The organism is Thiofilum sp., from assembly GCF_016711335.1.
Lineage (GTDB): Bacteria > Pseudomonadota > Gammaproteobacteria > Thiotrichales > Thiotrichaceae > Thiofilum.
Map to the genome: position 1 here is coordinate 1,380,352 of NZ_JADJTF010000001.1, position 115,343 is coordinate 1,495,694.

Sequence of the window (115,343 nt, forward strand, 5' to 3'; positions counted from 1 at the left end):
TATAGCTTTTACATAAATCTTGTAGCGCTTGAGCCGGATCTTCACTATTGACCTCAGCAGATTCGCTAGGAGAAGTGGACGCATCGGTATTCTCAGCATAGCTAAGCGATCCAAAGCTCATTAAACCTAGTGCTAATAGGAGTGCATATTTCATATACCTAATTCCTTAACGGATGATCTTACCTCATTAGGGGCTAAGTTTTGACATGATCCATGCGACCAATGGCGCAACTTACCACCGAACGAGCTTTTTCTTTCAATGACTCAAGCCCGTGGACACTACCACGCACCGGATAGCCTAGACTGAATAACAGTGTTTGGGCGCTGTCTTTAACATCTACTTCACTATCGAGCGTAATGGTTTGAGCTTCAATATCGACCTTTACCGCTTTAATTCGTTCATCACTCATGAGCTTACGAGTAATGGTATTAACACACCCGCCACAACGAATGTTTTCGACTTCTAATATGGTTTCAATCATCAATCTTGCGCGAGAAATCCCATGCTTCAGACAGGGGAGGGATAGCACATCGGCACGATAACCGATCCTTTTCTCGCTTCCTATTATCAAGCTAGCTATCTTTTGTTTGGTTTTACCTTGCTACACCACAAGGCTAGATAGTTGGGATACAATACCCATCGTTTTTACAAAGCTTTTAATGAATTGTTCTGGCATCTCTCCTGTGCTTGTTAGCACATACTTACAATTTCGTGTGCAAGCTTTAACTATGGGCTAACAAGGTAAAAGGGACTTGTTCTTAGAAGGTCATAATTTACTATAAAGTGCTTGGAATGTATACAGGAGCGATTTTATCGTTGGCAAAAACTAAGACATGCTTGTATTCATTTTTTGCATCTGTAGTAGTCTAGGCTATGAAATAGACACTTAAGCATTGAGGACTTCTAGGTCTTAAGCAGTTTTATTTTATCATGGAGCACTGTATATAGTATTTTAAAATAAAAAAATTACTACATGTTGTACATGGCTGATAAGTTAACCATTAATCTATTGGTTGTTGAGGTATTAAAAATATTTCCTTACTCTCCAATAATATAGTTGTGTAATTTGGTGTATAATTGGATAATAGGAACGACAGAAGGAGTCCACGCAACCATGAAAACACATATTCCAGTAGAACGGTTAAGCAAGCCACCGTTAGTGTTGGTTTTTGCTTTTATAAAATTTGCCCCACTACCTTCAAAAGATTTTGAAGATGCTGTTCTACAGCTACATAGTGTAATTCGTAAAGAATATCCGGGTATAGAAAAAGGTAAAGACAAGAATATCCAAGTTCTTTTTAATGAGCAAGAAGATCAATTTCATCAAGAAATAAAACATACTGAAGAACCATCTGTAACATTTACCAGTTCAGATTCTTCTTGGTTAATTAAGATAAATACAACCAGTCTTGCTATTTTTACAAAAAAATATATATCTTTTGATGATTTATTAAAGAAGGTGTTAGGAATAATAAGTCAGTTAGAGCAGAAGGCTAGCATTACACATACTTCAAATATTGGTTTGCGTTATATTAACCGAATAGATATTAACACTGAAACTGGCTTTGATGATTCAGTAGTGAATGGTTTTCTTCAGCCCAAAATTGTGGAGTTTAATGCTATGGCTGGTTCTGATATGGTAAATATATACCAAGCTGATCCTGGCTGGTGCATTCTTAGAACCTCTTTAAAAATACAAGGACATGAGGTTCCGAATGATTTATTGCCTGTCGCTCAGAAGATGAGGCTTGCACTTGAGCCTGTAAATAATGTTTTTGCCTCTATTGATATAGATAGCAATACGATGTCTCATGATTATATTGAATTTAATATCGAAGGCATTAGAAATTGTTTTTCAGAGCTTCATTCATTGATAAAGATTGCTTTTGGAAGCGTTTTAACAGAGGCTGAAATTCAACGCAGGAGTTAGTCATGGGATACGTATTGCCTCCTAATGTTACTAAAGTTGTGGTTAAATTTGCAGGAATGGTGATTGCAGGAATGTGTTTCGTTGCACCTCCAGCTAACGCTGCTACTGGTACTGCAAAAACTAATCTAAGCCCACCATTAACCAAGGAAATGTCTGGCATAAGAAATTCGAGAAAGGGGAGAAATCTTCTTTTAGGGTATGTACGTTCTGATATTCAACTAGAGGCTAGATACGACACACCTACGAAAGCATCAGAAATTAGGAAAATTCCTACGTCGCAGGCTATCCATGTTGAAAACGCAGGTGGAGCTGAAAGCTTCTATGACAGGGTTGAAAGTATCATGACTAGGTTTGGCTTTAATAAAAGTCAACTTTCAGCCGTTCTTAATGTACAGCGAAAGTCTATCTATGATTGGAAGTCTAACCTGTCTGTAGAAGTACGCTCCGCGACTGTTGATCGCGTCCAAACTCTTGAGGATTTTGCAGCTTACATGGATGATGGACATTCAAGATTCTTGAGTAAGTTGGTATTTGGTTCATTAGGCCATAAAGACTTGGCACAGGAAATAACCAAGGATGCCTTGGACTTGACCCAGTTAAAAGCACTATACGACAACTACTGGCTTGAGTTTGATGGTATGTACAAACGGGCTAAACTTCGTGAAGCAACTAAAGACTTCTCGAATGAGTCCTCAAAAGAGGAACTGTTTATTAGTGTCTGAAGAAGATGAGGTTCGTTCTAAACTGCTTGCAGCCGGATGGAAACAGGGGACTTGTATTGATGCTCAGGAAGCTCTTCAAAAGATTCCTGACATTCATGAATATCACAAGAACATACTGAAAAGCACAAACGGCTGCTTGTTAATTGTTACGCTTTACGATTGTGCGGTTATTAATGGCTCTTTTGAAAAAGAACCATTGCTTAGTTATGTTATTGCAAGCCCTATTGATAGCATAAATCCTAACAACATTTTATCGAAGAATAGTCGCACTCTTCACTTTAATCTTGGCATTGGAGACACAGAGCGATATTTTGAAGTCAATGCTGGTTCATTTGGAGTTATCTGCCGAAAATCATTGCTAACTCTTTTACCTTTAGTAAACATTACTTTTGGTGAGAAAACAAAGCGAGTATTTCTTAAGTGGATTCAACGGCGCACGACTCAAGCCACATTTCCTGATAATTTTGATCGCAGACTAAATAAAAGCAAACGTAGCAAGCTTTTTGATAAATATGATGATAAAAACGTTACTGGCGTTTATCTCAGGTTATCACCTAGACATGCTGAATTGCCAGAATCGGAAGTCTATAACGCATCAATCATAGTAGCTGTCAGTGATTCTGAAGCCCGGAAATTCATGAAAGAAAATGAAACTGCATTACTAATGCAATTGGATTCATTCTTTAATTCACTAACGGGCGTTAACTTGATTGAAAAACAGATTGTTGCAGAAGGGCAATTAACTTTAAGTTTGTTGCGCGATTATGACTTATGGTCGCCGGAATATAATAGTTTCAAGTCAGATCCTGAGGGTATTTCACCAGTGGATTTAGGCCGTTAATTTTTAAAGACATTTTCTACTCTTTCCTCAATTGTGCTGTGTTTTCCTACGTTGTCGCTCGGATTTATAAAAAGCAGTTGTTGGATAATTATGATTTGATCGTGAATGTTCGGTAGTCGTTAACGCCCTTTGTAGGAGGGGTAGGCTGAGACTTAGGGCAATGAGAACCAAAACTGGAGGATTACGAGTTAAACCTTGTTTACAACCAACTGCATAACCGCTACCGTCACATTTAACCCTATTAGTAGAAAAACCTTGTGCGGACTAACTAATAAAACTGATCTTATGCCATTGTCTATAGGATTTGCATAATGATTAGTGAAGATTAGGCTAGTCCTTTTTGAGGAAACTTCGGCATGTGGCTTTCTCCTTAAACAGATGAGTGGATTGATGCGTTTGCAACCATCTAGTGTAAAGCCTTCACTTCACTAATAATAGGTTTAGCTCCTTTAGCTCCTTTAGCTCCTTTAGCTCATGAAATAAAGTTTTGTAACAAGATAGAGTAAATCTTCCCTACTGGGCTATTACAAGTATAAAAACTGAAGCGCAGTTGAATATAGGGGCTAGTCTTCCTTAGGCGTGGCGTTATATCGGTTTTCACTAGACTTGCGCGGCCAGCTAATGCAATAGTTTGCTCACTAATCATAACAATAACCACACACCGAGCAGGCTTAGAGGTATGCACTATACTCAGAAAATCTTAGTTTATTGATGTTAAGAGTTAGCCTGTGTCAGTTCAGAGTTTTTCGGTGCGCCATAACCCCCAACTGAATAAGAATAATATGAAACGATTAGCCTCACCTGAGCCTTACCCCGTCACGGTACATCAAGTCCATGAGCAGATCAGCTTTTTAAATCAATATGGGTCTGTATATTTATGGAGTAACTTATTAGCCGCCACCTTGTTTGCGACCGTAGTTTTAGTAGCCCATATTGAATATATATTGCTGATAGGCATTTGGTTTGTGGCGATTTTAGCCGCGAATGCCATGCGCTGGATGTTAGATCTAGAGTTTAAGCCTTCCTATAATTATGCCAATTATCAAATGGATACCTTACTCAATCGGCATATTATGTACACCACTTTGATTAGCACCTTATGGGGTGTGACTGGATTGGTACTATTTTCCACCTTGATTAGTGTGCAGGCTATTCATGTGGTGATTCTCGCGCTAGTCACGTTAGTGAGTCTGCCGTTGTTTATGGTGGTGCGTACTTATCGCTATATACAGGTAGCAGCCCTGTTATTGCCTATCGTGCTAAATTTATCGATTGTGGGGGAGCTAGGGCAAAGTGCTTTAGCGGTTGTAGTCGTGATGATGGGAATTACCACGCTAGCTTTAGCCCAAGTGCTGGAAAAGATATTAATTCGTTTAGGTGATTTACAACAAAATTTGCTAGAGCAAACCAATAAAGATGCTACTACTGCGATTCCTAATCGACGTTATTTTGAACAAGCGCTCAAAGTTGAATGGCAACGGGCTGCACGTTCTGGTGATGCCATAGCGCTATTAATGCTCGATATTGATCATTTTCGCCTATTCAATGAGATGCAAGGGCATGAAGCAGGGGATCAATGTTTAAAAACGATTGCTCAAGAGTTACGTAAAGTGGCTAAACGTACCTCGGATGTAGTCGTGCGCTATGGGAGCGATGAGTTTGCTATCTTGTTGCCGAGTACTCATATTGACGATGCGACTTTATTAGCCGAGCGTATGCGTACTGCTATTGAAGAGTTACAAATTAGTCACGCGGGTGAGCAATTTGAACGCTATATCACAGTGAGTATTGGCGTATCCTTTTGTTATCCCACGCCTATGCGAGCCAATGAGCCGCAACGCCCTACCGATATGGTTTACCCAGCGGCACTTATTAATGCCGTAGAACGGGCGCTTTATAAAGCTAAGCGTGGTACACGCAATACGGTCGTGAAAGAGTTTTGTGGTGATGAAGCCATTTCGCGTGCCGCAATGCATGTTGACCAATTACAAGTACAAGCTGCGAAGGTAGCCTAATAACACTATAATGCGCCCTTTGCACTTGACTTTTCATAGGGCGCAGTAGCGTGAAATCCCAACAACAACAATCCCTCAGACCCTTATTCGCACAATTACCTAAAGCATTAGGGGGCGAGCGCTTTGCTTTACGGCGCGAATTACAGGTATTAGATCGTCAAAATACCTTAGATGAAAAACGTTTAGAGCGTGTGCAACAACGCCTCACGGAATCGGTTACTAAACGCAATCAACGTATTCAAAACGTACCCACTCCTAAATATCCCACTGATTTACCCGTCGCTCAGCGTCGTGATGAAATTATTGAGGCGATTAGAAAACATCAAGTGGTGATTATTTGCGGTGAAACGGGTTCAGGTAAAACGACTCAATTACCTAAAATGTGTTTAGAAGCAGGGCGTGGGATTGATGGTTTTATTGGTCATACGCAACCGCGTCGCATTGCGGCACGTAGTGTTGCGGAGCGGATTGCAGAAGAATTAGAAACCACTTTAGGGCAACACGTCGGTTATAAGGTCCGCTTCCAAGATAAAATTCAGCCCAGTAGTTATATTAAACTGATGACGGATGGGATTTTATTAGCCGAAATTCAACAAGATCGCTATTTAAATGATTACGATACTTTAATTATTGATGAGGCACACGAGCGCAGTCTCAATATTGACTTTCTACTCGGTTATTTAAAATGGCTCTTGCCTAAACGTCGTGATCTCAAAATTATTATCACTTCAGCCACGATTGATCCCGAACGCTTTGCTAATCATTTCGAGGGTGCGCCAATATTAATGGTATCGGGGCGCACGTATCCGGTAGAAATTCGTTATCGCCCACTGATTGACATTGAAAGTGATGATGAGGATGAGCGCGATATTACCGATGCCATTATTGATGCGGTGGATGAGCTACGCCGCGAGGGTTCGGGTGATATTTTGGTATTTATGTCGGGCGAACGTGAAATTCGTGAAACTGCTGAAGCACTGACTAAACATTTACCCCCTGCTTATGAAGTACTACCCTTATTTGCGCGTCTGACAGCAGAAGAACAACATCGTATTTTTGAACCACACGGACGACCGCGCGTAGTACTGGCGACCAATGTGGCGGAAACCTCGCTGACAGTCCCCGGCATTAAATATGTGGTGGATACAGGCTTGGCGCGTATTTCGCGTTATTCATGGCGGGCAGGCATTCAACGTTTACCGATTGAAAAAATTTCCCAAGCCTCCGCCAATCAGCGCTCTGGGCGTTGCGGGCGTGTGTCCGATGGTATTGCCATCCGGCTGTATAGTGAGGATGACTTTAAAGATCGTCCGCTGTTTACTGAGCCAGAGATTTTACGCACTAATTTAGCTGCGGTTATTTTACAAATGGAAACCATGCGCTTAGGCGATATTGAACAGTTTCCCTTTGTGGAAAAACCGGATGTGCGCCTGATTCGTGATGGCTATAAATTGCTATTTGAAATCGGGGCAGTGGATGATGATTATAATGTCACCCCCTTAGGTCAAACCTTATCACGCTTACCGCTGGATCCGCGTTATGGGCGTATGTTGCTCACGGCTGAAAAAGAGGGCGCATTAAAAGAAGTGCTCATCATTGTAGCAGCACTTGCAGTACAAGATCCCCGCGAGCGTCCATTAGATAAACAACAAGCCGCCGATGAAAAACATGCGCGTTTTAAAAATGAAGACTCAGATTTTTTAAGCTATTTAAATCTATGGAATTATATTAAAGAACAACAAGCAGCTAATTCTAAAGGGCAATTTCGTAAGCAAGCTAAAAAAGAATTTTTGTCATGGGTGCGCATCCAAGAATGGGAGGATATTCACTATCAAATCAAAAGTACTCTGCTTGACAGTGACCTCAAAGAGAATGACAAAGACGCCGAATATAATCAAATCCATCGCGCTTTATTATCAGGACTACTAGGCAATATTGGTCTCAAAGATGAGGATTTTCAGTATCAAGGCGCGAATGGGCGTAAATTTATGATTTTCCCCGGCTCGCATTTGAAAAAGAAAAATCCACCATGGATTATGGCGGCTGAATTAGTCGAAACTACTAAACTCTATGCTCGCACGGTCGCTAAAATCCAGCCAGAATGGATTGAGGAATTTGGCCGCCATCTCATCAAGCATCATTACACTGAACCTCATTGGGAGCAAAAACCTGCTAATGTCGCTGCCTATGAGCGCACTTCACTGTATGGAATTACGATTATTCCTAAGCGCAAAATTAGTTTTGGCGCGATTGACCCCATTATTAGTCGGCAACTGTTTATTCGTCATGCGTTGGTTTATAGCGAGTATGCTGCAATAGGCGCTTATGCTAAACATAATGCCGAATTGATTGCTAAAGTAGAGGAGTTAGAGGCTAAAGGGCGGCGACGTGATATTTTGGCAGATGAGCAATTATTATTTGATTTTTTTGAGCAACGTATTCCCGAAAATGTCTATAGCGGTCATGCATTTGAGCGTTGGCGTAAACAAGCCGAAGCAAAAGACCCTAAAATACTGTATTTAACCCTCGATTATTTAATGCAACGCGAAGCTGATCACGAAAAAAGTAATCAGTTTCCTGATACTTTACATGTGCAGGGCATGGTCTTACCCCTTAAATACCATTTTGATCCTAAAGCCGAAGATGATGGGGTTACGGCACGTATTCCTTTATTAGCACTTAATCAATTAACGCCAGAGCGCTTTGATTATCTCGTACCCGGATTATTAGAGGAGAAACTCACGGCTCTTATTCGTGGTTTACCTAAACAAATTCGTAAGCATTTTGTGCCTGCCCCCGATTATGCACTCGCTTGTTTAGAAGCCATACATCCGAGTGAAACCGTGAGTTTAGCTGATGCAATGGGCAAACAATTATTGCGTATGAGTGGTACTACTATCCCTAAAGAAGCGTGGGAGCATATAGAGTTACCCGCCCATTTAATGATGCGTTTTGAGGTGATTGATAATGCCGGAGTAGTAGTACAACACGGACGCGATTTGACAGCATTACAAAATAAAGTACGCCAGCAAACTCGTGAACAATTAAGTACTCAGCCCATGATTAATATTGAGCGCGATCAAATTAAAACATGGGATTTTGGCGATTTACCCGAAGTGCATTGGATTGAAACCAGCCATATGAAACTTCGTGCTTGGCCTGCCTTAGTCGATAAGGGTGATCATGTGGCGATTGAGCTATTTGATTCTGAATATGAAGCACATCAAACTCATAGAAAAGGAGTACTCAGGCTATTTCAATTCGCTTTACCGACGGAAATGCGCGATATAGCTAAACATATTCCAGCCTTGCCAAAACTGTGTATGCAATATGCGGCAACGGGGAAGTGTGATGAGTTACGTGAAAGTGTAGCGCGTTATGCCTTTCGCCAAGCCTTTAAGGACTATTTAGATATTCGCAAACAAGCTGATTTTCAGAAAGCTATTTTAGCCGTACGTAAAAGTATTTTTCCACAAGTACAAGAATTATCACGTTTAATCGTACCTGCTTTTGAAGCGTATCATGATATTCGTAAGCAATTAAAAAGTAAGTTCGTAGCCTCTATGATGGAAGCTGTGAATGATATGAATGAGCAGCTTGATCATTTAGTTTATGTAGGCTTTTTAGATCAAGTGGAACCAGATAATTTACGCCATTATCCACGCTATTTAAAAGCGGTGCAAAGACGTTTGGAAAAGTTAAAAGCTGATCCTAATAAGGATTTAGCTTTACGTCAGCAAGTCAATCCCTATTGGCAAAAGTATGTAGGTTATTTAAAAGCCAATCGAGTCGTGAGTGCTGAAGTGATTGAGTTTCGCTGGATGTTGGAGGAATTCAGAGTGTCGCTGTTTGCCCAAGAGCTAGGTACAGCTAAGCCAGTGTCAGCAAAGCGCTTGGATAAGGTATGGAAAGGAGTGACTTAAACGATCATTTTAATAATTGGGTGACTATAATCATAGTTATATCAACCGCTAGGAGTATCGAGATATGTCTGCCTTAAAGTTTTTCTGCTGGAGTTTGGTGCTTTTTGCCAGTTTCCTTAGCTCAACAAGCCATGCGCTCACGCCCTCGCCTAGTCTCAAAAAAGCATTAGATGCTATTTATGATAGCTATGATAAGAAACATCAATGCTGGCGGCATAATGCTGAGGGTGAATATTTTTATTGTTTTAAATTAGATCGTATAGATCAATTAGAAACGGCTCAATCTAAACGGCTGTATGTATTATTAGCGGGGGCAAAATATACGGCTGGGGGCGAAAATGGTGCTCATGCTGAACCCGGAATGGTGGGGGCTTTTGTTTTTAAACAAGTCGGTGAGCAATTAACGACTTTAGTGGGTGATCCTAGTTATGAGGTAGGATCTTGGGGAAAAGCGCCTACTCAATGGCAATGGGTAAAATTAGGACCAGACCATTATTGGGGTTGGAAAAATAGTTGGTCTGATGGGCATCAGGGGGCAGTAGGTTCTCGCTACACTATTTTAGCACCCTATGGTAAGGGTATTAAGGAAATAGCAGATATTATTGAAAGCTATGATGATGCGGGAGCTTGTATGCCAGAAACGGGGTGTAAACCTAGTTCTTATAGCAGTACTTTAAAAATTGATTCGACTCAGTTTAATAATAAAGTGTTTCCTCTTATTCTCACTGCATCGGGTAAAAAAGAAGGCAAGCCGATTAAAAAGAAAACATGGATAGTCCCGTTTAATCTGAATAAGTGGCAATATGAAGAATCGAAAGATTGGCCTATGAGTGGATTGGATTATTGACTTGGCTGTTATTAGTTGATTAGTAAAAGCTAGGGTAGTGCGTTAGATGTGTTGAAGGCATATATAAAGATCAGCCAGAACTTTGCCTGAGACTCACTTGCACAAGATGATAAAACATTATTTCAACTCTTTAATTGCACCACCACCCCAAACTAGGTTTTAAGTTACAAAACCTTATTGCGCCTTAAATTGGGCTGCCCGCTTTTCAATAAAGGCTTGCATGCCTTCTTTCTGATCATACGTGGAAAAGGCAAGACCAAATGCTTGAGTTTCTAATAAACAGGCTTTTTCTAAATCTAAGTTTTGCCCATTTTGCACTAATTGCTTAGTTAAACGTACTGCAATTGGACCTTTTTGAGCAATCAATCGAGCTGTTTTTAAAGCTTCTTCCATTAACTGTTCGCGTGGATAAATATGATTGACTAAACCCCAATCTAAAGCTTCTTGGGCTTTAATTTGTCGACCTGATACTAATAGTTCTAATGCACGCGCTCGACCAATCAAGCGAGTTAAGCGCTGAGTTCCGCCAAAACCGGGCGTTACTCCTAAATTCACTTCAGGTTGACCAAATTGCGCAGTATCCGCCGCCATAATCCAATCGCAACTCATCGCTAATTCACAGCCTCCCCCTAAACAAATACCATTCACGACAGCGATCACCGGGAAGGGCAAAGCTTCAAGACTAGCGAAAGCATCCATACCCTGTTGTGAAAAATGCATAGCTTCTAAAGCAGAATAACTTTGCATTTCCTTAATATCAGCACCTGCCACAAATGCTTTTTCTCCAGCACCCGTGAGCAATAATACTCGTACTGTATTTAATGAGGCTAAATATTTGGCTGCTTGATGAGTTTCATCTAGAGTTTGACTATTTAGAGCATTATAAGCCTTAGGACGATTAATAGTGAGACGATAAATCCCTGTCTCTAATTCGTCTAATAGAATGTTTTGAAATTCCATTATTTAGTCTCGTAGGTATAAAAGCCACGTCCAGTTTTACGCCCTAAATAGCCCGCATCAACCATCTTGCGTAATAATGGGCAGGGACGATATTTACTGTCTCCTAAACCTTCATGGAGTACTTCCATAATAGATAAACAGGTATCTAAACCAATTAAATCGGCTAAAGTCAAAGGTCCCATAGGGTGTGCCATACCGAGTTTCATAATCTCGTCTATAGCTTCAGGCGTAGCAACCCCTTCATAAAGGGTATAGACCGCCTCATTAATCATGGGCATTAAAATACGATTAGAGACAAAGCCCGGACTATCATTAACAGTCACTGGAATTTTAGAAATATCCTTAGATAATTTTTCTACTACTTGATAGGTAGTATCGCTAGTTTGTAACGCACGAATGATTTCAACCAGTTTCATGAGTGGGACTGGATTCATAAAGTGCATACCGATCACTTTATCGGGTCGTTTAGTCTCGCGGGCAATACGAGTTAATGAAATAGAGGAGGTATTAGAGGCTAAAATAGTTTCATGTTTGCAAATATTATCTAAGCGACGAAATAAATCGGCTTTAATTTCTAGGCGCTCACTAGCGGCTTCTACCACTATATCAACATCCGCTAACGCTTTTAAATCGGTAGTACTATTAATATGCGCTAAAGTAGTAGATTTTTGCTCGGTAGTAATGGCTTCTTTTTTAATGAGACGATCTAAGCTAGTGCTGATCGTTTTTAAACCTTGATTAATAACGGTTTCGTTTAAATCATTCAGTACGACCTTAAAACCGTGTGCCGCAAAAACTTGAGCAATGCCATTGCCCATAGTGCCAGCGCCAATCACGCCAACTGTTTGAATAGTCATATTAGTTGCTCCTACATATTACGACGGTATTGGCCACCGACTTCAAATAAAGCATTAGAAATTTGCCCTAGTGAGCAGTAACGTACTGCATCGACTAGAGCGCTAAATATATTTTGATTATGAATAGCTGCTTGTTTCACTGCATTTAGAGCGGTTTCCGCATAAGCTTGATGACGTGTTTGGAATTCAGCTAAACGTTGAATCTGGCTTCGCTTTTCTTCCTCGGTGGAGCGAGCTAATTCAATTTTAAAGGTTTCTCGCCCCTGAGGGTTAATAAAGGTATTTACTCCAATAATCGGTAAACTACCATCGTGTTTTTTATGTTCATAGTACATCGATTCATCTTGAATTTTACCACGCTGATAGCCTGTTTCCATTGCTCCTAAGACACCGCCCCGCTCAGCAATGCGTTCAAATTCACTTAATACGGCTTCTTCTACTAACTCGGTTAATTCCTTAATAATAAATGCACCTTGCAGTGGATTTTCATTTTTAGTTAGACCCCATTCATTATTAATAATGAGCTGAATGGCTAGTGCACGGCGTACTGAGTTTTCCGTGGGGGTCGTAATCGCTTCATCAAAGGCATTAGTATGGAGACTATTGCAGTTATCATAAATCGCAATTAATGCCTGTAGGGTAGTACGAATATCATTAAAATCCATTTCCTGAGCATGTAAAGAGCGCCCTGAGGTTTGAATATGATATTTAAGTTTTTGACTGCGCTCATTACCACCGTATTTAAAACGCATAGCAGTAGACCAAATACGCCGTGCGACTCGACCTAATACGCTATATTCGGGATCCATACCATTACTAAAAAAGAATGATAAATTCGGTGCGAAATCATCAATATGCATACCTCGCGCTAAATAGGTTTCTACAAACGTAAAACCATTCGAGAGAGTAAAGGCGAGTTGTGAAATCGGATTCGCACCCGCTTCAGCAATGTGATAGCCCGAAATCGACACCGAATAGAAATTACGTACCCGATGTTGAACGAAATACTCTTGAATATCACCCATCATCTTCAGGGCAAATTCAGTAGAGAAAATACAGGTATTTTGCCCCTGATCCTCTTTTAAAATATCGGCTTGTACTGTGCCGCGTACATTTTCTAGCGCCCAGATTTTAATCTTTTCGCGCTCATCATCAGTCGGTGCACGACCATTATCGCGTTCAAATTTGTTGAGCTGTTGATCAATAGCGGTATTAATAAACATCGCCAAAATCATCGGCGCAGGACCATTAATCGTCATGGACACCGAGGTCATGGGATTGCATAGATCAAAGCCATCATAGAGTACTTTCATATCATCTAGAGTGGCGATTGAAACTCCAGAGTTGCCTACTTTGCCATAAATATCAGGGCGTTCGGCGGGGTCACAGCCATACAAGGTCACTGAGTCGAAGGCGGTCGAAAGCCGTTTGGCTTCAGAGTGTTCGGATAAACGTTTAAAGCGTGCATTGGTTCTAAAGGCATCACCTTCACCCGCAAACATGCGTGTCGGGTCTTCATTTTCGCGCTTAAAAGCGAATACCCCAGCAGTATAGGGGAAGCTACCGGGGAGATTTTCTAGTAACAGCCATTTGAGCAATTCACCGTGATCTTCATAGGACGGTAATGACACTTTAGGGATTTTTAAACCGGATAAAGTAGTACGTTTGAGCGTAGTACGAATTTCCTTATCACGAATTTTCACGACGTATTCATCGCCGCTATAGCTAGCTTTGACTTGTGGCCATTGATCGAGGAGTTTGCGAGCACGCGGATCTAAGTGCTCATTGTGCTGTTGAATGAGGGTATCTAAATTGTCCGCACTTTGCCCGCATTCGCTGAGCATGCGTTTCGTTTCAAGCAGTTGCTGGCGTTCACGAGCAATTTTCGCTTGAGTGTGCACCGTTTTTTTGTAGCCGCGCACAGTATCGGCAATTTCAGCTAAATAACGTACTCGTTCGGGTGGCACAATCACGGTATTACCCGATGATTTACGCAAAGTAGTCGCAGGTAGGGTATCAGGCTGATGTTTCAAGCCTAGATTAGTGAGCACTTGCAGCAAGTGTTGATATAGGGCGGTCACACCGTCATCATTAAAGCGTGCGGCAATCGTGCCAAATACAGGCATGGATTCAATAGGTTGCGAGAAGGCTTCACGATTGCGTTGTACTTGTTTGCTGACATCACGGTAAGCATCCTCTGCCCCTTTGCGGTCAAATTTATTAATCGCTACGGTGTCGGCATAGTCAAGCATATCAATCTTTTCAAGCTGACTTTGAGCACCAAATTCGGGGGTCATCACATAAAGCGAGGTATCTACAAAGGGCACGATTGCTGCATCACCCTGGCCAATGCCGGGGGTTTCGACAATAATAAAATCAAAGCCCGCTAAACGACAGGCTTGAATAATAGCGTGCATCACCGCAGGGACTTCACCCACCGAATCGCGGGTAGCAATGGAGCGCATAAAAATATGCGGATGATCAATCGAGTTCATGCGAATCCGATCACCGAGGAGTGCGCCCCCGGTTTTGCGCCGTGTAGGATCTATAGCAATAACGGCGATTTTTAAATGATTTTGTTGCCCGATACGGAAACGGCGAATGATTTCATCCGTTAGTGACGATTTACCAGAACCTCCTGTTCCTGTAATTCCTAGCACTGGCACTTGATGCGCGGGTTGTGTACTTTGTAATTCGGTGAGCAGTTCTGAGGCGACTTGATCATTTTCTAAAGCAGAAATAAAACGCGCTAACGCTTTCCAGTCACCTTGCTTAATTGCTGTGAGATCATTGGGAGCGTGAGTGCTAGGCTCATAATCACAACGCGCTAGCATATCTAAAATCATGCCCTGCAAACCTAGCTGCTGACCATCAGCCGGTGAATAAATTCGCGTTACACCATAGGCCTGCAAATCACTAATTTCTTCAGGAATGATGACACCACCCCCGCCACCAAAAATTCGGATGGATTCCCGCCCCTGCTCGCGCAGCATATCGACCATGTATTTGAAATATTCATTATGCCCGCCTTGGTAGGAGCTAACAGCGATTGCATGTGCGTCTTCTTGAATCGCGGCATCAACAATTTCAGCCACTGAGCGATTGTGACCTAGATGGATAACCTCTGCGCCATTGGCTTGCAAAATACGGCGCATGATATTGATAGCGGCATCATGACCATCAAATAAACTGGCGGCGGTCACAAAGCGTATTTTACGGGCGGGAGTAGGAATAGATTGAGTCTGATCTGGGTAAATTGTATTCGATACCGGATGTAATGCCGACATAATTAAACTCCGCCCCTAGCGTTAATTGGGTGTATGTGCAACTATTCAAGCGCTTTGTAAGGCTTGTAACCTTGTTGACGCTAAGGCGAATTAAACCCTAGCCTACCTCTGCATCGTATTTGCGCTGTTTAGCAGTTTGTTATAAATTAACTTACGTTAACGTAAGCGTCAAATTTTTTAGCATCATTCTATTACCTCAGTTAGCTAGCGTGTGAAGCATCATGGAACCTAGAACTTATACCATTTCCGATTTAGCCAAAGAGTATGATGTAACGCCGCGTGCCATTCGTTTATATGAAGAACTAGGACTACTAGCTCCTTTACGAGACGGTAGTAAGCGTATCTACTCGGATCGTGATCGAGTGCGCTTACGTTTGGTACTACGCGCTAAACGCATCGGCATTAGTTTGGCAGAAGCCAAAGAGCTATTTGATCTTTATGACTCTAATCAATTAGATATGAATAGTACGCGTGATCGATCGGGCGAAATTAAGCAACTTAAATATTTACTAAGTAAATTAGATGAGCGCTTAGAGTCCCTCAAGCGCCAACGCTATGATGTGGATATGTCTATTGCTGAAATCGAGCGGGTTTATAATAAGGCGGCGGAAACTTTAAAAACCTTAGAAGGTACTGGGCTTTCCGGTGAGTCTGCCGCCTAGCCACTATAGTTGAGTAAGTAGGATTGGGTTTAATCCTCTTAAACGGATAGGAGCAAGAGTAGCGTGTCTTTATTTTTACAAGGAATTCGCGTTCTAGATTTGTCCCAATATATTCCGGGACCTTTTGCTACTCGGCAATTAGCTTTGTGGGGAGCCGATGTGATTAAAATCGAGCCACCTCAAGGGGATCCCATGCGGTTCTTTATGAATGCAGAGTCCACTAAATCCTCACCTATCTATCATTATCTTAATCAAAATAAACGCATTATTCGTCTTGACCTCAAAAAAGACAGTGGTCGCCAAGTATTATTAAATCTATTAACGGACGCTGATGTATTACTGGAGTCGTTTCGTCCGGGGGTGATGGCGCGTCTAGGATTTGGACGTAGTGTGCTAGAGGATATTAATCCGCACTTAGTGCATTGCGCTTTGTCCGGTTTTGGTCAAACAGGACCTTATTGGGATAGAGCAGGGCATGATTTGACCTATTGTGCGGTAGGTGGACAGCTCAGCCTACCTAAGAGCGCAACAGCGGAGCAAAAGCCAGAGATTGTGTTTCCACCCTTAGCGGATCATGCGGGGGCAATGCAGGCTACTCAAGCGATTTTAGCTGCTTTAGTGGCACGCGGACGGACAGGTAAGGGAGCGTTTTTAGATATTAGTCTCGCTGAAGCAGCATTAGCGTGGCAGTATTTAAAGTTAGCTGATCAACAAGGCACTATTTATCAATGGCTTTCAGGGCAAGCCGCTTGTTATAACTTATATCAGACTCAAGATCAGCGTTGGTTAGCAGTGGCTCCTCTAGAGACTAAATTTTGGCAAGCTTTTTGTGAGGCAGTGGCACATAAAGAGTGGATAGCACGCCAATTTGAACCACTGCCCCAAACGGATTTAATCCACACTATTCAACAGGTAATAGCTAGCAAACCACTCTTGTATTGGACAGCTATCTTCTCCGAAGTAGATTGTTGTGTAGAGCCTGTACCTGAATTAGACGAGGTACTAGGTCATGCTCAATACCAAAACCGTTTAGATAAAAGCTTGCCACAAGCACTCGATGAGTTTGTTAGCCCTACGATTGCTTGGTTATCGCCTACTACTTCCTAATTTTTACGCCTTTAATAGTGATAGTGGGCAAAAAATTGCTTCTATTTGACGCTTACGTAAACGTAAGTTAGTATTATTGACTTATAGCTAAGCCATTATGTTTTGCCACTTTGCCCTAAGTATAAGGCGGTGGTACTAACGCTAGAGAGGACAACCATGAGTCATTATCCCACCCTAAACTTCGGCTTAGGGGAAACGATTGATATGTTGCGTGACGCTGTGCGCGACTTTGCTAATACTGAAATCGCCCCCCTTGCTGCTGAAACCGACCGCTCGAATGAATTCCCTAATCAACTTTGGACAAAATTAGGTGCAATGGGTTTATTGGGTATTACTGTTCCCGAAGAGTATGGCGGCAGTGGTATGGGTTATTTAGCACACATGATTGCTATGGAAGAAATCAGCAGGGCCTCCGCTTCCATTGGTTTAAGTTACGGTGCGCACTCTAATCTGTGCGTGAATCAAATCAATCGTAATGGCACGGATGCTCAAAAGCGTAAGTACTTACCCAAACTGATTAGTGGTGAACATATTGGTGCACTCGCTATGTCTGAGCCGAATGCGGGTTCGGATGTGGTCAGTATGCGTATGCGTGCCGAGAAAAAGGGTGACAAATACATTCTTAATGGCACCAAAATGTGGATTACCAATGGCCCCGATGCGGATGTGATTGTGGTTTATGCTAAGACTGATCCGCAAGCAGGTTCTAAAGGTATGACCACTTTTATCGTTGAGAAAAGCTTCGGTTTTAAAGTAGCGCAAAAGCTCGACAAACTCGGTATGCGTGGCTCGAATACGGGCGAACTGGTTTTTGAAGATGTGGAAGTACCTGAGGAAAATGTACTCGGTCAAGTCGGGCGTGGCGCTGCGGTGTTAATGAGTGGCTTAGATTATGAGCGTGCCGTGTTATCGGGTGGTCCTTTAGGGATTATGCAAGCGTGTATGGATATAGTGGTTCCCTATATTCATGAGCGTAGACAGTTTGGGCAAAGCATTGGTGAGTTCCAACTGATTCAGGGCAAAATGGCGGATATGTACACCACTCTAAACGCCTGCAAAGCCTATGTTTATGCGGTAGGTAATGCGTGTGATCGCGGCGAAACTACGCGTAAAGATGCAGCGGGAGCTATTCTCTATTCTGCCGAAAAAGCTACCCAAATGGCGCTCGATGCGATTCAAATCTTAGGCGGTAACGGCTATATGAATGAGTACCCAACGGGGCGCTTATTACGTGATGCCAAGCTGTATGAAATTGGCGCAGGTACGTCAGAAATTCGCCGTATGCTGATTGGGCGCGAACTATTTAATGAAACCAAATAGGGTGTACTGAAATGAGTGATCCGATTGTTATTGTAAGTGCAGTACGTACTCCTATGGGTGGGTTTCAAGGTGATTTTGCTAATCTTACGGCGGGTGAGTTAGGCGCTGTAGCGATTAAAGGCGCTGTCGAGCGAGCTGGCATTAGTGCCGAAGATGTACAAGAAGTCATTATGGGCTGTGTATTACCCGCAGGACAAGGGCAAGCCCCAGCACGTCAAGCGGCATTGGGCGCTAATTTACCCCTAAGTGCAGGCTGTACTACCGTGAACAAAATGTGCGGTTCTGGTATGAAGGCTACCATGCTCGCGCATGATTTATTGCTAGCAGGGGCGAATCAGGTCATGGTGGCAGGGGGTATGGAGTCGATGACTAATGCGCCTTACTTGTTGCCTAAAGCACGCGCTGGCTTGCGCATGGGACACGGTGAGGTCAAAGATCATATGTTCCTCGATGGTCTGGAGGATGCCTATGATAAAGGGCGTCTGATGGGGACCTATGCCGAGGAATGCGCTGATATGTTTAGCTTCACCCGCGCCGCTCAAGATGAATTTGCGATTGCCTCACTCACCCGCGCTAAGACGGCGATTGAAACAGGTGCTTTTAAAGATGAGATTGTGCTTGTCACCGTGAAATCACGTAAAGGCGAAGTGCACATCGACACCGATGAGCAACCACACAAAGCCGCGATTGATAAAATCCCCAGCTTAAAACCCGCATTTCGTAAAGACGGCACGGTAACAGCCGCTAACTCAAGCTCTATTTCCGATGGTGCTGCCGCTTTAGTATTAATGCGTCAATCCGAAGCTGCAAAACGGGATTTAAAACCTCTAGCCGTTATTAAAGGGCATAGTACTCACGCGCAAAAGCCAGCGCTGTTTACTACTGCGCCCGTGTATGCCATGCAAAAGCTACTTGATCAACTGCATTGGACAGTAGCCGACGTTGATCTATTCGAGATCAATGAAGCCTTTGCTGTGATTACCATGGCGGCAATGAAAGAGCTGAATATTCCTCACGATAAAGTCAATGTACAGGGTGGTGCTTGTGCATTAGGTCATCCGATTGGTGCATCAGGGGCACGGATTTTAGTTACATTGCTCTCAGCTTTAAAACAACGCGGTTTAAAACGTGGTATTGCCTCATTGTGTATTGGTGGGGGCGAAGCTACGGCTATGGCGGTGGAGTTGGTTTGAGGGTAGGGGCAAACCTATGTGTTTGCCCTTAGTATCGTGTCAGGTAACTTTATAAGGGCGCACACGTAGGTACGCCCCTACAGGGACATTCCAAATGATATTGACCGAAGAGCAAGTATTAATTCGGGATATGGTGCGTAATTATGTGCGCGATAATGTCACACCCTATGCCGCAGAATGGGATCGCAATAAGACCTTTCCTGCTCAAGCGCTGCGGGAGCTGGGCGAATTAGGCTTATACGGTATGGTTGTTCCCGAAGACTGGGGTGGCTCGAATGTGGGGTATGTGTCCTTAGCCCTAGCCATTGAAGAAATTGCCGCTGGCGATGGTGCAACCTCTACGATTCTCAGTGTACAAAACTCGGTCGTATGTGGGCCGATTCTGAATTATGGTAGTGATTACCTCAAAGAAACTTATCTTAAGCCTTTAGCCTCTGGTCAAATGCTGGGCTGCTTTTGTCTCACCGAACCGCAAGCAGGTTCTGATGCTTCTGCGCTTAAAACTCGTGCAGTACGTGAAGGGGATGAGTACATCATTAATGGCAGTAAGCAATTCATCACCTCCGGTCAAAATGCCCAAGTCGCTATCGTATTTGCGGTGACTGACCCTAGTGTCGGTAAAAAAGGTATTAGTGCCTTTGTCGTACCGACTGATAATGCCGGCTACAAAGTCGCAGGTATTGAAAAGAAAATGGGGCAACATGCCTCTGATACCGCCTCTATCTTTTTTGATAATTGCCGTATACTCGCGAGTCACCTCTTAGGTAAAGAAGGCGAAGGTTACAAAATCGCTTTAAGCAATCTTGAAGGGGGGCGCATTGGTATTGCTGCACAATGTATTGGCATGGCACGCGCTGCGTATGAAGCGGCACTCGTTTATGCACAAGAGCGTATTAGCTTTGGTAAACCCATTATTGAACATCAAGCGGTTGCCTTTCGTTTAGCGAATATGGCGACCCAAATTGAAGCTGCTCGCCTTTTGGTACTTCATGCGGCAACGCTGCGCGATGCAGGTCAACCCTGTTTAAAAGAGGCCTGCATGGGCAAACTATTTGCCTCAGAAATGGCTGAAAAAGTGTGCTCTGATGCCATTCAAACTCTTGGGGGCTATGGTTACTTAAACGATTTTCCGGTGGAGCGTATTTATCGTGATGTACGGGTGGCTCAGATTTATGAGGGAACTAGCGATATTCAGCGCATGGTGATTGCTCGTCAGATCATGGAGGGCAATTAATAAAACTTTACATCGTCTTTATTAACTAGCAACGGAGCACGTTCAAGCTAGCGCTGATGGGTTTCTTAAAAAATCAGTGGAGAGTAAAGCGATGAATTTAACGATTTGGGAAAACAGTTCCAAGGTACTAGCAGTGGGTATCTTGGGCATTATGGCAGGGTTTTTTTGGACTTATAGCGTCAATGTCAATTTGGCGATGTTGCAGGTGGATGGTGCTACTTATGCCAAGCTGCAATCTTTATTTAATCAAAACGTGCGCCATGCGATGTTTTTTATTTTTTTCTTTGGTGGTGGTATCGCTACGGTGGCTGCTTTAGCAGTGAATTATCAGCATTGGAAGACGCTTTCATTTGGTCTATTGACACTAGCAGCATTGACTTATATAGGCGGAATTATTGTGTTTACCCATGAGGTGAATTTGCCTTTGAACTACTACACCGAATCATGGAATCCCGCTGCTTTGCCTAGTGATTGGGAACAGGTCAGAGCGCAATGGAATAGTGCCAATATGTTGCGCGTAGTGAGTTCAGGCGTGGCGTTTGTACTAGGGCTACTGTCATTAGTAGTACGTAGGTAACTGAGGAATAAAATGAGCCAATTGATTGATTTCTACTTCGATTTTTATTCGCCCTATGGCTATTTTGCCAGCTACAAGATTGATGCAATAGCTGCACGGCATGGGCGTACTGTCAATTGGCATCCGATTTTATTAGGGCCTGCCTTTAAAGCGGTTGGCTCTAAGCCTTTATTAGAAATTCCCTTAGTAGGTGAATACTCCGCCCATGATTTTAAACGTACTGCGCGTTTAGAAGGTGTGCCGTTTATCATGCCGCCTACCTTTCCGGGGGCGACTTTGGCGGCAGCGCGTGCGTTTTATTGGGCTAATACAATCGATAGCGAAACAGCTAAAGCCTTAGCCAAAGCCTTTTATAAAGCTGCATTCGCTGAAGGGCGTGATCTATTCGATCTGAACGTCGTGGCTGAGGTTACTACTCAAGTAGGCTTTAATGCTGATGAGATGTTAGCCGCGATTCAAACCGATGCCATTAAAAATAAGCTCAAGCAAGCAGTGCAAGACTCATTGGATAAGGGTGTATTTGGCTCGCCTTTTGTCATTGTCGATGGCGAAAAATTTTGGGGAAATGACCGCTTAACTCAAGTCGATCAATGGCTTGCAACCGGAGGATGGTAAATGCCAGTACTCAATACCACAGTCAATGCGCGTTCTGAAGAATTCCGCGCTAATGCAGCCCATATGCAGACACAACTGGATGATTTATACGCTAAGGTTGCACAAATCAGTTTAGGGGGCGGTGAAAAAGCGCGGCAAAAGCATTTAGAGCGCGGCAAGTTATTACCGCGTGAACGCATTCAAGTACTCCTCGATAAAGGCTCCCCCTTTTTAGAAATTTCCCAATTTGCCGCCTATGGTTTGTATAACAATGAAGTACCTGCGGCGGGCATTATTGCAGGGATCGGGCGGGTGAGTGGTCAAGAGTGCATGATTGTCGCCAATGATGCGACGGTAAAAGGTGGGACTTACTTTCCTTTGACAGTAAAGAAGCATTTACGCGCTCAAGCCATAGCATTAGAAAACCGACTGCCGTGTATTTATTTAGTCGATTCGGGGGGCGCATTTTTGCCGCTGCAAGATGAAGTGTTTCCTGATAAAGACCACTTCGGACGGATTTTTTATAATCAAGCCAATATGTCTGCGTTAGGTATTCCGCAGATTGCGGTAGTGATGGGTTCGTGTACCGCAGGCGGGGCATATGTACCTGCCATGTGTGACCAAAGCATTATAGTCAAAGAGCAAGGGACGATCTTTTTAGGTGGTCCACCGCTAGTACGCGCTGCAACGGGTGAGGTAGTGAGTGCAGAGGAGTTAGGGGGGGCAGATACGCATTCGCGCATTTCTGGTGTCACTGATCACTATGCGCTAAATGATACCCATGCTCTGGCAATGGCACGCGATGTAGTTGCTAGTCTCAATCGAGTTAAAAATCCCAATATCGCCCTCAAGCAACCTCAAAATCCTTTGTACTCGACTGAGGAGCTTTACGGCATTATCCCCAAAGATGCGCGTAAGCCCTTTGATATTCGGGAAGTGATTGCGCGGATTGTCGATGGTAGTGAGTTTGATGAGTTTAAAAAGCTCTATGGCACAACGCTAGTTTGTGGCTTCGCTCATATTCATGGCTATCCGGTGGGGATTGTAGCGAATAATGGCATTTTATTTTCCGAGTCGGCGGTGAAAGGGGCGCACTTTGTCGAGCTGTGTGCGCAGCGCAAAATACCCTTAGTGTTTTTGCAAAATATTACCGGATTTATGGTGGGTAAAAAGGCGGAACACGGCGGCATTGCCAAAGATGGTGCAAAAATGGTAACTGCCGTAGCCTGTGCCAAAGTGCCTAAATTTACCGTGATTATTGGCGGTAGTTTTGGTGCGGGTAACTATGCCATGTGTGGACGTGCATATGGTGCGCGGTTTTTGTGGATGTGGCCTAACTCGCGCATTTCCGTCATGGGTGGCGAGCAAGCCGCCAAAGTACTGAGTCAAGTACGTGGCGATGCATTAGAGGCGCAAGGCAAAAGCTGGAGCGCTGAGGAACAAGCCGAATTTGAACGCCCCGTCCGCGAACAATATGAAACCCAAGGGCATCCCTACTATGCCAGCGCTAGACTGTGGGATGATGGCATTATTGACCCCAAAGACACGCGCCGAGTACTCGCATTAGGCTTATCCACGGCACTTAATGCGCCGATTGAAGACACCACGTTTGGCATCTTTAGGATGTAAGGAGAAGTAAGCATGTTCACCAAAATCCTAATTGCTAATCGTGGCGAAATTGCTTGTCGTGTGGCACGTACTGCACGGCGTTTAGGTATCAAAACCGTTGCAGTTTACTCTACTGCTGACGCGAAAGCCGAACACGTCAAAGCCTGTGACGAAGCCTATTGGATAGGCGAAGCGCCAGCGTCTGAGAGTTATTTGCGTGGTGAAAAGATTTTAACAATTGCCCAACTTACCGGAGCACAAGCGATACATCCGGGGTATGGATTCTTATCCGAAAATGCAGGCTTTGCTGAGGCGTGTAAAGCGGCTGGAGTGGTATTCATTGGTCCACCCACGCAAGCCATTATTGCCATGGGCTTAAAAAGTGAGTCCAAGCGCTTAATGACCGAGGCTAAGGTTCCGCTAGTCCCCGGTTATCACGGTGCTGACCAGTCCATTGATTTGCTACGTGAACAATCACAAAAAATCGGCTACCCGCAACTTATCAAAGCCAGTGCAGGCGGTGGTGGTAAGGGTATGCGTGTCGTTAAGTCGTTTGACGAATTTGATGCAGCGTTAGCCTCGGCTAAGCGTGAAGCCATTTCCTCGTTTGGTAATGATGCTGTGTTGATTGAACGTTATTTGCAAAAGCCGCGTCATGTCGAATTGCAAGTGTTTGCTGATACATTGGGCAATGTGGTGCATGTGTTTGAGCGCGATTGCTCGGTACAACGTCGTCATCAAAAGGTAATTGAAGAAGCTCCCGCACCACACATGACCCCTGAATTGCGTCATGCGATGGGACAAGCCGCCATTAATGCTGCAAAAGCAATTGGCTATGTGGGAGCAGGGACGGTCGAATTTTTGCTGGATCAAAGTGGCGAATTCTTCTTTATGGAAATGAATACGCGCCTACAGGTCGAGCATCCGGTGACTGAAATGATTTCAGGGCAGGATTTGGTGGAGTGGCAATTGCGGGTGGCGAATGGTGAACCCTTACCTTTGAGCCAAGGGCAATTAAAGATCAATGGTCATGCCTTTGAAGCGCGGGTGTATGCGGAAACACCAGAGCGTGATTTTTTACCGTCCACAGGCTCGGTTCAAGTACTGATTGCACCGCAAACCAATGATTATGTGCGTATTGATACGGGTATTCGGCAGGGCGATGAGGTGAGTATGTTTTATGACCCCATGATCGCTAAACTGATTGTGTGGGGGCAAGACCGTACTCAAGCGCTGCAACGTTTACAAGCAGCATTGAGCAATTATTACATTGGCGGTTTACATACTAATTTAGAGTTTTTGGGTCATTTAGCGCGTAGTAAAGATTTTGCGGCGGGCGATGTGCACACTGGATTTATTGAACAGCATATGGCTGAACTATTCCCAGAGCCGAGTACCCCACCTGATGAAGTATTTGCCGCCGCCGTATGGTGTGAGTTAGATCATACTCAAGCACTCGCATCCAAGGCACAAAGCCAAACCTTAGATCCTTATTCGCCTTGGGCGCTAGCGGATGCATGGCGTATGAATCAAGCTAGTATTGAGACCTTTGAGTTTCAACTAGGTGAGGTGCTTTATCCAATTCAAGGTATGCAACGCAATGACGCTTACTACTTAAAGCTTGCTACGGGTGAAAAGCAGTTAAATGGTAAGCTTATTCAGGGCGATGAGTGGCAAATCGTATTAGGGCAAAAAACCTTCCGTATCAAAGTCATTCAAGCGGGCAGTACGTGGCTAGTCTTTTGGAATGGCAAAGTTTGGCACTTAAACTTACATGATCCAGTGCATGAAATAGATGATCAGGGTGTACACGGTGGTGGTTTAACCGCACCGATGGCGGGGACAGTGTTAGATGTCATGGTGAAAGTCGGTGATCAAGTGAAAGCAGGCGATGCGCTCATGATTATGGTAGCGATGAAGATGGAGCATACGATTGCAGCACCTAAAGATGGCACAGTTCAGGAAATCTATTTCCAAGTCGGCGATCAGGTCAAAGACAGCGATACCCTATTGAGTTTGGAGTAGCATATGATTTTACCTAAGCACGTCAAAATCGTTGAAGTAGGGCCGCGTGATGGCTTACAAAATGAGCCTATGCCTGTCCCTATTGAAGTCAAAATGGCTCTAGTCGAAAAGCTGGTGGATGCGGGTTTATCTGTCGTGGAAGTAGGCAGTTTTGTTTCCCCAAAATGGGTTCCGCAAATGGCAGGTAGTGCTGAGGTTTACACCGGAATAAGCAAACGCGAAGGCGTGAACTACCCCATGTTAGTCCCTAATGCCAAAGGTATGGAGGGCGCAATTGCAGCAAGTGTGAAGGAAATTGCTATATTCGCCGCAGCTTCAGAAGCGTTCGCACAGAAAAATATTAATTGCAGTATTGCCGAAAGTTTAGAGCGTTTTCAGGTCGTGATGGAGCAAGCCAAGGCACACGATATTAAGGTACGTGGTTATGTTTCATGCGTACTCGGTTGCCCGTATGAGGGTGAAGTATCAATTGTAAAAGTGGTCGAGGTAGCCAAGACGCTTTATCAAATGGGCTGTTATGAAATTTCACTGGGTGACACGATTGGGGTAGGTACGCCTCTAAAAGCACAACGCATGGTCGAAGCGGTGGCGCAATATGTCCCGATTGAAAAGCTCGCCGCGCATTTCCATGATACCTATGGACAGGGTTTGGCGAATATTTTTGCGGTCATGCAGTTAGGAGTATCGGTGATTGATAGCTCGGTGTCAGGTTTAGGTGGTTGTCCGTATGCAAAGGGTGCGAGTGGCAATGTCGCCACTGAGGATGTAATTTATATGCTTAATGGTATGGGCATTGAGACGGGGGTGAGCCTAGACAAAGTACTAGAGGCAGGAACATTTATTTCCGACTTTTTAGATCGTAAACCTGCCTCGAAAGTAGCAAGAGCACTAGCACGCTAAAGAGCGGTTATTTTCAAGCAGCGTGATTAGTATTTAAATGCTCGTTTTCCAATAGATAATCCGCTAATGCGAGAAAATCTTGGCGCGGATAACATCTGCCCGCTACATTTAAAAACTCTAGTTTTGAGCTTTCACCAAAGTTTTTCAATAAATTGCTTTCTCTAATAGCTACGGTTTCTGTGGGAATTAGTTGGAAATTAGGATCATTAATAATCTTGGTTAATAAAGTCCTAATCACAGCCATCAATCTAATCGTTACAGAAGATAGCTCGGTTTTAAAGTTATTAATTAAAACAAAGATTTTAGCGTTTTTATTGAAGGCTCGAATTTGCTGGTAGCTGCGATTTAATACTTCTGCATTATGACCAATAGAAAGAGGAGATAATACTACCGGACAGATAAAAATATCTGTTTCACGCATAATCTTTTCAGGGTTGAGAGTAAAAGCAGGTGAGCAATCAGCGATAACTACATCATACTGATTATTATGCTGTTTTACCCATTCTTGTGCTTTAAATACCTTAAGGTCGTGATTTTTTCCTGTTTTTTGATTAGGAATAGTCAAGTTATTAGCATTAGTTAAAAGATGCAAATTACATTCTGGGTCAATATCGAGTAAGGCAACATTTTTCCCACTAAGCGCCAAAGCACCTGCTAGATGCGCACTGACGGTTGTCTTACCCACTCCACCCTTGGCAGTAAAAATAGCCATTTTTACGGGTTCTTGAGTAGGAGCGGCTTCAGGTAAGGTAGCACTAGCATCAGCCTTGAATTTTATGGCATTTTTTTCAGGATCATATTCACCTAAAACGAGCTTTTTCCTGCCGTCACTTAAGGCTAAGGCGTGAGAGGATTCTGTAAAACCATTGAGAGATACAATAATACCACGCTCAAAATTCTTCTCATCACAGAATTCTAAAAAGCGTCCTACCGTATTAGCAGCTACTTTTTTCTTCCATGCTTTGACTTGTACTGGAAAAGACTTGCCATTTTTCTGTGTAATAAAATCAAAGCCTTGCTCATTTTGGCGTTCATTGGCAATCACCTCATATCCACTACTGCGAAAAATAGCCTGAATATGTTGCTCAAAACCAAGCGAATCCCATGTATTAGGTATGGTCATAATGCGGAGGTTCCTTATTTTTATATACGTGGTTTATATATAATCTAAATTAACCTACCCAAAGTCAAAGCCAAAATGGACAAGAGGAATATAGTTGTTGAGGTGTATCTTTACCTTTTAATGAGTGTTTATACCTTTGATCAAAACATGGAGGATAGGGCGATCAAGCCTCTGAGCACTGATGATGTCGAGGTTTTTAGTCATATCAGTTATTTAAGAGGTGTGTAACACCAACCAACTATGCCAGCTAAAATTAGCTTTTAGCTTGAGTTTGACTCATTATGTTAGGCTGTGACTGGTAGTTCTTGTAAGGTTAATTGAGTATGTGGCAAGTCGTCTGGGTAGGTATTTTTAGCATTGTTTTAGCTTGGTCAGCGTATCAGCCACATGACTATTTCACTTGGTTTTTAGAGGTGTTTCCTGCCCTGCTGGGTGTTGGAGTCCTTGTTATTACTTGTAAATCCTTTCCTTTGACCCCGTTGCTTTATACCCTGATTTTAATCCACTGCCTGATTCTCATGGTGGGTGGACATTACACTTATGCGGAAGTGCCTTTGTTTAATGATTTCAAAGAGTGGTTTGGCTTTGAGCGTAATAATTACGATAAGGTGGGGCATTTTGTGCAGGGTTTTGTGCCCGCTATGATTGCGCGTGAGCTGATGCTACGTAAGCAGATTGTCAACGGTCGCGGCTGGATGAACTTTTTTATTAGTCCGTCTTCAAGGTTAAAACCACCGTCTTTAGACGGTCAGATTTATCTGCGATACTAGCTGGATGAAGGTTGGCATGAGGTCGTGAGAGATGGAGTATCGGTATGGAAGCCACACCGTCTACCGGATTGAGTATCACTTTGTATTTGTGACGAAATACCGCTATCCGGTACTGAAAGGGGATGTGGGGTTAAAGATACGGGAGTTGATCCGTCAAACCTGTCAAGCCTTTGAGATAGAAATAGTGAAGGGGGTGGTGAGCAAGGATCATGTGCATTTGTTGTTATCGGTGCCACCGGAGCTAGCACCGAGCGAGATCATGCGCCGAATTAAGGGTCGAAGTGCGGCAAAAATCTTTGAAAGCTACCCGGATTTAAGAAAGCGGTATTGGGGACAGCATTTTTGGGCGCGGGGTTATTTTTGTGCGACTTCAGGGGAATTGAGTGCTGAGATGATTAAGGCGTATTTAGAGCATCACTTTGAACCGAGGTTAGAGGATAACTTTAAGACAGAAGGCTAGACGGGTCTATTCGACCCGTATCCGGACTTTAGTCCTTTTAGCGAACCCTTCAGCTTTAGCTGATGGTTGTTAAGTGTGTGTTTTTGTTTGGCATTCAGTGCATTTTATGAGCTAGTTGAGTGGTGGGTAGCCATAGCCACTGGTGATTCGGCGGAAGCCTTTTTAGGTACTCAGGGCTATGTATGGGATACTCAGTCTGATATGGCATTGGCTTGGATAGGAGCTATGCTAGCTTTGGTGACCTTGAGCAAAGTGCATGATCAGCAAATACAACGTCTTATGAATCATTAAGCACTGTTTGATGATACGCAATGCAATTCATGCGTCATTTGCCATAATTAAACCATAATAATGTGCTACATGAGGTGGTTTATGGCAGGTAAAACCTTGATTCGGATTATGTATAGCCTGATTGGTATTGGTTTAATTATGATTGTAGTGGGTATTAGTTTAATACTTTTCACCGATATTCATATTAAACAAGGTGTCCAAGGTATTATGCTGATTGCAGGATTAATTGCAGGTGGACTGTTTTTATCCTTACCTGCAAAATTATATTTAACCCTGCAATTAATGCGTATGAATGATGAGCATCTACGAGAGCAACGTGCTAAAGGCGAAATACATTAGCTTTGAAAATCAGTGCCTTGTAAACCATAGTTTTTAAATTTAGCTAAAGCCTCATTGATTTCAGCCTCACTTAAAATATGCGGATTACCGATTTGTAAGCTGTGATAATACTGCCGTGCAAGGTTTTCTAATTCCACTGCTAGCCATAATGCTTTAGTTAAGTCATTACCTCCCACTAACATACCGTGGTTAGCCATTAAACAGCCTAAACGATCTTGCATAGCAGTTAGCACATGCTCAGATAAAGCTTCCGTACCAAAAGTCGCATAATCAGCACAGCGAATATCATGCCCGCCAAAAGCAGCAATCATATAATGAATCGCCGGAATAGGGCGGCGTGTAATCGCTATGGACGTTGCATAAGGTGAGTGAGTGTGAATAATGGCATTAATATCCGGACGCGAGTTTAATAAATCGCGGTGAAAGCGCCATTCAGTAGAGGGTTTAAATGTACCTTGCCAAATACCCTTAGGATTGTCTAACTCCATATAAGTTATCGAGTCTGGAATGAGGTCGGTATAGGGTATACCTGAGGGGGTAATGAGCATACCCGAACCGAAACGCACGGATAAATTGCCAGAAGTACCCTGATTAATACCACTATCATTGATTAAAATAGCATATTGAATTAACTGTTGGCGCAGTCGAAACTCAATATTATTCATAACTCAGCTCACTTAAAATTCGGATTCATAAACAGGCAAATAAGTACGTGAAAATACTTGCTTAATCGCTAAAGTGGATTCTGTTTTGGCTACTACTTTAATTGCCCCAATTTTGTTTTTAATAAATAAACCATAGTCTTCTAAATCTTTGGCTACGATTTTCAGCATATAATCATAGCCCCCTGTGACCACAGCACATTCAATGACCTCTTCTAATTCGGTCACTGCCTGCTCAAAAATTTCTGCACTGTTACAAGTATTGTCCACTAGCTCTACAAAAGCCAAAGCTTGTACCTGTAGACCAATGCTTTTAGGGTCAAGCAAGGCACTATACCCTTTAATCACGCCGGATTGTTCTAGTTTTTTGATGCGTCTTAGACACGGAGTGTCGGAAAGATGGACTTGTTCTGCGAGTTCAGCAATCGTCATACGCCCTTGGCGTTGCAACAGATTTAATAATTGTTGGTCTTTTCTATCAATAAAAATTACTTTATTAGTCATTTTTGATAATAAGTCACTGTGGAGTAGAGGTTTTCAGCAGTCTAGCAATAGGTTACTGTGGAGTAAGTACTTAAAATGAAGTAGATCCTTAAAAAGTATACGCTTTTTAGTCGTTCTGTAGCTATTTAATTAACACTTTGACTATAAAGGTATGTGACGTACTACTCATCCAGCGTTAGAATAATCATTTTTATCACATTTTATACTGATTGGTTTTAGGAGTTTTCCATGCCCGTTTACCGTTCCCGTACCTCAACAGGTGGTCGCAACATGGCTGGCGCTCGTGCGCTATGGCGTGCCACTGGCATGAAAGATGAGGATTTTAGTAAACCTATTATTGCCATTGCCAACTCCTTTACCCAATTTGTCCCCGGTCATGTGCATTTAAAGGATTTAGGTCAATTAGTAGCGCGTGAAATCGAAGCTCATGGTGGGGTTGCAAAAGAATTTAACACCATTGCGATTGATGACGGTATCGCCATGGGACACAGCGGTATGTTGTATTCCTTGCCCTCGCGTGAAGTGATTTCGGATGCGGTCGAGTATATGGTGAATGCCCATTGCGCCGATGCCATTGTGTGCATTTCTAACTGCGACAAAATTACTCCGGGCATGCTCAATGCTGCGATGCGTCTTAATATTCCAGTCGTGTTCGTATCAGGCGGTCCGATGGAGTCCGGTAAGGCGCTCATTTCCGGTAAAACCGTAAAATTAGACCTGATCGATGCGATGGTTTCAGCGGCTAATCCTAAAGAAACCGATGAAAATGTTGCCAAAATGGAGCGTTCCGCTTGCCCTACTTGTGGCTCTTGCTCTGGGATGTTTACCGCTAATTCAATGAATTGCTTGACCGAAGCCTTAGGTTTGAGTCTCCCCGGTAATGGTTCATTACTAGCCACTCATGCGGATCGTGAGGAGCTATTCAAGCGTGCGGGTCGTATAGCGGTGGAACTATGCAAACGCTACTACGAACAGGATGATGAGTCCGTATTGCCCCGTAATATTGCGACCTTTAAAGCCTTTGAAAATGCTATGAGTTTAGATATAGCTATGGGTGGTTCGACTAATACGGTACTGCATTTATTAGCGGCTGCTCGTGAAGGTCAGGTGAATTTCACGGTAGCGGATATTGACCGCCTAAGCCGCAAAGTACCTAACCTTAGTAAAGTTGCACCCGCGACTCAGCTCTATCACATGGAAGATGTGCATCGTGCTGGTGGCATTATGGGTTTATTAGGTGAATTGGATCGGGCGGGCTTGATTCATCGTGATTGCAAAACAGTCCACAGTGCTACTTTAGGTGCAGCCTTAGATCAATGGGATATTATGCGTAACCCCAGTGATGCCGTACAAACTTTCTATAAAGCCGCCCCCGGTAATGTACCGACTCAAGTCGCCTTCTCCCAAAATAAACGTTGGGATAGCCTCGATAATGATCGTGCTAATGGCTGTATTCGCAGTAAAGAACATGCGTACTCTCAAGACGGTGGTTTGGCGGTACTGTTTGGCAATATTGCTGAGGAAGGTTGTGTGGTTAAAACCGCTGGGGTCGATGCGAGTATTTTAACCTTCTCAGGGCCAGCGCGTATTTTTGAATCACAAGACGCCGCAGTAGAGGCTATTTTGGGTGATCAAATTAAAGCGGGTGATGTGGTACTCATTCGTTATGAAGGTCCGCGTGGTGGTCCGGGTATGCAAGAAATGCTTTATCCTACTTCTTATTTAAAATCAAAGGGTTTAGGTAAAGTATGTGCGTTGATTACCGATGGTCGCTTCTCTGGTGGCACATCCGGTTTGTCTATTGGTCATGTTTCTCCTGAAGCCGCTGAAGGGGGCGCAATTGGTTTAGTGCAGGAAGGGGATATGATTGATATTGATATTCCTAACCGTACTCTCAATTTACGCATTGATGCTGTTGAACTTGCCCAACGTCGTGAGCAGATGAATGCTAAAGGCAATCAGGCATGGAAGCCTATTAATCGTGAGCGTTATGTGAGTGCAGCTTTAAAAGCGTATGCTGCCATGACGACCTCTGCTTCAAATGGTGCGGTACGTGATGTGTCGCAATTGGAGCGCTAAACGTGAATGAAATCGATGAGTTGCCGGATGAGTTTAGTCGGCAAAAGCGCAAAAACGAAGTCGAGGCGTGGCAGCAAGCAGGGGAGCGCTTAATTAAATTGAGCGAGCCTCAGCTCAAACAATTAGAGCTACCTGAAGAGATCTATGATGCCGTTATTGAAGCCAAACGTTTGACCGCGAATGGTGCTATTCGGCGTCAGCGTCAATATATTGGGCGCTTGATGCGCGAGGATGAAGACCCCGATGCGATTGTCGCTCGCTTACAAGAGTTAGAGGGAAATGCGCGTCATCAGGTGGCTAAGTTACATCTGATTGAGCGTTGGCGTGATCGTTTAATTGCCGATGAAAACGTATTGGGTGAGTTGATTGACGCTTATCCGGAGGTGGATACTCAGCGCATACGTTCGCTCATTCGCAATGCTCAAAAAGAATTATCCACTAACAAGCCGCCTAAAAGTAGTCGAGAGCTGTTCGCCGTATTACGCGAACTTATCCTTTGATTAAATGCCCTTAGACCCTAGTGTGTTAGCAATAGGGTCACTTTGAGTCTAAAACTCCCGCTGTCATCCACTTATCCTAATGAATGTTAGGTTCGTCATTTAGGTGATCGTATCTATTCCTGTACTTATCTTAGTATCAACGCATTGATCAAGTACATTAGCAAACGCTAATGTCTAAGGATCAGCAAATTTGCGCAAGCAATACATAAACCATCAGTAAGTGCCCCAACAATCAACCAATTATTTAACTAAGAATGTGGTAGCACACAGGGATTGGTGAAAGCAAACTTACTACTATTAGGAGCGAATAATATGACTTTCAATTTAAGTGGTCTCTTAGGCGGCAGTAATACTGCTAGTACGACCTCAACCACAACCAGTTTACCTAGCTCAACCTATGGCTACGGTTCTTTTAATCCCTATATGAGCGGTTCTGGCCTCTTAGGTGGATTAAGTTTTCCAATGGGCAATATTGCAACAGGCTTAGTGGGTAGCACTATGGGGTCTAGTTCTTTTGGCATGCCTCTTAGTTTTGGTGGCAGCTCTTTTGGTATGACCCCTAGCTTTGGTGGCTACTATGGGTTCCAGCCTATGCCTTCTTACTCCATGATGGGTGGTTATAGCCCTATGTATATGGGGGGCTTTTCTATGCCGACCATTGATTACACCAGTTTCCTAAATACAGCCGGTAGTGGTTCTGGATCTACTGAGTCTAGTAGTACAGCTAGTAGCGGCGGCTTGTTAGGACCTGTGTTAGGCACTGTTGTAGGTAGTGCTGCTCAGGGTCTGCATGGTTTAGCTGAGAACCTCATTGCTGCCACGGGTCTAGGCGGTATTTTTGGTCCATTAATTGATGATCCTATTATTCATCCTTTACTTTGGGATCCTATTTCCATGCTCACTGGTTATGATGTTAGTAAGCATCCTGACGGTGTACCTGATGTATCTGATCCATTAGGGGTGCGCGGCAACGCTTCTAGTGGTTCTGGCTCCTCAGGCGGTCTACTCGGCGGTCTACTCGGTGGTTTGCTTTAATTTAGCGCGTACTTAAAAAGTCTATCATCTAGGTAATTATGGGGTTTACGTTGGCGCGTAGACCCCATTTTATTTATGCCGTCAGGCAGTTAGATGATGTTTAATAGACCACCTAGTAAGCCACCGATTCCACCTGAAGAGCCAGAGTTTGAGCTACTGTATAAGCCTTCACCCCCCCAAATAGGTAGTAAGTGAGTTGGATCACCGCCAGAGCCTGAATAGTTAGTGCCATTAGCACGATCATATTCCACGGCACTACCAAATAATTGATCCAGACCTAAGAGATAGCCTACTTCTTGACCAATAGTTCCTAAAAAGGCTAAAGGAGCGGTTGAGCCTTGATCATCAGCGCCACCTAATGCATGACTATGGCTCGTGTGATCTTGAGTATTCACCAGCCAACCCATAATGTCGCCGTTTTGAGCTGCTTTTAATGCCCCATCGTGCCCAACGGCATAAGAGAATAAACCTAATGGTATGCCTAGTATTTGACCTAAAAGACCGCCGCCACCACCGCCACCACCAGATGAGCTGCTGCTGGTAGTAGTGGTAGTTGGCATAGAGTAAGTACCCATACCAGACATTCCTGCCATACCGGTCATGCTGGGCATTCCCATAGTAGGCATGTACATAGTAGAAGTCGGCATATAACCACCCAACATACCATTCATACCCATCATATTAGTACCCATGCCCATACCCATGGATGCGGGGGAGTAAAAACCTGTATAGGAGGGCATTCCTATACCAGAGACATAGCTACCTGCAAGATTATTCATGCTGCCACCTAACCCACCAAGCATAGGCATAGTAGCAGGCATCATGCCATAAGAACCAAAAGAGTACTGTGGGAAGGCAGACATAGCACTGGTGCTGCTAGTACCTGATGTGTGGCCCGCATGAGACGAAGTGCTGGAGGATGAGTTACCACCACCAAGCATATTGGTGAGAAGACTGAGTACCATATTAAAAATACCTCTTGTAATTAACTAACTATCAATCCCTGATGGTTAGGGGGTAAAGCACAGTTATAGTTAAACTTTTAGCTAAACCTATGTTATATAGGACTTATTTTAGCGCTAAGTTTCTTGTTGTTACTGGATGCTATGGTATGGAAATGAGAACGGTTATTAGAATGTTTAGCAGATAGGTGGTAGCAAATAAAAGATATATCTGCTTAATGGATAGCTTCTAAGCTATTTACTATCACTTAATGGCTGTAAAGAATTTGCTATCGTATTTAAGCCTTTATATTTGCTAAAATCTTAACGTGGTTTTTAGCTTTAGCTGCCAGTGACTTATTTCAGAGAGGTACTTGGTGTGTGGTTTTTGCGCTTATGCTTGGTGTTACTCCTATGGTTACCCCTACAGACGATGGCAGGTGAGCGCATTGCTTTAGTATTGGGTATTCAACAATATCAATTTCATACCTCTCTTCCTAAAGCCAGTATCGATGCTAAATTGATGTACGATGCATTAGTAGCAGGTGGGATTCGGGTGATTAATGCCGAGCACATGGTTAATTTAGATATTGATCATCTCAATTATTGGTTTAAGGAATTAGTGCGGGAGGCTAAAACCGCTGATGAAGTTTATATTTATTTTGCAGGGCATGGGTTGCAGCATAATAATGCCGTGTATTTACTAGCTACTAATAGTCCTAATTATGATGGTAATACACCCACCAGTAGCTTGTTATTAGATACTTGGCTAGAAAAAATAGCTGAGGCAAATCCTTCAGCGCAAAGAGTCATATGGCTCGATGCTTGTCGGGATAATCCATTAAATTATTATAATTATGTATCACCCTCCTATTTCGGTGTGAGCTTGAAAAAAACAGGTAATTTAATTGTTTATGCAACAGCTAAGGGTAGTAAAGTCAAAGATGATAATCCTTTCGCGGAGGAAATAGCTGCTTTACTGAAACAATTTCCTCAGACGGATATAGCAAACTTAGCTAATGATACGGTTGCTTTGATTAAAGCAAAAACCAAAGGAAAACAGTTAGTTGAGGTAAATAATACTCTAGGTCGGTCAGTGTGCTTAGCAGGTTGCAAAAAAGTAACCAGCAAACCGTTTAGGGTTTTACCCCAAGGATGTATTAAAGGTACTTGTATTAACACACCGTTGGTATTAAGTACCGAGGCTATTACACAGTCTGATCTAAAACAAATGCTAGCTAATAAACCAAAAACCTTTAGTTCGGATGAGCTAGGCGGGTGTTGGGATTATCAAGATAAAAATTTTGTGTTAGATACTAATCAGCGCTGGAATACTTTGGGTACAGATAAGGCTCAGTGTCTCAGTAAAAATGATAGTGAGGCTTATGCGAAATGGTATACCTTAACTCAAGCCGATGGTTATTATTATGCATTACCTAGTTTAGAAGAGTCCGCTTATATCGCAGCCTTGTATCAAGTGGAGGATGAAAAAGAGCGTTTGGAAAAGTGTGGTCGATTAGGTGATAATGCCCCCTGTTATAGTCATCCGCAATTAGGGGTTTATTTAGTCCGCAAATAAACTCTTACTCTTGGGAGCTTTATTATGCTTAAACCGTCCGATGCGGACTGCCGTGTGTTATTACAGGGATTTCTGGCTCATGATCACCAGAGCACTTTGCAATTAGCTAAATTAGTCAAAACCTTAGTCAAACAGTTTCATTATGAAAGTACACGCCTTACCGAGTCAGAGGTTGAAGAAGTCAGTCAAGAAGTACTGATTAAGCTGTATCAATCCGGTCATACTTTGCGTGGTCATTGTCCTGCATGGATTCGCGCTATTGTGTATAACGCGAGCATTGATTGCCTGCGTCAGCGTAAAAAAAATCATTTTGAGCCTTACAAATCGACTAGCCAAGCCGTCGAAACCGATAATGATGAAATGCTTTTTGAGCTAAGTGATGATCAGGCCTTAAGCCCTGAAGTATTACTGAGTATTGAGCATTGTTTAGAAGCAGTATTAGACCATATTCGACGCGGTAAGGCAGGTGAGAGCGATATGCGCTTATTACAAGGGGTAGCTCTAGAATTAGATTATGCTGAATTAGCGGCACAAGTAGGGCGTACTCGTGCAGCGGTCACTAATCGCTTATCTGAATTGCGTAAGCTGATGCAGCAATTGCGGGAGGAGTTATGTTAGAGCCACATTCTCAGGATACTGAGCGTTTATCCTTTAAGGCATGGTTAGAGCAATATTCAGAGCATACGCTATCAGCTACAGAACAACAGGCTTTACAGCAGTATTTGCAATGGATGGCTAGCTGTGAGCAGTCCCAGTCGCTATCCGATGCGAGTGTCGAGCCTCTAGTGCAACAAGTATATCAACGCTTAGGCATTAATAATGCTGCACCTTCTCCCCTAGCAGCTTCCAAACCAGAACCACCGCAAACTTGGTGGGAGCGGCTGGGCTTTGAACAGTGGGTCACTCAACCGATGTGGCTAGCGAGTAGTGCCATGATCCTCATTGCTGGTTTGGGAACCAGTTTGATTTTGCATTATCAACCCAGCTTAGAGTCTGAGCTAGCTCAGGTTGAACTCACTCGCAGTGCCAGTGTAGGTACTAAGACTATGCAATCCGAGCTTAATACAGCGCCACTACAAGTCTTAGAAGTAACCAATGTTGAGGCGATGTCGACAGCTTTAATACGTGACTTAACCGCGACTCATTTTACAGTGAGTGTACTGCAAGAGTTAGGTCAGCAAGGTACAATAATCGTTATCCGCTCACCCGATGCACCTATTACCCAAACCACTCGTCAAGTTTTAAAGCATTATCAATTAGATGCTTGGCTAAGCGAACCCAACACTACGATTCGATTGCATCTGAAAGCCTCATCCCCCTAGAATCAACGTTTTTACTGCTATGGCTTTGATGATGAGTGCAATGACTGAGTTACCCGACAACAGTGCTTTATTGCTACGTACTGTCGCTATGCCTGCTGATACTAATCCCAATGGGGATATTTTTGGTGGTTGGATTTTATCGCAAATGGATTTGGCAGGGGGCATTTTAGCTAAGGATATTGCTCATGGGCGCGTGGCGACTATTGCTGTGGATGCTATGAAGTTTATTAAGCCTGTCAAGGTGGGTGATGTCGTGTGTTGTTATGGTAACGTTAAACGCATGGGTACGACCTCGATTACCTTGCACCTTGAAGCATGGGTGATACCTCTTTGGCGTCCTGTTGAATCGCGCCAGCCGTTTCGAGTCACAGAGGCTGATTTCACTTATGTAGCGATTGATCTAGAGGGAAAGAAGCGCCCCTTGCAGCTTTCACATTGACATCCTCCTCGCCCTAAAGGACAAGGATTCCTGCTGCCAGACGCTCATGTCCGAGCGCGAGAAGGTTCTTAGCCGCATTGACATCTCTATCATGCGTTACCCCACACTCAGGGCATGACCATTCTCTGATTCGCAAGCCTGCTCTACCTTTCGGACTGTTGGAGCTAATGCAGCCACAACACGAACAAGCTTGGGTAGTGTACGATTCATTGACTTCGATAAACACCCCTGACCGCGCACTCGCTTTGTATTTCAGTTGTGTTTTGAGCATATGCCACCCTGCATCCAACACCGATTTAGCCATCTTGGTTTTGGCTAGGGCGGAACTGCTCACATTGCCAATGATAATTAAGCCGTTGTCGTTAACGACCTAGGTAGTAAATTTGTGGATCGTATCTAAGCGACGATTCTTAATGGTGGCATGAATCGCCTTAACCCGCTTCTTTTGCTTAGCACGTTGGGCTATGCCTAACTTAGACTCTAACGCACGATAGAACTGTTTAGATTCCAGTTTTAAGCCATTGCTACAGGTAGCGGTATCTTTCAGACCTAGGTCAATACCCACTTGCCCTTTAGCGGTGGTATCCATGCAGAGGATTGGGATTTCTACCACGATATTGAAATACCAACGACCTCGCGCATCTTGAGAAAAACTACCGGAGCGAAACTCGTATTGAGACAATCCATAGCTGTCCCACACCTTGAAGTAGCGCCCTGCAAAATAGACTTGCCCCCCTTTCCATTTTGTTGCGCCCGCTTTAAAGGGTATCCAGCCTAATGAACGTTTAGAACCACTAGAGATTCTCCAACGCAATTTATCCGTTTTGAATTGACGACGGGCTTTATGGTGAGCTGCGATAACTTCTTGCGTGGTGGTCGAGTGAATCATGAACCCACGTTCCGCTTTAATGCCTTTCAACTGCTTTTGCAGGTCAAAGGCAGAAAAGGTGTTGCGTATCCAGCCCACTTCAGGAATTGGGACGTAGGAATAAAGGGCGGTGATTTCATTCGCTGCATTCCAGACTTGGTTCACCTCAAATGCCATACAGTCCAGAATAGGCGCATGCTTATCCTTGATGCGTACTTTGAGAGTTTTGAGGTGAGTGATGGGCTTCATATGATTGATTATACTATCAAAACAACACAGTGTCTTGCTCATGACTCTGCCTTTCATCGGCTGTCGCCGATAGCCTTATATCCCCCACCTGAAGGAAGGGGCTTTACGGCTGTTCCGGTAATCCTTGTATGGGGGCTTGCAGTCGGATAAAGGGACGGCTACATTAAATTTTTTTGCTACATAAGGTCGTCCAAAGTGAGTAGCCCATCTATCTTCTCCATGCTCAAGCATATCAGCCTGGTGAGTCTATCCGTAGGCTGTTTAACGGCTTGTGGCTCTGTCCCTAGTACGCCTTCTACTACAGGTGCTAATTTAATGGGTGAGGCAGCTTTATTAGCCTTAACTAAAGCACCTTGGAAATTAGTCACGGTACAAGAAGGCAGTGCCTTACCCTCCGCACGGCTTAAAGCAGGCATTCCCGCTAATCATATGCGTATGACCATAGCCAAAGATCGGGTCAGTGTTACAGGAGGCTGCAATAATATTGGCGGTAAGGTAGTACTAGGACAGGAGGGAAGCTTTAAAGTCTATGACTTAATGAGTACCGAAATGGCATGTGAAGCGGAGCGTATGCAAGCAGATACTGAAATGACTGAATACCTCACTGCTATGGCTTTTTATGAAGTGACCCAAAAGCGCCTCAAACTTATGGGAGATCAGAAAACGCTATCCTTTGTCACCGCCGCCTTAAGTAAATAAGCAACACTTGGATTTAGCACAAGATCACGCTTACAATCTTGCCTTTTAGTTGGCAAGAACCGCTTACCATGAATATTCGTCAGTTACTGGATGAACAACTTACTCAAGGTCTACATCAATTAGGTGCACCCACTACCGTTAGCGCATTAGTGAAAACTTCCACTCGCCCTGAGTTTGGTGATTTTCAAGCCAATGGGGTAATGGCAGCGGCCAAACAATTAAAAATGAATCCGCGAGAGTTAGCCAGTCGCTTAATCGAAACCGTAGATTTGAGTCACTATGCTGATAAGGTGGAAGTGGCAGGCCCCGGTTTTATTAATATTCATCTTAAAAATGATTATTTAGTTAGCCAAGCCCAGCAGTTATTGACCGCATCCAGTGTGACTGACAGTTTACCTAAGCAAAAAATTGTCGTTGATTATTCTAGCCCTAATTTGGCTAAGGAAATGCATGTCGGTCATTTACGCTCGACCATTATTGGTGATGCGCTTGCACGGGTTTTAGAGCATTTAGGGCACGAAGTGATACGCCAAAACCATGTCGGTGATTGGGGTACACAGTTCGGGATGCTGATTGCACACCTCAAAGAGTTGCAAAATGCTGGGGCAGAATTATCGATGGAGCTGGCTGATTTAGAGGGGTTTTATCGTGCCGCCAAAGTGCGTTTTGATACTGAGCCAGCGTTTAATGAGTTAGCGCGTAACTATGTAGTGCGTTTGCAATCAGGGGATGAAGAGTGCTTAGCCCTGTGGCGACAATTTATTGAGCTGTCCTTGCATCATAGTGAGGTGCTGTATGAGCGCTTAGGCGTAGGGCTAAAACGTGAGCATGTCATGGCTGAAAGTGCTTATAATCCTGAACTGCCTAAAGTCATTGAGCATTTAGCCCAACAAGGCTTATTAGTACAAAGTGCAGGTGCTCAAACGGTCTTTCTGGACGGATTCAAAAACAAAGAAGGTGAGCCACTACCGATTATTGTGCAAAAAGCTGATGGAGGCTATTTATACGCCACTACCGATTTAGCCGCTATTGAATACCGCTCCAAAGTATTACAAGCGGATCGTGTGTTATATCTAGTCGATGCACGCCAATCCTTACATTTCCAACAAATCTTTGCGTTAGCAAGGCTAGCAGGGTTTGTGCGGTCTGAAACCTCCTTAGAGCATATGCCGTTTGGGACTATGTTAGGGAGTGATGGCAAACCGTTTAAAACCCGTTCAGGGGATACGGTAAAGCTAGCCGATTTGCTTGATGAAGCACAAGAACGTGCTCTAGTTATCGTGCAAGAGAAAAGTACTGATTTAAGCTTAGACGAGCAGCAACAAGTCGCTCGTGCGGTCGGTATTGGTGCAGTTAAGTATGCTGATTTAGCTAAGAATCGCTTATCGGATTATGTGTTTGATTGGAACACTATGTTGAGTTTGCAGGGTAATACTGCACCCTACTTGCAATACTCCTATGCACGCAGTCGGAGTATTTTACGTAAGGCGGATGCTATTGATCCCCATGCTACCTTGCTGATTACCGAGCCAGCCGAGCGTGCCTTAGCGGTGCGTATTTTGCAGTTTAGCGATGTATTAGACAGTGTAGCGCGTGAAGGTTTGCCTAATTATCTGTGTCAATACTTATATGAGTTCGCAGGTAATATTATGAGTTTCTATGAAGCTTGCCCGATTTTAAAAGAGGGTGTCGATCCCGCTGTGCGCCAAAGCCGCTTGCTCTGGACACAATTAGGATCGGACACAATTCGTGTGGGCTTAAGCCTATTAGGTATTCAAGTATTAGAGCGTATGTAACTCTAAGTACTCGAATAAAAGTCATCGTGTATTTCCTCCGCAGATGCTGTAAATACGTTCCTGTACGCTTCAAGGCGGCATCCTTGCCGCCAAGACTGCTCCAGAAACACACGATGACTTTTAGCTAGGAACTTATCCTTTAAGAGCGTTTGGATGGGGTGAGAGCGAGTAACTCCAATTCGTCCTCATCATCGTCCATCGGCTCTAGGGTAATATTTTCAAAGAGAGGATGGTTGAGAGGATTCAGTATTCCATCCTCGATCATGGGTTTATGCTTTTTCGCTTCTGCTTCTTTGGGCTGTTCAGTAGGAATAATAATTTCTTGCTTAGCATTGGCACCGCTATTCGCTAGATTGATTTTGACTTTTAGGTTATTAGGTGAGTCGGCATTGCGTATCGCTTCTTCGAGTGTAATGGTTCCTGCGCTATAGAGTTTAAACAAATGCGAGTCAAAAGTTTGCATCCCTAGCTCTTCGGACTTCTCCATTTGCTCCTTAATGGAATGAATGTCACCTTTTAAAATTAAATCTTTAACAATAGGCGTACCTAATAAAATTTCTACTGCTGCTACCCGTTTGCCATTGGCGGCGGGAATAAGACGCTGAGAAACAAAGGCTTTAATATTGAGCGATAAATCCATCAATAGCTGCTGGCGGCGCTCTTCAGGGAAGAAGTTAATAATGCGATCTAGGGCTTGATTGGAATTATTGGCGTGTAAGGTCGAAACGCATAAATGCCCCGTTTCGGCAAAGGCGAGCGCGTGCTCCATAGTTTCACGACTCCGAATCTCACCAATCAAAATCACATCGGGTGCTTGGCGTAGCGTATTTTTCAGTGCATCTTCATAGCTATCGGTATCCACACCGACCTCACGTTGGTTGACAATGCAACGTTTATGACTATGTACAAACTCAATCGGGTCTTCAATGGTAATAATGTGTCCGCTAGTGGTTTGATTGCGATGATCAATGAGAGCCGCTAGCGAGGTTGATTTACCTGAACCCGTGCCCCCCACAAATAAAATCAAACCGCGTTTTTCGCCAATAATCTCTTTTAAAATAGGTGGTAGCCCTAAAGTACCCATAGAAGGAATATCGGAGCGAATATAGCGAATTACCATAGCAATATGATGGCGTTGCTTAAAGATATTCACCCGAAAACGCCCCACGCCTTCTTCATGTAGGGCTAGATTCATCTCAGGCTTATGCTCAAATTGGCTACGTTGCTCCTCATTCATAACGTCATAAGCCATATTTTTGAGGTCTTCAGGGGTGAGCGTGTTCTTAGCAATTAATTTCAATGCGCCTTGAAATTTAGCTGCGGGCGGTGCGCCTACCGTTAAATATAAATCTGACCCCTCATGGGTGGCTAAAATACGTAAGTAGTCTGAGATGAGCATTGTTCTAATCCTAACTTTTTATTATGGTGGCGCATTCTTGATAGGTTGAGTGTGGTTATGCGTTTAGATCAATTTGTTAGTCAAGCGACTGGCTTATCACGTTCTCAGGCCCAACGACTGATTAAGGCGGGGGCTATAACTTTGCACGATCAAGTATTAAAAAATCCTAGCCAGCACATCGAGCCACATTTGCCTATTCAATATGAACACACGCTGCTTACTTTACCGCAACCACTTTATTTAATGCTGAACAAACCGCAAGGAGTAGTCAGTGCTACTTCAGATGCGCATCAACCTACGGTATTAGATTTGATCCAACATCCTCATAAACATAGTCTGCATGTGGTCGGACGCTTGGATAAAGATACGACGGGGTTGTTGTTATTAACCAGTGACGGCGATTGGTCACACCGTATCGCTGCACCACGCAAGCAAATAGGTAAAACCTATCTGGTCACCCTCGCGGACGCACTAACGCATTCAGCCCTAAAACAATTAGAGCAAGGCATACACTTAGAAGGTGAAAAGCGTCCCACCAGCCCAGCTCAGGTCGCATTAGTGTCAGATTTGCAATTACGCCTCACGATTTACGAAGGCATGTATCATCAAGTGAAACGTATGATAGCCGCTGTAGGTAGCAAAGTGGTGGCTTTACATCGCGAGCAGATTGGTGAGTTGAGTTTGGATAAGGATTTAGCGCTGGGAGAGTGGCGTGAACTTAGTTATGAGGAGCGTGCCTTATTTTAGCGGCACGCTCCGTTTTTATTGTTAGATTGTGATTGGTTTTTAATCTTTTAGTCTGCTCTAGCTACTAGGGTTTCCAATGGATTAGCGGAGCTTTGTGCAATAGCAGCTTCTTGGTCTGCGCTAGTGGTCTGCTGGCGGATAGTCGGATTGACTAGCTCAGTAGTTGCGGCCGTACTTGCACGCGCTTCACCATCTACCAAAGGTGCGGCTGCATCAGCCACCGGACGACTAACAGGTACGGGTGGCGCTGCGACACTATTCGCATCAGCTAGTACCGCTGCTGGAGTGGGTAAAGCGGTATCAGTGGTATTGCTAGGGGTCGCAGAAGCGGTTGATACAGGTAATGCTTCAGACGGGGTATCTGATGCAGCCAGTGCTACAGGCGCTGAAGCAGTACTGGATGTAGTGGTGCTGGTAGCCGTGTCCGCACTATTAATTTGACTCACTTGATTTTCAGCTACGCGGTCACGTAGTTGGGGCAGAATTTGCAGTAATAAATCGGCGAGGCGTTGGATAAATTCACTCGATATAGGAGTGGCACTGGTAGTGCGAGCCGTTGCAGTGGTAACGGGGGCTACACTCGTTGTTGAAGCAATTTGAGACATAGGGTTACTCCTTGTTTATTTAGTCGATGATTAGATCGCTGCTAGAACGCTGAGTAATAAAATTGCCTGATAGGAGTATGATGAGTTGTATTGTAATTGATTAGTAGGCGGGTACTTTTGCATTCACAACGAGCTATTCAATCTAATTCTGCTTAGTAGACTAGATTACTTGGCGTCAATGTGTAGGAGGGTAAAGGATAAACGCTCTAAACAATCGATGAATGGTCGTAGTTGAGTTAAGTACCACGCTGCATAATAGCAACTTATGCAGCGCGGTTTATTAGTTATAGGCTATTAGCTTAAAAAAGCATGATAAGCGGGGTTATCGGTTTCATCCCAATAGTCATACCCTAAATTAGCTAAAAAGGTTTGAAACTCCATTTGATCTTGTTCGGGTACTTGAATCCCTACTAATACCCGCCCAAAGTCTGAGCCGTGATTACGATAATGGAATAAACTAATATTCCAGCCCGCACTCATACCGGTAAGAAAATGCAGCAAAGCTCCGGGACGTTCGGGAAACATAAAGCGATACAAGCGCTCATCTTTTAAGCCTTGAGCATGCCCACCTACCATATAGCGTAAATGAACTTTAGCGACTTCGTTATCGGTTAGATCAATGACTTGACCAAATTGATGTTGGAGTTTGGCGATTAAGGCTTGGCGTTCAGTCTTACCACCCGCAATTTTAATACCAGCAAATACTTGAGCTTGGCGAGCATCTGCATAACGGTAGTTAAACTCTGTAATGGAGCGATTCGCGATAGCCTCGCAAAACTGCTTAAAGCTGCCCGGACGCTCTGGAATAGTCACAGCCATTAGAATTTCGCGCCCTTCACCTAATTCAGCGCGTTCTGCAACATGGCGTAACCGATCAAAGCTAATATTTGCACCACTACAAACCGCTACTAGGTGTTGATCCTGACATTGCTGAGCTGCAACATATTTTTTAATAGCTGCGACACTGAGTGCACCCGCTGGTTCTAAAACAGTACGAGTTGCCTCAAACACATCTTTAATCGCGGCACAGGTTTCATCCGTATTGACTAAGATCACTTCATCGACAACTTCTCTAGCAATGGCAAAGGTTTGTTCGCCAATGAGTTTTACCGCCGCGCCATCAGCAAAGGTTCCAATCTGATCGAGTTGGACGCGCTTTTGTGCATGGATAGCGGTGTAGAGGGTGGGTGCTTCTTCGTGTTCTACCGCGATAATTTTGGTATTGGGGCAAAGATATTTAATATAGCTTCCCATCCCTGCCACTAGGCCACCACCACCTACGGTAATAAATACTGCATCAATAGGATCAGGATGTTGGCGCAATAGTTCTACTGCCACTGTGCCTTGTCCGGCAATCACATCTAAATCATCAAAGGGATGGACAAAAGTCATACCTTCGGTGCGCTCTAATTCACGCGCATACAGATAGGCTTCATCAAAATTATTGCCATGTAATACCGCATTGCCGCCTAAGGCTTTAACATTATTTACTTTAATATCAGGGGTAATCTTAGGCATGACAATCGTGGTTTTAATGCCTAGTTTAGCACCTGATAAAGCCACACCTTGTGCATGATTTCCGGCTGAGGCGGTGACCACACCGCGAGCGCGTTCTTCGGCACTTAGTTGGTAAATTTTGTTAAATGCACCGCGTAATTTAAACGAAAAAACAGGCTGCGAGTCTTCACGTTTGAGAAAGACCTGATTGTTTAACCGTTGGCTGAGATTACGGGCATAATCTAAAGATGTCTCGATGGCTACATCATAGACACGCGCTTTCAGGATGCGCTCTAGCAATGATTTATTCATGACCCAAATAGCTAATTTATAGTAGCTCGGTAGTATAGGGCAAACTAGGCTGAACTGATATGATCGAAAGCCTTGTTTATTGCACTGACTTTAGGAGAGAACTAGACGATGACCCTAGATGACATGAAAAAAGCAGCAGCGGAAGCAGCACTGGATTATATTGATTTTGAAATGATTGTAGGGGTAGGAACGGGTTCTACAGCTAATCATTTTATTGATGCCTTAGCACGCGTAAAAGGCAAAATGGATGGAGCGGTTGCTAGCTCTATTGCGACGGCTGAGCGCCTGAAAAAACATAATATTCCCGTTTTAGAGCTGAATGATGTGGGGCAATTAGCGGTCTATGTGGATGGTGCGGATGAAGCCACTAAGCATTTACATTTAATCAAGGGTGGTGGTGGGGCTTTAACCCGTGAAAAGATCGTTGCAGGAGCCAGTGAAAAGTTTATTTGTATTGCTGATTATACCAAACTTGTACCTATGCTAGGTAAGTTTCCCTTGCCAGTAGAAGTCATTCCTATGGCGCGTTCTTTGGTAGGTCGAGAGTTAGTTAAATTAGGGGGGCAGCCTGCATTGCGTACTGGTTTTACCACGGATAATGGTAATTTAATTCTCGATGTCAGCGGTTTAGAAATTTTAAATCCAGTGGAATTGGAAACCTTAATCAATCAAATTCCGGGTGTGGTTACCGTTGGAATCTTTGCTCATCGTCCAGCAGATATATTAATTTTAGGTAGTGAAACAGGCCTGCAAACCTATAAGGTCTAATTATTAGACCTCTATAGTATGGTTTAAAAGTAGGATTTAACCCATCCTAAGCAGTTACCAAAACCTGATTCCCTTTAGCTTACTGATAAGCAACTCCTATTAGGCGCTGAATATTCTCTGAATACTTTTATTAAGCTTCAGAGAGTATTCAGCTTAGAGCCAGTTTATAAAAGCATACCGTTGTAGTCATGATGACAAACCAATCACCCTACTGTTGTTATTTACTTTACTAATGGCTACAATGATTCTCATCTAAAGCCTAGATTAATAACATAATTAATAATTATAAGAGTAGGGCTGGTTATGCTGTTTGCACTAAGTTGCCATCTAAAACGTTTTATTCTGATTTTATTCCTAGTAATGAGTTACTGCCAAACTATTTTCGCAAACTCAGAACTGTTAACAAAACAAGGTCAACTTAATTCCGTGCATAATAATGTTTCCGATATGCAGTGGATTTTAGGTTATCGAAATCAATCTACCCAACTATTAAATAATGTAATTTTGCTTGATGTTATGGACGGCGGGCAGAGTCTCGTGCCGAGCAGTCTCAATGTACCCGCTGAATGGTCAGTGACTTATTCTACCAACCAAGGGCAAAGCTATAGCTACGACGGTTCTATCACGGGCATCAATGCCATTAAATTTACGAATCCCTATGTACTACCTAATGGCGATGGTGAAGCGCGTTTAATGTCTTTGCCCTTAGCGGGTGGAGTTAAAATGGAAGGCGGTGGAGATGGCTTTGCTCCGGTATTAATGCCTAATGGTAGGATTATGGGCGTAAATCATCATTTAGCAGATGCTGTATTATGGTGCTATGACCTGAATACTCGTGCTACTTGCCCTAGTTATCCCAGAAAATTAGGCGCTGCGAATGGTATGTCTCCTATGGTAGTGCGTAAAGGTTTAAGGCTTTATATAGGCGATGATTCGGGCGGTAATTCTTATGGGCAAGCGGGTAAGATTTATTGTTGGGATACGGAAACGCATAGTGCTTGTGGTAGCAGCCCTGTAGTCGAGGGCGGAGGCTATGTGGGGCCCGTTGAGATTAATAATAAGCTCTATGTGTGGACACGTAATGGCACTATCGATTGTTATGACCCCAATGCGGGTTTAAAGCGTTGCGCTAATTTTAGCCCTGTCCCTATAGGGCTTAATGCACTGGACAGTAAGGTCTGGTGGGAAAATGGTAATGATTTATTAGTCATTAACTCTCGTTTATATGTCGCCAATACCGAGGGTAAGTTAGCTTGTTTTGATGCCACCACACAGGCTAAATGTGTATGGACGCAAAATCCTATCAGCACGGTTAAAAGCTATACCAGTCTATTTAAGCGTTTAGATGCAAGTGGACAAGTCACTGGGGTGTGTGCAGCAGGTTATAAGCAAAATGCATTGTGCTATGACTTAAACGGTAATCAACCTTCTAGTGTACCGGTTGCACCGGTGCATGCAGTGCAGGCAGGTATCAATGCTCAACACGAAGTCTATTACGGCTCACGGGTATTATTTCCGCAAATGTACCCCGAAAATAGTTTAGGGTGTTGGGATTGGGCGACTTCGGCTCCTTGTAAAGGAGCGCAGTTTACTAATGGTATTTTGGGGCAAAATACGGCGGGTTTGCCCTATGGTTTAGCTATTGAAGGCGTGTGTGCTTATTCATTTGGGGATGAGGGCACTTTATTGTCATGGGACATAGAAACCGGAGCGAGTCCTTGTCGCCGTGTGTCGGGTGCGATGCAGGTGAGCCTTACACCGCTGAGTTGTGCGGCTACGCCCAGCCAACCGCGTTGGGACAAGATTAAAATTCTAGATGCGAATTTGGCACAAGGAGCAGAGTTTCAGTCGCTTAAAATCAAAGTACTCAATGCCAAAACAGGTGCAATCCTTATTGGTGACACAGAAGCGGTGAATACTAATGGCGAGATGGATATTTCGTTTATTTCATCCGCTATTGATCGGCTGGAGTTAATTGCGCAAGGGGAGGCGGTGGATACGGTACCTTGGCGTGATGGTGTGCCCCCCAAAATTGCCCTACTTTATACTAGAGATCAGCCTGCTAAATTCTGTTATCGCAGTACCGCCACCTGTACGACTAGCACTAGACCGGTAAGCAATCAGCTTCTGTCTAACTATGGTGGCAGTGTCACGGCACAAATGGATGCTTGCAATCTTGCGCCGGTGGTGAATGTATTTGATAACTTGGAGTATTTAAATTCTCAATCAGGCGTGGTTGTGGATGTGTACTCCACCGATGATAAGGATGCCGAGAGTAATGGCTTAAAATATAGCTTATCGGGTGTCGATGCTCATTTATTTAATATTGATGTTAATACGGGCGTCATTACTTTTAAATCACCGCCTGATTATGCTAAGCCCCTCGATGCGGATAAAAATAATTTGTATCAAGTGACTGTAACCGTCACCGACCGCCAAGGAGCGATGACCACCAAACAGGTCACGATTGCGGTCGAGAGCGATATAGATGGTGATGGTATTAAAGATGAACTCGATGATGATATGGATGGTGATGGTATTCCTAATGATAAGGAAGGGGATGGTGATTTAGACGGAGACGGTATCCCCAGTAAGCGTGATCCTCATGAGCTTCCTACGGCTTTTATGAAAATCAAAGTGCTATTCCAAGGCGCTTACGACGCCAATACCGGATTAATGCGTGATGACTTAAGACGTTTAGGGTTAATTCCCCTAAAACAACCCTATGGCGCGATCCTAAATAGTATGTATGAAGGTACGGAAAGCCTTGATCCTAGTCTATTGCAACGTACTGACGCTAACGCTCCTGTGGATTGGGTCTTATTGGAACTCAGAAAGGCGGATGCCCAAGCCACGCTCGTGACGCATCGGGCGGCTATCGTATTGCGTAATGGCGATATTATTGATCCTATGACAGCGAATACGACCTTAAAAATCGCTCCGATTCCAGCAGGCTATTATTATGTAGTAGTAAGACACCGTAATCATGCGGCGATTGTGACTAAGCCTGCTATTTGGTTATCCACTGCTATGAGTTCTCTAGATTTCACAGAACCTAGTTTAAACTTAAGTGGGGAAGAGCTAGCTCAAGTGATTCAAAATAACCGTAGTATGATGTCTGCGGGCGATGGTAATCAGGACGGTAGAATTATTGTCAGTGGTCCCAATAATGATATGAATGTAATTTTAGAACAGGTGTTGCGTGACCCCGGTAATAAAATTGTTAATCTTAATTATAAAATCACTAGCTATAATATTGCCGATTATGATTTAAATGGCTATACCTTGTTTTCAGGTCCTAATAATGACACCAATACCTTAATGAGTGCGATTGTGAGTCATCAGGGTAATCCGGCTAAGAATATGAATTATATTATTACTTCTGGACTACGTTTATTATTAGATGAACGTCCTTTGTCACCTTATCCGGCGCAAAAGCAATAGACCTAAGAGTAAAAATACTAATAACGGGGCTACCGCTGCATAAAGCGGTGGTAGCCCATAGACTAAACTACTATTACCCGCAATGCGATTCAGTAAATAAAACCCAAGACCAATTAAAATGCCTATAAAAACACGTTGCCCAGCACCGACACTACGTTGTGAACCAAAGACTAGGGGGGCGGCTAACAGGATCATGACTAAGGTCGCTAGTGGGCTAGTAAAGTGAGTCCAATAGGCTAATTCGTAAGGGGCACTATTTAAATTATTAGCTTCTTGATGGGCAATGAAATCAGCTAATTCTGCGGCTGCCAATTGTTGGGGGCGCATAGCTGCAATGGTTAAAGTATCGGGACTAATAAAATCAGTTACTTTACGCTCAGGTGTGGTCAGATACTCGACTGAGTTGGGTTTAAATAGTTGAGTACGTATAGCGTTGAAGTGCCAAATACCTTGTTGATAGTTGGCTTTAGCAATAGTCTCAATATAACTCAATTGCCCTTGCTTAAGATCAATCGCATAAATAGTGATACCCTCTAAAACCGTATTAGACCAGACCTGCTTAATGCTCACCCTATAAGCACCGTGCTTAATCCAGACTCCTTTAGCATTCACCGCGATATTTTGCTGTAATTGATTGGCTTTAAAGGTTTGTGCAGTGAGATTAGCTCTAGGTGTAATCCATTCACCCAATACAATCGTAATAGCGACCAATATTAAACCTAATTTTAAAGTCATACCTACTATTTGACCGATTGATAATCCAGCCGCACGCATAGCAGTCAGTTCGTGAGTAGTACTAAGACTACCTAAGCCTAAGAGTGTGCCGATTAACGTGGCAGTGGGGAAAAACTCGTATAGCGTTTTAGGGATACCATAGGCAACGTACACTAAGGCTTGTAAGGTTCCATAACCGGTATTGGGATTAATATCGCCTAGCTCCCCTAAAAAAGCGAAAAAGGCAGCTAGTAAGGTTAATAGCACCCAAGTGCCTAAAATACTGAGCGCAACCACTTTCCAGATATAGCGTTCTAGTAGAGTCATTAGCGTGGACTCCCATAAAAACGTTTCAAGAGCCACAGCCCTAATACCAATACTGATCCATGTACCCACCACATACCGATTGCAGCGGGTAGCGCATCACGCTCTAACAAACCGCGAATACTCACCAACACATTGGCGTAGACCAGATAAATTAAAATCATCCACATGACTTTGCCATAGCGTCCCTGACGTGGTTTGGTATAACTCATAGGGAAGGCTAAAAACGCCATTAAAGGCGCTGACAAAATGATGGATAAGCGCCATTGCAGCTCCGCCTGAGCCGCAGGGCCACCGATAGCGAGTAATTCAAGCGTGGGAGTCGCTTGGATAGTATTGGCTGAGGCAAAGCTGCGTAAAGGAATACGAATCCCATGTTCACTGAACCGTACTACTGATAAACCTCTATGCGGATCATTTTCATAGCGATAGCCATCGCGTATTTCCAAAAAACGTTCTTTATTGACCGTATCCACAAATAAAATCGCTGAGCGTGCCCAAATAATAGTCTCCTTATCCTGATCTTGTAAGCGCACAAAAAAGCGCTCCATCACTGTATTATTTTGGGTCAAAGATTCTGCTAATAAGGTGTAATTACGTTCATTACTACCCGAAGTGACAAACTCACCGGCTGGAATTCCGGCGGCTTCAGGGCGTTGCTGGATTTCACGACGTAAGTCTTCGTTTTTAGTTTCGATCATGGGGGAGGCGACTAACACCAAGGCGGCTAATAATAACGTTAGCGGAATGACTAAACTATAAATAGCTCGATAGAAGTGGCGGGGAGCCATACCCGCCGCTCGCATCGCCATCAGCTCTGAGTCACCCGTCAAACGTCCAAACGCCAACATCATACCGATAATTAAGGCCACTGGCATAAGGCGAATCACGTTTTTCAGTGAGCCATACCAGAGTAAGTTACTCAATAAATCTAAAGGTAACTCGCCCGCAGTAGCAGCAGAGAGCAATTGCACAAACGTATTGCCCACAATAATTAGGGTCAGAATGAGTAAAGTAGCGGCAAAGTTTTGCGCAATTTCTTGGACTAAATAGCGATTAATAATCATATAAAGCGCGATAGTAATAGGTGCAAGCGATTGTAACAGGTGTTGCGAAATGAAGTCTTGTTACGGTAGTAGCTAAAATTAGCCTTTATATCGTGATCATTTGGTTTTATGGTCTTAATCGATTTACAGTGAAATCATAGGTATACCTTAGGACGAATCCCCTGAAACCCTTATGAGTAATACAGCTCTAGGATGATGTTTGTATTATCAGGTACAACATTTATGAACCCACAAATTGGTAAATTTTCTAAATTGAACCAGCGCTCGTTGGCTTATCTAGTGCTCTCAACCACCGCCTTGTTCGCAACCACCACTCAGGCGGCTAATATTGATTATGAGCGGGCAGTGCAAGCCAATAGTGAATCCGCTTGGGATTACGCTCCCGCTCAAGAGCCGACTGAGTATGCTGATGAAGTAGCTGAGGTAGCAAGAGCGCCCGCCGCTCCTGCGGTCGTGCGCATTAATCCAGCTTATAATCAGCGTCTTATGGAGACTATTCGGCGTGGTGATTTAGCTCAAGTGAAATGGCTATTGGCTAATGGGGCTGATCCAGAATATCGCAACGACCCCTCCGGCATGACACCTATGCACTTAGCGGCCAAGTCGGGTTGGGTGCAATTAGCTCAGTTATTACACGACGCAGGGGGGAATTTTATGCAAGCTAGCCCTAATGGGACGACCTATTTGCATATTGCAGCCGCTTCTAATCGCTTGCCCATGGTGAAGTACCTACTCAGTATCGGTCTGGATGCTAATGCTCGTACTCACAAAGGCTGGACACCTTTACATCATGCGGCACGCTTTGGTAGCTACGAGGTTGCGGAGTATCTGCTTAATCAAGGTGCAAACCCTAATGTCTATAATTCAGACGGTTTCACGGCGGTGGGATTAGCGGAAAACTTAAACCATTACGAAGCGGCTAATTTATTACAAAGTGTAACCCAAGTAGCTATCCGTACCCAACCTAGAGCGGTGCAGACACGGGTAGCACGCAGCAGTAATAAGGAACGGCGTACCTTACTAAGTCGCTTAGGTTTTTAAGCTCCAGCAGGTAGAAATAATTCAATGGTATTATTTAAAAACTGCCAGCCTAATTCAGTAGGTTCAATCCAGTCGGGTGTTGTCTGGATTAAGCCTTGTTGCTCACCCTGAGCGATAATAGATTGAATTAGGTCTGCATTCACCCCCGTGCGCTCACTAAAAAGGCTGCGCCTAAAACCCTGTTTTAAGCGTAGAGCATTGAGCATAAACTCAAAACCTAAATGCTCCGGTGCTAAGGTATTAACTTGAGTGCGTGCGGAAGCGGTTTGGGTACTTTGCATATAGACATCGGGTTGGCGAGCTTTTTGATAGCGGGTAATGCTTAGGTTGCCCTGCTCAGTGTAGTGAGAAATCTTGCCATGCGCTCCTGCTCCAATGCCTATATAGTCACCAAATTCCCAATAATTACGATTATGTCGGCATTCTCGTCCTGCTTGTGCATGAGCTGAGACTTCATATTGTTTAAATCCCGCTGCTGCTAGCAATGCTTGTCCCGCTTGTTGTATATCAGCGCTTAAGTCGTCATCAGGTAGCGGTGGTGGGTATTTAGCAAACAGTGTATTAGGCTCAAGTGTGAGTTGATACCACGACAGATGTGTCGGTTGTAAAGCGATTGCTTGGGTCAAATCAGCTAAAGCTTGTTCTAGGGTTTGTTCAGGGAGAGCAAACATTAGGTCTAAATTAAAATTATCAAAGCCTGCTAGGCGAGCAATGTCTGCTGCTCTAAGTGCCTCTTCTTGATTATGAATACGCCCCAAGACATGTAACTGTTTAGGATTAAAGCTTTGAATTCCAATCGATAGGCGGTTGATGCCTAATTCACGATAGGTTTTAAACTTAGCTTGCTCGAAGGTTCCCGGATTGGCCTCTAGGGTAATTTCCAAAGAAGTGCGCAGAGGCAATAAAGCACGAATCCCAGACAGCAGTCTATCAAGTGCTTCGGGTGAGAATAGGCTAGGGGTTCCCCCACCTATAAAAATACTTTCTAAGCGCCGCCCCCAAATGCTGGGTAATTCCTGCGCTAAATCATGAAGTAAAGCATCAATATACCGTTGTTCTGGTAACTGCTGCGGTGCTGCATGCGAATTAAAGTCGCAATAAGGGCACTTACGTACACACCAAGGAATATGAATATAAAGCGCTAAAGGAATAGCCTGCATAAAGAAGTACTCAGTACCTAAAAGACGCACAGGCTAGCACGCTACACTAAGGAACGAAAATAAGCAGGTTGCTTAGGGCAAGTAATCATAAACCCACTAAGCAGGCACTTAGTGGGTTTAAGCTCATTAGTTAGTAAGTAGACTAATCGCTTATTATATCATACTCATTAAGCTATTGATTAGGTCGGGATTAGTAGTACGTAACTGACCTAATAAAGTACCAGCCGTAGCTTCATCCACACCCATCATACTAGCAATCATAGAAACTAATTGCGCATCGCTACCAGAGCTGGAGCTGCTGCTAGTAGTGGTGGTAGAGGTAGCAGGCGCGGGAGCTGTCACAGGTGCTGGAGCCGGAACGGGCGCTGGAGCTGGAGCGGGTACTGCTACTGGAGCTGGAGCGGCTACCATAGCTGGTGTGCTGCTAGCAGTAGCAGCACCTTTAGTTCCACCCGTTAAGCTACTTAACAAGGTATTTAGATCTGCAACACTAATGCCTTGGCTCAGTAACGTATTAACAATAGTATTAATAGAAGCACCTGAGTTCAGCATATTCATGATCTGAGTCGCCAGTGCGTTCATATTAGCACCGCTAGTAGAGCCTGAGCTGGAACCAGAGCCAGTAGAGCTAGAACCACCTGTCGAACCTGTACCTGAGCTGCCGCTAATACCTAAGCTAGCAAAAATAGCATCGACATCTGTTGCACTGAGACCACCACTAATTAAAGTATTACGAATATCAGCAATACTCATGCCCATGCCAATGAGGCTATTAATCATGCTGGTGATTTGTGCCTGAACACCACTGCCGCTACCAGTAGAGCTAGAGCCGCCTGTAGAAGTAGAACCACCTGTTGAAGTAGAGCCGCCAGTAGAGCTAGAACCACCTGTTGAGCCTGTACCAGAGTTGCCGCTAATACCTAAGCTGGCAAAAATAGCATCGACATCCGCTGCACGCAGACCACCACTAATTAAAGTATTACGAATATCAGTAACACTCATGCCCATGCCAATGAGGCTATTAATCATGCTGGTGATTTGTGCTGGAATACCGCTAGTACCTGATGATCCGCTAGGTGCTGGGGTAGGCGCAGGGCTTGGAGACACAGAAGGTGCTGGACTAGGTGATGGATTAGTACCGGTTGTGCCCATAGAGGAGCGCAACATATTAATAATAGTAGTGACATCACTAGCACTAAGACCGGCATTTCTCAAGGTTTGGGCAATGCTATCTAAGCTCGCACCCGATTGAACCAATTGAGTTAATAAGGTTTGTAATTGGGCTGGAATACCATTAGTTAGGATTGAACCACTGGTACTGCCAGAAGTGCCACCGCTAGCAGTGCCGGAGCTTGAGCCGCCAGTGCCTAAAAAGCCGCTGATGCTGCTCATAATAGCACTGATTTGATTATTACTTAGTCCTAGGCGGGATAGAGCACTTGCAATCGTTTTAGCATCGGCACCGGATTGTATCAGTTGAATGATATAGTTTTGTAAACTGGCGCCGCCGGGCATAGTAGTACCGCCGGGCATAGTAGTACCGCCGGGCATAGTAGTACCGCCGGGCATAGTAGTACCGCCGGGCATAGTAGTACCGCCGGGTCTAGTAGTACCGCCGGGTCTAGTAGTACCACCGGGCATAGTAGTGCCACCGGGCATAGTAGTGCCACCGGGCATGGTAGTGCCACCGGGCATAGTAGTACCGCCGGGGCGCCCTGAGCCACTACCAGAGACTCCGGGATAACCACTGGGATAGCCACTAGGATAACCACCCCAATAACCACCACGTCCACCAGTGGGGTAACCTCCGCCTTGAACCAGAATAACATCTGATTGTCTAGGACGGCTTTGCCCAATATTACCAACAAGCTGTGATACTAAACCTGATAATTGGTTACTTTGTTGTGCTAAAGATTGATAGGTAGAGGTTAAGTAGGCATTTTGCTGATTGAGTTGTTGTAATGCAGCGTTAGCAGCCGCTGAGCTGGCTGAAGATCCACTAGAGGAGCTAGAGGAAGTATTCCGATTTCCAAGTAGTCCGGTTAAGAGTCCAAGAGTCATAGCAATCACCTTAAGTTTTTTAACTAAGTTTTATCTATGGCAATACTAGGTGGGTATAAGAGCAACAAGGGGTTGTTTATAGTGAGCGGGTTATTTTTGAATGAATCATGCTCATGAATGATACTTGCCTATCCTTGCCAGGTATTCCATATACGGGAGTATGAGCACGGATTGAATTAGCAACAATGAAGCCAGAGATAATATTGGGTAGATTGCCGATGAAGTGTAGCGTATGCCAGAGGTTTTAAGCATTGGAGCTAGCAGGGGCTGGTTTATTTCACAGCTTTAGTAAGGGCTAAGGCAAAAAATAATGATTTTTTAAAGGTATTGTTTGTGCTAGCTACGCTATTGAATTAACTAGGCTTAATGGTTTTAAGCTTTAGAAGCTCTATATTAAATCCAATAGGGATATAAAAGCATTTAAAATATAACTAGAGTGTTTTTAGGGTTTTAGTTGGTTTATAAAATCAGAGTAGATTTTAATAAGATAAAGAAAACTCAATTTGAATAGCGATCAAGTAGACTAATTGGTAAGGAGATTTATAGGCTATGCTATAGACCGAAATCTATAGCATAGTGGATGGTAATATGGCTAGGCAGTTTTAACGCCATTCCAACTATTAACAGGGAGCATTGACCAATTTCCCCAGCCAATTGGGCTGCCCCAACTAGAACCACCCCAGCCGGAGCCTCCCCAACCGAGTGGGCTACTCCAACCAGAACCACCCCAGCCATTACCCACTAGGTATACATTACTACCTGTATTGGCATTAGAGTAGTTATTGAAGGAACTCAGTAATTGATTGACTAAACCTGCTAGTTGGCTGTTTTGTTGATAGAGTGCATTAGTACTTTGGCTCAAAGCTGCGGTGTATTGGTTAGCCTGATTTAAAGCGGCTGCGATAGCTGCATTATTAGCCGCAGAGGTGCTGCTGCTATTGTTAGAACTACTGCTAGTTGATCCGCCTAATAGTGCGCTACATATACCACACATAACATTGACTCCTTTCATTAGTTAAAGATGTATGGTTAGTATGGAAGCGAGTTATTTTGGCGAGCTACAATATTAACGACAGCCTTTTAAATAAGACTGATAAGCTGTACGGTTTATTACAGGTTATTTATATATAGTGATTTTTTATAATAATTAATGTTGGCTTTTTATTTTGGTTTGATTTATATCAAATTCTTTTTGAGAAACTCGTGCTATAAATTATAAGGCACGAGTTTTGGCTAGTATTTTAATTACTAGCGTTAATGCCCAGCATGAGTGCTGCCACCCATAGTGCTGCCGCCCATAGTGCTGCCACCCATAGTGCTGCCACCCAGAGTGTAGCCGCCCATAGGATTGCCGCCCATAGTGTAACCACTATTGATAGTAGTAGTGGCATTAGGCCAGCTCCAACCCCAGTTATTAGCAGGAGCGACTGACCAGCCACCCCAACCTGTTGGATTGCCCCAGCCACCCCAACCGCCAGTGCCACCCCAGCCGCCAGTACCACCCCAGCCACCAGTACCACCCCAACCGCCAGTGCCACCCCAGCCACCAGTGCCACCCCAGCCGCCATTACCGACTAGGTAAACATTGCTGCCTGTGTTGGCATTGGAATAGTTATTGAAAGCACTGAGTACTTGATTAACTAAAGCAGCTAGTTGGCTATTTTGTTGATACAGTGCATTAGCGCTTTGACTCAAGGCTGCAGTATATTGATTAGCTTGGCTTAATGCGGCAGCGATAGCCGCGTCATTAGCAGAAGACGAGGTGTTGCTGGTATTAGAACTCCTGCTGCCACCTAGGCCCCCTAGTAATAGACTTAATGTCATGATGAAGACTCCTTTCTGTGACTTGATTCTGTTTCAGTATTCATTGCGAATAATCAAACGACTAGAGACAGGGCGATAATCTCTCTTGGATCACCGACAAAGCGTCCTACACATAACGTTTATGAACACAAGGTGGGGTTTTAAAAGCAGTTCGTTCTATTTAGTAGAATATTTCAATATAAACATTCTTCTTTTTATTGGGTATGGGTTGGCTTATAGTTAGCGGCGCAAGCAACCGAGCAGCTCCGATGTAAAAAGTAAGGTTTGAAGTTGTTTTGTACAGTAATCTAATTAATTTATTTAGATATTATTGAGTTAGCGCAAATTTATTATGAGTCATCATGGTTAAATAATGAGGCTCTATATTACTTAAACTAATTTTTTGTTCATTTCATCAAGGATCTATAGCTATGTTTCCTAATAAAGAAGGTCAACGTGTTCCTAATGTGACATTCCACACTCGCCAAAATTCTGAGTGGGTAGATGTGACCACTGATCAATTATTTAAAGGTAAAACCGTTGTAGTCTTCTCTTTACCCGGCGCATTTACACCGACTTGTTCCTCTACTCACGTACCACGTTACAACCAATTAGCCGATGCTCTGAAAGCCAATGGGGTCGATGAAATTGTTTGTATGTCAGTGAATGACACCTTCGTAATGAATGAGTGGAAGGATGCTCAAGAAGCCGACAAAATCACGTTCATTCCCGATGGTAATGGAGAGTTTACTGACGGTATGGGCTTATTAGTAGACAAAGATAACCTTGGTTTTGGTAAGCGTTCATGGCGCTATTCTATGTTGGTGAAAGATGGCGTTGTAGTGAAAATGTTCATCGAACCCGAAAAAGAAGGTGACCCCTTTGAAGTATCTGATGCCGATACTATGCTGAATTACATTGCACCTAATGCGAAAAAGCCTTTGGATGTTACTGTATTCACGCGCCCCGGCTGTCCTTTCTGTGCTAAAGCTAAGGGTATGCTGAAAGACAAAGGTATTGCGTTTGATGAGTTAGTATTAAACCGTGATTATCGCAATGTGACTCTGCGTGCGGTTGCAGGGGCTGATATGGTTCCGCAAGTATTCATCAATGGTCAGTTGATTGGTGGTTCGGATAAATTAGAAGCTTGGTTAGCGAATAACGCTTAATCATAGTTATAAAAAAGTACTCGTAGTTTTTGCGAGTACTTTTAAAAAAATTCAGGAGTAAAGCATGAGTAAGCATTTCGATTTAATTGCCATTGGTGCAGGTAGTGGTGGTTTATCTGTAGTAGAAAAAGCAGCGTTACATGGCGCTAAATGTGCAGTGATCGAATCAGGTGATGTCGGTGGTACTTGCGTGAATCGCGGGTGTGTACCGAAAAAAGTCATGTGGTTTGGAGCGAATCTTGCTCATGCCTTACACCATGCTAAAGATTATGGTTTTGACGTAAAAGTCGACGGCTTTAATTGGACTAAGCTAGTCACAAAACGTGAAAACCTGATTGGCGGTATTACCGATTGGTACGAAAATAGTTTCCTAGCTGATAATGGTATCGAATTAATTACTGGAGCAGCACAGTTTGTCGATGCTCGTACCTTAGTAGTGAATGGCGCAACCTATACCGCAGATCATATTGTGATTGCCACAGGTAGCCGTCCCATTTTCCCTAAAGATATTGAGGGGGCTGAGTTAGGTATAACCTCCGATGGCTTTTTTGAATTAGAAGAACAACCTAAAAAAGTGGCTGTCGTGGGCGGTGGCTATATTGCACTCGAATTGGCAGGGGTATTAAATGCCCTAGGTTCAGAAACCCATATGTTGCATCAAGGTTTTCCAGTATTAATTGGGTTTGATACCTTAATGCAAACGACTTTGCGTAAGCAAATGGAGGTGGACGGTATTATTTTCAATGATACTGACAAAATCGCTAGTCTTGAAAAAGTAGGCGCTACGATTACCATTCATTATCAGGATGGTTCTCAATTAGCAGGTTTAGATCAAGTCTTGTGGGCAATTGGACGTGTACCTAATACTGATACTTTAGGCTTAGAAAAAGCAGGCGTTAAAACAGCACCCAATGGTTTAATTGATGTCACGGAGTATCACGAAACGAATGTCACAGGTATTTATGCGATTGGCGACATTATTAATATGCGCGGCGTGCAATTGACCCCTGTGGCTATTGCGGCGGGACGGCGTTTAGGTGAGCGTTTATTTGGTGGCATGAAAGAGCGTAAAGTTGATTACAGTTTAATTCCTACTGTGATGTTTACTCATCCACCGATTGGTACGATTGGTTTATCGGAAGCCGCCGCGCGAGAAAAATATGGCGATGCGGTAAAGGTTTATACCACTGAATTTACGCCGATGTATTACTCCTTCACGACTCAAAAAGTAAAAACGGCTATGAAGCTGGTGGTCGTGGGTGAGAATGAAAAAATTGTTGGTTGTCATGCTATTGGTTTAGGCGTGGATGAAATGATGCAAGGGTTTGCGGTAGCGATTCGTATGGGTGCTACTAAGAAAGACTTTGATGATACGATTGCGATTCATCCGGTGAGTGCGGAAGAGTTAGTAACGATGAAATAAGTGCTTATCTTTTCAATAAATTGCTTAGCAAAAAGCCCCTGTTTGGGGCTTTTTGTTTGGTAGCTTAGAGGTGGTAAATAGCTAAATATAGCTAGGCTATAATTTTGTTGAAATTCTCATTTATTAATCAAAAACCCTTGGCAGGCGCTTGTTAGTAGATTAAATTATTCAAAGGATTGTTAATTTTCTACTAAAGATAAGGGGTTATAAAATGCGTTTAAGTTTTAGGGTGTTAGCTGTTTTATGCAGTATTTTATATAGTCATTTTGCTTACGCTAAGCCAGCTCCACTACCTCCTCCATTGAAAAATTTAGAAATTACAGGGCAAATTACTCAAGCGGGTAAACCTATGAGTGGTGCTATAGTAAAAGCGCATTTTTATAATTGTGATACTAAAGCTCAGGTCAGTACCCTTACGAATCAGTCAGGGTATTATAAATTAATCATTCCTACCTATCCTCGTATAGTGCGTACTTGGCGTCCTTTTACAAAAGAAGAGTTAGGTGGGATTAATCCAGCGCGACTTTCTAGGAGAGTTACGTTTGATGTACGTCCCATTCCTGTGTTTGTGAGCTTATATAATAGTTCTAATGTTTTAGAAGTATGTGCCCAAGCACTAAATGGCGGTATGGCTACTCCTCGCCAATCTCGTTTTAGTCTGCAATTAAAAGGCTTACCTCAAAACCCACCTAAGCCTGCTAATAATGATAATTCGACTACTAAACAGCAACAGTGCCAAGCCCAGGGCGGTAAATGGGAGATGATTAGTCGTGGGGTCATGGGGTGTAAAATTAGTTATAAAGATGGTGGTAAATCCTGTACGGATGCTAAGCAATGTATTAGTGGTACGTGTTTAGCGAAAGAGCGTGATCCCAAGGCAACTACAGGTGCTTGTGCTGCGGATAGCGCTAGTATAATCAATAGTTGTATGGGAGAAATTAAAAACGGTCGTTGGGCAGATCGTCCTTGTCCTTAAACGGGCGCAATATCTGAAGCGACCGTGCTCATAAGGTGGCTTGTAAAATACCTGATTAATTTACTATACTTTGTTTGGATTAAAATCTAGGCACTATAGTGTGCTTTTCGTACATCCCTCTAGCCAAAATACCACCACGCAGGAGGCAACCCAACACCCAATCCCTAGCCTGCCAAACTAAAGCGCTGGGTTTCATTCCTAGCGTTAAATCTTATGTTTCTAACTACATTTTTTAATAGGGTTACATCGTTATTATGAGTTCTAAACCACTAATAAATGTCATTTCAATTGGGCATGTTGATCATGGTAAAACCACTCTTACCGCTGCCATAACTAACTACTGTGCTAAAAAAGGTCTGGCACAAGCAAAAAGCTATGATGAAATTAATGAAGCTCCAGAAGAAAGAGAGCGTAGTATTACAATAAATATCGCTCATGTTTCTTATGCAACAGAGCAACGGCTTTATGATCATGTTGATTGTCCGGGGCATGCCGATTACGTTAAAAATATGATTATAGGTACGACCCCAATGCATGAAGCTATTTTAGTGGTTTCAGCTCCTGATGGACCTATGCCTCAAACGCGTGAGCAAATTCTGCTTGCTCGGCAAGTGGGTATTCCCTATATCGTAGTTTATTTGAATAAGTGTGATATTACAGATGGGGATGAAGAATCAATAATGCTGTTTGAAGAAGAAATCAGAGAGCTATTGAATAAATATGGTTATCCCGGAGATACAACACCGATTATTCGTGGTTCCGCTTTAAAAGCATTAAATGATGAAGATGACGCAGATGAGTATGGTGTTAAATCTATTCAGAAGCTGCTTGACACTTTGGATGCTTATATTCCTGAGCCAACGGTTAATACTAATACTTCATTTTTGATGCCAGTAGAGGGTGTTATGTCAATTACGGGGCGAGGAACGGTGGTGACAGGAAAAATCGAGACTGGAAAAGTTAGAGTTGGGGATGAAGTGGATATAGTGGGTTTGAGAGAAACTAGAAAAGCCGTTGTAACCGGAACGCAAATGTTCCATAAGGATGTTCCTGAAGCTTTAGCTGGTTTCAATGCGGGTATTCTACTCAGGGGCGTTTCACAAGATGATATTGAAAGGGGTATGGTGCTTGCGAAAGTTGGAAGCAGTAAACCTTATAAAAAATTCAAAGCGGTTATTTATATTGCTAAAAGAGAAGAGGGCGGTAGAGCTACCCCTTTTACCGCTGGTTATAAACCGCAGTTTTTCTTTAGAACCACTGATGTCACGGGTACTTTAGTAAAATTGTATTATGCATCAGATGCAAGTCGTACTATTGAAATGGCAATGCCGGGTGATTCTATTAATGTGGAGGTAGAGTTGCTTGCACCTGTTGCTATGACAGTTGGATTAAAATTTGCCATAAGAGAAGGCGGAAAAACTATTGGCTCTGGAGCGATTACAGAGATTTTAGAATAAAACAAACTGTTCTAAATGAATTAACTCAAGTCACTAGGTTATCGATTATTTCACAAGTCTGTATTATAAAAATGTGCTCAGGTAGCTAATAGTAAAGGTTGCCTGTGTGCTTCCTAATTGTTTTTGGGTGAGTAAAATATTGTATTGAGAGAGTTTTATTTCTTGTTACAATGGCTATTAGTTTATGTAAGTTGTTGTTGCTCAGTGAGTAGAGTTTTATAATTTGCCTAATTGACTTCCCGCTGCACCCGTCACGGGAGACCTTGGCTACAGAAACATTGGTGATTAAGTAATCAGGTTTAAGTTTTTGCATATTCATAGTATATAAAGTATTGATTTTCAATAGTGGTTATATACGAAAACTTAGACATACGTACTTAGATACTTTATAAGCATATTCGTAACTATTCTGTGGCTAACTCTATCATCTGCAAAAAAGAAGGTTGTTTTGCTTTCAATGGTTAAGTTTTTTGCTAATATTATACATATATTTATGTGGAGAGCAATTAAGTGAATGATGATAACTTACCATTAAAAAATGATTTTTCACACCAGTTACCGAAGATTTCTGTCATTGGTGTTGGTAATGCCGCTGGAAATGCTGTTGACCACATGATAGATAATGGTTTAAATGTTAGTTTTTTAGTGGCAAACACAGATACTCAAGCATTATCCATGAGCAAAGCTCAGATTAAAATACAACTTGATGATAGTTTAATCAAAGGGTTGGATCTAAACGATGAGGCATCTTTAAAGTATAAGGATACAATCATTTTCCATTTATCTAATAGCGATATAGTTTTTATTATAGCAGGATTAGGTGGTTGTACTGGAACTTGGGTAGCACCAATAATAGCGCAATATACTCAAGAAAACAGAAAAAAAATAGTAAGCGGAAATAGTATTGAGGATGATCACAATAATTTGATTATCGGTGTTGTGACAGAACCATTCGATTTTGAGGAAAAAAATAAATTCATAATTGCCAAAAAAGGATTAGACGAAATGCGGAAGCATGTCGATGCATTGATCGTCATTCCAAATAAAAAACTATTTAAAACACAAAATAGAGCAACAACTTTTAGAGAAATGTTTTTAAAGTCTGATGAGGTAATTAAAAACTGTATTGAATCTATTTCTAGTTTGATTGTTGAGGATGGCCTGATAACTGTTGATTTTTCTGATGTGAAGTCTGTATTGAGCAATTGTGGTCAGATTGTAATAGGCACAGGATATGGTTCAGGTGAGGATAGGGCTATTTCCTCTGTGCTAGATGCTATGTCTAATCCAATACTGGATCAACTATCTTTTAAAAAAGCAAAAAACTTTCTAGTTAATGTTACAGGTGGTGATGATTTAACGTTGTTCGAAATAGATTCAATTTTGAATAGAATAAAAGATGAGGTAAATGAAGATGCTAATATCGTTTTTGGCGCAGTATACGATGAGGAAAAAACAGGGGCTATATTTGTTTCTGTTATTGCCACTGGAATTGTAGATTGATTATTTAATAAGATCGACGACGCACCAACCAGAAGCCATACCACAGTTCGTTTATTGATAATGCTCCAATAAGTGTGTCGACAACGAACGCGGTGATAGCCCCGATTTCGCCAAAGTGACGCCCCACCGCGCCCATCAGATTGACGTTATAACTTGCCATCTAATACCAAGTCCACCATAATTAAGTTTCTTACCATGAATCTTACTTGAGGTTTTGGCTATGATGGCAGCTACCGTTAGATTATCTAGCAAAGGACAAATTGTTATACCTAAAGAGGTGCGTGACTCTTTGCATTGGGAGACTGGTGTCGAGTTGATACTGGTGACAACAGAATATGGCGTCATGCTCCAAACCAAAACCTCTCAACAACCAAAACTTTCAGCCAAGTCTTTGAGAGGATTTTTACAACATACAGGCGAGCCTGTACCCACTGAAGCCCTCTGCAAACCTGTTGAGTACACCAATGATCGCTTTTGATACCAACTTATTAGTAAGAATTGCGGTTAATGACGACCAGCGCCAAGCTGATATTGCAGAGCAACTAATTAATAATAATCCAGTTTTTATTTCTAGAACGGTCTTATTGGAAACAGAATGGGTACTTCGTTCAGTCTATAAAGTGTCTCGTAGCAATATAGCAGCATTTTTTGAGCGCACCTTAATTACTGAGAACATCTTCATAGAAAGTTCAACGGAAGTAGGGCAAGCAATTGAGTGGTTTAAGTTAGGGGCTGATTTTGCTGATGCTCTGCACTTGTGTATCTGTGGAGAGAGTTTACTCCATACCTTTGACGGTGAGTTTTGCAAAGCTGCCAGCAAAGCGGGAATTACACCAGCGTTCAAGGTATTAAAATAGCGTTTTTAATACAAACCATGCCCTTGCATTGCGACCCACCGCTATTCCAGTTTGTCACAGGCTTAATCTAGTGGCAGTGACCGCCCATCTGTTATAATCCCTAACCTTTATCCTAGGTGCGGTGGGGTATGCTAATCACAATAACCACCCCATCATATAACTAACACCATCCCGTCCAACGGAGAAATTCATGTCTCATACCGATTCGACCTCCGGTGCATTGACAGCATTGTCGATTAAGGCGCTGCATCAGGGGATTACTTCGGGACAGTTTTCTGTCATGGAAGTGACCCAAGCCTACCTAGAGCGTATTGAGCGCTTAGAGCCAGCCCTCAATGCCTATATCACTGTCACTAAAGACAGCGCCCTACACAGTGCGCAAACTATTGATAATCGCATTCGTGCAGGTGAGCTGACTAATCCCCTAGCAGGCATTCCCTACGCTTTAAAAGATTTATATTGCACCGCAGGCGTACTCACTACCGCAGGCTCGAAAATCCTGCATAATTTTATTTCTCCCTATGATGCTCACGTCACTACCAAGCTCAAACAAGCGGGTGGTGTATTGCTGGGCAAAAATAATATGGATGAGTTTGCTATGGGTTCGTCTAATGAATCCTCGGCTTATGGTTGTGTACTCAATCCTTGGAATGCTGAACACGTTCCGGGGGGATCATCAGGCGGTGGAGCAGCAGCCGTGGCAGCTCGTTTAACCCCAATGGCATTAGGGAGTGACACGGGTGGCTCCATTCGTCAACCTGCCTCCTTCTGCGGTATCACGGGCATTAAACCCACCTACGGACGTATTTCACGCTATGGCATGATTGCCTATGCCTCCAGTCTTGACCAATGCGGTCCTATGGCAGTGAGTGCTGAAGATTGTGCATTAACCCTCAATGTCATCGCTGGATTCGATGAGCGCGATTCTACCTGTAGTACCGAGCCTGTGCCCGACTACACCGCCACCTTAAATAACCCTATTGCAGGTTTACGTATCGGTGTGCCTAAGCAATTCTTTGCTGAAGGTTTAAATAATGAAGTGGGTACTATTATTCAAGCGGCGATTAAAGCCTTTGAAGCGCAAGGTGCTACAGTAAAAGAAGTCGATTTACCTAATAGCCATTTAGCCGTTCCGGTGTATTACATTATTGCTCCGGCTGAGGCGTCCTCGAATTTATCGCGCTTTGATGGAGTGCGTTATGGTTATCGCTGTGATAATCCCAACGATTTAACGGACCTATATAAGCGTACTCGTGCCGAAGGATTCGGTGAGGAAGTCAAACGCCGGATTATGATTGGCACTTATGCCTTATCCGCAGGCTATTACGATGCGTATTACCTCAAGGCGCAACAAGTACGCCGCCTGATTAAAGATGATTTCGTCCAAGCCTTTAAGGATGTGGATGTGATTATGGGGCCTTGTGCACCCACCGCAGCCTTTAAAATTGGCGAGAAAATTAATGATCCGGTCGCTATGTATTTAGAGGATTTATATACCATTCCGGTCAGTCTCGCGGGCTTGCCGGGGATGAGTATTCCCGTTGGTTTCACTCAAACGGGTCTACCCGTAGGCATGCAAATCGTGGGTAATTATTTTAATGAGGCGCGACTCCTCAATATTGCGCATCAATATCAACAATTAACGGATTGGCATACTCGTATGCCCGCCCAGTTTGCATAAGGAGGGGTAGTGATGGAATGGGAAACCGTTATTGGCTTAGAGATTCATGCTCAATTAGCCACTCAAAGTAAAATCTTTTCCGGTTCATCTACCGCCTATGGTGCTGAACCGAATACACAAGCAAATCTAGTCGATTTAGCTATGCCCGGCGTGCTTCCAGTGCTGAATAAGAAAGCGGTCGAATTTGGCATAAAATTAGGCTTAGCACTGGATGCTGAGATTGGTAAGCGCTCGGTGTTTGCGCGTAAAAATTACTTCTATCCCGATTTACCTAAAGGCTATCAAATCAGCCAATATGAACTACCAATTGTAGGCAAAGGGCATTTAGATATTGAGCTAGAGGATGGCACGGTTAAACGTATAGGCATTACCCGTGCGCATTTAGAAGAAGATGCGGGTAAATCAGTGCATGAAGGCTTTGTCAATCAATCGGGTATTGACCTCAATCGCGCTAGCACGCCACTGCTTGAAATCGTATCCGAACCAGATATTCGCAGTGCTAAAGAAGCAGTCGCCTATGTCAAAAAAATGCATTCATTAGTGCGTTATTTACGTATTTGTGATGGCAATATGCAAGAAGGCTCATTCCGTTGCGATGTGAACGTTTCGGTGCATAAACCTAATACACCCTTTGGTACGCGGGTTGAGATTAAAAACCTTAACTCATTCCGCTTTATTGAGCGTGCTATTTATCACGAAGTGGCGCGGCATATTGATCTGATTGAAGCGGGTAAGGGGCATTTAATTGTGCAGGAGACGCGCCTATTCGACCCTGATAAGGACGAAACGCGCTCCATGCGTTCTAAAGAGGATGCCAACGACTACCGCTATTTCCCTGATCCTGATTTATTACCCGTGATCGTGACTGAGGCGGATATTGAAGCGGCACGGGCTAATTTGCCTGAATTACCCGATGCTAAAAAAGCACGCTTTATGAGCGAATATGGCTTGAGTGCTTATGATGCTGGGTTATTAGTGCAAAGCCGCGAAGAGGGCGAGTATTTTGAAGCAGTCGCTAAGAGCACAGGTGATGCTAAGCTTGCTGCCAATTGGATGAATGTGGAGTTAGCTGCTCGGCTTAATCGCGCTGGGTTAGGGTTTGAGCAGTTACCGATTAAAGCCGATGATTTAATGGGTTTGTTAAAGCGCATTCAGGACAATACGATTTCCAATAAGATGGCTAAAGACGTATTAGATGCCATGTGGGAAGGTGAGGGTACGGCTGACAGCATTATCGCAGCTAAAGGCTTAGTCCAAATTACCGATACGGGGGCGCTGGAAGCGATTATTGATGAGATTATCGCGGCCAATCCTAAGCAAGTCGCGGAGTATCGTAGTGGTAAGGAAAAAATGTTTGGTTTCTTCGTAGGGCAAGCTATGAAAGCCTCCAAAGGCAAAGCCAATCCAGCCACTCTCAATGACCTCTTAAAACAAAAGTTAGCGGGGTAAGGTATGTCTATTTCGATTGATGAAGTGAAAAAGGTTGCTAATTTGGCGCGTTTGGCGGTATCCGACGACAAAGCCTGTGAATATGCCAGTAGTTTATCCAATATTTTAGTCTTAGCCGATCAGCTAGAGGCGATTGATACCACAGGGATTATACCAATGGCGAACCCACACGATGCCACGCAGCGCTTACGTGAAGATGTAGTGACTGAAACGAATCATCGTGATGAGTATCAGAAAATCGCTCCTGAGGTAGAGGAGGGTTTATACCTAGTGCCTCAGGTTATTGATTAAATCAGTGTATTTGAGTGAGATATGAAAAAGCCCTTTAGAGTTAAGGCTCTAAGGGGCTTAGAATAAATGCAGCCTACTGCTACTGAAATAGCTTAGGCTTTTCTGAGCATATCGTATAAAGCATCTTTGAGATGCAGACGCTTTAATTTCATTGCTTCAACCACCTCATCCGCATGTACTTCAATACCTTGCTCTACGCGATGCAATTGGTGTACAGCTTCATCATACTCACCAAATAATTTGGCAAAATGAGCATTTTCAGTTTTCAGTTGAGAGATTTTATCTTTGAATTCTGGCAACTCATCCGCTAAGTTGTGTGATTCACCAAACATGGGCATTACTCCTAAGCTTAAAAGGTGCTTGATATTAAAAAGAGCTTCGGTTGATTGCAATTGAATTTAACAAAAGCCCTTAAAATAATAGGGCAGATGAGCTGCCCTATTCGGTCAGGATTGACCACCCCTTTAGCCACACAGTTAACTTAGCCTAGCGTGCGCTATGGCTGAGTAGTTGTGTTTCGATAATGTCACCTTCTTCATTGTGACGCATTTTGACCGGTGCATAATTGAGTGTAGGCGCTAACCAAAAGGTGGTTTGGCGCTCATTACCGCTGCGTGCCACTTGCACTTTAACCGTATTAAATTGTCCAGCAGGTACGGTCAGTTGTTCGTTGCCTAGCTTTTGAATTTGGTAGCTTTTGAGTTCACCTTTTTCGGTGACGCGATAGTTCAGGGGACGATTAGTGGCTAAATCATCCATTAATTTTAATTCCATACTCAACGGGTCTAAGGTTCCAGCAGGGACATTCAGCGCATAGGACTCACCGTTTTTTTGCCCCGTCACTTGGGTGGAGTTATTAAATTGAAATTGATCACGGCGTTCTTTACGTTTATTTTTGTGATCATATAGATAACTTTTAGGGAGTAATTGAGCGCCTTTAAGCGTACCTTGTGCTTGTTCGGTTAGGCGGTCGCCGCTAATCATAGCTGCTAAACCATTCGCTTGGGTTTGGCGAGTATAGTTATAATGGGATCCAGCGATCTGGATTTGAGTGTTCATTGTGCCTAGAGTAAGCCCGGACTTAACAACCTGATAGGTGGCTTGATACGATTTGAGTTCCGCTAAAGCAGTAGTACTGTAGGTACTTAAGCCTAGTAATATTAGCCCACAGAAATAATGGGGTCTTAACATAGTAGCGTATCCTTAATTTTTAGCCTTATGATAGTACTATTGGACTATTATCGAGAGTCATAGTTCAATAAGTCGATGTAGAGCGCAACAGATATATAACCTCTAGACGCTATGTTATATGAGCCAAACCTATCAGGCGCAAACTATGAGAGTGAGGTGGTAGTTCTATTGGATAAGTGTGCTAGTTGAAGGGTGAGACTGATAAAAGCAGTGTAAATGTCACAATTGGGTGGGGTATTCACATACGCTTTAACTAAGTTGATAAATCATTAGCACAAAAGGTGAGATGACCTGTGTAGTCAAGAGCCAGTGTAGACTCAAGGTACTAACACTAACCTATAACTCGAAATGGAGAATGAGCAGTGAGCGAGAATGAGCATATTGTAAATCTTTCTGATGCTTCCTTTGAGCAGGATGTATTAAAGTCCAATATTCCGGTTTTAGTAGATTATTGGGCAGAATGGTGCGGCCCCTGTAAGGCTATCGCACCGATTTTAGAGGAAATAGCGCTGGACTATTTAGGTCGTATGAAGGTTGCTAAGCTAGATATAGATAACAATCCTAATACACCTGGGCGCTATGGAGTGCGAGGTATTCCTACTTTGATGCTGTTTAAGGATGGTCAGGTGGAAGCGACTAAAATGGGTGCTTTATCCAAAACGCAATTAGTAGCGTTTTTAAACCAAAATCTATAACCATGCTTAAGGTGCAGGAAATTTTAGTCTATTCCTGCACCTGAAAGAAATTGACTAGACATCGATTAGTAATCATGTTAGCGTTAGACAAATAGCCTTTCCTTGGGTTATTTTCCTCAGTTTTGTCCCAAAGCTCTCGTATAGTGCCTATACCTTCCAAGATGATTATTGAATAGTAAGGCTTATTGAGACTCTGATTAAAATTCTACTTCGCTAAATTAAGTAGTAACTTGAGCAGGGGACAAGTACTCCCTTAAATTTATATGCCTTCAGCGTATCTATTCCATCTATGAACTTATCTGAATTAAAAAAGACACCGACATCAGAGCTGTTTGAATTAGCTCAATCTATGGGGCTTGATAGTGTTTCCCGCGCCCGGAAACAAGATATTATCTTCGCTGTTTTAAAAGCACATGCCCAAAATGGTGAGGACATCTATGGCGATGGTGTATTAGAAATATTGCAGGATGGATTTGGTTTCCTGCGCTCCCAAGATTCGAGCTATTTAGCTGGGGCGGATGATATTTATGTTTCACCTAGTCAAATTCGCCGTTTTGGTCTACGCACGGGAGACACGGTAACAGGGAAAATACGTCCCCCTAAAGAAGGTGAACGTTATTTTGCTTTGCTCAAAGTCGATACCATTAATATGGAAGCGCCAGAGCACGCACGCAATAAGATTTTATTTGAAAACCTGACCCCTTTACACCCAAGCTCACGCCTTAGAATGGAGCGTGGTAATGGTAGTAGCGAGGATATTACCGCACGGGTCATTGATATTGTGGCTCCGTTTGGTAAAGGACAGCGTGGCTTAATTATCGCACCGCCTAAAGCGGGTAAAACGTTAATGCTGCAAAATATCGCGCAAAGTATTACCTCCAATTATCCAGACTGCTATCTCATTGTCCTGCTGATTGACGAACGCCCTGAAGAAGTGACCGAAATGTCGCGTATGGTACAAGGCGAAGTGGTTTCTTCGACCTTCGATGAGCCTGCTACCCGTCATGTCCAAGTCGCCGAGATGGTGATTGAAAAAGCCAAGCGTTTAGTCGAGCACAAAATGGATGTAGTGATTCTACTGGATTCGATTACCCGTTTAGCTCGTGCCTACAATACCGTCGTGCCCTCTTCCGGTAAGGTATTGACCGGTGGGGTGGATGCGAATGCCCTGCATCGCCCTAAGCGTTTCTTTGGTGCTGCGCGTAATATCGAGGAGGGGGGTAGTCTCACTATTATAGCTACCGCTTTAATTGATACTGGCTCTAAAATGGACGATGTGATTTACGAGGAATTTAAAGGCACGGGTAATATGGAAGTGCATTTAGATCGTCGTATTGCTGAAAAACGCGTTTTCCCTGCCATCAATATTAATCGTTCTGGTACACGTCGTGAGGAGTTATTAACGACTCAAGATGAATTGCAAAACCTCTGGATTCTACGCAAATTCCTACACAGTATGGATGAATTAGAGGCGATGGAATTCTTATATGAAAGACTATCTAAGACTAAAATGAATAGTGAGTTTTTCGACACTATGCGGCGTAATTAAACGCTCATTATCCCCATAAAAAAGGCGCATTTAGCGCCTTTTTATTATGATTTTTTGGGGTGAGCAACATTTAGCATTAAGAGCCGTATTAATGGTTTTACTCTGGCAAAATATCAGTTAATTCTAATTGTGCTTCTTTAAGTAGTTTATCGAATAGAGGCTGATCAATTTTAAGAGTTAACACATAATCCCCTAATTCATTAATGGTTTCCGCAGTGATAGCTTCTTCTTTATAAAGCTGAGCGCGTAATTTAGCGTGCTTAGCTTCTAACTGAACTACTCCAGTAAAGACTTGAGTTGAAAAATAATCACCTAAATAATTCAACAACAAATCGATACCTAAACCTTGCTGCGCCGAAATAAAAATTCGGGTAGGAGTTGTACCATCGGAGGGTTCGATTCTAGGAGTTTGATTATCTAAGTCTATCTTATTATAAATTTCAATCTGGGGTACTTGCTCAGCACCAATTTCTTGAATAACAGCATTAACTTGTTCGATAAAAAGATCGCGCTGCTCATCGTGACTATCAATAACATGCAACAATAAATCAGCTTCAACCGTTTCTTGCAAAGTAGAGCGAAAAGCGACTACTAAATCGTGGGGCAGATTACGAATAAATCCTACGGTGTCCACCAGAATAATATCTTGCTGATTAGGGAGGGTTAAACTGCGTAAAGTAGGGTCTAGCGTGGCAAATAGCTGATCGGCTGCATACACATCCGCTTTAGTTAGGGTATTAAATAAAGTCGATTTACCCGCATTGGTGTAACCTACCAACGATACGGTAGGCACTGAAGCTTTACGCCGAGATTGGCGTCCCTGTTCGCGTTGATTTTGTACCTTTTCTAAGCGTTTATTAATTTGCTTAATGCGTTCGGCTAATAGGCGGCGGTCGGTTTCCAATTGAGTTTCGCCCGGACCTCTTAAACCAATGCCTCCTTTTTGGCGTTCAAGATGCGTCCAACCGCGTACTAAACGCGTAGACATATATTTGAGCTGAGCCAGTTCAACTTGTAATTTACCATCATGACTACGCGCCCGCTGAGCAAAAATATCGAGTATTAATCCTGTGCGATCTAACACACGACATTGTAAAAAGCGTTCTAGGTTACGTTCTTGGGCGGGAGATAATGAATGATCGAAAATCACGAGATCGGCTTGGTGAGCCTCCACTAAGGCTTTTAATTCGTCAGCTTTGCCTTCACCAATAAAATAACGTCTATCGGGAGTAGGGCGGGATCCCGTTAGTAGGGTAATAACTTCAGCACCGGCTGATTTAGCTAATTCAGCGAACTCCTGTGGGTCAGGAGCTTGCTGAACAGAAGCGAGTTTAATCTGCACCAGTATGGCATTTTCACCCGCATTAGGACGCTCGAATAGCTCCACTATTGGGCAACCACCTTATTACTCATTAGCCAAATTGAGTTTAATAGGGCGGGCGGGAACAATCGTTGAAATGGCGTGCTTATACACTAATTGATTAACGGTATTACCTAATAGCACTACAAATTGATCAAATGACTCGACGTGCCCCTGTAATTTAATTCCATTAACAAGATAAATAGACACTGGAATCCGTTCCTTTCTCAGTGCGTTGAGGAAGGGTTCTTGTAACGTGTGCCCTTTCGACATGCTTTTCTCCTAAAGTCTTTTTCGGGTTTGTGGTTGTTATGGTCTAACGTCAACAGGAGACGCTAGCCAGTCGTTTATTTCTTCGACGGTTAAAAGCTTACCAGTTTTGAGAATGGGTAAAAACATCAGTCTATCCGACTTATCCATTTATCTATTAATAAACGCCGAGACGTTATAAATAATCGATGGAAGGTTAAGTTGTTCAGGACTGTAGTTGTATAAATCAGTTTCTGAACGCAACCAAGTTATTTGACGTTTTGCAAGCTGCCGCGTGGCTACAATAGCACGATTGCGCATGGTGTTGTAGTCTATTTTACCTTCAAGGTGCTCCCAAACTTGACGATAACCTACTGAACGAATAGCAGGTAGGGCAGTATGTAAATCTCCACGCTGGAAAAGTCTCTCAACCTCCTCTAACAGCCCCTGTTCTAACATGATGTCGAACCTTTGCGCAAGTCGTTCATGCAACCATTGACGATTTTCTGGCATAAGAGTCAACTTTAGTAGTCGATAAGGGCATTTTGCTTGTTGAGTAGCTCTTTGTAAGTCTGTTAATGATTGTCCGGTAATTCGATACACCTCTAAAGCACGTTGTAAACGTTGCGGGTCATTAGGGTGAATACGCTCAGCCGCTACAGGATCAATAGTTTTTAATTGATCATGCAAATATTGCCAACCCAAAGTCTCTGCTTCAGAGAGTAATTGAGCACGAATCTCAGGATCAGCATCAGGCAGTACGGACAAACCATGCTCTAAAGCGCGAAAATACAGCATGGTCCCTCCCACTAAGAGGGGAATACGTCCAGCAGCCGTTATGTCTTGCATTTCCCGTAAGGCGTCTTCACGAAAGTTAGCAGCAGAATAGGGTTGTGCCGGATCCAGAAAGTCAATCAAACGATGCGGAGCTTGGGCGAGTGTCTGAGCATCGGGTTTAGCTGTACCAATATCCATACCCTTATAAATCAGCGCCGAATCAACACTGATAATTTCTACGGGTAGTTGCTGGCGTATCGCTACGGCTAAATCGGTTTTGCCTGTGCCAGTGGGACCCATTAAAAAAATAGCGGGAGGTAAGGTTGTAGTCATTGCCCACGCATAAATAATTTATCAATTTGTGCCAAACTCATTTGCGCCCAAGTAGGACGCCCATGATTACATTGCCCACTACGCTCAGTGCGCTCCATTTCTCTGAGTAAGGCATTCATTTCAGGTAAGGTCAAGGTTCTATTAGCCCGTACTGCTCCATGACACGCCATGGTGGCAAGAATTTCATTGATCGCTTGCTGTACTCGTAGTGTATTGCCATAGGTGTTTAGATCCGCTAATACATCACGCACTAATTGTTCAATGTCACCGTCTTTGAGCAAACTAGGTACGGCGCGTATCACCAGTTTTTCTATACCCATAACACTTATTTCAAAACCTAGCTCGGTTAGTAAAGTCGCGTATTGATCTGCTAAATCAGCCTCCATTTTACTAACCGTAAAGCTTAGAGGCACTAGCAAAGGTTGAGAGCGTATCGAATCTTGTCCCATACTCTGTTTTAAGCGTTCATAAGTGACGCGCTCATGGGCAGCGTGCATGTCTACAATCACTAAGCCCTGTGCATTTTGTGCCAGAATATAAATGCCTTGTAATTGGGCAAGTGCATAACCCAAAGGTGGCATATCCTCATTGAATGATAGAGCAGGATTAAGCACATCACTCTGGGTAGCAGCCTCTTGTGCAACTGCTAATGTGGGGCTTTCCTGCTCATCCTCAGCCTGAAACCATTGCTTATAAGCCTGCATAGTTTCTTGAACGGGTAAGCTCAGCCGCTCTTGTGAGGAGTAGGTAGGGGTATAAGTAAAACGCTGATTAGCTGGAGTAGGGCTAGATGATGAGGGTGAATAGGGTTGAGCGTACTCAGTCGCCTCAGGAGTAGGAGTACTGATACCATAATCCGCTAGAGATTGAGGTAAAGGGATAGCCTCATTTGGCGGTTCAGAGGTATTCCATTGAGTAGGCTGGAGCTGATCTTGCGGGCGAATATTAGCTAATGCCTGACTCACCGTTTGCTGCACAAAATCATGTACTAAGCGCCCCTCTCTGAAGCGTACCTCTTGCTTGGTAGGGTGCGCGTTCACATCGACCCATTGCGGTTCTAGCTCTAAAAACAGCACATAAGCTGGATGGCGACCCTGATAGAGTACATCTTGGTAGGCCTGTTTAATCGCATGATTAACATACTTATCGCGAATATAACGCCCATTCACATATAAATACTGCAAATCAGTTTGCGAACGTGAAAAGGTTGGTAAGCCTAACCAACCCCATAACCTTAAACGTGATCCCGCTAATTCATGATCAAAATAAATACTTTGCTCAGCAAAAGGAGTGCCACAGAGTTCGCTAATACGTTTAGGGGCACTGTATTCATCCTCATGCACTTTGAGGCGTAAGATGGTTTTCTGGTTATGAGTCAGGTGAAAGCTAATATCAAAACGACTGAGCGCTAGTTTTCTCACCATCTCTTCAATATGGCGAAATTCAGTCGCTTCGGTCTTTAGAAATTTACGCCGAGCTGGAACATTAAAAAATAAATCCACCACATCGATGGTTGTCCCTATCGCATGGGGAGTAGGTTCTGGGGCTTGTAGAATGTCGTGCCCATCGCCTTGAATCTGCCAGCCTTCATTCGCTTCCCTAAAATTAGAACGCAAGGTAAGGCGCGATACTGAGGCTATACTAGGCAAAGCTTCACCCCGAAAGCCTAAGCTCTGGATATGTTCTAAATCATCAAGGCTGAAAATTTTGCTGGTGGCATGGCGACTCAAAGCCAGTGCTAATTCGTCTTTAGGAATACCTGAGCCATTGTCACGCACGCGAATGCGTTTGAGTCCACCTTGTTCAATATCAATATCGACTTGTGTTGCACCTGCATCGAGGGCATTTTCGACTAATTCTTTAATGACGGAAGCGGGGCGCTCTACCACCTCACCTGCTGCAATTTGATTGATTAAGTGAGGAGGTAGTTGCCGTATGGTCATTTAAATCTTGGGTTTGCCGTCTTGGGGGTTATCAGGGGTAGCCGTAGTAGCTTCAACCGCTTTGGTATCTGCCATGCTAGTCGGTGTTTTAATGCTTAGCAAGTCCTTAGAGCGATCTGCACTCACACCATAGCGCAATAAAATATCTGGCTGCTTACGTTTGGCTTCATCGCGTTCAATCACAATTTGGAAGCCATCATCGGCCTGTAGCTTAATAAACTCTTCATTACTCGCTTCCATTAACTCATAAAATTCGTGGAAGTTTTTCACTGGTTTATTATTGACTTTGGCAATTACCACATTACTAGCATGATGGTAGTCTTTGTTAATGTCCGCAGGTAGTACCTTGGTCATTAATACTACTTCAGAACGCTCTTTAGTAGGTGGCTCTTGCGATAAAGCCGATAACTCCACCGGAACAGGATCTAAGGCACGTAATACATTATGATTCAGAGGCATAAATACAAAACCGCCATAAATGACATAAGTCGGTTGAGTATCATATTGACGCGGTTTTACTAGTAAATATTCTTTACCCGGACGGTCGAGTAATAAGGTGATGTCTTGTGCTTTAGAATCGCGTAATAAGGTAAATTTCACCGATTCACCTAACTGATGCGTGTCAACATAGTGGGTGTAATCAATATATTCGCCGGGGCGAAACTCTACCGAACCATTATTTTGAATAGGATGGCCGTCAATATGGGTAATAATATCACCCTCACGAATCAAATTATCCTTAGCCGCAGGGGTATCAGAGTAAACTTTATAAACTAATACCCCAGTCTGGTCATTAGCCAATTGATACTTACGGCGCATGGAAGGATTTTCCATCGATTGGACTAAAAAGCCCGGAAAGCCAAAACCATGCGTTTTGTTATCTTTTACATCGCTTAAAAAGTGACGAATGATAGGGGTGGGGATCATATAACCAATATTTTCGGTTAAAAACCCCGACTGCATGGCAACGCCCACAACTTTCCCACCAGAAATAACGGGGCCACCACTATTACCAAAGTTAATCGCCGCGTCGACTTGAGCCGCTAATAGATTTTCACCCGTATGCGCATAATCTTGCTTTTCAATACGTGATACCACACCCCGCGTTACGCTTAAGGTATTGCCCCCAATGGGAAAACCGTACACCTCAATCGGTTGCTGCATTTTAGGCAGATCACCTAGCTCCAGCGGCTTAATATCCTTGTAAATTTCTCTATCTTTAGGGCGCAATAAAGCGAGGTCGGCTTCGTGCGAAATATTAACCACTTCCGCTTCGTGGCGCTCGGTTTCACCGTGGCGTTGTATTTCGATAAAAGTAGCATCCGCCGCTACGTGTGCATTGGTCAGAATCAGCCCACCTTCAATGATCAAGCCTGAACCAGAGCCTTTTTGAGTGTCTGAATTCCAAGGTGATAAGGTATCGTAAGAATGTTTAACCACATACACATGAATCACTGCATCTTTAATTAAACGCCGCTGTTCTGGAGTTAGTTTATCGTTTTCAGTACTTAAAATTTCAGTACTATTAGGTACAGCAACTTTAGCTGAAGCACTAGCTGGGCTTGCTGCGGCATAAAGATTGGATGTTAGCAGCCCTAAACTCAATACCGTGATAAAGTGAATATATTTTAGTTTCATTATGTAATCCTGAAATCAACTCATCGGGAGCCAGTAAAATTTTTAAAATGTATAACATCCCTGTGCCATTCCTAGTCTCTACATTAGCCCTAAATTACGAAAATTACCAAGTCGTAGTTGAACTTATCGGTTTTTAAGGAAAAACTTGCTATTCTTCGCCCCTTGAGGTGGCTAGTGAGCCAGAACTTTAACAGGATAGCATGATGACGGATTACAAACACACGCTAAATTTACCGACAACTTCTTTTCCTATGCGTGGCGATCTTGCGAAACGCGAACCCGCTATGTTGAAAGATTGGGCTGAACGTCAGCTCTATCAAAAGTTGCGTACTTTAGCGGTCGGGCGTCCCCCATTTGTTTTACACGATGGTCCACCCTATGCCAATGGCATTATTCATATCGGTCATGCAGTCAATAAAATTCTCAAAGATATTATTGTTAAGTCTAGAACATTAGCGGGCTATGATTCTCCCTATGTGCCCGGCTGGGACTGTCACGGTTTACCTATTGAAAAGAAAGTAGAGGATACTATTGGGCGTGCGGGTGTGGTGGTAGACCCGTTTACTTTCCGTAAGGCGTGCCGTGAGTTTGCTAAAGAGCAGATTGATCTTCAGCGTAAAGATTTTATGCGTTTAGGCGTGATGGGTGATTGGGATAATCCCTATCTAACCATGAATTTTGGTACTGAAGCGAATATTGTACGGGCTTTGGGCAAGATCGTAGCCAATGGGCATGTGTATAAAGGCTTTAAACCTGTGCATTGGTGTACTGATTGTGGTTCGGCTTTAGCCGAGGCCGAAGTGGAGTATCAAGATAAGTACTCTTACTCGATTGATGTACGCTTTGGTGTGGCGGATGAAGCTGAACTGTTACGACGTGTGCCGCAAGCCAACGGTCACGGATTAGCCTCGGTCGTTATTTGGACCACCACTCCTTGGACGCTACCTGCGAATGAAGCGGTCGCACTCAATAGTGAACTAGATTATGTAGTAATAGACACAGGGTCAGAGCGTTTAATTGTCGCCGAGGGTTTAGCTGAAGCAGTGACCAAACGCGCGAAACTAGAAAATGTCACGGTGCTGGCTACATTTAAAGGTCAAGTACTCGAAGGTCTAAAGCTCAAGCATCCTTTTTATGAGCGTCAAGTACCGGTGATTTTAGGCGAACATGTGACTCTAGAGGCAGGTACGGGTGCAGTACATACCGCTCCTGCACATGGTCAAGAGGACTTTGTGGTAGGGAAATTGTATGGCTTACCAGTGAATAATCCGGTCGGGGGCGATGGTAATTTCTTACCTTCGGTGCAGTATTTTGCGGGTGAGTCGGTACATAAAGTCGGTGCACATGTGCTCGAAGTACTCAAAGAGCACCAGACCTTATTGGCTCAAGGTAAACTCAATCATAGCTATCCCCATTGCTGGCGGCATAAAACGCCACTGATTTTCCGTGCCACACCGCAATGGTTTATCAGCATGGATAAACAAGGCTTACGTGCCAAAGCTTTAAATGCTATCCAAAATGAAGTGCAATGGGTTCCCGAATGGGGTCAAGCACGCATTGAAGGCATGATTGCTAACCGTCCTGATTGGTGTATCTCACGCCAGCGTACTTGGGGTGTGCCGATTACTTTATTTATTCATAAAGAAACGGGCGAACTACATCCACGTACTGAGATGCTGTTTGAAGAAGTGGCTCAACGTATTGAGCAAGCGGGTATTGACGCATGGTTTGCTTTAGATAAAGCCGAATTACTCGGTGCTGATGCTGAGCACTATGACAAAACCACGGATACCTTAGACGTGTGGTTTGACTCCGGTACGACTCATTACTCTATTTTAGAATCGAATCCTAAGCTTGGTTTTCCGGCTGCTATGTATTTAGAAGGATCGGATCAGCATCGGGGTTGGTTCCATTCTTCGCTCTTGACCTCGATTGCTATGAATGGGTGCGCACCCTATCAAGCAGTTCTCACGCATGGTTTTACCGTGGATCAAAACGGCGAGAAAATGTCTAAGTCCAAAGGGAATATCGTTGCTCCCCAAGAAGTAACCGATACCTTAGGGGCGGATATTCTAAGGCTTTGGGTAGCGAGTACTGACTATAGTGGTGAGATGAGCGTGTCTAAGTCTATCTTAGATCGGACTACCGATGCTTATCGCCGTATTCGCAATACTTCGCGCTTTTTACTAGCCAACTTAAATGATTTTGATCCCGCACACGATATTGTACCAACAGCGCACCTGTTGCCTTTAGATCGTTGGGCGCTAGATCAAGCCTATCAAGTACAAGAGCGTATTACCAAGGCTTACAGCGATTACCAATTCCATAAGGTGGTACAAGAAATACAGAACTTCTGTACTCAGGAAATGGGTAGTTTATTCCTTGATATTACTAAAGATCGCCAATACACCATGCAGGCTAAAAGCCTAGGACGACGCTCGGCACAGACTGCTGCTTACCATATTCTGCAAGCAATGGTGCGCTGGTTATATCCGATCTTAAGTTTTACGGGTGAGGAAATTTGGCAAGCGTTACCCCAGCATAATGCACCTGAATCGGTAGTGTTGACGACTTGGTATGAAGGCTTAGCGCCACTCGATAGTAGCAGTGCATTGACGCCTGAGGATTGGACGCAAGTGTTGGCATTACGTGAGGCGGTTTCTAAGCAATTAGAACTATTGCGCGTAGCGGGGCATATTGGTGCAGGCTTAGCGGCTGAGGTCGATATTTATGCAGATCTTGAATCCAATAGTGCTATTGCTACGATGGATAAAGCGCAAGAGCTAAGCTTTATTTTTATCACCTCGGCAACACATTTAAAACCCTATGCAGCCAAGCCAGAAGATGCGGTCGATTTAGGGAATGGTATCGCGATTCGGGCTTATCCCTCACCTTATACCAAATGTGAGCGCTGTTGGCATTACTGTGAGGATGTAGGGTCACATACTGAGCATCCACATTTATGTGGGCGTTGTATTGAGAATATTGAGGGCGCAGGAGAGCAGCGTCACTATGCGTAATTTAGCTTCAAGCGAACGCTCAACAGTGGGTATGTTGCACTGGTTATGGTTGGCGGCAGTAGTAATTGCCATCGACCAACTCACTAAATGGATGGCTGAGTCGAATCTATTAGAAGGGCAACCGGTTCCTATTTTGCCCCATCTCAATATGACCTTGGCTTATAACAAGGGCGCTGCCTTTGGCTTTTTGGCTAATCACGAGGGCTGGCAAATTTGGCTATTTGCCGCATTAGCGGTGATTGTAAGCGTGGTTATTGTGCGCTGGTTGCATAAATTGCCTTCAGATCGCCCTTGGGTGGCGAGTTCATTAGCCTTAATTCTAGGCGGTGCGGTCGGTAATTTTATTGATCGTATTCTGCATGGCAAAGTGGTGGATTTTATTGATGTGTATTTTGACATTCCGTTTTGGATGCAGAATTATCATTTTGCCACCTTCAATGTGGCGGATATAGCGATTACGGTCGGTGCAGCGATGATGATTTTTATTGGGCTATTCGCTTCGCATCAATTGGAAGGTTAGTCTTTTGCTAGCCCAACTGTTTGATGGTTGGGCTATGTACTAAGTTTTTTAAATAGTTTTGTAATTCAAAGCTTTAATTATTTAGATCTCTTAATTCACTAATAAATGCTTGTGGATAATTCGTTAAATGCTCCTTATTAGGAGTATTCAACCCAATAGCTCTAGCCGCTAGCTCAGTAAAATCTACGCAACTTTCATTAATAAAATGATAAGGCACTACACCATTACGGATAGCTTCCGTATTCATTAATACATAATCATACATTTGTTTAGTGACGCTTACGACTAAACCATTATTAGCAGCACTTAAACTATTAGCAGTTTCCTTGACAATATGCCCCGGTACTGTGCCGAAAGCTGCCTTGCTACTATTTTGGGGATATAAGCCATAGCCTAATAATGATGTCCATTGATTAGTGCTACGATCTTTAATGCCCCAGATAATAAAAGCATGCCCCGGTGCATAATCTCGTGCTGCAAAGATTAACCAATAGCTAGTATTAGTACTCCATGAATTAGCGCCTCGATCAATGGTTTTAAAATCTGCCAATACCGATGTACTAATTATGAGTAGTAAACTTAATAGTAATTTATAGAGTGTTTTCATTTTGGCAATTCCAAAGAGCCTATTTATTATACTAAATAGGCTGTTTCACCAATTATTAAAAATTGAAGGTTCTGCGTACTGCTGTTTCAACCACATGTCCTGTATATTTTAGGGAGTCATTACTGACTTGATTAATGCCTAAGTTGGCTTGAGCAAAAGCACTAGGACGAGTAATAGTAAACGTCACAGTACCGGATAATGGTTTTTTATCAGTACCATCCTGCACACAGGGAATTTTCCATTTGTCTTTTACATTTAAACCATTGTAATTAGCTTTAGCTTGTACCGTAAAACCATCCTCTAATGAACCTTCGGTTTTTAATACTACAGGATTGGATAAAGTAACACTTAAGGTATAAGTAGCACCATGACAGCCCAATACTACTCTGGTGCGATCATCTTTGCTAAAACTGACTGTTTGACCATTAATCTTATTGCTTAATACACTTTGAAATTTATCTTGGATAGCGTCTGCAAAAGCCATATTCGAAAGCATTAAAACTACTAAAGTAGTACTGATGATGGATTTCATTTCATATCTCCTTATTTATAGCTTATGGAAAAATTTTTATACCTCACACAGCTAAAAGCCTAACAAGTAATTTTAATAAAAAAATCGTCCAGTTTTGTGATGATCATTCTTTCTGACCGTAACATTTTGTCGCTATTACTAAGCACTTATTTATTTGCTATATAGAAGCAATGAGTGTGGAGGGATAACAAGCATGACAACTGAACAGGATGAATCCGCCTTAGCACAAAAGAAGGCAACCGCTTTATTAGTACTGCATTATTTACAACAAGAAGCCCAATGGGCTGATATTTATCCATTTATTCTTAGTCGAGGCTATCAAAAGGTTGCTAATCCAGAAGAACTACAAATGAAACGGGCTTTGACTGACCATGACACTTGCATTATGGCTATGCTGATTTACCTCCACTACAGCTTAGCCAAGGAAACTCATACAGTAAGTTCGTTAGCCAAAGCGATGGATAACTCTAGCCTCAATGCTAGAAAAGCGCGAGAACGTAAAATATTACGAGCACTTAAAATGATTGCAGGTTATCAGCTGATTGATTTTTATCGTGATACTCACCAAGGGGAAAGAACCTGTATTCGCATAGAAGCAAATGATTTATTAATTGAGTTCTTAGAAAACCATTTTTTCAAAAGAAAGGAGTGAAATGATGCGACATTATTTAAAAATATTGGGGACTATACTAATTACTTTTCTATTGACGGTATCTACGAGTACTTATGCAGGTGTTGATACTGATAGCTTAAAAGAGTACTTAGAAAAAACTCTAAATCGTTAGTCAGGAGAAGCTGTCTAGTAAGATCGATCATCTCAAACCTAATAATTTATTAGACAGCTTACTAAATCTAGTAAAGGTGAATATATCACAACACCTCAATCGACACAGGTATAAGCTGAAAGCTGTAGTGTGTCAGTTGAGGAAAACATCATGAAATCCATCGCGTTAGCTATTACGACAGGGTTATTAAGTGTAGTGCTGTCAGCCCCTAGTTATGCCTTAGTTGCCCCCGGTAATGTATTATGTGCCTCCCATCATAAACCTTTAAAAGTCCGAGTGAGCTTTGATGCTGCTTTTGAAAATGGCGTTATTATTACCGATAGCGCTACGGGTCGAGTAGCAATGACCTTTAATAACTTTTATGGGCGTGGAGCAGGGCGCGAATGGCGTTCAGGGGCTGGTACGTGGGTTAGTCGTCCGGGGCGTTGCTATACCGTGCGTGCTCAACACAAAACAGGTCCCGCCAACCCTAGTTTACCTTGGGTGGAAAGCCACTATCAGCGTGACGGTAATAAGCTAGGCTTTGAAGATGGTGCGGATAATGACTATAACGATGCAGTAGTGCGTATCTTACGCTGAAACTAATACTAGAGCTTACTCATATCATCATTAAGAGTAAGCTCAACTCATTAGCGCAAAGCAGCGGCTAGATTCGGATACTGTAAAGTAATACCTAATTCATTCAATAGCTTGTCATTACGAATGCGCCGCGATTCTTGTAAATACGATACCATTCCCGCACTCAATACTTGTTTGGCTTCCTCTAAACTCATCTGAGGAGGACGCGGCAAACCTGCATAATCGGCTATTTGATTAAAGTATTCGGTCATAGTGGAAGGATTGCCGTCCGTAGCATTATAAATCGCTCCCTTGGGTGCTTGCTCCATCGCTACTTTGGCAATCATGGCTAAATCATCCGCGTGAATTCTATTAGTCCAAGGTGCTTCCTCGGCTTTGACTACGGGTTCGCCGCGTTTTAAGCGTTCTAAAGGCAAACGATCTAGCGCATAAATCCCCGGCACGCGCAAAATCACACCATCACCCTTATATTGTTGCATCCAATCGCGTAGAGCGGTTTCAGCGTCGAGGCGGCGGATTGAGCGTTCATTATTGGGTTGAGCGGGAGTGTTTTCGTCAATCCAAGCGCCTTTAGAATCCCCATAGACGCCTGTCGTGCTGATTAACACGATACGTCGTGGAGCGGATTGCACGGCGAGTAAAAAGCGCCTCAGACGGCTATCGACTGAACCACTACTAGGGGGCGGGGCAAACCAAAAAATATCACGCCCTTCAAACGCATTACGTGGAAAAAAGCTGCCTGCATCCATATCACCTTGGCGCATTTCAATGCCTTGGGCTTGACCGAGTGTGACTGAATCTGCCCCCCTCACCCAGCCTATAGCTCCTATACCCTGATTTTGATATAAGCGAGCGACACGGCGACCTATATCGCCACAACCCATAATCCAAATTGCTTGTTGGAGTGCTGACATGAACCAAACCTCTTTAATCCTTGATGGTGGTCTTGCGACCGATATTCCGGTGGGGAAAACTAAGCGTCTGAAACATGATAAAGGGGCTGTATTGCTTTGCAATGTTAATGGCACTTTTTATGCGGTAGATGATCGCTGTACGCATGAGGATGCGTCGTTGTATTTGGGGTGTTTAAAGGGTGAGCGGGTGCATTGTTCTTTGCATGGGGGCGAGTTTTGCGTGAAAACGGGAGCACCTTTAAGAGAGCCTGCTGAAATTGCGCTACAAACTTATGCTGTTATGCTTGATGAAGGACGGGTTAGGGTTGTATTGGTGTAACCAAACTAAATGCTAGATATAGCTTTTTAAAACTCACATTGCTTATTATTACTATAAGGTAAATGTTAAATAATGAACTATGTTAGCTTATACTAATACTTAAACCTATATAAGACCAATAAACCTCTTGTGAGAGGTTTAATCTGATATAGTGCTTAGTAAATCTTTACAGGATGGAAAAATCACCAATGGATGTAAGCTATCATTATCCTCCCGAAGTTTTTTCCTTATTAGTGGATACAATCCCACTACTATGCAAGTCAAAACAAGATGTAATACTATTTTTAAAAGGGTCAGGTGTATCAAATAGCGACCTACACGATCTTGAGCATCGAGTTAAAACTGATCGTCAAAACATCAATAAGTACGAAATAGTCAGGACTTGCCTGCAACGCATAAATCAAAAAGGTGACTCTGAAATACGTACTAGAAGAGAACTAATAAAGAGAGTAGTGGAAATCGAAGAGTTTTCATGCTGTTGGGAAGGGGATCGACTAAAAGCAAAAGGTTTAGTTTCAGAAATTAGAAAAATAGTTAACATCAAAGACACATTCACTAAAATTAATCAAGAAAGGGCTAGGGAAAAAGACCAGCAGGCACAAGCATCAAAAATCCAAATAGAAAAAGAAAAAGAAAAAGTAAGAAAAGAAAGCATCCAAAAGATAAAATCTGACCTATTTTATCTCTTTTCACTTGATAATGAACCTCATAAAAGGGGCAAGTTACTTGAGAAAGTATTGAATGATCTATTCAAATCTTTTGAAATTTTAATAAAAGAAGATTTTAAGAGAGCTATCCCAAATCAATCGACAACAATGGAACAAATAGATGGGGTTATTGAGCTTGATGGTAATATTTATCTCGTTGAAATGAAATGGATTCAAGAAGCTGTTGGGATCGAGACTATAGCGCAACATCTAGTGAGATTATTCAATCGTGGTGATACAAAAGCAATTTTTATTGCTGCCAACGGATTTAAAGAAACTGCAATTGCTCAATGCCGAGAAGTACTCTCACAAAAGACTATAGTTCTATGCTCATTAGAAGAAATAGTCATGCTTCTTGAAAGGAGCGCTGATTTAAAAAGCTTTTTAAAGAGAAAAATTACTGGAACAACATTATATAAAGAACCTTTTTTTAAGGTTGAAATATAAATTTTATGTTAATGAGGGTATAGTAGTAATATATAGTTCTTAATATATCAATTCAAATATAATTCTTGACAAAAACTAAAATAAAAAATACTGTCTAGTCTGACCAGTTTTAGATGAGACCTAGGCTTATGCAAGAAAATACATGGCAACTTCAAGACGCAAAGAGCAAATTTAGCCAATTAGTCGACAGCGCCATGCGTCACCAGCCCCAGATCGTTACTAAGCACGGTAATAACGCTGTGGTGATTATCTCTTTTGAAGACTATATCAAACTGACTAAGCCCAAAGATAACTTGATTACCTTCCTCAGAAACTCGCCACTTATGGAAGCTGACCTTGAGATAACCAGAACCAAAGATAATCCAAGAGATATTGAGCTATGAAATATCTCTTGGATACCTGCGTTATTTCTGAAATCGTTAAAAAAGAACCTAATAAAAACGTATTAGCATGGTTAGCAGCTCAAGACGAGGATAGCTTATATCTGAGTATCCTAACCTTTGGCGAAATACAAAAAGGCATTGAAAAATCATCCGATCTCACCAGAAAGAAAAAATTAAAATTATGGGTCGAAGAAGATTTGAAACAACGTTTTGAAGGTCGAATACTCCCCATCAATTTAAAAGTCGTGACACTATGGGGTTCTATTCAAGGAATGGCTGAACTGGCTGGTAAAATGATGGCGACTATGGATGGACTCATAGCTGTATCAGGGCTAGCCAATAACTGCATTGTAGTGACTCGAAATATATCCGATATGGAGCAAAGCACCGCCGAGCTATTAAACCCTTGGGAGTATGAAGGTTAATTTTCTATATGCTTGAGATGAAACAACCGCAAGATAGGGCACTTTTACGGCGATTAGCTTTAGCTTCTCAAGGCTTATTGCAAACTCAACCTTATGGTCAGGGTTTAGCAGGGGCACGTAACGCCATTAATCACCTAGGTTATATACAGATCGATACTATTTCGGTCGTGGAGCGAGCACACCATCACGTTTTTTATACTAGAGTGCCTGACTTTAAACCCGCTATGACTAATGAACTGTTAGTACAGGGTGATATTTTTGAATATTGGTCACATGCTGCCGCGTTTTTGCCGATAGCGGATTTTCGTTTTTCCTTACCTTATAAACACGCCATCAAAAGCGGTCAAACCCATTGGTATAAAACTCGTGACCAAAAGCTGATGCACGAATTATTAGCGCGTATCCGTTCAGAAGGACCAATACGCTCCCGTGATGTGAAAGGGGATACGAAACAACGCGCAGGCTGGTGGGATTGGAAACCTGCTAAGCAAGCATTGGAGCAGTTGTATATGGAGGGGGATCTGATGGTGAGCAGCCGTGCAGGTTTTCAAAAGACCTATGATCTCACCGAGCGCGTTCTACCCTCGCATATCAATACCCAGATGCCTAGCCTAGAGGAATTTGCTGAGCATCTATTAGAGCAACAGTTGCGTTGTCATGGTCTGGTTACGCTCAAGGGGCTAACGTATTTGCGCCGCAATACGGAGCTACGCAAAGCGGTAAAAAATTTAGTGAGCGCAAGATTAGCGCAAGGCACTTTAGAACAAGTGCAAGTGAGCAATGGTGAGGTCTTTCTATTAGAGGCTGGTGCACTAGAGCGTTTTGTTTCTCCGTCAAGCAATCGTATGCTAATTCTTTCACCTTTTGATAATAGTGTGATTCAGCGCGATAGACTTAAGGCGCTATTTCAATTTGATTATCAAATTGAATGTTATTTGCCAGAAGTCAAGCGCCAGTATGGTTATTTTTGCTTGCCCCTACTTTATGGCGATGAATTTATTGGTCGCATGAATGCTAAGGCGCACCGCAAAACAGGGCATTTAGAAATTAAGGCTCTGCATTTTCACCCGCATCAGTTTGATGATGAGCTAGTGATTGCCGCGTGGTTAGAGGCGATTATAGCGTTTAGCCAGTTCCAACAGTGTCAGACCGTCTCCTTGACTCAGGTCTATCCCAATACACTGATTCAGCGTTTGCAGAATGCACTAAAATCCTTAACTTGATAACTCACGCTCTCAAACACAATGCACTAGAAGCGGTAGCCCAAACGTTTTAAAGGTAAATACAATTATTTCAGGCGCTTACATATACTCACAGGATTGCCTTATTGTTCCCCACAAAGTGCTTCCACCCATCATAATTTGGAGAAAAAAAGTATGAGCAAGCTCGATGAGATATTTAATGAGTTAAGCATCAGTATCGAAAGAAGTACTGAGTCAATGCGACATGATCTTATTGTCAAGGTAAGAGGCGCTCAAGTATATGCCGAAATGCTGGAAGGTGTATCTGTCGATTATTACGGTATGCCTACACCCCTGCAGCAAATGGCTACTATTTCCGTCCCTGAGCCGCGCATCATTACAATTAAGCCTTGGGAGCAATCGCAATTAAAAAATATTGACAAGGCAATCCGTGAGAGCGACCTGAATCTTAATCCTCAAATCCATAGTAATTTTATTCGTGTTCTTATCCCTGTTTTGAGCGATGCACGCCGTAAGGAGCTGGTCAGGCTCGCCAAAAAGTACGGTGAGGAAAGCAAAGCCGTTATTCATCGTAAGTATCTGCTTGGGGCAAATGAACAGATCGCACAACTGGAAGCGGATGGAGAGCTGAGTGGAAATGAGGCTAGCCAAGCGTATAGTAAGGTTGAGCAACTAGGTGCTGTAGCTATTAAACAAATCGATGAAATCGTTGCAGCCAAAGAGAAAGAAATTCTGACAGGCTAGCGATAGGTGCTAAACGCATTGGATCAGGTGTGCTAGCTCCGCTCATAAGCTGCAACTTAGGTTAGTTTTTCTAATCCATCAATTTAAAATAAGTCGTTTGTTGCATTGCAGCGAGCAAAGTAATCTATACACATAGTAAGAACAAAGAAAGCCAAGCCCCAAAGCAGAACACCATTAAATAGATTCATTTGCTTGGCTGTGTAGTATAGAGATTAAGAAGAATGAAGATTATGAATACAGTTCGATTAGTAGCTCAATCAACTGTGCAGTATATGAAAAGAGCTAGTATGCGTCGCCATTTAATGACCTTTAATGATGTAATGTTAGATGATATTGGCGTATCGCGTGAGTTATTAGAGCAGGGCGTAAAAGCTTACCCTTGGCTAATGAAAGCAAATAAAACATTTGATATGCCTCATATTAAGATCGTAGTCAGTCAAAATCATTACGATAAGGTATCAGGTATAAAAACAGCAGCTAATGATTTTCAGCAAGATGCTAAAGGTTTTGCTAAAGCTGCCTAAAAATTTATAGCTAAAGTGTATGTATTCAATGCTTTAGCTGAATCGTCTCCTCCTGTTACACAGCGGGATCAGCGTGGGAAGGCTGCACCTCCTCTAAGGTGGTTACACACTTCTCTTCTCTCTTCACGTCACGTAGTTTAGCCTGCGTTGATCTTACTGTGTATTTTATTTTAAGGGCCTGATTGGTGTATATCGATTTACCTAAACCCGTCAGGCACTTTAAAAAATAGAGCTGCAAGCACCACAGTAGCTCAATTATAAAAAGCTTGCGATCCGTCTGCTTTAGCAGCGGTTCGACAAGCTAATCTAATAGCTCATTTATTACCTTTTACTTTTCCAGTTTGACATTAATAAATCTAGTGCTGATTCGCTTTATCTAGAATCCATTTTCTAAATGCCACTACATTTTTTTGGCGGGCGCGACTTTCTAAGCTAATCACATAATAAGCGCGGGTCATCAGTGTGCTGAGATTAAAGGGAATAATCAGCCTACCCGATTGTAAATCCGCCGCAGCAAGGGGAGCCATCGTCAGTAATACCCCCTGACCTTCAGCGGCTGCATCTAAAGCGAGGGTAGCTTGGCTAAAATGTAAGCCTCTTTTCGGATCAATACCCTCAATTTTGAATTCGTTTAGCCACTCAGACCAACTCGGTCGACCCTCATAGCGCGTATCATCATGCAGTAAGACATGATATTTAAGGTCTTCGGGGGTTTTAAGCGGATGCTCGCCTTCCAATAATTTGGGGCTACACAGTGGTACAGCACGCTCTTGCTCTTTAAACAGCTTATCGACTCGACAGCCCGGATAGCTACCTCGTCCAAAACGTATCGCTATATCGACATTATTAAGACGCAGATCATCGGCACTAATCGTACCTTTAATACTGACCTGATCAATCAGATTAGCATCGGCAGATAGACGCATCTCTATACCGGGATGGTGCTCTAAAAAATCAGGTAAGCGAGGCATTAACCATTTACTAGCAAAGGTAGGCGCAGTCCAGACAGTAAGTGAGTTACGATCTGAATCTTGGCGCATCAGACGCATCGCCTCAGACAGATTAGATAAACCCTCTTGAATATGAGGTAACCCAGCCTCTCCGGCATCTGTTAAAGCCAAAGCGCGTGTTAAACGATGAAATACCGGTTTGCCAATATAATCTTCAAGCAATTTAATTTGCTGGCTTACCGCAGCAGGTGTGACGAACAGCTCCTCGGCAGCTTTGCTAATACTCAAATGGCGTGCTGCCGCTTCAAAGGCGCGTAAAGCATTTAGGGGTAAATGTTCAGCCATACCTGCTTCCTTATACTCATTAAGTACGGCTTAATACCATAGAACTTAAGCCCACAAAGGCGGGATGAGGATGGGTAATCACCATGGTGGGGATAGTTTGCATTAAATCAGTATAGATCCCTTTTTCATCAAAATGAGAGCGGAATGAGGATTTAGCAAAAGCTTCTCCGAGCTTAGGGACAATGCCCCCCGCAATAAAGACCCCACCAGTGGCAAATAAAGTTAACGCCATATCACTGGCTACTGTACCTAAAAACCCACAAAACAGATCCACCGTTTCTAAAGCAACAGGATCTTGTTCTTGTAAAGCTAGGCGCGTGATTTCTGCTGCATTGACATCGACTCGTGCTTGACCAGCTAGAGTGAGCACTGCATTGTATAAATTCACCATGCCAAAGCCCGATAACACTCGTTCTGCGGATACAAAGCCAACATCACGACGCAGTTGAGTGAGTACTTCTGATTCACGATCATTGACGGCGGCTAAAGCCACATGACCGCCTTCACCTGAAATCGGAATAAATTGCTTATGCTCACCATAGAGCAGCCCTGATACACCTAATCCAGTGCCGGGACCCAATACGGCAATAGGGCCTTCTTTGGCTTTACCCGTACCCACTTTTACATAGTCATTCGCATGTAGGCGCGGAGCACTTAAAGCTACAGCGGTAAAGTCATTCACAATCTTGAGCGTATCTAGCCCTAGTTTGCGTTTTACCTCGATCTGTGAAAAATCCCAGTGATTGTTAGTCACATCAATACGGTCTTGATTCACCGGAGCCGCAACGCAAAAAGCTGCACGCCGTGGTCGATTACCATTAATACCTACTTTTTCATAATAGGCTTGTACCGCTTCCACTGGGCCAGCAAAATCACGACACAGTAAATTTTCAATTTTTAAGGTTTCGCCATATTCATTGACTAGGGCAAAGCGTACATTAGTGCCCCCAATGTCGGCGATTAATCCATTGATCATCGTCGGAGTTCCTTATTTTAATGCCGCTGCTTGAGCGGCTAATGCTTCAATGCCCGCCCAATCGTGACGTGCCATTAACTCTTTAGGTGCTAACCAAGAGCCGCCCACACACAACACATTAGGCAGAGCGAGATACTGAGGTGCAGTATGAATAGTAATACCACCGGTTGGGCAGAAACTGACTGAAGGTAAAGGACCAAACCAAGACTTCAGCATAGGTATGCCCCCCGCTGCTTCTGCTGGGAAAAATTTGAGGGTGTCATAGCCCTGTTCTAATAAAAACATGACCTCACTCGCCGTTGCAGCGCCGGGCAGTAGCGGTAAGCCTTCATCTTGGGCGGATTTTACTAATGCTTCAGTCACCCCCGGAGAAACGCCAAATTTAGCTCCCGCCGCTTTAGCAGCCTTCACATCTTTGGGGGTTAATAGCGTACCAGCACCGACCACACCGCCTTCTACTTCACTCATGGCACGAATAGCATCTAAAGCACAAGGAGTGCGCAGAGTAATCTCTAGGGTGGGTAAGCCCCCTTTGACTAGGGCTTGAGCTAAATCTTTGGCATCACTTAATTGCTCAACCACAATTACCGGAATAACGGGAGCTAGTTTACAAATATCACGGGTACTTAAAGTCATTATTGGGTCTCCGCTTGACGCCATTGATGGATATGCTCAATCAAGCCACGCGTCGAACTATCAAAAGAATCGGGAATAGGTGCACCTGCTACTACAGGCTGTAAGGCAGTGGCGAGCTTTTTGCCTAGCTCAACTCCCCATTGATCATAAGAATTAATATTCCAGATAATACCTTGCACAAATACCTTATGTTCAAAGAGTGCGACTAGCATCCCTAGAGTATGAGGATCTAAGCTTTTATACAGCAACATAGTGGAAGGACGATCACCCTGAAAAGTACGATGGGCTACTAAGGCTTCAATCGCTTCAGGTGTTGCACCACTCGCCTGCATTTCAGCGCGTACTTCATCCGCTGTGCGTCCAAAGGCTAAAGCATTCGCTTGAGCTAAAGCATTGGTCATTAACACGGTGTGATGTGCATAGACACCTGCAATAGGTTTAGCATGATGATCATTCGCCGCTAACATAAAGTCGACGGGAATAACATCCGTACCTTGATGAATCAGTTGGAAAAACGAATGTTGTGAATTGGTTCCGGGTTCGCCCCAGACAATGGGGCCGGTGGCTGAGTTAACCGCTTTGCCATCACGAGTTACTGATTTGCCATTAGATTCCATGTCTAGCTGTTGGACATAGGCAGGGAAACGAGCTAGACGCTGATCGTAAGGCATGAGTCCAACAGTAGGGTAGTTAAGACCATTACGTCGCCAAATACCGATCAAGGCTAATAATACGGGTAGATTTTGTGCCAAGGGAGCGGTACGGAAATGCTCATCCATCGCCTTAGCGCCATCAAGGAGGGCTTGAAAATGCTGAGCGCCCACCGCTATAGCAATCGATAAACCAATAGATGACCACAGCGAATAACGTCCACCGACCCAATCCCAAAAACCAAATACTCGGCTATCATCAATGCCAAATTGACGCGTGCGTTCTAAATTGGTTGAAACCGCTGCTAAATGCTTACCACTATTTTCCTCGCCAATACCCGCTTTTAGCCACGTTAAGGCCGTCGCAAAGTTTTGCATAGTCTCGGCCGTGGTAAAAGTTTTAGAGGCGATAATGAATAAGGTGGTCTGTGGATTGAGTCTGGCTAAGGTATCAGCAATGTGTGCACCATCTACATTAGAGACAAAATGAGTACGTGGGCCATCGTGATAAGGCGCAAGTGCTTGAGTCACCATGACGGGACCTAAGTCTGAGCCACCGATACCAATATTTACAATATCAGTAAAGCGTTGACCATTAGCGGCTAAGTACTCTCCAGAACGCACTTGTTCAGCAAAAGCTAAAAAGCGCTCTTTTACGGCTGTGACATCGGCATTGACATCTTGACCATCCACGATCAAATCGGCATTAGCACCCCCGCGTAGTGCGGTATGCAGTACTGCACGATTTTCAGTGGTGTTAATCTTAGCACCGCTGAGCATTTGATCACGCCAATGCTCTATCTGCGCGGTTTGGGCTAGTTGGATTAATGCCTCTAATGCCGCTTGATCTATCTTTTCCTTAGAGAAGTCTATAAGTAAATCATGGTATTGAGCAGAATACTGATTAAAACGTTTAGAATCTTGGGCAAATAGTTCACGCAGATGGAGCGGTTGTAAACGCTCAGCGTGTTGTTTTATTTTAGCCCAATGGGAAGCTAACTCTGTCATGGTGGTGAATCTACATTAGTTTTCAGTAAACAAAACACTAGCGCCTTGTGATGCAGGGCTTACCGTGGAGCGAAACACGCCAAACAATTCTCGTCCTATACCACTATGGTGATTAGAGTGGGGTAGGGTAGCCGGTGTACGGGTACTTAAATCCACTCCTAATACTTCTAGGGTTCCCGCAGTAGCATCAAGGCGAATTATGTCTCCATCTTGAATACAGGCAATCATTCCGCGATCTAAAGCTTCAGGACTGACATGAATAGCAGCAGGAACTTTGCCACTCGCACCTGACATACGCCCGTCAGTAACGAGAGCGACTTGATAACCACGCTCTTGCACTAAGCCTAAAATCGGTGTGAGGCCATGTAACTCTGGCATGCCATTAGCTTGAGCGCCTTGGAAACGCACCACACACACTACATCACGGTCTAATTCGCCCGCATCAAAGGCTACTTTGACCTCTTCCTGATCAGCAAATACCCGTGCAGGCGCTTGGATAATATGGCGTTCGGGCTTAACGGCCGATACCTTAATGACTGCCTCACCAATATTGCCTTGTAAGCGTTGTAAGCCACCTGTGGCTTGGAAGGGTTCATTAAACGGACGTACTACATTCAGATCATGGCTAGTAGTAGTACCTTCGCGCCATACTAATTCCAATGAGTCATTCAAAAACGCTTCTTGGGTATAATGATGCAATCCTTGTCCAACAATGGTTTGCACATCATCATGCAGTAAACCTGCTTGCAGCAATTCACGTATCATCAATTGCAAGCCGCCAGCCGCATGGAAGTGATTCACGTCCGCTGCCCCATTAGGATAAACGCGTGCCAGTAGGGGAGTGATTTTGGAAAGATCGGCAAAATCTTCAAGGGTAATAATAACGCCCGCCGCTCGCGCCATTGCTACTAAGTGCAGTAATAGATTGGTGGAACCTCCGGTCGCATTCAGACCTACCATGCCATTTACAAATGCTTTGGCATCTAAAATATCAGCAGTAGTAAGACCAGAATGAGCTAGTTTCACCGCTTGAGCCGCACCCGCTTTAGTTAGAGCATCACGCAGTAGGGTATTAGGATTAATAAAGCTTGACCCCGGCAATTGCAGACCCATGAACTCCATCAGCATTTGATTGGTATTCGCAGTGCCATAGAAAGTGCAGGTCCCAGCGGCATGGTAAGAGCGCATTTCTGAAGCAAGTAGTTCATCACGTCCTACTTGACCCGCAGCATACTGTTGGCGGACTTTAGCTTTTTCGTCATTAGAGATACCCGATACCATAGGGCCTGCGGGTAAAAATACCGCTGGCAGATGACCAAAAGTCGCAGCGGCAATCACTAAGCCCGGAACGATTTTATCGCATACCCCTAAGAAAATAGCGGCATCGAATACATTATGAGATAGCGCAACCGCCGCTGCCATCGCAATCACATCACGAGAGAAAAGTGAAAGCTCCATGCCGGGTTGACCTTGAGTCACTCCGTCACACATAGCAGGTACACCACCCGCTACTTGAGCACTAGCGCCTAAAGCCCGTACCGTTTGCTTGATCAGTTGTGGATAGGTTTCAAAAGGTTGGTGTGCTGACAACATATCGTTGTAAGCGGTCACAATCCCAATATTGCGGGTTTCAACTTTGATCTGTAAGCGCTTATCAAAGTCGGGGCTAGCAGCGACGGCATGTGCGAGATTGCCACAAGCCATAGAGCGTCGCCCCCCATTTTGGCGATTACGCTGCATAACTGCTAAGTAGTGTGCGCGTGTAGTTTGGCTGCGCTCGATAATTCGGTCTGTGACTGCCTGTAAGGTGGAATGTAGTTGAGTCATAATCACTTCCTGCTAACTTTAGGGTGCATAATGCACAGTCACGTTTTGTTGTAATACTACTCTTACCGGCATTGTTAGGGTATCCGAAAGATCCGCCAATGCTTGTTGAAGTACCGCTTTTTTTTCAGCGCCTGTGATCAAAATATGCAAATGCTGTGCCGAGCTTAATAAGCTCCAAGTGAGACTAATACGAGGTTCGAGTACATTAGGTGCGTGAATAATGCTACTTAAAGCAGAATTATTAGGATCCAATGCAGCAGCTAATTCGGCTGCATTAGGAAACAACGAGGCCGTATGCCCATCTGTGCCCATCCCTAGTACCACCACTGTTAATGGTTTTAAGGGTGCAAGCGCCTCAGTGCCCGCTAGAGTATCGTTGCTGTAGAGTGGAATAAAAGTAGCTGCGTTAGCGCGATTTTTTAATAGGCTATTTTTAAGCAAGCGAGCATTAGAGCGCTCATGATTTTCATCCACTAAGCGCTCATCAGTCAGGGTAACTTTGACCTTATCCCATGCTAACTCGACCTGATTAAGTTGTTCAAAAAAGGGCGCGGGGGTTGTACCTCCCGGAACGGCTAAACTAGCATGATTTCGTGTCTGAAGCTCAGTCCTTAATTCCTGAGCCACTGTTTGAGCGAGGGCACTAAATAGCACGCTGCGATCGGCGTATTCAATGAATTTCATACCACCATCTCGCGCCAACGACGCCCATCTCGCGCCATGAGTTCTAAAGAAGCAATCGGGCCTTCACTGCCTGATTCATAGGTATCAGGTTTAGCACCAGTATCTTCCCACGCTCCAATGATTGGATCGATCCAACGCCAAGCGGCTTCTACTTCGTCCCCGCGCATGAATAGAGTCTGGTCACCCCGTACCACATCCATTAATAAGCGCTCATAAGCATCAGGCATACGCCAATCAGGACCTAGACCTTCCGCAAAAGTCATATCTAAGGCTGTAGGATGCATACGGAACCCCCCCGGACCGGGGTCTTTAGTCATGATGTGCAGTTGTAGCCCTTCATCAGGTTGAAGTCTAATAACCAGTTTATTAGGCTGTAAAGGTGCGTGAATATTAGAGAACACACAGTGAGAAGGTTCTTTAAAGGTCACCACAATCTCAGTCAAGCGACTGCGTAACCGCTTACCTGTGCGCAAATAAAAAGGCACACCTGACCAGCGCCAATTGTCGATTTCTGCCTTAATCGCCACATAAGTTTCGGTATGGCTATTAGGATTACCTGCTTCCTCTACATAGCTAGGCTCATTACTACGAGCTAAATACTGAGCGCGGACTGTATTACGTAAGGCATCATGACCTTTGAGGGGGCGCAGAGAACGTAAGACTTTAAGCTTTTCATCGCGCACGGCATCGGCATTGAAAGCATAGGGTGCTTCCATCGCCATTAAGCAAAGTAACTGAATCAAATGGTTTTGCACCATATCGCGCATTGCACCAGAGGTATCATAATAACCACCGCGTGAGCCTACCCCAATAGTTTCAGCCGCTGTAATTTGCACATGATCGACAGCATTAGCATTCCAAAGCGGCTCAAATAAAGCATTAGCAAAACGCAATGCCATAAGGTTTTGTACCGTTTCTTTACCTAAATAATGGTCAATGCGGTAAATACAACGCTCTTCAAAGCTGGTGGTAATTTGGCGATTAAGTTCTTGAGCACTGGCTAGGTCATGACCTAGAGGTTTCTCAACTACTAAACGATCATTAGCGCCATTTAAGCCCACACTAGCTAAACCTTTGGCAATAGTGCCAAATAATGCAGGACCTACAGAGAGGTAATACATGCGAATACGCTCAGGATGCTCATTCAATAAATCACGGAGCGGTTGCCAGCCTTCAGGTTTGGTTACGTCGTTATGTAAGTGATCTAAGCGCTTTAAAAAACGCTCGACTAATTCTGGTTTAAGTTCAGCAGCGGGAATAAATTTATTGAGGGCATCAAGGGCAAATTGGCGAAATTGTTCTTGATTATAATCAAGGCGGGATAGCCCAATAATACGGGCTGCATCGGGTATCTGCTTACTAGCATCACGGCGAAAGAGCGCAGGTAACAGTTTGCGTTGTGAAAGATCACCTGTGGCGCCAAAAATTACCATGTCAAAGGGAGGCACAGGTATAACTTTGCTAGTCATAGAGCGTTAGTATCCTATCTAAGTGGTGGTAAGTGCATCATAGACTGTAATAGTAAAGATGAGAAATAGAATTTAACGGTGTCGTTGGATGATAGAGTTTTAGTCTATGCAGGCAGAAATAGTACTCAAGAGTATCACTAGGGTGTAGTCTCCTAAGCGTGGTTAGTCTGGGTTGTCAAATGTAGAAAAGGGTGGGATAGAACAGAGCTACCCCACCTCATCACTAAAAACTAATTGTGATGAATGAACGTTGTCTTATTAGAAGCCGTAGTTAAAACGTACACGAGCTGAGGTATCTTTCGCTGTACCTCCTGCATCGTATTTAGCTTTAGAAGTACTTGCTGCAAAAGTAACAGTAGCATCTTTGCTACCCATTAAAGGTACTGAGTAAGCAGCATAGAAAGTATCTTGCTTGCCTTTACCCGTCGTATTCAAAGCCGTAGTATAGTTTTTATCGTGAATGTAGCCTGCACCAAAGCGTCCACGAGTAGCATTCAAACCTATAGAGGATATTTTATCAGCACCTGTAGCATTGCTTTTACCACTAGCGGCGTTGATATTGGCGTCAAATGCACCTATCTTAGTACCTGCTGTAATACCAAAGCCCTTAGTAGTAGTATTAGCACCATTCGCTTTAGTTTTTACTTGGACGAGGTCATAGCCTACTGCAAAACGGAAACGACCCGCATCAAATTTAACAGCTGGACGAGTATGTGTGGTTTTGGTGGTAGCATTTTCACCAAAGCCCATACGGGTTTCGGTTTGGAATTTGCCCATAGTAGAGTGGAAAGCACCATGTACAATCCCATCTGGTCCACGACCACGAGCATTATTTGCTTTGTAACCAAAAACATTACTGTCGATCTCTGCGGCTGCATTAGCTACAGTGTCTTTACCAAGCGGGAATAAATCAAAGCCTTCAAAACGACCTAACTGTAAATCCCATGCCTTTTTACCAAATTTGATGTACATATCATCTGAACCTGGGCTTTTGCCATCAGTGTAGCTGAACAAGGGCTGAGCCACTGCTTCAACGAAAGCACCATTTTCATGATCAATACGGGCTTTGGCATTTAACTTAACACGCCCAGTTTCGCTAAAGTTTTTTGTTGTAACGTTAGCACTGCTAGTTTGTTTTCGATGAGTAATATCGTATTCAGCATCACCACCAATGCTAAAAGATTTTTCAGCAGCTGTTGCGCCCATACTCATAACAGTTGCAATGATAGCTACTAAGCTCACTTTCCAGTTCGTTTTCATGGGATACACCCTCGTGTTGTTTCAATCCATACCCATCAGGGCAAATTAGGGGGGAAGTTATTCTTCTCCCAAATTCATGTACCCCTCTGAACAGAGGGATGCAATTAATACACAAACAATAAAGTCTAATAAAAACAAAATACTATATTAGTAACTTAACAGAAATATAAATGAAATAAAAGCGCTTTGAAAGAATAAAACCCTCATCATAATGCTATGATTTCTTTTAAACGAGGTAAATCCGCACCGCGCCGCGTGCAAGTAATTGCAGCCGCTTTAGCAGCAAATTGGCAAATATCTTCTAAGTCTTGTCGAGCTAAACGAGCTAAAGACCCAGATGTTAAGGCTTGTATGTTTTGTAGACTATATAAAGTGGCTGCTTGGAAAGTATCTCCCGCTCCTACTGTGTCCACTACCGTTATGTTAGGGGTAGCTACTTCGACAAAATGCTCTTTATTAAAAGCCCATACGCCTTTAGATCCACGAGTAACTAAAACTAAATCAACACCCCTTGCTAACCATTCTTGGGCTTTTTGCTTAGGATCAGCGTCGGGATAAAGTAAATTTAAATCTTCGTCACTAATTTTGAGTAAATTAGCACAGGCAGAAAATTGCATAAAACGATTACGCCAGATGTCCATATTCGGCTCTACGGTAGGGCGAATATTGGGATCATAACTGATGAGACATTTTCCCATAGCGCTTTGAGCAAGGGATAAAAAAGAGTCAGCAGTAGGCTCCGTCACAGTGGTATAAGAACCAAAATGTAAAGCAGTCACTGAAGCTAAATTGATTTGTGTGTCTCGTGTAGTGAGCACTCGATCTGCTGCACCATTGCCATAGAAAGCGTAGTGAGGTACACCATCTGCACCGTGCTCAATAAAACCTAAGGTGGTGGGAGCAGATTTGGGAATAAGGTACTGAGTATTGACCTGTTCCTGCTCTAATACACTCTTTAAACGTTGCCCTAAAAAGTCATTGGATAAACCTGTTAGTAAAGCAACGGGCGTATTTAAGCGAGCTAATCCAATAGCTACATTAAAAGGCGAACCACCTGCCACAGCTAGTAGAGGAAAAGTAGTGAGCGTTTCTGAGTGATGCTCTTTGAATACATCAAATAAAGCTTCGCCACATATAACGATCATATTACTTGCCCTCTTTGTCTAGCTGTGGTGGTTTGTTCTTAAACTATAGTTTCTAACTGAAATTAGAAGTTATAGTTGAAACGAGCACGGAACTGGTTATTTTTCGCTGTATCGCCACCGTTATACTTTGCTTTAGAGGTATTAGCTGCAAAAGTAACCGTTGCATCCTTACTACCCATTAAAGGTACAGTATAAGCAGCATATAGAGTATCTTGCTTACCTACGTTAGTAGTTTTGTCATGGATATAACCTGCACCAAAACGACCACGTGAACCATTAACACCATAAGAGCTCATCTTTTTATCAGAGTCAGTAGTCGTTTTGTTTTTACCTTGAGCAACATTAAAGTTAGCGCTTACAGTACCAATAGTAGTACCTGCTGTAATACCAAAACCTTCCCATTTTTGACTATAGGTACTACCAGTCTTAGTTGCTAAAGCATCATAGCCAGCAGCAATGCGGAAACGACCAGCATCAAATTTAACAACAGGGCGGACACCTGTAGTTTTCGTTCCATTAGCATCTTTGTAACCAGCACCTAATTCTACTTGGGTTTTACCAATGTTAAAATGTGCAGCTCCTTGGACGACATCATCGCTATTGCGACCACGCATTTTGTTAGCTTGATAACCTAATAAAGTATGACCAGTATGACCTGTGCCAGTAACTTCGTTAGCACGTTGTAATGCGACATCAGTATCACGACCAGCTTGCTTGCCATAAGGGAACAGATCAATAGCTTCGAAGCGACCTAATTTAATATCCCATGTTTTTCTACCAAACATAAGATATTGATCACCTGAAGCCCCAGATTGCTTACCATCAGTGAAATAGAAACGTGGCGCTGCAACAGCTTCTACAAATGTGCCATGATCATTATCAATGCGAGCTTTAGCTGTTAGTTGAACACGACCACCTTCAAGCGTGTTTTTCACCGAACCATCAGCAGTTACACGTGTACCAACTGTGTCACCGTTAGTAAAAGTGGTTTTGCCAGTAGTAATATCATACTCTGCCCAACCACCAACATTAAAAGTCTTCTCAGCAGCAGTTGCGCCAAAGCTTACTAAGAATGCAGTTAAACCAGCTACAACGCTCATTCTCAAACTAGTTTTCATCATATGTACCTTTCGTTATTAACACTGTTGTATCTTACTAAGGAGACACAACGTATAGAAATTCAGCTTTATGAGTCTACTAAAACCTAAACCTATACACCCTAATGATATGTCAAGATTTTAATTTCATCTCGTGCTACCGGAATTTAATTCCTAACTGTATTTATACCACTTTATAGCACATAAGCAACAGTCTATTGTATTTAAGCAACAAAAGCATCATTTATGATGAAATTCCGACTAAATGTCTTTTTTAAGCACCCCCTTTACTCCATCAAAAGTATGATGGAAGCAAAAAGGATGCTGTTGGTGGTTTCGAGAGAGTGTAAGCACAGGTGAAAGTGCTGCTTAAACTGATTTCGCTGATCCATTAGTGGCACGATTGACTACAGCCCATAATCCTCTATAAATTTAGGCTACATAAGCGCCCGCTGGGTGATCATTAGGGTCTAAAGCGCCGGTCATAATCGCCACACCCTCAGCCATGGTATGCGTTTTAGGGCTAATAATGGCGATACGTTTACCTAAGCGATGCACATGTATCCTATCTGCCACTTCCCAGACGTGTGGCATATTGTGGCTAATTAGCACAATAGGCATACCCCGCGAACGCACATCCTTGATGAGTTCCAATACGCGGCGTGACTCCTTAACGCCCAAGGCCGCCGTTGGCTCATCCATAATAATCACCCGACTACCAAAAGCAGCGGCACGCGCCACCGCTACCCCTTGACGTTGCCCGCCAGACAAGGTTTCTACGGGTTGGTTTAAGGTTTGGATCGTTAATAGGCCTAGCTCTGATAGTTTAGCGCGAGCATCTTCTTGCATCGATTTACGATCTAGCATACGTAAATACTTACCCAAAAAGCCGGGCTTACGCCGTTCACGTCCCAGAAACATATTATCAACAATATCAAGCGAAGGAGACACAGCTAGGTTTTGGTAAACGGTTTCAATCCCTGCGAGTCGAGCTTCCATAGGATTGTTAAATCGTTGTAACTGACCATCCAAATAGATCTCACCTGCATCGGGGGTAATAGCCCCTGAAAGCGCTTTGATTAATGAGGATTTGCCAGCACCATTATCGCCAATGACCGCTAGTACTTCAGCAGGGTATAACTCAAAATCTGAATGATCTAATGCAGTGACCCGACCATACCGCTTCACTAAACCGGATGCTTTCAAAATAGGAGTACGAGTTGCTTGAGTCATGATTAAGCTCTCCGAATCCATTGATCTAAGGCTACGGCCACAATAATAAGTACACCAATCGCAAACTCTTGCCACAGGACATCAACCCCTGCTAGTGCAAGACCATTACGAAATACCCCTACCACGAGTGCACCCACTAAAGTACCAAATATGGCTCCCCGTCCACCAAATAGACTGGTTCCTCCAATCACTACCGCCGTAATACTATCGAGGTTGGCATTCACGCCTGCTTGCGGACTCACCGAGCCAATCCGTCCAATTAACGCCCAAGCTGCTACCGCTGCAATCACACCGGCTACAATATAAACCGACAGTAATACATATTTAGTTTGAATACCTGCCAGTTGAGCAGCTTGTGGATCGTCGCCTGTGGCATAGACATGTTTACCCCAAGCGGTGTAGTTCAGGGCATACCATAGTACGGCGAATAGCAAAATGAGCATAATAGAGCCAACGGTAATACGAGCGCCCCATAAGTCAAATGTAATCCCCGTCCATTGTAAGAGTGAGGCATTGGCACTAATGTCTTGTGAGCGGATGGTTTGGCTTTCGGAGTACCATAAGGTCAATGCAAAAAAGATGCTCCAAGTCCCCAGTGTCACAATAAAAGGCGGTAAACGAAAACGAGTAATGAGTAGCCCATTAATACCGCCACAAATAGCGCCCGTAATTAACCCAATCATCAAAGCAAAGCCAGAAGGTACACCATACTCGATAGCAAAGCGCCCCATGACTACAGAAGATAACACCATAATGGCGCCAATAGAGAGGTCAATACCCGCAGTCAGGATGACTAAAGTCTGTGCTGCCCCCAACATCCCGACAATCACAACTTGTTGCAGAATGAGGGAGAGATTAAAAGGCGATAAAAAGCGTTCCCCTACTATCAAATAGAAGATAGCAATAGCCAATAATAATACGGCAGCAGGTGCAGCAGTGGGGTAGTTGTGCATAAAACGCTGTAGACGCTCTAAGAGTGTCAAACGCTCAGGTTCAAAAGAAGCCACAGTACCTCGCGCAGCAGCGGCAGCAGCAACTTTTTCAAATTCAGCAGTAGGTGATCCACTAGACTCGGTGGACATAGGCTTCCTCCTTGTGCGGGTAAGAACTAGAAGAGGGGAGGGGACACAAGCCCTTTAGCGATGCGCTTGTGTCCTAATGAAATTTAGCGGCTTAGCCCCAGCACTTTTTCGTGCCTTCTTCGGCATTGATGGAGTTAATACCGTCAGCAGGCTTATCGGTAATCAATTCCACACCAGTATCGAAGAAGTCTAGACCTTCAGTCGTAGTAGGTTTAGTACCATCTTTAGCAAAAGCAGCAATCGCCTCGACACCTTTAGACGCCATTAACAAGGGGAACTGCATAGAGGTCGCACCAATGACACCGGCTTTAACGTTAGCAACCCCTGGACAACCACCGTCTACCGAGACGATTAATACCTCTTTTTCTTTACCCAGTGCTTTTAAGCCTTCATAAGCACCCGCAGCAGCAGGTTCATTAATGGTATAGATCACATTAATGCTAGGGTCTTTTTGCATTAAGTTCTCAATCGCACGACGTCCACCTTCTTCGGAGCCTTCAGTAATATCATTGCCTACAATGCGCTTATCGTCTTCGTCGCCCATTTTTTTCGGGTCTTTCAGATCAACACCAAAACCTTTTAAGAACCCTTGGTTACGCGCTACATCCACACTAATCTGACTAGCATTCAGGTCAAGTAAGGCAATTTTAGCATCGGCGGCTTTATCACCTAATGATTTGGCAGCCCACTGACCGATTAGCTCACCGGCTTTGAAGTTATCGGTAGCAAAAGTAATGTCAGCAGCATTGGCGGGTTCTAACGGAGTATCTAGAGCAATAACTAATAAGCCCGCAGCGCGTGCTTTTTCAATGGCTGGAACAATAGCTTTAGAGTCATTAGGCGTAATCAGAATCCCTTTAGCGCCTGCTGCAATGAGGTTTTCTACGGCTTGTACTTGACTGTCATTGTCGCCGTCTTTTTTACCGGCAAAGCTACGTAATTCAATACCTAGTTCTTTAGCTTTAGCTTCAGCACCTTCTTTCATTTTAACGAAGAACGGGTTGGTGTTGGTTTTAGTGATTAAACCAACAATAGTGCCTTCTGCTTGGGAGGCTAGAGGGAACATAAAGCAAGAGGCTAAAGCTAAGGCAAGAGTCGTTTTCTTAAACATCTTAAATCTCCTCCAGAGATGTTTCTAAATTAAGGATTAGCGGTAGGTACAGGAGCTGAGTTACCAAGCTAGCTCATCTGTATTGCAAATAAGATTAATCAGCCTCTGGGTGCTTGTCAATAACTAAATCAAATTGATTTAGTTAAATAAGGAGTCTATTATTTACTAGCGTTTTAGTAGGATGAGAAATAAAACCCTAAGGCTAGATGCTCAATGCATTAGGTAGGATGGGTATGAGGAGGAGTATGAGTCAGCAAGCTAAAAACCGTGATCAAGGTTGTAACTTAATTGGAGTAGGACAATATAATGAGCGCCTTGTATTACAACTGATTCGCCGTGCAGGTAGTTTGCCTAAAGTTGAAATTGCGCGTCGTACTTCATTGAGTGCTCAAACAGTGAGTGTGATTATTCGGCGCTTAATGAACGAGGGCTTGCTGTGTGAACAAGAACGCCAACGTGAAAAGGGCAAATTAGGTCAACCCGTTATTCCCATTACCTTAAACCCACAGGGAGCCTACTCGATAGGCATAAAAATTGGACGACGTAGTTTAGATACCATTCTGATTGATTTTACGGGCACGGTGCTTAAGCGCTTATCTCTGGTTTACCACTATCCTGATCCGGCGGTTATTTTTCCTAAAATCCAGCAGGACATTCACCAATTAATACGTCTCTTAAAGCCAGAACAACACTCACGCCTCTTAGGGATTGGGGTAGCCGCTCCGTATGATTTAGGGGGGTGGCAAAGTGAAGCCCATATTCCTCCTGAGGTGACACAACAATGGCACGAGATTGATATTAAGCAGCAGATTCAAGCGCAACAAAACCTACCGGTTTGGTTTGTCAATGACGCAACCGCTGCTTGTATGAGTTCCCTAGAGTGTGGGGGTGGTGCACCTTTTAATAATTATTTATATATTTTTGTGGGTACTTTTATTGGTGGGGGGGTGGTGCTTAATCGTACTTTGTTTTTAGGTTCCCATAATAATTCAGGGGCTATTGGTTCTATGCCCTTGCCGACGGGCTTATTCAAAACCCCACACAATGCGCCCGCACAACTGATCAATTGTGCTTCGCGCTATTTGTTAGATGAAGCCTTGCAAGCTTTAGGGCAAAACCCTGAGAATGTACTGCAACAATTAGCTGAATTACCACCCACACAACTATCTGCTGAGCTGCATACCACCTTCCAGCAGTGGTTAGATCAGGCAGCTACCTGTTTGGCTTATGCCATCTCGGCGGCTGTGAGTGTGATTGATTTTGAAGGCGTGGTGATTGATGGTTTGTTGCCTGCTCCTTTAATTGAGCAGTTAAAGATTAGAATCGAGCAGATCTGGGGCAATATTGATACAGAAGGTTTGGTGCATCCTCAACTGATCGCAGGAACTGTGGGAGGGGAAGCACGAGCCTTAGGGGGTGCATTAGTGCCTTTTTATGTCAATTTTGCGCCCGATAGAGAAGTATTATTACGCACTGAGCGTGAAACTATTTCCTTAGCTTAAACAACTGATTATCCACAGGAGGAGTGGAAAAAACGCATTACTTTTCACCATAGGATTTTACTATGCAACATACCACCACACCCGCATCGGATCTGCATCGCATTGTGATTGTAGGCGGTGGTGCGGGAGGCTTAGAGTTAGCGACCTTATTAGGGCGGACTGTAGGTCGACACAATAAAGCCACTATAACCTTAATTGATAAAAATCGTACTCACATCTGGAAACCCAAACTGCACGAAATTGCAGCGGGGAGTATGGATATTAATTTGCACCAACTCGATTATTTAGCACAGGCACACTGGAATTATTTCCAATATCGCGTGGGTGAAATGACCGGATTAGACCGCGAAAACCGTTTAGTGCACTTAGCCCCCTATGTAGATGAAGAGGGTAAACAAGTGACCTCAGAACGTAGTTTTGGTTACGACACCTTGGTCATTGCAGTAGGCAGTCGTACTAATGACTTTGGTATTCCGGGGGTTACTGAAAACGCTATTCGTCTTGACACACCCGAACAAGCTGAACGTTTCCACCGTAGCCTAGTTAATGCCTGTATTCGTGCTCACGCACAAAACACCCCACTGAAACCCGGACAATTACAAATCGCTATTATTGGCGCGGGTGCAACTGGGGTGGAGCTGGCGGCTGAGTTACGTCATACCATGCGCGGCATTATAGCCTATGGTTTGGATAAGATTAATCCTGACACTGATGTGGTGCTGACCATTATCGAGGCAGGTGAGCGTATTCTGCCGGCTTTACCTGAGCGCTTGGCTAAGTCCGTGACAGATATTTTACAAAAGTTAGACATTAAGCTACGTACCTCAGCCAAGGTAGTAGAGGTTGCACCCGATGGGGTTAAGCTGGCGGATGGTGCATTTATTCCCGCCGAACTCATTGTCTGGGCGGCGGGAGTACGTGCTCCGGTGTTTCTACAGCGCTTAGGCTTAGAGGTGAATAAGATTAATCAGTTGGTGGTCAAGCAAACGCTGCAAACCACACAAGATGAAAATATTTTCGCCATTGGTGACTGTGCCGCCTGCCCTTGGCCTGAGCAAGGCGCGAATGCATGGATTCCACCTCGTGCTCAAGCGGCGAATCAGCAGGCGTCACACTTAGCTAAGCAAATTCGGCGTCGTTTAAATGGTCAAGCTTTGGAGCCTTGGACTTATAAAGATTTTGGCTCATTAGTGTCTCTAGGTGAGCATTGGGCAGTCGGTGGTTTAATGGGTAACCTATCACGCGGTACGTTTTTCATTGATGGTTATATTGCCCGCATTATGTATAACTCATTGTATAAAAAGCACCAGTTAGCACTGCACGGTTTTTTTAAAGTGGCATTAGATACATTAAGCAACTTTATCCGTCGCACCTCGCGTCCTACGATTAAGTTGCATTAGCCATCTTAATAAAGCCCACTCGTGGTGAGTGTAGGGTAAGCTTAGATGTTTAGCTTATTAGATGACTAAGCACATACCTAAGTTTATCCCTACACCGCGACATTCACTGGAATTATTGCATCACCCATGACCTCAACTTCCTGCAAGTTATTACCCGCTCCCCCGCGATCAATCACAATAAAATCACTTTGTTCACCTAGTACCAGTTGAAAGTGATGCCAAGTATTTTTAGCTAAATTAATCCCTTGCTGCCCATTAGTGATAAATAATTGTAAATCTTGGGCATAAACCTGCTCACCTGCGGGGGCTACCAGCACTAAAAACGGATGCTTATGGGTGGGTAAAAACGCTTGACTACCTAGTGGGTGGCGCTCCATTTTAATAATCTTATGCGGTAAAGGAATGGGATTAGTCCGAAACACACTAACGATAGTACGTCCATTTTGCTCATGGGTATCCGCCTTGACTAAATCGTGATAGCGCGTAGTCAATCCCTCATTAATCGGGTAGTGGTAAGCGGTGGCTAATTCAATAACTTGTCCAAAGGGGGCAAAGTTTTCAGCCGTTAGCGGTTGGGGTGTAAGTACTCGCATAGTGATCTTTAAGAAGGTAGCTAAAATACAATGATGAGATGCGAACTAAAACTACGTCAATTTTTATTTGTTACACAAGCGGTCAAGTTTTGGTATACACGCTAGTAGTCTAACCTAGACATGATTACACTAACCAAAAAATAATCGGAGAGACTCTAGTGCAATCCTTACTCTATCCGCGTGATTTAAAGGGCTATGGTAATCATCCACCTCAAGCCCAATGGCCCAATAACGCCAAAATTGCCGTACAGTTTGTGCTCAATTATGAAGAAGGGGGCGAGAACTGTGTGCTGCATGGCGACGCTGGTTCAGAACAGTTTTTATCCGAGATTATTGGTGCAGCCTCCTTTCCCGCTCGGCATTTAAGTATGGAATCGATTTATGAATACGGCTCACGCGTAGGAGTGTGGCGTATTTTAAAAGAATTTGAAAAGCGCCAATTACCCCTAACCGTATTTGGGGTGTCGATGGCGTTAGAGCGCTCACCAGAGGTTACTCAAGCCTTTGTAGAACTAGGCCATGAAATCGCTTGTCACGGTTGGCGTTGGATTCATTATCAAAATATCGATGAACAGACCGAGCGTGAGCATATGCTGATCGGTATGGAAATCATTGAACGTATGACCGGACAACGCGCTTTAGGTTGGTATACCGGACGCGATTCCCCTAATACACTGCGCTTAGTAGCCGACTATGGTGGGTTTGCTTATAGCTCGGATTATTACGGTGATGATTTACCGTTTTGGACCCAAGTCACCAAAACTAATGGCGAGGTTGCGCCACAGCTTATTGTTCCCTATACCTTAGATACTAATGATATGCGCTTTGCAACACCGCAGGGTTTTAATACGGGTGAACAGTTTTATCAGTATCTAAAAGACTCCTTTGATGTGTTGTATGCTGAAGGGGAGGATAGTCCTAAGATGCTGTCGATTGGCATGCATTGTCGTTTATTAGGGCGTCCGGGGCGGATACGCGCTTTGCAGCGCTTTTTAGATTATATCGAGCAATATGATCGAGTGTGGGTGTGCAAGCGTATTGATATTGCCAACCATTGGCATGCACAGCATCCGTTTCAAAGAACTTAAATGAACTATAGGTGGTTAAGCCGCCTTAGGTAATGGATAGTGTTTCCAGAGACGCTGTAAATACATCCTTGTACGCTTCAAGGCGGCATCCATGCCGCCTAGACTCTTCCAACACTATTCATTACCTAAGGCTTTCAAATACCGCATGATTCTCTAAAAATTAATATTGGGAGTATTGTTATGGCTTTACCCGGACTAGGCGCACCGATTACTGCTCCTGCTGCTGATTTACCTGATTGGGCTAAGCGCTCAACTAATCTTGCTAATGCTGCGATTGGCGCTAAAGCATTATTTGCCACCGATGAGTTTTTTGCTCCTTTAGAGCGCATGTTAAATCCAGAGCCTGCCGTATTTACCCCCGGACTCTATGATGATCACGGTAAATATATGGATGGTTGGGAAACACGGCGCAAACGCACTACAGGTTATGACTGGGCATTAGTGAAACTAGCGCGTGCAGGTACGATTGAAGGTTTTGATATTGATACCAGTCACTTTACGGGTAATTACGCGCCTGCGGTGTCAATTGAAGCGACTGATTGCGACAGTGAAGATCTTGAAGCATTAGCAAAGGCTCAGTGGACTACACTGTTGCCCTCTACGTCTTTAAAAGGTAACAGCCATAATCTAATTAAAATCACCCCTGAGCAAACATGGCGGGTGTTGCGCGTCAATATGTACCCCGATGGTGGCATTGCTCGCTTACGGGTTTATGGCAAACCTATGGGGGTCTTTGACCGCTCGCAACCCGATACGATTTATGACCTGATTGCGCTCGAAAATGGTGGGCGAGCGGTGGCTTGGAATGACGCGCATTATGGTGAACCCAGTAATATTATTATGCCCGAACGCGGTATTAATATGGGCGACGGTTGGGAAACACGGCGGCGACGTGAACCGGGGAATGACTGGTGTATTTTGCAATTAGGCGCAACGGGTATAGTCGAGTCGATTGAGGTGGATACCGCGCATTTTAAAGGTAACTATCCTGATCGTTTTTCCATTCAAGCCGCTCGTATGGAGGGTGGTACAGATCAATCGGTTATTACCCAAAGTATGTTTTGGGATTATCTCATTCCAGAGCAAAAGTTGACTATGGATGCTATTCATCATTTTAAAGAGCAGATCATAAGCATCGGTGCGATTACTCATATTCGCCTCAATATTATTCCCGATGGTGGGATCTCGCGTCTAAGATTATGGGGCAAGGTAGTAAGCTAACCTTACGCTCAAAGGTAGTTCATCAATAGGCTAGTAATGAAACTTTTTTCCTATAGGCTAGTCTGATCAGTTGCTTACTTAAGACTCTCTCAAGACTCACGCTCACTTCGGTGGGCGTTTTTTTATTCTGCACTTGTGGGAAGTGAGTTTTTGCTAGAGGATGTAGCGTCTACGTGATGGAAGAGAACACTATGACTCATAGCATTTTGGATCGGGTCTCACCTTATTTATTGTTAATTTTGACTACTTTATTTTGGGCGGGAAATTTTAATTTAGCGCGTGCAGTGAGTACTCAAGTTCCTCCTTTGGGTTTGTCTTATTGGCGCTGGGCTATTGCTGCTTTAGTGTTATTACCTTTTGTTTGGAAGCATCTAGCTAGCACATGGAATGTGTTTAAGCAACACTGGTTATTAGTAGGTGCATTAGCCTTACTAGGCATTACAGGTTTTAATAGTTTGGTCTATCTGGGATTGCAAACCACTACGGCTGTTAATGGAGTACTGATGCAATCAGTATGCCCCATCTTTATTATTATTTTAGCTGCATTTTTAGTAGGTGAAAAAGCTACGGCTTTACAATGGTTAGGTATTATTATCTCTTTAATAGGTGTGGTGATTATCTTAATTCAAGGTGATATTCAAGTACTGAAAACCTTATCTTTTACTAAGGGTGATTTAATTGTTTTATTGGCGGTATTGAGTTGGGCACTGTATACGGTATTACTCAGAAAGCTACCTTTGGCACTAAAAGGTCTGCCTATATTAGGCTATACTATAATACTAGGTAGTATGATGATTTTACCTTTATATTTATATGAGACTTTTTATTTAAATCATCCTATGCCTATTAGTTGGATCAGCATAGGCAGTGTTGCCTATGTCGCAATCTTTCCTTCTTTATTAGCTTATTGGTTTTGGAATTATGCGACTGCTAAACTAGGTGCAAGTCGTACTGGTCAGTTTACCCATTTAATTCCTGTATTTGGTTTAACCATAGCAACTTTATTATTAGGTGAGCATCTACATGGTTTTCATTGGGTAGGCGGCGCTTTGGTTGCTTTAGGATTGGTATTATCAAATTGGCAGCCTAAAAAATTATAGTAGAGTCGAATACCTTCACAGTACTCGACTCTTGGCATATTTAAATAGCGCCACCTTGCTTTAGAATAGGTAAAATATCTGAGTGCCATTTAGTGGCTAGATTAGCTAGATGGTTTTTCATTGCAATTCCGCTCAAAGTTTCACCCTTATGCGTAATAGTCATTTGCTTGCTTTCTAGTTCTTGGAATACCGCTTGGGCTATTTTAGTAGCATCTTGGGTGTTTAGTTTGATGGCATTAATATAAAACTGTGCATCAAAGGTTTTAAGTCTAAGACTAGAGCGGCTATGAGGTAGAGCTATCAGCGGCTGATTACGTTTAATCATAGCTTGATTAAAACGCATAACTGAATGCGCAGTATTGGCATAGTAAGGCGTAATCATATTAGCCTGATAGAGCTGTAACAGCGCATTTACTGTATCACGGCGATTTTTACCATTAGCTAGAGTACTAAATGAGCACACACCTGCTGCTAAATGATCAATTAGGCTACGATATAAATCTTTATTTAGCGCGGGCTTAAAATTAAAAGCCTCATCATCAAAACGAGCCGGTTTAGCAAGCATCCATTGACTCTCATTAAACCAACGAACACGCGCATTCTGATCTAAGCGTCCAATAACGCCACGACTGAAAATATCACGCCTAAAGACGGTGTTTTTAATAATATCTAAATAGAGTTCACGGGTATCATTATCGTGAATTTGAGCAAGTAGTTTATCAGTGGCGGGTGTAAGTTGGGTACGTATTAATGCATCGGTAGGTACTGCACCCCCTATAAACTCTAGCTTGGCTTGTCTGAGCCAATTAGCAATTTCGGTAAAATAGAAGGCACGCCAACCTTCATGTAAATACTCATGCACTAAATAATGACGATCTTTAGCAACTAAGCCTTCTAAGCGTTTTTGAATAACAGCTTCATTAGTGGCAAAGAAACGCGGCTTTACGGTTTGGAGCTGTTGAATTAATTTAACAGACTGATCAAAGCGCTCAAGACTCGATCCACTGAATTGCTTGCTAGTCGCATAAAGTAGTTTTTGAATAGGCTCTGCCATTGACCATCCGGGTTTGGCATTATAACTATTATAAACTATACCTCCCGCTTTTAAATGACGCTCGCAAATATCCACAATATGCTGGCGATTTTCATCGGATACCCAAGTAAAAATTCCATGTAGAGCGATAAAGTCGCAGTCTGGAATGGAATGCGGCTCCGTATTTAATTGAGCAAAGCTTTTTTCTAAAAAGGTAATATTAGTTAAACCTGCTTCAGACGCTAGGCTTTGAGCTTGTGCAATATGAGTAGGATTAAAATCGACCGCAATAAATTGTGCGTGAGGATAGTTTGCAGCCATCACCAGGCTAGTCATGCCATAGCCGCAGCCTAATTCTAGATAGGTAAAGGGCTTGTCTAGATCTAAGGTTTGTATGCCATGCGTGGCAGCGCAAAGACTTAAAAAATTGGGTTCTTGTTCACGGTAATAACCCGTAGTGTATTCAACATCAGACTCGTAGCC

General features: G+C 43.5%; 104 protein-coding genes and 1 pseudogene (2 of these 105 only partly in view). 61 read left to right on the plus strand and 44 right to left on the minus strand.

What is annotated here, in order from left to right; translation table 11 throughout:
* Together IPL34_RS06500 and IPL34_RS06505 are read right to left on the minus strand one after the other, a co-directional pair.
* A protein-coding gene (locus IPL34_RS06500; RefSeq protein WP_296839419.1) for a hypothetical protein crosses the window boundary here: on the minus strand, positions 1 to 154 show its beginning. The gene continues 230 nt to the left of window position 1, outside the view; 154 of the gene's 384 nt are visible here — the first part of the coding sequence; the start codon lies at positions 152 to 154; its stop codon lies beyond the left edge, outside the window.
* A gap of 40 nt (positions 155 to 194) precedes the next feature.
* Positions 195 to 482 (minus strand): cation transporter, encoded by a 288-nt coding sequence (locus IPL34_RS06505; protein ID WP_296839422.1) that lies wholly within the window; start codon positions 480 to 482, stop codon positions 195 to 197.
* A 633-nt stretch (positions 483 to 1,115) separates the two neighbouring features.
* Here IPL34_RS06505 and IPL34_RS06510 point away from each other — a divergent pair.
* From IPL34_RS06510 to IPL34_RS06535, 6 genes are all read left to right on the plus strand, one after another.
* Complete coding sequence (locus IPL34_RS06510) at positions 1,116 to 1,931, plus strand: TIGR04255 family protein (RefSeq protein WP_296839425.1); 816 nt, start codon at positions 1,116 to 1,118, stop codon at positions 1,929 to 1,931.
* Positions 1,932 to 1,933: 2 nt separating this feature from the next.
* A complete protein-coding gene (locus IPL34_RS06515; protein WP_296839428.1) occupies positions 1,934 to 2,653 on the plus strand; it encodes a hypothetical protein in 720 nt (239 codons plus the stop codon).
* Positions 2,646 to 3,494, plus strand: coding sequence for a hypothetical protein (locus IPL34_RS06520; RefSeq protein ID WP_296839431.1), 849 nt, complete (start codon positions 2,646 to 2,648; stop codon positions 3,492 to 3,494). Before IPL34_RS06515 ends, IPL34_RS06520 begins: the two co-directional genes overlap by 8 nt.
* Before the next feature lie 728 nt (positions 3,495 to 4,222).
* The gene (locus IPL34_RS06525; RefSeq protein WP_296839434.1) at positions 4,223 to 5,509 is read left to right on the plus strand and encodes a diguanylate cyclase; all 1,287 of its coding nucleotides are present in this window, start codon (positions 4,223 to 4,225) and stop codon (positions 5,507 to 5,509) included.
* Positions 5,510 to 5,559: 50 nt separating this feature from the next.
* A complete protein-coding gene (gene hrpA / locus IPL34_RS06530; protein WP_296839437.1) occupies positions 5,560 to 9,432 on the plus strand; it encodes an ATP-dependent RNA helicase HrpA in 3,873 nt (1,290 codons plus the stop codon).
* Between the two features lie 64 nt (positions 9,433 to 9,496).
* Entirely contained in the window at positions 9,497 to 10,279 is a 783-nt protein-coding gene (locus tag IPL34_RS06535; RefSeq protein WP_296839440.1) for a hypothetical protein, read from the plus strand.
* A 174-nt stretch (positions 10,280 to 10,453) separates the two neighbouring features.
* On the opposite strand, the gene IPL34_RS06540 is transcribed toward IPL34_RS06535, so the two are convergent.
* The 3 genes from IPL34_RS06540 to icmF are packed head-to-tail and all read right to left on the minus strand — an operon-like array spanning position 10,454 to position 15,383.
* Positions 10,454 to 11,239, minus strand: coding sequence for an enoyl-CoA hydratase-related protein (locus IPL34_RS06540; protein WP_296839444.1), 786 nt, complete (start codon positions 11,237 to 11,239; stop codon positions 10,454 to 10,456).
* Positions 11,239 to 12,096, minus strand: a complete 858-nt coding sequence (locus tag IPL34_RS06545) for a 3-hydroxybutyryl-CoA dehydrogenase (RefSeq protein ID WP_296839446.1) — start codon at positions 12,094 to 12,096, stop codon at positions 11,239 to 11,241. Before IPL34_RS06545 ends, IPL34_RS06540 begins: the two co-directional genes overlap by 1 nt.
* A gap of 11 nt (positions 12,097 to 12,107) precedes the next feature.
* On the minus strand, positions 12,108 to 15,383 hold the full coding sequence (gene icmF / locus IPL34_RS06550) for a fused isobutyryl-CoA mutase/GTPase IcmF (protein WP_296839449.1): 3,276 nt from the start codon (positions 15,381 to 15,383) through the stop codon (positions 12,108 to 12,110).
* 221 nt (positions 15,384 to 15,604) lie between these two features.
* Between icmF and IPL34_RS06555 the strand changes: the two genes are divergently transcribed.
* From IPL34_RS06555 to IPL34_RS06600, 10 genes are all read left to right on the plus strand, one after another.
* On the plus strand, positions 15,605 to 16,045 hold the full coding sequence (locus tag IPL34_RS06555; protein ID WP_296839452.1) for a MerR family DNA-binding transcriptional regulator: 441 nt from the start codon (positions 15,605 to 15,607) through the stop codon (positions 16,043 to 16,045).
* A gap of 63 nt (positions 16,046 to 16,108) precedes the next feature.
* Positions 16,109 to 17,152, plus strand: a complete 1,044-nt coding sequence (locus IPL34_RS06560) for a CoA transferase (RefSeq protein WP_296839455.1) — start codon at positions 16,109 to 16,111, stop codon at positions 17,150 to 17,152.
* Between the two features lie 156 nt (positions 17,153 to 17,308).
* Positions 17,309 to 18,472 carry an isovaleryl-CoA dehydrogenase gene (locus IPL34_RS06565; protein ID WP_296839458.1) on the plus strand — a complete coding sequence of 388 codons (1,164 nt, stop codon included), beginning with the start codon at positions 17,309 to 17,311 and terminating at the stop codon, positions 18,470 to 18,472.
* 11 nt (positions 18,473 to 18,483) lie between these two features.
* A complete protein-coding gene (locus IPL34_RS06570; RefSeq protein WP_296839461.1) occupies positions 18,484 to 19,665 on the plus strand; it encodes an acetyl-CoA C-acetyltransferase in 1,182 nt (393 codons plus the stop codon).
* A gap of 94 nt (positions 19,666 to 19,759) precedes the next feature.
* Positions 19,760 to 20,899: an acyl-CoA dehydrogenase family protein gene (locus tag IPL34_RS06575; protein WP_296839465.1), complete on the plus strand. Its 1,140-nt coding sequence runs from the start codon at positions 19,760 to 19,762 to the stop codon at positions 20,897 to 20,899.
* A gap of 91 nt (positions 20,900 to 20,990) precedes the next feature.
* Positions 20,991 to 21,476, plus strand: a complete 486-nt coding sequence (locus IPL34_RS06580; RefSeq protein WP_296839467.1) for a DUF1772 domain-containing protein — start codon at positions 20,991 to 20,993, stop codon at positions 21,474 to 21,476.
* A 12-nt stretch (positions 21,477 to 21,488) separates the two neighbouring features.
* On the plus strand, positions 21,489 to 22,091 hold the full coding sequence (locus IPL34_RS06585) for a 2-hydroxychromene-2-carboxylate isomerase (protein WP_296839471.1): 603 nt from the start codon (positions 21,489 to 21,491) through the stop codon (positions 22,089 to 22,091).
* Complete coding sequence (locus IPL34_RS06590) at positions 22,092 to 23,699, plus strand: carboxyl transferase domain-containing protein (protein WP_296839474.1); 1,608 nt, start codon at positions 22,092 to 22,094, stop codon at positions 23,697 to 23,699. It abuts the gene before it with no gap.
* A 12-nt stretch (positions 23,700 to 23,711) separates the two neighbouring features.
* Positions 23,712 to 25,703, plus strand: coding sequence for an acetyl/propionyl/methylcrotonyl-CoA carboxylase subunit alpha (locus IPL34_RS06595; RefSeq protein WP_296839478.1), 1,992 nt, complete (start codon positions 23,712 to 23,714; stop codon positions 25,701 to 25,703).
* 3 nt (positions 25,704 to 25,706) lie between these two features.
* Positions 25,707 to 26,603 (plus strand): hydroxymethylglutaryl-CoA lyase, encoded by an 897-nt coding sequence (locus tag IPL34_RS06600; RefSeq protein WP_296839481.1) that lies wholly within the window; start codon positions 25,707 to 25,709, stop codon positions 26,601 to 26,603.
* A 13-nt stretch (positions 26,604 to 26,616) separates the two neighbouring features.
* Here the strand turns inward: IPL34_RS06600 and IPL34_RS06605 are convergent, their stop codons facing one another.
* A complete protein-coding gene (locus IPL34_RS06605) occupies positions 26,617 to 27,726 on the minus strand; it encodes an AAA family ATPase (RefSeq protein ID WP_296839484.1) in 1,110 nt (369 codons plus the stop codon).
* A 323-nt stretch (positions 27,727 to 28,049) separates the two neighbouring features.
* Between IPL34_RS06605 and IPL34_RS06610 the strand changes: the two genes are divergently transcribed.
* The 4 genes from IPL34_RS06610 to IPL34_RS06625 all read left to right on the plus strand — a co-directional run bounded on the left by IPL34_RS06610 (position 28,050) and on the right by IPL34_RS06625 (position 29,586).
* Positions 28,050 to 28,496, plus strand: a complete 447-nt coding sequence (locus IPL34_RS06610; protein WP_296839488.1) for a DUF2238 domain-containing protein — start codon at positions 28,050 to 28,052, stop codon at positions 28,494 to 28,496.
* A gap of 31 nt (positions 28,497 to 28,527) precedes the next feature.
* Entirely contained in the window at positions 28,528 to 28,956 is a 429-nt protein-coding gene (gene tnpA, locus IPL34_RS06615; RefSeq protein ID WP_296839491.1) for an IS200/IS605 family transposase, read from the plus strand.
* 75 nt (positions 28,957 to 29,031) lie between these two features.
* Positions 29,032 to 29,247 carry a DUF2238 domain-containing protein gene (locus IPL34_RS06620; protein ID WP_296839494.1) on the plus strand — a complete coding sequence of 72 codons (216 nt, stop codon included), beginning with the start codon at positions 29,032 to 29,034 and terminating at the stop codon, positions 29,245 to 29,247.
* 81 nt (positions 29,248 to 29,328) lie between these two features.
* Positions 29,329 to 29,586 (plus strand): hypothetical protein, encoded by a 258-nt coding sequence (locus IPL34_RS06625; protein ID WP_296839499.1) that lies wholly within the window; start codon positions 29,329 to 29,331, stop codon positions 29,584 to 29,586.
* On the opposite strand, the gene IPL34_RS06630 is transcribed toward IPL34_RS06625, so the two are convergent.
* Together IPL34_RS06630 and IPL34_RS06635 are read right to left on the minus strand one after the other, a co-directional pair.
* On the minus strand, positions 29,583 to 30,251 hold the full coding sequence (locus IPL34_RS06630) for a class II aldolase/adducin family protein (RefSeq protein WP_296839508.1): 669 nt from the start codon (positions 30,249 to 30,251) through the stop codon (positions 29,583 to 29,585). The two genes, IPL34_RS06625 and IPL34_RS06630, sit on opposite strands and share 4 nt — an antisense overlap.
* 12 nt (positions 30,252 to 30,263) lie before the next feature.
* Complete coding sequence (locus IPL34_RS06635) at positions 30,264 to 30,752, minus strand: Lrp/AsnC family transcriptional regulator (RefSeq protein WP_296839511.1); 489 nt, start codon at positions 30,750 to 30,752, stop codon at positions 30,264 to 30,266.
* Between the two features lie 228 nt (positions 30,753 to 30,980).
* Between IPL34_RS06635 and ilvD the strand changes: the two genes are divergently transcribed.
* The 3 genes from ilvD (at position 30,981) to IPL34_RS06650 (ending at position 34,366) form a co-directional block, all read left to right on the plus strand.
* Positions 30,981 to 32,831, plus strand: a complete 1,851-nt coding sequence (gene ilvD / locus IPL34_RS06640; protein ID WP_296839514.1) for a dihydroxy-acid dehydratase — start codon at positions 30,981 to 30,983, stop codon at positions 32,829 to 32,831.
* 2 nt (positions 32,832 to 32,833) lie between these two features.
* Positions 32,834 to 33,331, plus strand: coding sequence for a ribosome biogenesis factor YjgA (gene yjgA, locus IPL34_RS06645; RefSeq protein ID WP_296839517.1), 498 nt, complete (start codon positions 32,834 to 32,836; stop codon positions 33,329 to 33,331).
* 312 nt (positions 33,332 to 33,643) lie between these two features.
* Positions 33,644 to 34,366: a hypothetical protein gene (locus IPL34_RS06650; protein ID WP_296839522.1), complete on the plus strand. Its 723-nt coding sequence runs from the start codon at positions 33,644 to 33,646 to the stop codon at positions 34,364 to 34,366.
* Positions 34,367 to 34,455: 89 nt separating this feature from the next.
* On the opposite strand, the gene IPL34_RS06655 is transcribed toward IPL34_RS06650, so the two are convergent.
* Positions 34,456 to 35,331, minus strand: coding sequence for a hypothetical protein (locus tag IPL34_RS06655; protein WP_296839533.1), 876 nt, complete (start codon positions 35,329 to 35,331; stop codon positions 34,456 to 34,458).
* A 355-nt stretch (positions 35,332 to 35,686) separates the two neighbouring features.
* Between IPL34_RS06655 and IPL34_RS06660 the strand changes: the two genes are divergently transcribed.
* Genes IPL34_RS06660 through yciA form a run of 4 tightly spaced genes read left to right on the plus strand, consistent with a single transcriptional unit; the run spans position 35,687 to position 38,647 of the window.
* Positions 35,687 to 36,886 (plus strand): caspase family protein, encoded by a 1,200-nt coding sequence (locus IPL34_RS06660; protein WP_296839536.1) that lies wholly within the window; start codon positions 35,687 to 35,689, stop codon positions 36,884 to 36,886.
* 24 nt (positions 36,887 to 36,910) lie between these two features.
* Positions 36,911 to 37,504: an RNA polymerase sigma factor gene (locus IPL34_RS06665; protein ID WP_296839539.1), complete on the plus strand. Its 594-nt coding sequence runs from the start codon at positions 36,911 to 36,913 to the stop codon at positions 37,502 to 37,504.
* Positions 37,498 to 38,208 (plus strand): hypothetical protein, encoded by a 711-nt coding sequence (locus IPL34_RS06670; protein WP_296839542.1) that lies wholly within the window; start codon positions 37,498 to 37,500, stop codon positions 38,206 to 38,208. Before IPL34_RS06665 ends, IPL34_RS06670 begins: the two co-directional genes overlap by 7 nt.
* 40 nt (positions 38,209 to 38,248) lie before the next feature.
* Positions 38,249 to 38,647 carry an acyl-CoA thioester hydrolase YciA gene (yciA, locus tag IPL34_RS06675; protein ID WP_366931023.1) on the plus strand — a complete coding sequence of 133 codons (399 nt, stop codon included), beginning with the start codon at positions 38,249 to 38,251 and terminating at the stop codon, positions 38,645 to 38,647.
* Between the two features lie 13 nt (positions 38,648 to 38,660).
* On the opposite strand, the pseudogene IPL34_RS06680 reads toward yciA, so the two are convergent.
* Positions 38,661 to 39,764, minus strand: a pseudogene (locus IPL34_RS06680) (transposase).
* A gap of 195 nt (positions 39,765 to 39,959) precedes the next feature.
* On the opposite strand from IPL34_RS06680, the gene IPL34_RS06685 reads away from it, so the two are divergent.
* Positions 39,960 to 40,463 carry an META domain-containing protein gene (locus IPL34_RS06685; RefSeq protein ID WP_296839545.1) on the plus strand — a complete coding sequence of 168 codons (504 nt, stop codon included), beginning with the start codon at positions 39,960 to 39,962 and terminating at the stop codon, positions 40,461 to 40,463.
* A 68-nt stretch (positions 40,464 to 40,531) separates the two neighbouring features.
* Positions 40,532 to 42,259 carry an arginine--tRNA ligase gene (gene argS / locus IPL34_RS06690; protein WP_296839548.1) on the plus strand — a complete coding sequence of 576 codons (1,728 nt, stop codon included), beginning with the start codon at positions 40,532 to 40,534 and terminating at the stop codon, positions 42,257 to 42,259.
* Between the two features lie 139 nt (positions 42,260 to 42,398).
* On the opposite strand, the gene IPL34_RS06695 is transcribed toward argS, so the two are convergent.
* Positions 42,399 to 43,658, minus strand: coding sequence for a PilT/PilU family type 4a pilus ATPase (locus IPL34_RS06695; RefSeq protein WP_296839554.1), 1,260 nt, complete (start codon positions 43,656 to 43,658; stop codon positions 42,399 to 42,401).
* A 57-nt stretch (positions 43,659 to 43,715) separates the two neighbouring features.
* Here IPL34_RS06695 and IPL34_RS06700 point away from each other — a divergent pair, with 57 nt between their 5' ends.
* Positions 43,716 to 44,405, plus strand: a complete 690-nt coding sequence (locus IPL34_RS06700; RefSeq protein WP_296839557.1) for a pseudouridine synthase — start codon at positions 43,716 to 43,718, stop codon at positions 44,403 to 44,405.
* Positions 44,406 to 44,452: 47 nt separating this feature from the next.
* Here IPL34_RS06700 and IPL34_RS06705 read toward each other — a convergent pair whose 3' ends face one another.
* Positions 44,453 to 45,010, minus strand: coding sequence for a hypothetical protein (locus IPL34_RS06705; RefSeq protein ID WP_296839561.1), 558 nt, complete (start codon positions 45,008 to 45,010; stop codon positions 44,453 to 44,455).
* Between the two features lie 294 nt (positions 45,011 to 45,304).
* Entirely contained in the window at positions 45,305 to 46,819 is a 1,515-nt protein-coding gene (ilvA, locus tag IPL34_RS06710) for a threonine ammonia-lyase, biosynthetic (RefSeq protein ID WP_296839564.1), read from the minus strand.
* Between the two features lie 108 nt (positions 46,820 to 46,927).
* On the opposite strand from ilvA, the gene rpiA reads away from it, so the two are divergent.
* Together rpiA and IPL34_RS06720 are read left to right on the plus strand one after the other, a co-directional pair.
* The gene (rpiA, locus tag IPL34_RS06715; RefSeq protein ID WP_296839567.1) at positions 46,928 to 47,587 is read left to right on the plus strand and encodes a ribose-5-phosphate isomerase RpiA; all 660 of its coding nucleotides are present in this window, start codon (positions 46,928 to 46,930) and stop codon (positions 47,585 to 47,587) included.
* A gap of 303 nt (positions 47,588 to 47,890) precedes the next feature.
* Positions 47,891 to 51,031, plus strand: a complete 3,141-nt coding sequence (locus IPL34_RS06720; protein WP_296839570.1) for a cadherin domain-containing protein — start codon at positions 47,891 to 47,893, stop codon at positions 51,029 to 51,031.
* Here IPL34_RS06720 and lptG read toward each other — a convergent pair.
* Together lptG and lptF are read right to left on the minus strand one after the other, a co-directional pair.
* Positions 51,005 to 52,072: an LPS export ABC transporter permease LptG gene (gene lptG / locus IPL34_RS06725; protein ID WP_296839573.1), complete on the minus strand. Its 1,068-nt coding sequence runs from the start codon at positions 52,070 to 52,072 to the stop codon at positions 51,005 to 51,007. The two genes, IPL34_RS06720 and lptG, sit on opposite strands and share 27 nt — an antisense overlap.
* On the minus strand, positions 52,072 to 53,136 hold the full coding sequence (gene lptF, locus IPL34_RS06730; protein WP_296839576.1) for an LPS export ABC transporter permease LptF: 1,065 nt from the start codon (positions 53,134 to 53,136) through the stop codon (positions 52,072 to 52,074). The genes lptG and lptF overlap by 1 nt, the downstream gene beginning before the upstream one ends.
* A 222-nt stretch (positions 53,137 to 53,358) precedes the next feature.
* Here lptF and IPL34_RS06735 point away from each other — a divergent pair, with 222 nt between their 5' ends.
* Entirely contained in the window at positions 53,359 to 54,177 is an 819-nt protein-coding gene (locus IPL34_RS06735) for an ankyrin repeat domain-containing protein (RefSeq protein ID WP_296839579.1), read from the plus strand.
* On the opposite strand, the gene hemW is transcribed toward IPL34_RS06735, so the two are convergent.
* The 4 genes from hemW to IPL34_RS06755 all read right to left on the minus strand — a co-directional run bounded on the left by hemW (position 54,174) and on the right by IPL34_RS06755 (position 59,222).
* On the minus strand, positions 54,174 to 55,337 hold the full coding sequence (hemW, locus tag IPL34_RS06740; RefSeq protein WP_296839581.1) for a radical SAM family heme chaperone HemW: 1,164 nt from the start codon (positions 55,335 to 55,337) through the stop codon (positions 54,174 to 54,176). The two genes, IPL34_RS06735 and hemW, sit on opposite strands and share 4 nt — an antisense overlap.
* A gap of 153 nt (positions 55,338 to 55,490) precedes the next feature.
* Positions 55,491 to 57,398 (minus strand): hypothetical protein, encoded by a 1,908-nt coding sequence (locus IPL34_RS06745; RefSeq protein ID WP_296839584.1) that lies wholly within the window; start codon positions 57,396 to 57,398, stop codon positions 55,491 to 55,493.
* A gap of 592 nt (positions 57,399 to 57,990) precedes the next feature.
* Entirely contained in the window at positions 57,991 to 58,392 is a 402-nt protein-coding gene (locus IPL34_RS06750) for a hypothetical protein (protein WP_296839588.1), read from the minus strand.
* A 260-nt stretch (positions 58,393 to 58,652) separates the two neighbouring features.
* On the minus strand, positions 58,653 to 59,222 hold the full coding sequence (locus IPL34_RS06755; RefSeq protein ID WP_296839591.1) for a hypothetical protein: 570 nt from the start codon (positions 59,220 to 59,222) through the stop codon (positions 58,653 to 58,655).
* Between the two features lie 410 nt (positions 59,223 to 59,632).
* On the opposite strand from IPL34_RS06755, the gene IPL34_RS06760 reads away from it, so the two are divergent.
* The 10 genes from IPL34_RS06760 to gatC all read left to right on the plus strand — a co-directional run bounded on the left by IPL34_RS06760 (position 59,633) and on the right by gatC (position 70,007).
* On the plus strand, positions 59,633 to 60,370 hold the full coding sequence (locus IPL34_RS06760; RefSeq protein ID WP_296839594.1) for a glutathione peroxidase: 738 nt from the start codon (positions 59,633 to 59,635) through the stop codon (positions 60,368 to 60,370).
* Between the two features lie 64 nt (positions 60,371 to 60,434).
* Positions 60,435 to 61,793: a glutathione-disulfide reductase gene (gorA, locus tag IPL34_RS06765; protein ID WP_296839597.1), complete on the plus strand. Its 1,359-nt coding sequence runs from the start codon at positions 60,435 to 60,437 to the stop codon at positions 61,791 to 61,793.
* Between the two features lie 211 nt (positions 61,794 to 62,004).
* The gene (locus tag IPL34_RS06770; RefSeq protein ID WP_296839599.1) at positions 62,005 to 62,769 is read left to right on the plus strand and encodes a carboxypeptidase-like regulatory domain-containing protein; all 765 of its coding nucleotides are present in this window, start codon (positions 62,005 to 62,007) and stop codon (positions 62,767 to 62,769) included.
* 254 nt (positions 62,770 to 63,023) lie between these two features.
* On the plus strand, positions 63,024 to 64,226 hold the full coding sequence (gene tuf, locus IPL34_RS06775; protein WP_296839601.1) for an elongation factor Tu: 1,203 nt from the start codon (positions 63,024 to 63,026) through the stop codon (positions 64,224 to 64,226).
* A gap of 510 nt (positions 64,227 to 64,736) precedes the next feature.
* On the plus strand, positions 64,737 to 65,729 hold the full coding sequence (locus IPL34_RS06780; protein ID WP_296839603.1) for a cell division protein FtsZ: 993 nt from the start codon (positions 64,737 to 64,739) through the stop codon (positions 65,727 to 65,729).
* 220 nt (positions 65,730 to 65,949) lie between these two features.
* On the plus strand, positions 65,950 to 66,207 hold the full coding sequence (locus IPL34_RS06785; RefSeq protein WP_296839605.1) for an AbrB/MazE/SpoVT family DNA-binding domain-containing protein: 258 nt from the start codon (positions 65,950 to 65,952) through the stop codon (positions 66,205 to 66,207).
* Positions 66,194 to 66,586 carry a type II toxin-antitoxin system VapC family toxin gene (locus tag IPL34_RS06790; protein WP_296839607.1) on the plus strand — a complete coding sequence of 131 codons (393 nt, stop codon included), beginning with the start codon at positions 66,194 to 66,196 and terminating at the stop codon, positions 66,584 to 66,586. Before IPL34_RS06785 ends, IPL34_RS06790 begins: the two co-directional genes overlap by 14 nt.
* 190 nt (positions 66,587 to 66,776) lie before the next feature.
* Positions 66,777 to 68,267 (plus strand): Asp-tRNA(Asn)/Glu-tRNA(Gln) amidotransferase subunit GatA, encoded by a 1,491-nt coding sequence (gene gatA / locus IPL34_RS06795; protein WP_296839609.1) that lies wholly within the window; start codon positions 66,777 to 66,779, stop codon positions 68,265 to 68,267.
* 12 nt (positions 68,268 to 68,279) lie between these two features.
* Positions 68,280 to 69,716 carry an Asp-tRNA(Asn)/Glu-tRNA(Gln) amidotransferase subunit GatB gene (gene gatB, locus IPL34_RS06800; RefSeq protein ID WP_296839611.1) on the plus strand — a complete coding sequence of 479 codons (1,437 nt, stop codon included), beginning with the start codon at positions 68,280 to 68,282 and terminating at the stop codon, positions 69,714 to 69,716.
* 3 nt (positions 69,717 to 69,719) lie between these two features.
* Positions 69,720 to 70,007, plus strand: coding sequence for an Asp-tRNA(Asn)/Glu-tRNA(Gln) amidotransferase subunit GatC (gene gatC, locus IPL34_RS06805; RefSeq protein ID WP_296839613.1), 288 nt, complete (start codon positions 69,720 to 69,722; stop codon positions 70,005 to 70,007).
* A 92-nt stretch (positions 70,008 to 70,099) separates the two neighbouring features.
* Here the strand turns inward: gatC and IPL34_RS06810 are convergent, their stop codons facing one another.
* The gene (locus tag IPL34_RS06810; RefSeq protein ID WP_296839616.1) at positions 70,100 to 70,339 is read right to left on the minus strand and encodes a YdcH family protein; all 240 of its coding nucleotides are present in this window, start codon (positions 70,337 to 70,339) and stop codon (positions 70,100 to 70,102) included.
* Positions 70,340 to 70,493: 154 nt separating this feature from the next.
* Positions 70,494 to 71,198, minus strand: coding sequence for a DUF3108 domain-containing protein (locus IPL34_RS06815; protein ID WP_296839619.1), 705 nt, complete (start codon positions 71,196 to 71,198; stop codon positions 70,494 to 70,496).
* A 362-nt stretch (positions 71,199 to 71,560) separates the two neighbouring features.
* Between IPL34_RS06815 and trxA the strand changes: the two genes are divergently transcribed.
* On the plus strand, positions 71,561 to 71,893 hold the full coding sequence (trxA, locus tag IPL34_RS06820) for a thioredoxin TrxA (protein WP_296839622.1): 333 nt from the start codon (positions 71,561 to 71,563) through the stop codon (positions 71,891 to 71,893).
* 289 nt (positions 71,894 to 72,182) lie between these two features.
* On the plus strand, positions 72,183 to 73,442 hold the full coding sequence (gene rho, locus IPL34_RS06825) for a transcription termination factor Rho (protein WP_296839625.1): 1,260 nt from the start codon (positions 72,183 to 72,185) through the stop codon (positions 73,440 to 73,442).
* Positions 73,443 to 73,539: 97 nt separating this feature from the next.
* Here rho and hflX read toward each other — a convergent pair whose 3' ends face one another.
* The 5 genes from hflX to IPL34_RS06850 form a co-directional block, all read right to left on the minus strand.
* A complete protein-coding gene (gene hflX / locus IPL34_RS06830; protein WP_296839628.1) occupies positions 73,540 to 74,829 on the minus strand; it encodes a ribosome rescue GTPase HflX in 1,290 nt (429 codons plus the stop codon).
* Positions 74,830 to 74,847: 18 nt separating this feature from the next.
* Positions 74,848 to 75,075, minus strand: a complete 228-nt coding sequence (gene hfq, locus IPL34_RS06835) for an RNA chaperone Hfq (protein ID WP_296839640.1) — start codon at positions 75,073 to 75,075, stop codon at positions 74,848 to 74,850.
* Positions 75,076 to 75,222: 147 nt separating this feature from the next.
* Positions 75,223 to 76,161: a tRNA (adenosine(37)-N6)-dimethylallyltransferase MiaA gene (gene miaA, locus IPL34_RS06840; protein WP_296839648.1), complete on the minus strand. Its 939-nt coding sequence runs from the start codon at positions 76,159 to 76,161 to the stop codon at positions 75,223 to 75,225.
* A complete protein-coding gene (gene mutL, locus IPL34_RS06845; RefSeq protein WP_296839650.1) occupies positions 76,158 to 78,104 on the minus strand; it encodes a DNA mismatch repair endonuclease MutL in 1,947 nt (648 codons plus the stop codon). Before mutL ends, miaA begins: the two co-directional genes overlap by 4 nt.
* Positions 78,105 to 79,742, minus strand: coding sequence for a S1C family serine protease (locus tag IPL34_RS06850; RefSeq protein WP_296839653.1), 1,638 nt, complete (start codon positions 79,740 to 79,742; stop codon positions 78,105 to 78,107).
* A 203-nt stretch (positions 79,743 to 79,945) separates the two neighbouring features.
* On the opposite strand from IPL34_RS06850, the gene ileS reads away from it, so the two are divergent.
* Positions 79,946 to 82,762, plus strand: coding sequence for an isoleucine--tRNA ligase (gene ileS / locus IPL34_RS06855; RefSeq protein ID WP_296843046.1), 2,817 nt, complete (start codon positions 79,946 to 79,948; stop codon positions 82,760 to 82,762).
* On the plus strand, positions 82,755 to 83,282 hold the full coding sequence (lspA, locus tag IPL34_RS06860; RefSeq protein ID WP_296839656.1) for a signal peptidase II: 528 nt from the start codon (positions 82,755 to 82,757) through the stop codon (positions 83,280 to 83,282). Before ileS ends, lspA begins: the two co-directional genes overlap by 8 nt.
* Positions 83,283 to 83,355: 73 nt before the next feature.
* On the opposite strand, the gene IPL34_RS06865 is transcribed toward lspA, so the two are convergent.
* Together IPL34_RS06865 and IPL34_RS06870 are read right to left on the minus strand one after the other, a co-directional pair.
* The gene (locus IPL34_RS06865; RefSeq protein ID WP_296839658.1) at positions 83,356 to 83,889 is read right to left on the minus strand and encodes a hypothetical protein; all 534 of its coding nucleotides are present in this window, start codon (positions 83,887 to 83,889) and stop codon (positions 83,356 to 83,358) included.
* Between the two features lie 55 nt (positions 83,890 to 83,944).
* Positions 83,945 to 84,421, minus strand: coding sequence for a hypothetical protein (locus tag IPL34_RS06870; protein WP_296839661.1), 477 nt, complete (start codon positions 84,419 to 84,421; stop codon positions 83,945 to 83,947).
* 193 nt (positions 84,422 to 84,614) lie between these two features.
* On the opposite strand from IPL34_RS06870, the gene IPL34_RS06875 reads away from it, so the two are divergent.
* Entirely contained in the window at positions 84,615 to 85,073 is a 459-nt protein-coding gene (locus tag IPL34_RS06875) for a hypothetical protein (protein WP_296839664.1), read from the plus strand.
* A gap of 283 nt (positions 85,074 to 85,356) precedes the next feature.
* A complete protein-coding gene (locus tag IPL34_RS06880; protein ID WP_296839666.1) occupies positions 85,357 to 85,785 on the plus strand; it encodes a hypothetical protein in 429 nt (142 codons plus the stop codon).
* A gap of 50 nt (positions 85,786 to 85,835) precedes the next feature.
* On the opposite strand, the gene IPL34_RS06885 is transcribed toward IPL34_RS06880, so the two are convergent.
* Positions 85,836 to 86,699, minus strand: coding sequence for an SDR family oxidoreductase (locus IPL34_RS06885; RefSeq protein ID WP_296839669.1), 864 nt, complete (start codon positions 86,697 to 86,699; stop codon positions 85,836 to 85,838).
* Between IPL34_RS06885 and IPL34_RS06890 the strand changes: the two genes are divergently transcribed.
* From IPL34_RS06890 to IPL34_RS06920, 7 genes are all read left to right on the plus strand, one after another.
* Complete coding sequence (locus IPL34_RS06890) at positions 86,698 to 87,018, plus strand: non-heme iron oxygenase ferredoxin subunit (protein WP_296839671.1); 321 nt, start codon at positions 86,698 to 86,700, stop codon at positions 87,016 to 87,018. The genes IPL34_RS06885 and IPL34_RS06890 overlap by 2 nt on opposite strands.
* A 173-nt stretch (positions 87,019 to 87,191) precedes the next feature.
* Positions 87,192 to 88,172, plus strand: a complete 981-nt coding sequence (locus IPL34_RS06895; RefSeq protein WP_296839674.1) for a restriction endonuclease — start codon at positions 87,192 to 87,194, stop codon at positions 88,170 to 88,172.
* Positions 88,173 to 88,300: 128 nt separating this feature from the next.
* Positions 88,301 to 88,555: a type II toxin-antitoxin system Phd/YefM family antitoxin gene (locus IPL34_RS06900; protein WP_296839685.1), complete on the plus strand. Its 255-nt coding sequence runs from the start codon at positions 88,301 to 88,303 to the stop codon at positions 88,553 to 88,555.
* On the plus strand, positions 88,552 to 88,980 hold the full coding sequence (locus tag IPL34_RS06905) for a type II toxin-antitoxin system VapC family toxin (protein ID WP_296839691.1): 429 nt from the start codon (positions 88,552 to 88,554) through the stop codon (positions 88,978 to 88,980). Before IPL34_RS06900 ends, IPL34_RS06905 begins: the two co-directional genes overlap by 4 nt.
* 8 nt (positions 88,981 to 88,988) lie before the next feature.
* Positions 88,989 to 90,203: a crosslink repair DNA glycosylase YcaQ family protein gene (locus IPL34_RS06910; RefSeq protein WP_296839701.1), complete on the plus strand. Its 1,215-nt coding sequence runs from the start codon at positions 88,989 to 88,991 to the stop codon at positions 90,201 to 90,203.
* Between the two features lie 153 nt (positions 90,204 to 90,356).
* Positions 90,357 to 90,926 (plus strand): ribosome-recycling factor, encoded by a 570-nt coding sequence (locus IPL34_RS06915; RefSeq protein WP_296839706.1) that lies wholly within the window; start codon positions 90,357 to 90,359, stop codon positions 90,924 to 90,926.
* Positions 90,927 to 91,156: 230 nt separating this feature from the next.
* The gene (locus IPL34_RS06920; RefSeq protein WP_296839708.1) at positions 91,157 to 91,450 is read left to right on the plus strand and encodes a DUF1127 domain-containing protein; all 294 of its coding nucleotides are present in this window, start codon (positions 91,157 to 91,159) and stop codon (positions 91,448 to 91,450) included.
* A gap of 356 nt (positions 91,451 to 91,806) precedes the next feature.
* Here IPL34_RS06920 and gcvA read toward each other — a convergent pair whose 3' ends face one another.
* The 13 genes from gcvA to IPL34_RS06985 all read right to left on the minus strand — a co-directional run bounded on the left by gcvA (position 91,807) and on the right by IPL34_RS06985 (position 106,923).
* Positions 91,807 to 92,745: a transcriptional regulator GcvA gene (gcvA, locus tag IPL34_RS06925; protein ID WP_296839711.1), complete on the minus strand. Its 939-nt coding sequence runs from the start codon at positions 92,743 to 92,745 to the stop codon at positions 91,807 to 91,809.
* Positions 92,746 to 92,764: 19 nt separating this feature from the next.
* The gene (gene glk / locus IPL34_RS06930) at positions 92,765 to 93,721 is read right to left on the minus strand and encodes a glucokinase (protein WP_296839715.1); all 957 of its coding nucleotides are present in this window, start codon (positions 93,719 to 93,721) and stop codon (positions 92,765 to 92,767) included.
* Between the two features lie 12 nt (positions 93,722 to 93,733).
* Positions 93,734 to 94,357 (minus strand): bifunctional 4-hydroxy-2-oxoglutarate aldolase/2-dehydro-3-deoxy-phosphogluconate aldolase, encoded by a 624-nt coding sequence (gene eda, locus IPL34_RS06935; protein ID WP_296839718.1) that lies wholly within the window; start codon positions 94,355 to 94,357, stop codon positions 93,734 to 93,736.
* A complete protein-coding gene (pgi, locus tag IPL34_RS06940; RefSeq protein ID WP_296839721.1) occupies positions 94,357 to 96,015 on the minus strand; it encodes a glucose-6-phosphate isomerase in 1,659 nt (552 codons plus the stop codon). The genes eda and pgi overlap by 1 nt, the downstream gene beginning before the upstream one ends.
* A 15-nt stretch (positions 96,016 to 96,030) precedes the next feature.
* On the minus strand, positions 96,031 to 97,842 hold the full coding sequence (edd, locus tag IPL34_RS06945; RefSeq protein WP_296839734.1) for a phosphogluconate dehydratase: 1,812 nt from the start codon (positions 97,840 to 97,842) through the stop codon (positions 96,031 to 96,033).
* An 18-nt stretch (positions 97,843 to 97,860) separates the two neighbouring features.
* Positions 97,861 to 98,526: a 6-phosphogluconolactonase gene (gene pgl / locus IPL34_RS06950; protein ID WP_296839742.1), complete on the minus strand. Its 666-nt coding sequence runs from the start codon at positions 98,524 to 98,526 to the stop codon at positions 97,861 to 97,863.
* Positions 98,523 to 99,995: a glucose-6-phosphate dehydrogenase gene (gene zwf, locus IPL34_RS06955; RefSeq protein ID WP_296839744.1), complete on the minus strand. Its 1,473-nt coding sequence runs from the start codon at positions 99,993 to 99,995 to the stop codon at positions 98,523 to 98,525. Before zwf ends, pgl begins: the two co-directional genes overlap by 4 nt.
* Positions 99,996 to 100,253: 258 nt before the next feature.
* Positions 100,254 to 101,255 (minus strand): carbohydrate porin, encoded by a 1,002-nt coding sequence (locus IPL34_RS06960; protein ID WP_296839754.1) that lies wholly within the window; start codon positions 101,253 to 101,255, stop codon positions 100,254 to 100,256.
* Between the two features lie 206 nt (positions 101,256 to 101,461).
* Positions 101,462 to 102,400 (minus strand): carbohydrate kinase, encoded by a 939-nt coding sequence (locus tag IPL34_RS06965; protein ID WP_296839759.1) that lies wholly within the window; start codon positions 102,398 to 102,400, stop codon positions 101,462 to 101,464.
* 62 nt (positions 102,401 to 102,462) lie between these two features.
* On the minus strand, positions 102,463 to 103,521 hold the full coding sequence (locus tag IPL34_RS06970; protein ID WP_296839762.1) for a carbohydrate porin: 1,059 nt from the start codon (positions 103,519 to 103,521) through the stop codon (positions 102,463 to 102,465).
* A gap of 408 nt (positions 103,522 to 103,929) precedes the next feature.
* Positions 103,930 to 104,730 carry an ATP-binding cassette domain-containing protein gene (locus tag IPL34_RS06975; RefSeq protein WP_296839768.1) on the minus strand — a complete coding sequence of 267 codons (801 nt, stop codon included), beginning with the start codon at positions 104,728 to 104,730 and terminating at the stop codon, positions 103,930 to 103,932.
* A gap of 2 nt (positions 104,731 to 104,732) precedes the next feature.
* Entirely contained in the window at positions 104,733 to 105,812 is a 1,080-nt protein-coding gene (locus tag IPL34_RS06980) for an ABC transporter permease (RefSeq protein WP_296839774.1), read from the minus strand.
* Positions 105,813 to 105,903: 91 nt separating this feature from the next.
* Entirely contained in the window at positions 105,904 to 106,923 is a 1,020-nt protein-coding gene (locus IPL34_RS06985) for a sugar ABC transporter substrate-binding protein (protein ID WP_296839778.1), read from the minus strand.
* A gap of 245 nt (positions 106,924 to 107,168) precedes the next feature.
* Here IPL34_RS06985 and IPL34_RS06990 point away from each other — a divergent pair, with 245 nt between their 5' ends.
* On the plus strand, positions 107,169 to 108,425 hold the full coding sequence (locus IPL34_RS06990; protein WP_296839782.1) for an ROK family transcriptional regulator: 1,257 nt from the start codon (positions 107,169 to 107,171) through the stop codon (positions 108,423 to 108,425).
* A 62-nt stretch (positions 108,426 to 108,487) separates the two neighbouring features.
* Complete coding sequence (locus IPL34_RS06995; protein WP_296839787.1) at positions 108,488 to 109,825, plus strand: NAD(P)/FAD-dependent oxidoreductase; 1,338 nt, start codon at positions 108,488 to 108,490, stop codon at positions 109,823 to 109,825.
* Positions 109,826 to 109,914: 89 nt separating this feature from the next.
* Here the strand turns inward: IPL34_RS06995 and IPL34_RS07000 are convergent, their stop codons facing one another.
* Positions 109,915 to 110,418 (minus strand): ureidoglycolate lyase, encoded by a 504-nt coding sequence (locus IPL34_RS07000; RefSeq protein ID WP_296839792.1) that lies wholly within the window; start codon positions 110,416 to 110,418, stop codon positions 109,915 to 109,917.
* Positions 110,419 to 110,576: 158 nt separating this feature from the next.
* On the opposite strand from IPL34_RS07000, the gene puuE reads away from it, so the two are divergent.
* The 3 genes from puuE to IPL34_RS07015 all read left to right on the plus strand — a co-directional run bounded on the left by puuE (position 110,577) and on the right by IPL34_RS07015 (position 113,827).
* Positions 110,577 to 111,506: an allantoinase PuuE gene (puuE, locus tag IPL34_RS07005; protein WP_296839798.1), complete on the plus strand. Its 930-nt coding sequence runs from the start codon at positions 110,577 to 110,579 to the stop codon at positions 111,504 to 111,506.
* A 180-nt stretch (positions 111,507 to 111,686) separates the two neighbouring features.
* Complete coding sequence (gene alc / locus IPL34_RS07010) at positions 111,687 to 112,727, plus strand: allantoicase (RefSeq protein ID WP_296839805.1); 1,041 nt, start codon at positions 111,687 to 111,689, stop codon at positions 112,725 to 112,727.
* 191 nt (positions 112,728 to 112,918) lie between these two features.
* Positions 112,919 to 113,827 carry a DMT family transporter gene (locus IPL34_RS07015; RefSeq protein WP_296839810.1) on the plus strand — a complete coding sequence of 303 codons (909 nt, stop codon included), beginning with the start codon at positions 112,919 to 112,921 and terminating at the stop codon, positions 113,825 to 113,827.
* Between the two features lie 40 nt (positions 113,828 to 113,867).
* On the opposite strand, the gene IPL34_RS07020 is transcribed toward IPL34_RS07015, so the two are convergent.
* Positions 113,868 to 115,343 carry the 3' portion of a class I SAM-dependent methyltransferase gene (locus IPL34_RS07020; RefSeq protein WP_296839824.1) on the minus strand. It continues 18 nt past the right edge of the window, so 1,476 of the gene's 1,494 nt are visible here — the last part of the coding sequence; its start codon lies beyond the right edge, outside the window — the gene reads right to left on this strand; the stop codon is at positions 113,868 to 113,870.

Bases quoted from the DNA above. Each gene is read 5' to 3' on its own strand.
- IPL34_RS06505 (WP_296839422.1), bottom strand. From the start codon at position 482: ATGATTGAAACCATATTAGAAGTCGAAAACATTCGTTGTGGCGGGTGT.
- IPL34_RS06510 (WP_296839425.1), top strand. From the start codon at position 1,116: ATGAAAACACATATTCCAGTAGAACGGTTAAGCAAGCCACCGTTAGTG.
- IPL34_RS06515 (WP_296839428.1), top strand. From the start codon at position 1,934: ATGGGATACGTATTGCCTCCTAATGTTACTAAAGTTGTGGTTAAATTT.
- IPL34_RS06535 (WP_296839440.1), top strand. From the start codon at position 9,497: ATGTCTGCCTTAAAGTTTTTCTGCTGGAGTTTGGTGCTTTTTGCCAGT.
- IPL34_RS06540 (WP_296839444.1), bottom strand. From the start codon at position 11,239: ATGGAATTTCAAAACATTCTATTAGACGAATTAGAGACAGGGATTTAT.
- IPL34_RS06545 (WP_296839446.1), bottom strand. From the start codon at position 12,096: ATGACTATTCAAACAGTTGGCGTGATTGGCGCTGGCACTATGGGCAAT.
- icmF (WP_296839449.1), bottom strand. From the start codon at position 15,383: ATGTCGGCATTACATCCGGTATCGAATACAATTTACCCAGATCAGACT.
- IPL34_RS06555 (WP_296839452.1), top strand. From the start codon at position 15,605: ATGGAACCTAGAACTTATACCATTTCCGATTTAGCCAAAGAGTATGAT.
- IPL34_RS06565 (WP_296839458.1), top strand. From the start codon at position 17,309: ATGAGTCATTATCCCACCCTAAACTTCGGCTTAGGGGAAACGATTGAT.
- IPL34_RS06570 (WP_296839461.1), top strand. From the start codon at position 18,484: ATGAGTGATCCGATTGTTATTGTAAGTGCAGTACGTACTCCTATGGGT.
- IPL34_RS06575 (WP_296839465.1), top strand. From the start codon at position 19,760: ATGATATTGACCGAAGAGCAAGTATTAATTCGGGATATGGTGCGTAAT.
- IPL34_RS06580 (WP_296839467.1), top strand. From the start codon at position 20,991: ATGAATTTAACGATTTGGGAAAACAGTTCCAAGGTACTAGCAGTGGGT.
- IPL34_RS06585 (WP_296839471.1), top strand. From the start codon at position 21,489: ATGAGCCAATTGATTGATTTCTACTTCGATTTTTATTCGCCCTATGGC.
- IPL34_RS06590 (WP_296839474.1), top strand. From the start codon at position 22,092: ATGCCAGTACTCAATACCACAGTCAATGCGCGTTCTGAAGAATTCCGC.
- IPL34_RS06595 (WP_296839478.1), top strand. From the start codon at position 23,712: ATGTTCACCAAAATCCTAATTGCTAATCGTGGCGAAATTGCTTGTCGT.
- IPL34_RS06600 (WP_296839481.1), top strand. From the start codon at position 25,707: ATGATTTTACCTAAGCACGTCAAAATCGTTGAAGTAGGGCCGCGTGAT.
- IPL34_RS06605 (WP_296839484.1), bottom strand. From the start codon at position 27,726: ATGACCATACCTAATACATGGGATTCGCTTGGTTTTGAGCAACATATT.
- IPL34_RS06610 (WP_296839488.1), top strand. From the start codon at position 28,050: ATGTGGCAAGTCGTCTGGGTAGGTATTTTTAGCATTGTTTTAGCTTGG.
- tnpA (WP_296839491.1), top strand. From the start codon at position 28,528: ATGGAGTATCGGTATGGAAGCCACACCGTCTACCGGATTGAGTATCAC.
- IPL34_RS06625 (WP_296839499.1), top strand. From the start codon at position 29,329: ATGGCAGGTAAAACCTTGATTCGGATTATGTATAGCCTGATTGGTATT.
- IPL34_RS06630 (WP_296839508.1), bottom strand. From the start codon at position 30,251: ATGAATAATATTGAGTTTCGACTGCGCCAACAGTTAATTCAATATGCT.
- IPL34_RS06635 (WP_296839511.1), bottom strand. From the start codon at position 30,752: ATGACTAATAAAGTAATTTTTATTGATAGAAAAGACCAACAATTATTA.
- ilvD (WP_296839514.1), top strand. From the start codon at position 30,981: ATGCCCGTTTACCGTTCCCGTACCTCAACAGGTGGTCGCAACATGGCT.
- IPL34_RS06650 (WP_296839522.1), top strand. From the start codon at position 33,644: ATGACTTTCAATTTAAGTGGTCTCTTAGGCGGCAGTAATACTGCTAGT.
- IPL34_RS06655 (WP_296839533.1), bottom strand. From the start codon at position 35,331: ATGGTACTCAGTCTTCTCACCAATATGCTTGGTGGTGGTAACTCATCC.
- IPL34_RS06665 (WP_296839539.1), top strand. From the start codon at position 36,911: ATGCTTAAACCGTCCGATGCGGACTGCCGTGTGTTATTACAGGGATTT.
- IPL34_RS06670 (WP_296839542.1), top strand. From the start codon at position 37,498: ATGTTAGAGCCACATTCTCAGGATACTGAGCGTTTATCCTTTAAGGCA.
- yciA (WP_366931023.1), top strand. From the start codon at position 38,249: ATGACTGAGTTACCCGACAACAGTGCTTTATTGCTACGTACTGTCGCT.
- argS (WP_296839548.1), top strand. From the start codon at position 40,532: ATGAATATTCGTCAGTTACTGGATGAACAACTTACTCAAGGTCTACAT.
- IPL34_RS06695 (WP_296839554.1), bottom strand. From the start codon at position 43,658: ATGCTCATCTCAGACTACTTACGTATTTTAGCCACCCATGAGGGGTCA.
- IPL34_RS06700 (WP_296839557.1), top strand. From the start codon at position 43,716: ATGCGTTTAGATCAATTTGTTAGTCAAGCGACTGGCTTATCACGTTCT.
- IPL34_RS06705 (WP_296839561.1), bottom strand. From the start codon at position 45,010: ATGTCTCAAATTGCTTCAACAACGAGTGTAGCCCCCGTTACCACTGCA.
- ilvA (WP_296839564.1), bottom strand. From the start codon at position 46,819: ATGAATAAATCATTGCTAGAGCGCATCCTGAAAGCGCGTGTCTATGAT.
- rpiA (WP_296839567.1), top strand. From the start codon at position 46,928: ATGACCCTAGATGACATGAAAAAAGCAGCAGCGGAAGCAGCACTGGAT.
- IPL34_RS06720 (WP_296839570.1), top strand. From the start codon at position 47,891: ATGCTGTTTGCACTAAGTTGCCATCTAAAACGTTTTATTCTGATTTTA.
- lptG (WP_296839573.1), bottom strand. From the start codon at position 52,072: ATGACTCTACTAGAACGCTATATCTGGAAAGTGGTTGCGCTCAGTATT.
- lptF (WP_296839576.1), bottom strand. From the start codon at position 53,136: ATGATTATTAATCGCTATTTAGTCCAAGAAATTGCGCAAAACTTTGCC.
- IPL34_RS06735 (WP_296839579.1), top strand. From the start codon at position 53,359: ATGAACCCACAAATTGGTAAATTTTCTAAATTGAACCAGCGCTCGTTG.
- hemW (WP_296839581.1), bottom strand. From the start codon at position 55,337: ATGCAGGCTATTCCTTTAGCGCTTTATATTCATATTCCTTGGTGTGTA.
- IPL34_RS06745 (WP_296839584.1), bottom strand. From the start codon at position 57,398: ATGACTCTTGGACTCTTAACCGGACTACTTGGAAATCGGAATACTTCC.
- IPL34_RS06750 (WP_296839588.1), bottom strand. From the start codon at position 58,392: ATGTGTGGTATATGTAGCGCACTATTAGGCGGATCAACTAGCAGTAGT.
- IPL34_RS06755 (WP_296839591.1), bottom strand. From the start codon at position 59,222: ATGACATTAAGTCTATTACTAGGGGGCCTAGGTGGCAGCAGGAGTTCT.
- IPL34_RS06760 (WP_296839594.1), top strand. From the start codon at position 59,633: ATGTTTCCTAATAAAGAAGGTCAACGTGTTCCTAATGTGACATTCCAC.
- gorA (WP_296839597.1), top strand. From the start codon at position 60,435: ATGAGTAAGCATTTCGATTTAATTGCCATTGGTGCAGGTAGTGGTGGT.
- IPL34_RS06770 (WP_296839599.1), top strand. From the start codon at position 62,005: ATGCGTTTAAGTTTTAGGGTGTTAGCTGTTTTATGCAGTATTTTATAT.
- tuf (WP_296839601.1), top strand. From the start codon at position 63,024: ATGAGTTCTAAACCACTAATAAATGTCATTTCAATTGGGCATGTTGAT.
- IPL34_RS06785 (WP_296839605.1), top strand. From the start codon at position 65,950: ATGATGGCAGCTACCGTTAGATTATCTAGCAAAGGACAAATTGTTATA.
- IPL34_RS06790 (WP_296839607.1), top strand. From the start codon at position 66,194: ATGATCGCTTTTGATACCAACTTATTAGTAAGAATTGCGGTTAATGAC.
- gatA (WP_296839609.1), top strand. From the start codon at position 66,777: ATGTCTCATACCGATTCGACCTCCGGTGCATTGACAGCATTGTCGATT.
- gatB (WP_296839611.1), top strand. From the start codon at position 68,280: ATGGAATGGGAAACCGTTATTGGCTTAGAGATTCATGCTCAATTAGCC.
- gatC (WP_296839613.1), top strand. From the start codon at position 69,720: ATGTCTATTTCGATTGATGAAGTGAAAAAGGTTGCTAATTTGGCGCGT.
- IPL34_RS06810 (WP_296839616.1), bottom strand. From the start codon at position 70,339: ATGTTTGGTGAATCACACAACTTAGCGGATGAGTTGCCAGAATTCAAA.
- IPL34_RS06815 (WP_296839619.1), bottom strand. From the start codon at position 71,198: ATGTTAAGACCCCATTATTTCTGTGGGCTAATATTACTAGGCTTAAGT.
- rho (WP_296839625.1), top strand. From the start codon at position 72,183: ATGAACTTATCTGAATTAAAAAAGACACCGACATCAGAGCTGTTTGAA.
- hfq (WP_296839640.1), bottom strand. From the start codon at position 75,075: ATGTCGAAAGGGCACACGTTACAAGAACCCTTCCTCAACGCACTGAGA.
- miaA (WP_296839648.1), bottom strand. From the start codon at position 76,161: ATGACTACAACCTTACCTCCCGCTATTTTTTTAATGGGTCCCACTGGC.
- mutL (WP_296839650.1), bottom strand. From the start codon at position 78,104: ATGACCATACGGCAACTACCTCCTCACTTAATCAATCAAATTGCAGCA.
- IPL34_RS06850 (WP_296839653.1), bottom strand. From the start codon at position 79,742: ATGAAACTAAAATATATTCACTTTATCACGGTATTGAGTTTAGGGCTG.
- ileS (WP_296843046.1), top strand. From the start codon at position 79,946: ATGACGGATTACAAACACACGCTAAATTTACCGACAACTTCTTTTCCT.
- lspA (WP_296839656.1), top strand. From the start codon at position 82,755: ATGCGTAATTTAGCTTCAAGCGAACGCTCAACAGTGGGTATGTTGCAC.
- IPL34_RS06865 (WP_296839658.1), bottom strand. From the start codon at position 83,889: ATGAAAACACTCTATAAATTACTATTAAGTTTACTACTCATAATTAGT.
- IPL34_RS06870 (WP_296839661.1), bottom strand. From the start codon at position 84,421: ATGAAATCCATCATCAGTACTACTTTAGTAGTTTTAATGCTTTCGAAT.
- IPL34_RS06875 (WP_296839664.1), top strand. From the start codon at position 84,615: ATGACAACTGAACAGGATGAATCCGCCTTAGCACAAAAGAAGGCAACC.
- IPL34_RS06880 (WP_296839666.1), top strand. From the start codon at position 85,357: ATGAAATCCATCGCGTTAGCTATTACGACAGGGTTATTAAGTGTAGTG.
- IPL34_RS06890 (WP_296839671.1), top strand. From the start codon at position 86,698: ATGAACCAAACCTCTTTAATCCTTGATGGTGGTCTTGCGACCGATATT.
- IPL34_RS06885 (WP_296839669.1), bottom strand. From the start codon at position 86,699: ATGTCAGCACTCCAACAAGCAATTTGGATTATGGGTTGTGGCGATATA.
- IPL34_RS06895 (WP_296839674.1), top strand. From the start codon at position 87,192: ATGGAAAAATCACCAATGGATGTAAGCTATCATTATCCTCCCGAAGTT.
- IPL34_RS06900 (WP_296839685.1), top strand. From the start codon at position 88,301: ATGCAAGAAAATACATGGCAACTTCAAGACGCAAAGAGCAAATTTAGC.
- IPL34_RS06905 (WP_296839691.1), top strand. From the start codon at position 88,552: ATGAAATATCTCTTGGATACCTGCGTTATTTCTGAAATCGTTAAAAAA.
- IPL34_RS06910 (WP_296839701.1), top strand. From the start codon at position 88,989: ATGCTTGAGATGAAACAACCGCAAGATAGGGCACTTTTACGGCGATTA.
- IPL34_RS06915 (WP_296839706.1), top strand. From the start codon at position 90,357: ATGAGCAAGCTCGATGAGATATTTAATGAGTTAAGCATCAGTATCGAA.
- IPL34_RS06920 (WP_296839708.1), top strand. From the start codon at position 91,157: ATGAATACAGTTCGATTAGTAGCTCAATCAACTGTGCAGTATATGAAA.
- gcvA (WP_296839711.1), bottom strand. From the start codon at position 92,745: ATGGCTGAACATTTACCCCTAAATGCTTTACGCGCCTTTGAAGCGGCA.
- glk (WP_296839715.1), bottom strand. From the start codon at position 93,721: ATGATCAATGGATTAATCGCCGACATTGGGGGCACTAATGTACGCTTT.
- eda (WP_296839718.1), bottom strand. From the start codon at position 94,357: ATGACTTTAAGTACCCGTGATATTTGTAAACTAGCTCCCGTTATTCCG.
- pgi (WP_296839721.1), bottom strand. From the start codon at position 96,015: ATGACAGAGTTAGCTTCCCATTGGGCTAAAATAAAACAACACGCTGAG.
- edd (WP_296839734.1), bottom strand. From the start codon at position 97,842: ATGACTCAACTACATTCCACCTTACAGGCAGTCACAGACCGAATTATC.
- pgl (WP_296839742.1), bottom strand. From the start codon at position 98,526: ATGAAATTCATTGAATACGCCGATCGCAGCGTGCTATTTAGTGCCCTC.
- zwf (WP_296839744.1), bottom strand. From the start codon at position 99,995: ATGACTAGCAAAGTTATACCTGTGCCTCCCTTTGACATGGTAATTTTT.
- IPL34_RS06960 (WP_296839754.1), bottom strand. From the start codon at position 101,255: ATGAAAACGAACTGGAAAGTGAGCTTAGTAGCTATCATTGCAACTGTT.
- IPL34_RS06965 (WP_296839759.1), bottom strand. From the start codon at position 102,400: ATGATCGTTATATGTGGCGAAGCTTTATTTGATGTATTCAAAGAGCAT.
- IPL34_RS06970 (WP_296839762.1), bottom strand. From the start codon at position 103,521: ATGATGAAAACTAGTTTGAGAATGAGCGTTGTAGCTGGTTTAACTGCA.
- IPL34_RS06975 (WP_296839768.1), bottom strand. From the start codon at position 104,730: ATGACTCAAGCAACTCGTACTCCTATTTTGAAAGCATCCGGTTTAGTG.
- IPL34_RS06980 (WP_296839774.1), bottom strand. From the start codon at position 105,812: ATGTCCACCGAGTCTAGTGGATCACCTACTGCTGAATTTGAAAAAGTT.
- IPL34_RS06985 (WP_296839778.1), bottom strand. From the start codon at position 106,923: ATGTTTAAGAAAACGACTCTTGCCTTAGCTTTAGCCTCTTGCTTTATG.
- IPL34_RS06990 (WP_296839782.1), top strand. From the start codon at position 107,169: ATGAGTCAGCAAGCTAAAAACCGTGATCAAGGTTGTAACTTAATTGGA.
- IPL34_RS06995 (WP_296839787.1), top strand. From the start codon at position 108,488: ATGCAACATACCACCACACCCGCATCGGATCTGCATCGCATTGTGATT.
- IPL34_RS07000 (WP_296839792.1), bottom strand. From the start codon at position 110,418: ATGCGAGTACTTACACCCCAACCGCTAACGGCTGAAAACTTTGCCCCC.
- alc (WP_296839805.1), top strand. From the start codon at position 111,687: ATGGCTTTACCCGGACTAGGCGCACCGATTACTGCTCCTGCTGCTGAT.
- IPL34_RS07015 (WP_296839810.1), top strand. From the start codon at position 112,919: ATGACTCATAGCATTTTGGATCGGGTCTCACCTTATTTATTGTTAATT.